This is a genomic window from Mycobacterium sp. IS-1742 (assembly GCF_001500125.1).
Taxonomy (GTDB): Bacteria; Actinomycetota; Actinomycetes; order Mycobacteriales; family Mycobacteriaceae; genus Mycobacterium.
This window is the reverse complement of record NZ_LQIV01000006.1, coordinates 56607-155023: the sequence shown is the minus strand read 5'-3', so window position 1 is coordinate 155023 and position 98417 is coordinate 56607. Positions and strand designations below refer to the sequence as shown.

Sequence of the window (98417 nt, the reverse complement as noted above, 5' to 3'; positions counted from 1 at the left end):
CTACAGCGGACCCCGGGTGCCGGCCGGCCCGCCCGCGCCGCCCGGCACCCGGGGTCCGCTGTACGCGGTGCTCGGCTCCCCCGGCGGCGCGGTGATCATCCAGTTCGTGGTGAAAACCCTTGTCGGACTGTTGGATTGGGGCCTGGACCCGCAGCAGGCGGTGGGCATGGTGGATTTCGGGGCAGACAACACCCCGGAGACCAACGTCGGCGGTGAACATCCCAACGTCGACATCGCCGACAACGGTGACCACGATCCGCTCGTGACCGGTCTGCGCCGACTCGGTCACCGCGTCGACCTCGCCGACCAGTCCAGCGGGCTGTCGGCGATCGTCCGCGACGACGCCGGCTGGATCGGCGGCGCCGACCCGCGCCGCGAGGGAATGGTCATGGGCGACGGCCGGCGGGCGGGAGCCTAGCGACTTGGGGATGCGGACCGAGTGACCGCACCGCACGTCACCCGGCTGACCGAAGCCGACTGGCAGCAGTTCGCCGTGGTGCGGTTACGGGCGCTCGACGATTCGCTCGGTGTCGACGACCCCCAGTACCGGCACGAATCGTCCTTCACCGCCGCGCAGTGGCGCCGCCGGCTGCGCGAGCACGCGCAGTTCGCGCTGCTCGTCGACGGTCCCCCGGCCGGGCTGATCAGCGCCCAACGGGAGAATCCGCAGTCGGTGTACCTCTACTCGCTGTGGCTGGCTCCAGATGCGCGGGGCCACGGGCTGGCCCGCCCCCTGGTCGAGGCGGCGGTGGACTGGGCGCGCAGCCAGCGGGTGCGCACCGTGACGCTGCGGGTGGCCGCCGACAACGCGGTGGCGCGTGCGGTGTACCACAGCGTCGGGTTCCGGATCTCGGCCGCGACCGTGGGGCCGCGCCACGAGCTGGCCATGTCACTGGCTGTGTGAGGTCACTGGCTGTGTGAGCGGTGGCGCGCCAGCGCCTCCCGCAGCTGCTCCATCGCCTCGACGGCGCGCTCCTTGTCGACGGCCTGGATGGCCATCAACGGGATGTACTCGTCGTCGGGCAGGTCGACCCGGGCCCACCGGGCGCCGACCGGGAAAGACACACCGACCACGTCGGACCACTCGAGAACGCGGTCGGACCAGAGGTTGCGCACCGACAGACCGCGCGGGCCGACCCGCACCCGCGGGCGGGCGAACAGTGTCACCACCGCGCCGATGATCACGCCGAGCAGCGCGATCGCCACCTGGTCGGCGGTCTGGAAGATGACGCCGCTCGAACCGATCTTGAGCAGGAACCCGACGGTGACGTGCGCGGCCACGATGATCGCCGCCGCTGCGTAGGCGAAGTACGGCGTCAGGTGCGGTCGGATCACCACTTCCCAGTCACTCATGAGCGTCCGCGCAGCCCCCGCAGCGTCAGCGCGGTGGACAGCGCCGCGGCGGCGGCCTGCGCGCCCTTGTCCTCGGCCGAGCCGGGCAGCCCCGCGCGGTCGAGCGCCTGCTCTTCGGTGTTGGTGGTCAGGACGCCGTTGGCGACCGGTGTCGAGGCGTCGAGCGAGACCCGCGTCAGACCCTGGGTCACCGCGTCACACACATAGTCGAAATGCGGTGTCTGCCCGCGGATCACGACCCCGAGCGCGACGACCGCGTCGTGGTCCGCCGCGAGCGCCTGGGCGACGACGGGGATCTCGATCGCACCGAGCACCCGCACCACGGTCGGGTCGCTCACGTTGGCGGCCTCGGTGACCTTGCGGGCACCGTCGAGCAGGGCGTCGCAGATCGTGGAATGCCACGTGCTCGCCACGATGCCCACCTTCATACCGGCCGCGTCGAGCTCGGGCAGCTCCGGCACACCCGCGCCACCGCTCACCGGGCGCCGCCGAGGTCGGTCGGGCGGCGGTCGCCGAGCAGGTACACACCTTCGTCGTAGTCGTCCATGCTGTTGGCCTCGTCGTACTCGTCGAGTCCGGTGAGGTCGTGACCCATCCGGTCCCGCTTGGTCATCAGGTAGCGGATGTTCTCGGCGTTGGCCCGGACCGGCAGCGGAACCCGCTCGATGACGTGCAGGCCGTAGCCGTCCAGTCCGACGCGTTTGGCGGGATTGTTGGTCAGCAGGCGCATCGACCGCACACCGAGGTCGACGAGGATCTGGGCGCCGATGCCGTAGTCGCGGGCGTCGGCGGGCAGCCCGAGCTTGAGGTTCGCGTCGACGGTGTCGTCGCCGGCGTCCTGCAGCTGGTAGGCCTGCAGTTTGTGCATGAGCCCGATACCGCGGCCCTCGTGACCGCGCATGTAGAGCACGATGCCGCGGCCCTCGTTGGCGACCATCGCCATCGCGGCGTCGAGTTGTGGGCCGCAGTCGCAGCGCCGGGATCCGAAGACGTCGCCGGTCAGGCATTCGGAGTGCACCCGCACGAGCACGTCGTGACCGTCCCCGTGGGGCCCGGCGATGTCGCCGCGGACCAGCGCCACGTGTTCGACGTCGTCGTAGATGCTCGTGTAGCCGACCGCGCGGAACTCGCCGTGGCGGGTGGGGATGCGGGCCTCGGCGATGCGCTCGATGTGACGTTCGTGCTTGCGACGCCACTCGATGAGGTCGGCGATGGAGATCAGCGCGAGGTTGTGCTCGTCGGCGAAGATCCGCAGTTCGTCGGTCTGCGCCATCGCGCCTTCGTCCTTCTGGCTGACGATCTCGCAGATCGTGCCTGCGGGCTGCAGACCGGCGAGGCGGGCCAGATCCACCGCGGCCTCGGTGTGGCCCGGACGGCGCAGCACCCCACCGTCTTTCGCGCGCAGCGGCACCACGTGGCCGGGTTTGGTGAACTCGTCGGCGGTGGAGGTCGGATCGGCCAGCAGACGCATCGTGGTGGCCCGGTCGGAAGCTGAGATACCGGTTCCCACACCGTTTTTCGCATCGACGGTCACGGTGTAGGCGGTGCCGTGCTTGTCCTGGTTGACCGCGTACATCGGCAGCAGCCCGAGCCGGTCGCAGATCGCGCCGTCGAGCGGGACGCAGAGGTAGCCGGAGGTGTAGCGGACCATGAACGCGACGAGTTCCGGGGTGGCCTTTTCGGCGGCGAAGATGAGGTCGCCCTCGTTCTCGCGGTCCTCGTCGTCGATCACGACGACGGCCTTGCCGGCCGCGATGTCCGCGATCGCCCGTTCGACCGAATCGAGCCTGGTCATTGTCTGCCACCCTTACCGGTTCCCGGACACGCGGAACCAGGAAAAATCATCGTCCTCGCTTCAGTATGAACCACCGGAGCACGTCGAATATTGCCGGTGTTAATCAGCGGGACGGCTCATCAGCCTCTCGACGTACTTCGCGATGACGTCGACCTCCAGGTTCACCCGGGTGCCGATCGGCGCGGTGCCGAGGACGGTGAGTTCGCGGGTGGTGGGGATCAACGACACCTCGAACCAGTCGTTTTCGGCGTCGCGGCCCAGACCGGACACGGTCAGGGAGACCCCGTCGACGGTGATCGAACCTTTCTCGACGACATAGCGCGCCAACGCCGCCGGAAGCGCGATCCGCACCACCTCCCAGTGCTCGGAGGGTGTGCGCGCAATCACATGACCGGTGCCGTCGACGTGGCCCTGCACGATGTGCCCGCCCAGGCGGCTGTTGACCGCGGCGGCCCGCTCCAGATTGACCCGGCTGCCGACGCCGACGTCGCCCAGGCTCGAGCGGTCGAGCGTCTCGCCCATCACGTCGGCGCTGAACACGCCGCCCGGCTGGATCTCGACCACGGTCAGACACACCCCGTTGACCGCGATCGAGTCACCGTGGCCGGCGTCGGCGGTGACGACCGGCCCGCGGATCACCAACCGCGCCGCGTCGGTGAGGTCTTCTTTGCCGACGACCTCGCCCACTTCTTCGACGATTCCCGTGAACACCCGACCAGGCTAGTCCCCGCGGATCCGGGTCCGCGCCGACCGCGCAACCGGATCCCCGGCGGGCCACCCTCTACGATGCAAGTCATGCCGACGAGCCCTCGCCATGCCGCCCAGGCCCTCATCGCCGTCCTCCTCGCCGCCGCCATGTTCGTCGCCGGTTGCTCCTCGTCCTCCGAGGACTCCGACAAACCACTGCCCGATGCTGCGACACTGCTCCAGCAATCGACCCAGACCACCCGCGATCTGCAGAGCGTGCACCTGAACCTGACGGTCCAGGGCTCCATCGAAGAGCTGCCGATCGAATCGCTGGAAGGCGACCTGACCAACACCCCCGCGGTGGCGGCCGCCGGTAAGGCCAACATCGTCTTCCTCGGCCAGCGCCTCGACGGCGTCGAGTTCGTGGTCGCCGACGGCAACCTGTACGGGGCCATCAGCGCGGGCAGCTTCCAGGACTTCGGCCCCGCCGCCGACATCTACGACGTCGCGGCCATCCTCAGCCCCGACAAGGGCCTGGCCAACGTGCTCTCCAATTTCAGCGACCCGAAGTCCGAGGGCCGCGAGAACATCAGCGGCCTGGACACCGTGCGCGTGACGGGCACCGTCAGCGCCGAGGCCGTCAACGCGATCGCCCCCCAGATCGGCGCGACGGGCCCGGTGCCCGCGACGGCCTGGATCGAAGAAGAGGGCAGCCACAACCTGGCGCAGGTCAAGCTGGAGCCGAGCGCGGGCAACAGCGTCACGATGACGCTGTCGGACTGGGGCAAGCAGGTCACCGTCACAAAGCCCGCGGTGTGATGCCGACCGACACGTTCGGCCAGGCCACCGCGCCGGCGAGCAGCCGGAGCCGCCGCATCGCGATCAGCGCGGGCAGTCTCGCGGTCCTGCTCGGCGCGCTCGACACCTATGTCGTGATCGCGATCATCCGCGACATCATGTTCGACATCGGGATCGCGATCAACCAGATCCAGCGCGTCACGCCGATCATCACCGGATATCTGCTGGGCTACATCGCCGCGATGCCGCTGCTGGGCCGCGCATCCGACCGGTTCGGCCGCAAGTTGGTGCTGCAGCTCAGCCTCGCCGGCTTCGCCCTCGGCTCGGTGGTCACCGCGCTGTCCAACGACCTGACCCCCATGGTGATCGGACGCTTCATCCAGGGTGTCGCCAGCGGCGCCCTGCTGCCGGTCACCCTGGCGCTGGCCGCCGACCTGTGGGCCACCCGCAACCGCGCCTCCGTGCTCGGCGGCATCGGCGCCGCTCAGGAACTGGGCAGCGTCCTCGGCCCGCTGTACGGCATCGCCGTGGTGGCGGCGCTGAGCACCTGGCGTGACGTCTTCTGGATCAACGTGCCGCTCGCGGTGATCGCGATGGTGCTGATCCACTTCAGCCTGCCTGCCCGGCTGAAATCGGACCGACCGGAGAAGGTCGACGTCGTCGGCGGGGTGCTGCTGGCCATCGCGCTCGGGCTGGCCGTGATCGGCCTGTACAACCCGGCGCCGGACGGCAAACAGATCCTGCCCGACTACGGTCCGCCGACCCTGATCGGCGCCGCCGTCGCGTTCGTGGCGTTCTTCGTCTGGGAGCGGTTCGCCCGCACCCGCCTGATCGAACCGGCCGGTGTGCATTTCCGGCCGTTCCTCGCGGCGCTGGGCGCCTCGCTGTGCGCGGGCGCGGCGCTGATGGTCACGCTGGTCAACGTGGAGCTGTTCGGTCAGGGCGTGCTCGGTAAGGATCAGACCGAGGCCGTCCTGCTCCTGCTGCGGTTCCTGATCGCCCTGCCGATCGGCGCGGTGGTCGGCGGCTGGATCGCCAGCCGCGTCGGCGACCGGCTGGTGACGTTCGTCGGTCTGCTGATCGCCGCGGGCGGATACCTGCTGATGTCCAGATGGCCGGTCGACCTGCTCGCCGCCCGTCACGAGCTGGGCTTCATCAGCCTGCCGGTCCTCGACACCGATCTGGTGATCGCCGGGATCGGTCTCGGCCTGGTGATCGGTCCGCTCACGTCGGCGTCGCTGCGGGTGGTGCCTGCCGCGCAGCACGGCATCGCGTCGGCCGCCGTCGTGGTGTCCCGCATGGTCGGCATGCTGATCGGGCTCGCGGCCCTGTCCGCATGGGGTCTGTACCGGCTCAACCAGCACCTGCAGACGCTGCCGTTCCCGCCCGGGGCCGACACACTGGCCGAACGGTTGGCCGCCGAGGCCGACCGCTACCGCACCGCGTACGTGATGCAGTACGGCGACATCTTCGTCGTCACCGCGGTCGTCTGCGTGGTCGGTGCGCTGCTCGGTCTGCTGATCAGCGGGCGACACGAACATGCCGACGAACCCGCCGTGCCCGGCGACGCGGGTGACGCGGGTGACGCGCCCACCGAGTTCATCGACGTCGTGGGGCACCGAGGGACCGCCGGGCATGCGGGGGATGCTCCGACGCAGGCGTTCGGCACCGGGAGCGGTGATCAGACCACGCGCATGCCGCGGCAGACGCCACCCGGCAGGCACCGCACCGAGGGGTGACTCAGCAGCGCTCGAGACCGGGCCGCATCAGGCGGTAGCCCTCCGGGGCGTCTGGGCGGCTCGGGAGCACGCTGCGCAGCGGGCCCCAGACGAACGACCCTACGGCGCGGGGCGCGGCGGCGGGGAGACTGAGCCAGTCCTGTAGTGCGGTCACGCTCGACGTCCTTTGTTCGTGCTCATCGCGCGCACATCGTCGGTGAAAGCGCTTCGGTACGAGTGTACCGATGCGGGTCGCCGGAGTGGGTCCTCCGAACTGGGAAAACGCCGCGTGTCGGCTGTCAGGCCGGTGGGTGGACCCGGGGAACCGCGGTCATCCGGGAATCAGGGACAGCAGCACGTCGGGCCCGATCGGGGTGATCCCGTCGAAGCGCCACCGCTGGGCGTGGGCGATGCTCAGCACACCCACGTCATCGACGGCGGTGACCGGCCCGCCGAGCAGGATCGGTGCGACGTAGGCCACGATCCGGTCGATCACGCCGGCCCGCAGGAACGCACCCGCCAGCGTCGGACCGCCCTCGAGGATGACGTCGGTGCGATCGGACAGGGCCCTGAGCACCTCCTGCGGGTCGCGTGTCCGGATCACCATGGTGCGCGAATCGTCGTTCATCACACGGGAATCCGCGGAGACCTCGCGCTCGCCGACCACCACCCGCAGCGGTTGCCGTTCGGCCAGACTCCCGTCGGGCAGCCGCGCGGTCAACACCGGATCGTCGACGAACACCGTGCCGGTGCCGACCACGATGGCGTCCGCGACGGCCCGGCGGCGGTGCACGTCGAGGCGGGCGGCCTCGCTGGTGATCCACTGACTGCTGCCGTCGGCTGCGGCGCTGCGGCCGTCCACACTCGTCGCGAACTTCCAGGTCACATGGGGTTTGCCGGTCCGCTGTTTGTGCAGCCACTCACGCAGCACCCCGCCGGCGACGACATCGCCGAGCACCCCCGCGGTCACCGCGACACCGGCGTCACCGAGCCGGACCGCTCCCCCGGCCGCCACCGGATTCGGATCGGGCACCGCGAACACGACGGCCGAGACCTCGGCCGCCAGGAGCGCATCCACGCACGGCGGGGTCCGGCCGTGGTGGTTGCAGGGCTCCAGTGTGACCACCGCGGTGCCGCCCGCCGCCTTCCGGCCGGCTGCGCGCAACGCCATCACCTCGGCGTGCGGGCCGCCCGGCGGCTGGGTCGCGCCGAGACCGGCGACCTCCCCGTCGGCATCCAGGATGACCGCTCCCACAGGGGGATTCGGATACGTGCCACCCTTGACGCGGTCGGCCTGTTCGACGGCGAGCGCCATCGCGGCCTCGGGTGTCATCAGGACAGATGCTTGGACGCGGCGGCGGCCTGGTCACGCAGCGAACGCACCGCCGCGGCCGGATCCGCCGCGCTGTACACGGCCGATCCGGCGACGAAACAGTCGACTCCGGCCTCGGCGGCCTCGGCGATGGTGTCCTCGTTGATGCCGCCGTCGATCTCCACCAGCACCGTCAACTCACCCGCGTCGACCAGTCGCCGCACGATGCCGACCTTCGGCAGCACCTCGGGGATGAACTTCTGGCCCCCGAAACCGGGTTCGACCGACATGATCAGCAAGGTGTCGAACTCCCGCAGGATCTCCAGGTAGGGGTCGATCGGGGTGCCCGGCTTCACCGCCAGCCCGGCCTTGGCGCCGGCGGCGGCGATGTCGCGGGCGACGGCGACGGGGTTGTCGGTGGCCTCCGCGTGGAACGTCACATTGTGCGCGCCGGCCTCGGCGTACGGCGGCGCCCACCGCTCGGGGTTCTCGATCATCAGGTGGCAGTCCATCGGGATGTCGGTCACCTCGAGCAGCGATTCCACGACGGGCAGCCCGAGGGTCAGGTTCGGCACGAAGTGGTTGTCCATCACGTCGACGTGCAGCCAGTCGGCGCCGGTGACCGCGGCGGTCTCGTCCGCGAGCCGGGCGAAGTCGGCGGACAGAATCGACGGTGCGATGAGGGGGTGCGCCATGCGGATCAGATTACTTGCAGCGCTGCGGCGAACATCGCGTCCGTACCGTGGCGGTGCGGCCATAGCTGGACGTGGGGTCCGTCGCCGAGGTCGTCGACCGGGTCGAACAGCGCCCGGGTGTCCAGCGCGGTGACCGGGTGGCGGCGCACCGCGTCGGCGACCACGCCCACCGTCTCGGCCAGATGCGGTGAACACGTCGCGTACAGCACGACGCCGCCAGGACGGGTGAGCCGGATCGCCGAGGCCAACAGCTCGCGCTGCAGCTTGGCCAGGCCGGGTACGTCGCCGGGTTGCCTGCGCCAGCGCGCCTCGGGCCGCCGCCGCAGCGCACCCAGCCCGGTGCACGGCGCGTCGACGAGCACCCGGTCGAAACCCGGCTCCACACCGGGGTCGCGGCCGTCGACGCGCAGCACCGTCACGTCGAGGCCGCGGGTGTTGTCCTCGACCATCTCGGCGCGGCGCGGGGCCGGTTCGACCGCGGTGACCGGGCCGGGGGCGAGCGCAGCCAGCATCGCGGTCTTCCCGCCCGGCCCGGCGCAGAGGTCGAGCCAGCGGCCGCGGTCGTCGTCGACGGGTGCCAGGGTGAGCGCGCGCGCCACCAGCTGGCTGCCCTCGTCCTGGACCAGCGCGCGGCCGTCGCGGACCTGCTCCAGACGGCCCGGGTCGCCGCCGGGCAGGTACACCGCGTACGGCGAATACCGGCCCACCTCGCCGCCGACCGCCGCGGCGAGCTCCTCGGCGCCCAGGACGCCGGGGCGGGCGGCGAGGTGCACCACCGGGCGTGAGTCGTCGCTGGCGAGCAGTGCCTCCAGCTCACCGGCGCGGGCGCCGAGCGCATCGGCGAAGGCCTGGGCGACCCATCGCGGATGCGCATGGCTGAACGCGATGTGCCCGACCGGGTCGGTGTCGGCGGGCGGCGCGAGCTCCGCGACCCAGGACGCCTCGTCGCGGCCGGCGATTCTGCGCAGTACGCCGTTGACGAAACCGGCTCGCGCCGTGTCGAACTCGATACCGGCCTGTTCGACCGTCGTGGACACGGCGGCATGGGGTTCGACCCGGGTGCGCAGCAGCTGGTACGTGCCGAGCCGAAGGAGGTCGAGCAGCACCGGGTCGATCCGGTCCACCGGACGCCCCGCGGCGCTCTCGATGACCGCGTCGAGCAGGCCGCGGCTGCGGCAGGTGCCGTAGGTGAGTTCGGTGGCGAACGCGGCGTCGCGGCCTTCGAGGCCGCGCTCGGTGAGCATTGCGGGGAGCGCGAGGTTGGCGTAGGCGTCGCGTTCGTCCACCGCGCGCAGCACGTCGAACGCGACGCGGCGGGCCGGGTCCAGCGGTGTGCGCCGCTGGGGACGGTTGCGCTGCGGACGTTGCGGGGGCCGGGTCACTGCGCCGCCACCGACGCGTCGAGGCGGGCGCCGCGAGCCCAGTCGGCGGCGTTCATGGGTTTCTTGCCCGGCGGCTGAACCGTGCCGAGCCGCACCGGGTCGGACGCGGTGCCGACGAGCACCGCGTTCTTGAGCACGCGCAGCGCGCCCGGGGCCAGGGGTTCGGTCTCATCCGAGGATTCGGCGGTCACCGGTCCCAGTTTCAGCCGCACGTCGCCGATGACCGTCCAGGCGCCCGGGTTCGGGGTGACGGCGCGGATCCGGCGGTCCACGACGTGGGCGGGCAGATCCCACCGGACCCGGGCCTCGTCCACCGTGATCTTCGGGGCGACGGTGACGCCGTCGGCGGGTTGCGGCACCGCCTGCAGGCGGCCGTCGGCGATGCCGTCCAGCGTGCTCTCGAGCAGGCGGGCGCCGGAATCGGCGAGGCGGGTGAGGAGTTCGCCCGCGGTGTCGGCCGGGCGGATCGTCTCGGTGACCACGCCGTACACCGGGCCGGAGTCCAGTGCCGGCTCGATGAGGAAGGTGGTCGCGCCGGTCACCGCATCACCGGCGGCGATCGCGGCCTGCACGGGGGCGGCGCCCCGCCAGGCCGGCAGCAGCGAGAAGTGCAGGTTGACCCAACCGTGGGCCGGGACGGCGAGCAATCGCTCCGACAGCAGGGCGCCGTAGGCGACGACGGCACAGCAGTCCGGCGCCAGTTCGCGCAGTTCGGCGACGAACTCCTCGGAGTTCGGCTTCGGCGGCCGCAGCACCGGGATGCCGTGGTCGAGTGCCAGCCGTGCGACCGGCGACGGGGACGGCGTGCCGCGGCGGCCCGCCGCCGCGTCGGGGCGGGTCAGCACCGCGGCCACCTCGTGCCGGGGTGAGTCGATCAGCCGCTGCAGCGAGGGCAGGGCGGGTTCGGGGGTACCGGCGAAGACGAGACGCACCGAGACAGTCTAGGGAGAGCTCATCGTGGGGTCTGGTAGTACTCGCGCTCGGACACCCCGGCCGGGCCCGCCACGAACATCCACGGGATCGTGGTGGTGAGCCGGTTGAGGGTGGCGACCGCGTCGTTGTAGTACTGCCGCGCGAAGGCGAGCGTGTTCTCGGTGTCGGCGAGGTTGCGCTGCAGATCGAGGAAGTTCGCCGAGGAGCTGAGCTTCGGATAGGCCTGGCCGAGCGCGAGCACCTGGCCGACGGCGGTGTCGAGTTCCCTCTCCGCGGCGCTGCGCTGCGCCACCGACCGGCCCGCCGTCGCCGACGTCACGGCCGCGCGCGCGGTGCCGACGTGGTCGAGGATCGCCTTCTCGTGGGCGGCGAACGTCTGCACGGTGTGGACCAGGCTGGGGATCAACGACGCCCGACGGGTGAGTTCGACGTCGATACCGGCCAACGCCTCGGCGACCCGGACGTCGGCCGCGCGGAGTCTGTTGTAGCCCACCACGAAACCGGCCAGTGCGAGCACCGCCAGCACCAGGACGAGCACCAACACGAAGCTCACCATGAACCGCCTCCTCCTCCACCTCCGCCGCCTCCGCCACCGCCGGAGAAGCTGCTGCCGCTGCTGCTGCTGCTCGACGACGAGGAGGCCGCCTGCGATGCCGTGTAGGCGCTGATCGACGACGACAGCGACGATTCGAAACTGTCGAACACGCCGCTGCCGCCGGAGCCACCGGTGAACCCCGAACCCGACGGGGACGACGTCTGGTACCACTCCGGTTGCGGCGCAGGCACTCCCATCACCATCTCGTACTTCTTGGCCCACAGGGCGGCCACGCCCGCCGCGGTCGCGAACGGCAGGTACGCGGTGTAGAGGTCCTTGCGCGCGGCGAAGTCGAAGCGGGCTTCGGCCGAGTCGGTGCACAGCATCCGGTGGAATCCGCCGACCTGCGACCACAGTCGGCGGCCCTCGGGCGTGCGGCGGGTGCCGAGGCCGCCGAACCAGGCGGGGATCGTCGCGACGAAGAACACCGCGAACGGCAGGCCCGCCACGGTGGTGTCGAAACCCCAGCCCAGGAACCCGCACACCGCGAGCACCGCGGCCAGGATGTTCGCGGTCTGCAGCCAGCCCTCACGACGGCGGGTGACCATCAGACCCTCGTCGAGCGCCCACTTCTTCGCCGCGGCGGCCATATCGGTGCGGGCCTTGCTGAGCTTCTCCCCGCTCTTCGCGGTGTGTTTGGCCTCGAACTCGGTGCCGGTGCCGATGACCTTGAGGGCCGATCCGACCGCGACCCCGACCGGGTCCGCATCGGCCCACCGGCTCTTGCCTGCGGTGCCGCGCACCTCCCACTGTTTCGCGTTCACCTGGCGCAGCGTGACGAGGTCCTGTTCGGCGAGGTGGAACAGCGTGGCGGTCAGCCCGTGACCGGGCACCTTCTCGGTACGGAGGTACTCGGCCTGGACGGGTCCGATGCCGGGCGGCGGGGCGTACTGCAGCGGGAACGCCGGTGCGCGTTCGATGGCCGAGCGGGTCCACAGGTATCCGCCGAGCGCGGCCAGGGCACTGAGCCCCAGCATCCAGGCCAGACCGTCGACCGAGCTGCCGAGGATCCGGTCCCAGCGGTGGGGCCAGGGCAGTTCCGCGCGCGCAGGCGGGTCGGCGTCGACGCCGGTGCGGACGGTGACCGGGGTGCGTGGCGGCAGGTCGCGCGCCTCGATGCGCACGGTGCGGCCGGTCGCGGTCACCTCGTCGCACGCCCGGCCGACGCCGTATCCGACGCTGCACTGAACGCCGGTGACGTCGGCGGGCAGGGTCACGGTGATCTCGGCGCGGTCGATCCGGTTGTTCCACGACGGGGCGATGACGTTCCAGAAGAACGTCGACGGCGCGTTCGGATCACCGGTGGTGGTGGCGAAACGGCGGTCGGCGCCGGTGTCCCCCGGATCGAGCACACCGGGGATGCGGTAACGGATCTCGTAGACGTGCAGGCCCGGCGTGAGCGTCACGTCGGCGGAGCCGACCTTGGCGACGTGGAATCTCTTGCCGTTCTCCCACTGCAGTTCGAAGGGTTCGGGTTCGCCGTCGCGGGTGACCGACTCGACCTCGGGCCACTGCCGGATCCGGTCGTCGTTCGGGTTGGCCACATCCCAGTAGCGGAAGATGCCGTGCCGGTCCGACGGGAACTCGCCCGTGATCGTCTCGACCGCGGTGAGTTCGCCGTCGTCGGCGACGGTGAAGTCGGCCCGGTAGTCCCGGATCACCATCGGGTCGTCGACGGTGCCGCCACCCGATCCGCCGTCGAACACCAGCGGCCACAGCAGCCCGATGGCGATGAGCAACAAGGTGATCGACCACGCGAACACGCGCCGCATGCCGTCCTCCCGTCCGGTGGGTTCGCCTCACCCTATGTGCAACGGGTCGATCTGTACGCGAGCCGGATCGGTGTCGTGGCGGGCGCTGAGCACCCCGGTCCCCCGCCGCAGCGCCGCCGCCAGCGCCAGGCCGCGGTCGCGGGGCACCCGCACCAGCATCCGGCTCACCGGGGCATCGGCGGGTATGCCGGGCGGGCGCCGTGCCCCGACCGGCAGATCGACGGGGCCGAGGGGCTCGGCGTCGGCGGGCAGGTCGGCGGTCTCGAGCAGCGCCGTCACCGCCGGGAACGCCCCGTCGACCGCGGCGATGTGCACCGCGGGCGGCAGTCCCACCTCGGACCTCGAGTCGAGTTCGGATTCCGCGTGGCCCACCGGATCCCAGCGGATCAACGCCTGCACCGTCGGGATCGCCGACTCGGCGACCACGGTCACCACGCCGCCGTCCGCGCGTGGGCGCACCAGCGCCGCGGCCGCCATCCACCGCCGCAGGGTGTCCTCGGCCGCCCGCAGATCCTGCCGCCCCAGCAGCGCCCAGGCGTCGAGCAGCAGCGCGGCCCCGTAGCCGGCGGCGGCTTCCGGTTCGGCGCCGGGGGTGGCGACCACCAGGGCGGGTTCGTCGGCGACGGTTCCCACCATCGCCTCACCGCTCGAGGTGACGACCGGTGTGCCCGCGAACGCGCGGCCGAGCTCTTCGGCGGTGCGTCGCGCCCCCACCGCGACCGCCCGGACCGAATCCGATCCACAACGGCCGCAACGCAATCCGACTTCCTCGCGGCCGCACCACCGGCACATCGCCGCACCGCCGCGCTCGAGCAGCGACAGGGGGCCGGTGCAGTGTCTGCACCGGGCGATCGCCCGGCACCGGGCACACGCCAGCGCAGGCAGATACCCCCGGCGGGGTACCTGCACCAGCACCGGCCTGCCCGCCTGCAGGGCGGCGCGGGCGGTGCGCAACGCCACCGACGGCAACCGGGCGGTGTGCGCGGCCGGGTCGCGCTCCTGCTCGAAACCGCTGTCCTCCAGGGCGACCACACGGGGCGCCGCGGCCCGCACCGCGGGACGCGGCGCGACGAGGTCGTGTGCCCACCTGCTGCGCACCAGCGCCTGCGCCTCCGCGGTGCGGGAGTAACCCCCGATGAGGGCCGCGCAGCGTAACTGGTGGGCCCGCAGCATGGCCACCTCGCGCGCATGCGGATAGGGCGCCCGGGGCTCGGCCAGGCTGTCGTCACCGTCGTCCCACACGATCACCAGCCCGAGGTCGCACACCGGCGCGAACACCGCACTGCGGGTGCCGATCACCACGCGGGCACCGCCGCGCAGCACCGACAGCCAGCGTCGGTACCGCTGCGAGGGACCGAGGCCCGCCGACAGTGCGACCACCCGGTCCTCGGCGAGCAGCGGCACCGCCGCCGCGTGCAGGGCGTCGACGTCACGCTGGTCCGGGACGATCGCCAGCACGCCGCGACCACTGGCGACCGTGAGCGCCGCGGCCTCCGCGAGCCGGGCCGCCCACCGTTCGCCGGGCAGCGCCTGCCACACCGCGCGGGCGGCGCGCCCCTCGCCGACCGCACCGAGGAACTGTTCGGCGCGCGGATAGGCCCGCCAGGCGGCGAGGTCGACCGCCGGGACCTCGACGGGGGCCGGATCGGGGGCCGGCTTCTTCTCGGCGCCGGCGTGCCGCGGCGGTACGGCGAGGCGCAGCACGTCCGGGCGGGTGCCGGCGTAGCGGGCGGCCACGGCATCGGCGAGCCGGCGCACGTCGGGGGTCAGCACCTGCTGCGGCGAGACCACACGGTCCAGCCAGCCGAGCTGCCCCGCGTGGTCGGTCTCGGAGCGCCGCTCGAGCAGGAACGCGTCGACCAACCGGCCGTGGAAGCGCACGCGCACGCGCACCCCGGGCTGGGCGTCGTCGGAGCACTCGGCCGGCACCAGGTAGTCGAATTCCCGGTCGAGATGGGGCACCGACAGCATCGGCAGCACGCGCGCGATCGGCTCGTGTTCGGCCGGCTGCCGGGTTTTGGTCACCGCACACCTCTAGCAGACGGCGCGGACAGCCCGGCTACAGGGTGAAGTGCTCCTTGTAGATCTGGCCGTGCACACCGACGGTGCGGTCGACCACCTGGGAGATGGTGAAATCACCTGCGGCGGAGAGGTAGGCGTAGGCGGTGGCGCGGTCCATCCCGCGGTCGCGCTCGAGATAGTCCAAGGCGTTGACGACGGCACGGCGCATCGCGACGTCGAGGTCGCTGCCCTGCCCGCCGACGGCGCCGTCCGGATCCGACAGCCCGATCGGTATCCAGGCCCGCTCGGTCTCGGCGAACGGGTAGCGATAGGCCACGCTGGGCGCGTCGCCGGAGCCCGGTTTGCACACCGTGAGCCGGAACGTGCCGCGCAGCGAACCCTCCATCGCCGTCAGTGCCACCTCCCCGTCCCCCATCGCCATGTGCGGATCCCCGACGTAGAACAGCGCACCCGGGGCGAACACCGGCAGGTAGAACGTCGATCCGACGCCGAGCAGTTTGATGTCGATGTTGCCCCCGGCGATCGTCGGCGGGATCGAGTTCGCGTTCGGGGCGTTGAGACCCTCATCCCGGGCGAACGCGACACCCATCATCCCCATGAACGGGTTGAGCGGGAACCGCACCGAAGCGCTGGTACCGACGGGCATGACGCCCCGGCCCTGTTCCACCGGGGTGAACACCGAGACGTCACCCCAGGTGGTCGGGTCGGGACGGGACCGCCCGTCGGTGCCCGGGGGCGGCATCACCTCGGCGAGCGAGATGCCCGCGGGCGCGGCCTTGTCGGCGGTCAGGCCGAGCGCGCCCTTGCCGTGCCGGCTCGACACCACGCCGTAGGGCACCCGCGGGACCGTCTCGAGCGTCTCGATCTTCAGCACGTCGCCGGGTTCGGCACCCTCCACGAAGATCGGTCCCGTCACCACGTGCGGACCGTCCTTGGCGAAGTTGCGGGGAGTCCGGTTGTATTCGGCGGCAATGACTTTCGCGTCCTCCAGGACATCCGACTCGCCGACACCCAGCCCGCCGAAATACTCCACCGGGTTGCGGCCCTGGTCCTCGAGGATCCCCTCGTGGGAGACGGCGTCGATCGTGACGGTCTGCCCGGACCGCATCCGGAGCACCGGCGTGGCGTGCACGGTGGGCACGTACCCCCACAGCACCTGATCGGGCAGCGACGACAGGTAGTGGTCGCCGCTGCGGTCACCCTGGCCCGGTTGCAACACCGGGATCGACGTGTAGGGCAGTTCGGACGCGGTGGCCGTCGACGTGTTCCTGGCGCAGGCCGCGACCACTGCGCCGGCCCCGACACCGACCACTGCCGTCTGGAGGAATCCTCTGCGCCCGAAGCCGTGTGTTCCGCTCATGGCGCGACGTTAGCCACGCTACGTTTCGGTCCGGTCAACTCAGGTTTCGTGGCGGTTTACCGTACGGCCGAAGAAGAGGCCCGCGGTGATCAGCAGCAGCGACGCGGCGTAGACCCACCAGATCGGGACCGCGAGCGCCTCGGAGTCGAGGACGAACCGGCCGATGCCGATCATCGCGTCCGACACCGCGAAGCACACCGCACCGAGCGCGGTCCACGGCGTGGGCAGCCTGGCCAGCAGCGCGGCGCACACCATCGCCCCGAGCACCGCGATGTACGCGGTGACGGGGACGGCCATCCCGTCCTCGACGAGCCGCGGCCAGAACCACACCAGCAGCGCGCCGCACGCCGCCACCGTGAGCGCGACCGCCACCGATCGCGGGGCCGACCGGGCGGCGAGCGGGAGCAGCGCGGCCAGGAAGCACAGGTGGGCGACGAGGAACGACGCGAGTCCGAGTACGAAGGACGGCTCCCACCACGGAATCGCCAGCAGGAAATCGCCGCAGGCCGAGAACGCCAACGCGGGCACCAGCCAGCGGCGCTCCCGGCGGATCGGGTGGCCCGCCGCCGCGACCGCCAACAGCACCGCGGCCAGCGCCTTGACCACGGGCTGGGCGACGAACTGGCCGGTGAGCTCCGCCCCCGGCGGGACCCGCACCGCCGTCACGATCAGGAACACGCCGTAGCCGGCCGCGACGAGTGCGGCGGCGGCCCACAACCGGGCGGTCCGCCGGTGTGCGTACGGTGAGGTCGTGTCTGTCGCTGACGAGAAACCGCCGATCGACGCCATTCTGAGAAAGGTACTGGACGCGGTGCCGTTCCAGCTCTCGGTCGACGAGGGCGTCGAGGTGGCGCGCCGCAAGCTCCGGGAGCTACCCAGGCGGGAGGTCCACCCCGAGGTCGAGGCGCAGGACCGGACGATCCCGGGGCCCGCCGGTGAGATCCCGATCCGGGTGTACCGGCCCGCCACCTCGGAGTCCCCGCCGCCGGTCGTGGTGTTCTTCCACGGTGGCGGCTTCGCGGCAGGCGACCTCGACACCCACGACGGTGAATGCCGGCACCATGCGGTGGCCGCCGATGCGGTCGTCGTGTCGGTGGAATACCGGTTGGCGCCCGAACACCCCTACCCGGCCGCGGTCGAGGACGCGTGGGCGGCGCTGACGTGGGTGGCCGGGCACGGCGCCGAACTGTCCGTGGACGCGAGCCGCCTGGCGGTCGCCGGCGATTCCGCCGGCGGCAACCTGTCGGCGGTGATGACCCACCGGGCGCGCGACCACGGCGGACCGCCGATCACGTTCCAGCTGCTCTGGTACCCGGGCACGCTGTGGGACCTCACGCTGCCCTCGGCCATCGAGAACGCCGACGCACCGATCCTCGACCGCGACGCGGTCGCCGGCTTCGCGGGCTGGTACGCCGGCGCCCACGACCCGGCGGACCTGCCGCCGGGGCTGGCACCGGGCCGGGCGAGCGACTTCACCGGGCTACCGCCGGCCTACATCGCGGTCGCGGGGCACGACCCGCTGCGCGACGACGGCATCCGGTACGCCGAACTGCTCCGCGCGGCGGGCGTCCCCGTCGAGCTGCACCACGCCGAGACGCTGGTGCACGGGTACCTCGGCTACGCGGGCGTGGTGCCCGCGGCGACGGCGGCGGCCGACCGGGGGTTCGCCGCGTTGCGCGCGGCGCTGCACCGCTGACCGGTCGACCGTCACCTTTGACCGATCGCCGGGGTGTCGGCTAGAACGGCAGACGAGGCCCGCAACGGAAGGCGGCACGATGCCCGACCACCACACCCTCATCGTCGGCGCCGGGTTCGCCGGAATCGGGGCCGCGATCGCACTGGACCGGGCGGGACTCGCCGACTACCGCATCATCGAGGCCGGTGACGCGCCCGGCGGCACGTGGTACTGGAACACTTACCCGGGCATCGCCGTCGACATCCCGTCGTTCTCGTACCAGTTCTCCTTCGAGCAGAGCCCGAACTGGTCGCGCACGTACGCGCCGGGTCGCGAACTGCGCGCCTACGCCGAACACTGCGTCGACAAGTACGGCCTGCGCGACCGGATCCGGTTCGGGACCGAGGTCCTCGCGGCGACGTTCGACGAGGCCGACAACGCCTGGCGGGTGCGGCTGGACTCCGGCGACGAGGTGACCGCGCGGTTCCTGATCAACGCCACCGGGGTGCTCACGGTGCCGAACATGCCGGACATCCCGGGGGTCGACTCGTTCGCCGGCACGACCATGCACACCGCCCGCTGGGACCCGTCGGTGGACCTGCGCGGTAAACGCGTGGCGATCATCGGCACCGGCGCGTCGGCGGTCCAGGTGATCCCCGAGATCGCCCCACTGGTCGCGCGGCTCGACGTCTTCCAGCGGACACCGATCTGGTGTTTCCCGAAGTTCGACGTGCCGCTGCCGCGGGCGGTGCGCGCCGCGATGCGACTGCCGGGCGGCAAAGCGGTCCAGCGGCTGCTGAGTCAGGCCTTCGTCGAGGTCACGTTCCCGCTGGCCGCCCAGTACTTCACCGTCAACCCGATGGCCAAGCGCATGGACGGGGCCGGCCGGTCGTATCTGCGCAAGCAGGTCGAGGACCCGGTGACGCGCGAGAAGCTGACACCGCGCTACGCGGTGGGCTGCAAACGCCCCGGCTTCCACAACACCTACCTCGCGACGTTCAACCGCGACAACGTCCGGCTGATCACCGAGCCGATCGACAAGATCACCGGTTCCGGTGTGGCGACCACGGACGGCGAGAGCCACGACGTCGACGTGCTGATCCTGGCCACCGGCTTCAAGGTGGCCGACACCGACGCCCAGACCTTCGCGATACACGGCGCCAACGGCATATCGCTCGCGCAGTTCTGGGACACCCACCGACTGCAGGCCTACGAGGGTGTCAGCGTGCCGGGGTTCCCCAACCTGTTCTCGGTGAGCGGCCCCTACGGGTACGTCGGCTCGTCGTACTTCGCCCTGATCGAGACCCAGACCCGCCACATCGTGCGCTGTCTGCGGGAGGCGCGACACCGCTCGGCCGGGCGGGTCGAGGTGAGCCGGGCCGCCAACGACCGGTACTTCGACGAGATGATGCGCAAACGGCACCGGCAGATCTTCTGGCAGGACAGCTGCCGCGACGCCCACAGCTACTACTTCGACCGCAACGGCGACGTCCCGCTACGGCCGGCCAGCACACTCGAGGCGTACTGGCGCAGCCGGCGGTTCCCCCTCGACGACTACGAGTACTCGGCTTAGACGGCCGTCTTCAGCGCGTCGGCCTTGTCGGTGCGCTCCCACGGCAGGTCGATGTCGGTGCGGCCGAAGTGGCCGTACGCGGCAGTGGGCGCGTAGATCGGGCGCAGCAGGTCCAGGTCGCGCACGATCGCGCCGGGGCGCAGGTCGAACACGTCGGTGATGGCCTTCTCGATCTTCGCCGGGTCGACGGTCTCGGTGCCGAAGGTCTCGACGAACAGACCCACCGGGGCGGCCTTGCCGATCGCGTAGGCCACCTGGACCTCGACGCGCTCGGCCAGACCCGCCGCGACGACGTTCTTGGCCACCCAGCGCATCGCGTACGCGGCCGAGCGGTCCACCTTGGACGGATCCTTACCGGAGAACGCGCCGCCGCCGTGGCGGGCCCAGCCGCCGTAGGTGTCGACGATGATCTTGCGGCCGGTCAGGCCGGCGTCACCCATCGGCCCGCCGAGCACGAACTTGCCGGTGGGGTTGACCAGGAGCCGGAAGTCGGAGGTGTCCATGGTGTCGTGGCCGAGATCCGACAGCACGGTGTTGACGACCTTCTCCCGGATGTCCGGGGTGAGAGTGCCTTCGAGGTCGATGCCCTCCGCGTGCTGCGTGGACAGCACGACGGTGTCCAACCGCACCGGGGTCACGCCGTCGTACTGCACGGTGACCTGGGTCTTGCCGTCGGGCCGCAGGTAGTCGAGCACGCCGTTCTTGCGCACCTCGGTCAGCCGGCGGGACAGCCGGTGGGCGAGTGCGATCGGCAGCGGCATGAGCTCGGGGGTGTCCTTGATGGCGTAGCCGAACATCAGGCCCTGGTCGCCGGCGCCCTGCAGGTCCAGCGGGTCGCCGGCGCCCTCGACGCGGGTCTCGTGGGCGGTGTCCACGCCCTGGGCGATATCCGGGGACTGCGCGCCGATGCCGATGTTCACGCCGCAGGTGGCGCCGTCGAACCCCTTGTCGGACGAGTCGTAGCCGACCTCGAGGATGCGGTGCCGCACGGTGTTGGTGATGTCGGCGAACGCCTCCTTCGCCGAGGTGGTCACCTCGCCGACGACGTGCACCTGGCCGGTGGTGACGAGTGTCTCGACCGCGACACGCGACCGGGGATCCTGCGCGAGCAGCGAGTCGAGGACCGAGTCGCTGATGGCGTCACAGATCTTGTCGGGGTGTCCCTCGGTCACCGACTCACTGGTAAACAGCCGACCTTTACTCACGTGTGATCCTCACTTGTATCGAACGTTGTCCTGAACTTCGCCATGATTGTTTAGCCCGTCAAATCGTATCGGTGCCCAGTTGCACCCAAGCGCGTGCCCGAACCGTGCGCAACCCTTTGATGCAGCCGAATCCCCCGCCGGTCACCCGGTGCTGTTGTGCAGAAAGGCGACGATCGCGTCCACGATACGGCTGGCCATCAGAGTTTTCGAACCGTGCTCGAGTGCGGTCTCGGTGCCGTCGGCCGCCAGCAGCCACCCGTCGTTGTTGTCCACCTCGAACGCCCGGTTGTCCCCCACCGCGTTGACGACCAGGAGGTCGGAGCCCTTGCGCCGGAACTTGGCGCGGGCGTGGAACAGCACGTCGCCGTTGGCGTCGCCGGTCTCGGCGGCGAAGCCCACGATCGCCCGCATGTTCGGCAGCTGGCCGTCGGAGCGCGCGCGAACCGTTCCGGCGAGGATGTCGTCGGTGCGGGTGAGGTCGATCGTGGGCGCGTCCTCGTTCGGATCGCTGGACTTCTTGATCTTGCTGGTCGCAGTGTGCACCGGCCGGAAATCGGCGACGGCGGCGGCCATCACCAGCACGTGGGCGTCGGGGGCGTGTTTGGACACCGCATCGCGCAGTTGGGCGGCGGACCCGATGTGGACCACCTCGACGCCCGCCGGGTCGACGAGCCCGGCGGTGTTGCCCGCGATCAGCGTGACGTCGGCACCGCGCTGAGCCATCACCCGCGCCATCGCGTAGCCCTGCTTACCGGAGCTGCGGTTGCCGATGAAGCGGACCGGATCGATCGGTTCGCGGGTGCCGCCCGCGGTCACCAGCGCCTTCACCCCGGCCAGGTCGTAGGGCAGCGCATCACCGCGCACGAGCAGCAGCTGGGCCAGGGTGGCGATCTCCTCGGCCTCGGGCAGCCGGCCGGCACCGCTGTCGGCGCCGGTGAGCCGTCCGGAGGCGGGTTCGAGGACCACCGCGCCGCGGCGGCGCAGGGTCGCGACGTTGTCGACGGTCGCGGGGTGGAACCACATCTCGGTGTGCATCGCCGGGGCGAACAGCACCGGGCACCGGGCGGTCAGCAGGGTGGCGGTCAGCAGGTCGTCGGCGCGGCCCGCGACCGCACGGGCCAACAGGTCGGCGGTGGCCGGCGCGACGACGACCAGATCGGCTTCCTGCCCGATGCGCACATGCGGCACCTCGTGGACGTCGTCCCAGACACCGGTGTGCACGGGATGGCCGGACAGGGCCTCGAAGGTCGCGGCGCCGACGAACCGCAGTGCGGATTCGGTCGGCAGGACCCGCACGTCGTGACCGGCCTCGGTCAGCTGGCGGACCAGCGTGCACGCCTTGTACGCGGCGATGCCTCCGGCGACGCCGACGATGATCCGCTTACGGTCCACTGCGGAAGGCCTGAGCTACTCGCCCTCGGTGTGCTCGAGCAGGTCCTCGTGGATCTCGCGCATCGCGATCGACAGCGGCTTCTCCTGCAGACCGGGCTCGACCAGCGGGCCGACGTACTCGAGGATGCCGTCACCGAGCTGGTTGTAGTAGTCGTTGATCTGGCGGGCGCGCTTGGCGGCGTAGATCACCAGCGCATACTTGCTCGACGCCCGGTCCAGCAACTCGTCGATGGGCGGGTTGGTGATGCCCAGCGGCGTGTCGTAGGCGCCGGCGGCGGCCGCGTCGATGGTCAGGTCGTCCACGGCGGTCAACTGCGCGTCGGCGTGCGGGGTGCTCACGTAAAAAATCTCCTGGCGATGTGCGGAAGGTGAGAGGTTCACCTCTGCTTGGGGCGGATCAGGCCGGATTCGTGCCGGCCGACGTGTGGCCCACCAGCAAGGATACCAATTCTGAGCAGGCAGATTCCAACTGGCTGTTCACGACCACCACGTCGAAGTCGCTCTGTGCGGCCAACTCGGTGCGCGCCGTGGCCAGTCGTCGGCTCATCACCTCCGGCGTTTCGGTGCCACGCCCGACCAGGCGGCGCTCCAGCACCTCCCAACTGGGCGGCGCCAGGAACACCGACAGCGCCTCGGGCATGGCGGTCTTGACCGCCCGGGCGCCGGCCAGGTCGACCTCGATGAGGACCGGCCGGCCCGCCGCGGTGGCCTCGCGCACCGGCCGGGCCGGGGTACCGGAGCGGTGCAGGCCGCCGTGGATCTCGGCCCACTCCAGGAGTGCGCCGTCATCGATGAGCTGCTGGAACGCCTCGGGTGTCACGAAGGCGTAGTCGACCCCGTCCACCTCGCCCGGTCGTGGCGCCCGGGTGGTGGCGGAGACGCTGAAGTACAGGTCGGGGACCCGCTCCCGCAGGCACCGCACGACGGTGGACTTCCCGACAGCGGAGGGGCCGGACAGGACTACGACCCGTCCGACCCCTCGGCCGGTGTTCAACGTGTGCGCCCTAGGACTGATCGAACTTCTCGAGCAGAGCCTTGCGCTGGCGGTCGCCAAGCCCACGCAGCCGGCGGGTCGGGGCGATCTCGAGTTCGGTCATGATCTCCTGCGCCTTGACCTTGCCCACCTTCGGCAACGCCTCCAGCAGCGCGGAGACCTTCATCTTGCCCAAGACCTCGTCGGTCTCGGCGTCCTTGAGCACCTGCTTGAGGTTGGTGCCGCCGCGCTTCAGCCGATCTTTGAGCTCGGCACGCGCTCGACGTGCGGCAGCAGCCTTCTCCAACGCTGCCGCGCGCTGTTCGTCGGTCAACTGGGGAAGGGCCACGGGGTTCCTCCGTCTCTGGCGATTTCTCTCGGCCATCTTTTTCTGTCTCGGCTGGTAGAACCAGCCAGCGACGACGACCGTACCCACGCATCCCGACGAAAGCTAACCCCACCCCCGCGTTTCTCGATCAAAAGCCCAGCGTGTAGTGGTGCGCGAGGCGGTTCGGGGTCGGCGCGTCGCGCGACCGGCAACATCGCCGAAACCGCGGATCCCCCTGTCCAGCAGGGGTTTTGCACCGGTGACGCGTCTGCGGGCGCCCCCGGCCGGGTCTGAAGTGCAGGTAGAGGGTTCGGCGGGCGTCCGCCGGAACTTAAATTTTCGCTGGTCACGGCGTGTCGGGCGTGTCGAGGGCGGCGCAGCGGCCGGCGCCGCGACTGTGCGAGCACGGCGTCGAGTGTGTCGTCACGGCGCTTCCCGGGGCGGACGTCCGCCCTGGGTTAACACTCGATCGCGATCGACCGCGCTACCGCTTGATCTCGACGAGCAGCACCCAGGAGTTCGCACTGGCCGCGAGGAAGGCCGCCACGACACCGGCGGTCATCCAGTAGAGCCCGCCACCCCACTGCAGAGACAGCGACAGTCCCGCGAAGACGAGCAGCACCGACGGCACCAGCAGAATCAGGAGCGTGTACACGCGGAACGTGGTGGAGCGGCCGCCGCCCTGGTGCCGGCCGGCCCACACCGAGCCGGCCGCCATCGCAGCGCCCAGCCCGCCGATCTCCGCGCCGAGCACCGCGGGCGGCTGACCGGGTGTCGCGAGGAACACCGTGACCAGCAGGATCGAGATCGTCAGCGACAGCGTGGCAGCGGCGCGCGCGGGGACGCCCGGGTGTCGCAGGATGTCGTCGAGGTTGAGCGACAACCCGACGAACAGCAGGCCGGCCAGGGCGGCGGCACCGCCGGACACGGTCTGCGCGAAATCCGACCACGCGGCGACGTCGTAGGCGGTCACGCGAGATACGCCACGGCGTCGCGCATCCGCTCCGCGGCACCGCGCAGCGCCACGACGTCAGGGCCGGCACGCAGCACCTCCCTCGACACCGTGGGCAACAGCTGTCCGGGCCGGGCGCCCCCCAGGCCGCCGAGTGCCTCCGGACGGCCCCCCTGGGCGCCGACACCGGGCACCAGCACCGGACCGCCCAGCGCGCTCACGTCGGGCGGTTCGGCGACCGTGGCGCCGACGACGACGCCGACCGACCCCGGACCGTCGCCGCCCCGATTCACCGCGGCCGCGGCGTCGACGATCGACTGGGCGACGGTGGCGCCGCCGACCACCGCGCGCTGCACGCTCGCGCCCTCCGGGTTGGAGGTGGCGGCGAGCACGAACACCCCGCGACCGTGCGCGGCGGCGCAGTCGAGCAGCGGCTGCAACGAACCGAAGCCCAGGTACGGCGACGCGGTGACCGCGTCGGCGGCCAGCGGCGACTCCCCCGCCCACGCCTGGGCGTAGGCGGCCATCGTCGAGCCGATGTCACCGCGCTTGGCGTCCGCCAGCACCAGCACACCGTGCGAGCGCAATGCGGCGATCGTGTGTTCGAGCACCGCGAACCCCGCCGACCCGTACGCCTCGAAGAACGCCACCTGCGGTTTGACGATCGCGAACTCCGCGAACGCGCTCACGCAGATGTCACAGAACCGGCGCAGCCCGTCGGCGTCGGCCGACAGTCCCCACCCCGTCAGCAGCTCCGGGTGCGGATCGATGCCCGGACAGAGCGGCCCCCGCTCGGACACCGCCCCGGCGAGCCGGCGCCCGAAGCCGTGCACCTCAGTGCTCCAGCTCGCTGTGCAACTCCTGCAGGCTCATCACCCCGATGCCGCCGCGCAGGCTCGACTCGATGCCCTGCACCGCGGCCGAGGCGCCCTGCACGGTGGTGATGCACGGGATGTTCATCGACACCGCCGCCGAGCGGATCTCGTAGCCGTCGATGCGCGGACCGGAGTTGCCGTACGGCGTGTTGATCACCATCGCCACGTCACCGGCGCGGATGGCCTCCACCGCAGACCGCGCGGGCCGCCCGTCACCGGGTTCCTCGAAATGCTTGCGCACCTCGTCGCACGGGATCCCGTTGCGCCGCAGCATCTCCGCGGTGCCCTCGGTCGCGAGTACGGTGAAGCCGAGGTCGGCCAGCCGTTTGACCGGGAACACCAGGGAACGCTTGTCGCGGTTGGCCACCGAGACGAACACCGTGCCCGCCGACGGCAGCGACCCGTAGGCGGCGGTCTGGCTCTTGGCGAACGCGCTGCCGAAGTCGTGGTCGATGCCCATGACCTCGCCGGTCGACTTCATCTCCGGGCCGAGCAGCGAATCGATCTGGGAGCCGTCGGCCTTGCGGAACCGGTGGAACGGCAGCACCGCTTCCTTCACCGCGACGGGGGCGTTGCGCGCGGTGGTCCCGCCGTCACCGGTCGCGGCCAGCACACCCTCCTCGCGCAGCTGGGCGATCGTGGCGCCGAGCATGATCCGCGCACACGCCTTGGCCAGCGGGATCGAGGTGGCCTTCGACACGAACGGCACGGTGCGGCTCGCCCGCGGGTTGGCCTCCAACACGTAGAGCACGTCGTCCTTGAGCGCGTACTGCACGTTGAGCAGCCCGACCACCCCGACACCGTGCGCGATTGCCTCGGTGGCCCGCCGCACCGATTCGATGTCGCTGCGGCCCAACGTCACCGGGGGCAGCGCGCACGCCGAGTCGCCGGAGTGGATGCCGGCCTCCTCGATGTGCTCCATGATCCCGCCGATGTAGACCTCGGTGCCGTCGCACAGTGCGTCGACGTCGATCTCGATGGCGTCCTCGAGGAATCGGTCCACCAGCACCGGGTGCTCGGGCGAGAGCTGGGTGGCCCGGGTGATGTAGCCCTCGAGGGTCTGCTCGTCGTAGACGATCTCCATCCCGCGGCCACCGAGCACGTAGGACGGCCGGACCAACACCGGGTAGCCGATGTCGGCGGCGATCAGGCGCGCCTGGTCGAAGCTGGTCGCCATCCCGAACCGCGGGGCGGGCAGCCCGGCCCGGCGCAGGACCTCGCCGAACTCACCGCGGTCCTCGGCCAGGTCGATCGCCTTCGGGCTGGTGCCGACGATCGGGACACCCGCCTGTTCGAGCCGTTCGGCCAGCCCAAGCGGCGTCTGCCCGCCGAGTTGCACGATCACCCCGGCCACGCCGGGACCGCCCGCGCCGGAGGCCGATTCGGCGTAGTAGATCTCGAGCACGTCCTCGAACGTCAGCGGCTCGAAGTACAACCGGTCGGCGGTGTCGTAGTCGGTCGACACCGTCTCGGGGTTGCAGTTGATCATCACCGTCTCGAAACCGGCCTCGCTCAGCGTGGTCGCGGCGTGCACGCAGCTGTAGTCGAATTCGATGCCCTGACCGATGCGGTTGGGCCCGGAGCCGAGGATCAGCACCTTGGGTTTCTCGGCCTGCGGCGCCACCTCCGACTCGGCCGCCGGGTCCAGTTCGTAGCTGCTGTAGTGGTACGGCGTCTTGGCCTCGAACTCCGCGGCGCAGGTGTCGACGGTCTTGAACACCGGGTGGATGCCGAGCCGCTGGCGCAGGGCCCGCACCCCCACCTCCCCGGCGAGTTCGGGACGCAGTGCGGCGATCTGGCGGTCCGACAGCCCGTTGTTCTTGGCCCGGCGCAGGAGTGCGGCGTCGAGGACCGGGGCCTCGAGCAGTTCGGTGCGCAGCGCCACCAGTCCCGCGATCTGGTCGACGAACCACGGATCGACCCCGGACGCCTTCGCGACCTGTTCGACCGACGCCCCGAGGCGCAGCGCGTATTCGATGTCGTAGAGCCGTCCGTCGGTCGGGGTGCGCAGATTCTCCAGCACCTCGTCGACGGTGGCGATCGGGTCCGGGGCGGTCCAGAACCCGGCGCGGCCGGTCTCCAGTGAGCGCATCACCTTGCCGAGGGCCTCGATGAAGTTGCGGCCCAGCGACATCGCCTCGCCCACCGACTTCATCGTGGTGGTCAGGGTGGCGTCCGCGCCGGGGAACTTCTCGAACGCGAACCGCGGCGCCTTCACCACGACGTAGTCCAGCGTCGGCTCGAAGCAGGCCGGGGTCTCCTTGGTGATGTCGTTGAGGATCTCGTCGAGGGTGTAGCCGATCGCCAGCTTGGCCGCGATCTTGGCGATCGGGAAGCCGGTGGCCTTCGACGCCAGGGCGCTCGACCGCGACACCCGCGGGTTCATCTCGATGACGATGAGCCGGCCGTCTTCGGGGTTCACCGCGAACTGGATGTTGCACCCGCCGGTGGCCACGCCGACCTCACGCAGGATCGCGATGCCGAGGTTGCGCATGGTCTGGTACTCGCGGTCGGTCAGCGTCATCGCGGGGGCGACGGTCACCGAGTCGCCGGTGTGCACGCCCATCGGGTCGAAGTTCTCGATCGAGCACACCACCACCACGTTGTCGTGGCGGTCGCGCATCAGCTCGAGCTCGTATTCCTTCCAGCCGAAGATCGACTCCTCGATCAGCACGTTCGCCGAGGGGGACGACGCGAGCCCGTGCCCGGCCATTCGCTCGACGTCCTCGGCGGAGTACGCCATACCGGAGCCGAGACCGCCCATCGTGAACGACGGCCGCACGACCACGGGCAGGCCCAGTTCCCCGACGGTCTCGCGGACCTCCTCCATCGTGAAACAGACTCTGGACTTCGCCGACTCCCCACCGACTTTGGTGACGATGTCCTTGAACCGCTGCCGGTCCTCGCCCCGCTGGATCGCCTCGAAGTCGGCGCCGATCAGCTCGACGTCGTAGCGTTCGAGCACCCCGTTCTCCGACAGGGCGACCGCGGTGTTGAGCGCGGTCTGTCCGCCGAGCGTGGCCAGCAGCGCGTCGATCTTGTTGCCGCGCTCGGCCTGCTGGGCGATCACCCGCTCGACGAAGTCCGGTGTGATCGGTTCGACGTAGGTGAAGTCGGCGTACTCCGGATCGGTCATGATCGTCGCCGGGTTGGAGTTGATCAGCGTGACGGTGAGGCCTTCGGCGCGCAGCACGCGGCAGGCCTGGGTCCCGGAGTAGTCGAATTCGGCGGCCTGTCCGATCAGGATCGGCCCGGAGCCGATCACCAGGACGTGGCGGAGGTCTGTCCGACGTGGCATTACTTCTCCTCTGCCATCTGGTCGACGAACTGGTCGAACAGGTAGTTCGCGTCGTGTGGGCCGGCGGCGGCCTCGGGGTGGTACTGCACCGAGAAGGCCCGCCCGTCGACGAGTTTGACGCCCTCGACGACCCCGTCGTTCGCGCAAGTGTGGCTCACGACCGCCTCGCCGAACGGGGTGTCGAAACGCTCACCCGCCTCGCCTTCGAGGGCGAAGCCGTGGTTCTGCGCGGTGATCGCGACGCGACCGGTGGCGTGGTCCATCACCGGCACATTGATGCCGCGGTGGCCGAACACCATCTTGTAGGTGCCGCGACCGAGCGCCCGGCCGAGGATCTGGTTGCCGAAGCAGATGCCGAACAGCGGGATTCCCGCGCCGAGCACTTCGCGGGTGACCTCGACGACGTGGTCGGCCGCCGCCGGATCACCTGGCCCGTTGGACAGGAACACCCCGTCGGGTTTGAGCTCGGCGATCTGCTCGAACGTCGCGGTCACCGGGAGGACGTGGCTGCGGATGCCGCGCCGCGCGAAGTTGCGCGGGGTGTTGGTCTTGATGCCGAGGTCGATCGCCGCGACGGTGAATCGATGTGCGCCTTCGGGTTCCACGATGTAGACCTCGTCGGTGCTGACCTTCTCCGCCAGGCTCGCGCCGAGCATCCCCGGTTGGCTGCGGACCCGCTCGAGCAGTTCGGCGGTGTCGGCCAGAGCCGGACCACTGAAGATGCCCGCCTTCATCGCGCCGCGGGTGCGCAGGTGCCGTACCAGGGCACGGGTGTCGATGCCGGCGACGCCGACGATGCCCTGGCGGACCAGTTCGTCGTCGAGGGTGCCGGTGGCGCGCCAGTTCGAGGCGCGCGGCGACGGATCGCGGACGGCGTAGCCGGCCACCCAGATCTTGTCGCCGCGGCTCTCGGCGTCCTCGTGGTTCCAGCCCGTGTTGCCGATCTGCGGTGCGGTCGCGACCACGATCTGGCCGTAGTAGCTCGGGTCGGTGAGGGTTTCCTGGTATCCCGACATCCCGGTCGAGAACACGGCCTCACCGAGCGTCTGCCCGACGGCGCCGTAGGGCACCCCGGTGAAGACCCGCCCGTCCTCCAGGACGAGCAGGGCCACCTTGTTGCTCACGCTATTTCCTCCAGCCAGCGGTCGTACTTCGTGCGGTCGTCGCCGCGGAATCCGGTGTCGATCTCGATGCCCGACGGCAGCCGCCACCGGATGGCGAGGATTCCCTCGTGGGACGGCGCCCTGCCCCCGGGAACCACCTTGCCCACCATGCCGCGTTCGGTGCGGATCGCGGTCACCGATTCCGCCGGGATCCAGATCGGGCGGGCGCCGCTGCGCTGCACCATGATCCCCTCGGGGTAGCGGGTCAGCACCGCCTTCGTGCGGTAACCGAGATCACCGACGACGACGCGTTCGTGCCAGTTCGGCGCCAGCGTGCTGCCGACATAGAGCCCCTTCATCGCCGGGATGACGGCCTGACCCACGATATCGGGCAGCGGCGGCAGCGTGCCGACCAGCTCGACCTGCCGTTCGGCCCGTCTGCGCCACCCGCGCATCATGGCCCGGATCAGCAGCCCGATCGCCACGACGATGACGGCCGCCATGACGAGCGACGTGACGAGCGTTCCGGTGTTCACAGCGCCGATCCCCCGGGCGCTTCGCTCTTGCCGTCGCGGGCGGTCACCTTGCCGCGCAGCAGGGTCAGCGTCACCGCCGCGGGCAGGGTCATCTCCTCGAAGGGGGTGTTGTCCGAGCGGCTGGCGAGTGCGGAACCGTTGACGGTCCAGGTGGCGTCGGGGTCGACGACGGTCAGGTTGGCCGGCTCCCCGACCTCCAGCGGACGGCCCTGATCGGGGAGCCCGACGATGCGGGCCGGGGCCTCGCTCATGACCCGCGCCACGTCACGCCAGGTCAGCAGGCCGGGTTCGACCATGGTCCGCACCACCACCGACAGCGCGGTCTGCAGGCCGAGCATCCCGGGCCGGGCGGCGGCGAACTCGCACATCTTCTCGTGTTCGGCGTGCGGGGCGTGGTCGGTCGCCACGCAGTCGATGACCCCGTCGGCCAGTGCCCGGCGCAACGCCTCGGCGTCTGCGGCCTCCCGCAGCGGCGGGTTGACGCGGTTGCGGCCGTCGTAGGTCGCCAGGCGGCTGTCGTCGAGCAGCAGGTGGTGCGGGGTGACCTCCGCGGTGATTGCGATGCCCTGGTCCTTGGCCCACCTCAGCAGTTCGACCGTGCCCGCGGTCGACGCGTGGCAGATGTGCACGCGGGCACCGGCGTCGCGCGCCAGCAGTGCGTCCCGGATGACGATCGACTCCTCGGCGGCGCGGGGCCAGCCGGCCAGCCCGAGCCGGGCCGCGTTGGGTCCCTCGTGGGCGACGGCGCCGACGGTCAGCCGGGGTTCCTCGGCGTGCTGGGCGATCAGCACACCCAACCCGGACGCGTATTCGAGTGCGCGGCGCATGATCAGCGGATCGTCGACGCACACACCGTCGTCGGAGAACATCCGCACCTGACCCACGCCGGCGGCCATCATGCCCATCTCGGTGAGTTGACGGCCCTCGAGTCCCATCGTGACCGCGCCGACCGGGTGCACGTCCACCAGCCCGACCTGCTGACCGCGGTGCCACACGTGGTCGGTGACCACCGGGCTGTCGGCCACCGGTGTGGTGTTGGCCATGGCGAAGACGGCGGTGTAGCCGCCGAGCGCCGCTGCCGCCGAACCGGTTTCGATGTCCTCGGCGTACTCCCGGCCGGGCTCGCGCAGATGGGTGTGCAGGTCGACGAACCCGGGCAGCAGGACCTGGCCGTGCGCATCGACGGCGTCGACATCCTCGGGTACGGGCAACCCCGACCCGATGCCGGCGATCTGACCGTCCTCGACGAGCACGTCGACGGGAACGCCCTCACCGTAGAGACGCACCCCGCGGATCAGCAGGCTCATGCGCTGATCGCCTCCTGTTCCGCACCGACGAGCAGATGGAAGAGCACCGCCATACGCACGTGCACACCGTTGGAAACCTGTTGCAGCACAGCTGATTGCGACGAGTCTGCGACCGAGGAGGAGATCTCCATGCCTCGCAGCATCGGTCCGGGGTGCAGCACCGCCGCGGCGTCGGACAGCAACGCCTGACGCTTCTCCGACAGGCCGTAGCGCACGGAATACTCACGGGCGGACGGGAAGAAGCCGCCGTTCATCCGCTCGGCCTGCACCCGCAGCATGAGCACGGCGTCGGCGGCGGGCAGTTCGGCGTCCAACTCGTGGGACACCGTCACCGGCCACTGGTGCACACCGACCGGGAGCAGCGTCGGCGGCGCCACCAGCACCACCTCCGCCCCGAGGGTGTGCAGCAGCAGGACGTTGGAGCGGGCGACTCGGCTGTGCAGGACGTCACCGACGATCACCACCCGCCTGCCCTCGATGCCGCCCAGCCGCTGGCGCAGGGTCAGCGCGTCGAGCAGCGCCTGGGTCGGGTGTTCGTGCGTGCCGTCCCCGGCGTTGATCACCGACGGACCGTGGCCGCCGTCCTCTGCGGTCCACTCCGCGAGCTGCTGGGCAGCGCCGGAGGCGGGATGCCGGATGATCAGCGCGTCGGCTCCGGCAGCGCGCAGGGTGAGAGCCGTGTCACGCAGCGACTCCCCCTTGGCCACAGACGAACCCGAGGCGCTGACGTTGATCACGTCGGCGCTCATCCACTTCCCCGCGACCTCGAACGACACCCGGGTGCGGGTGGAGTTCTCGTAGAACATCGTGATCACGGTCCGCCCGCGCAGCGTCGGCAGCTTCTTGACCTCGCGCCCCACCAGCGCCTGGCTGAAGCGGTCGGCGTCGTCGAGGATCGCGGTGGCCTCGTCGCGGGTCAGGTCCGCCGCGGTCAGCAGGTGTCTCGTCATCGCTCGACCTCTCTGCTCATCGCCGGCCCTCTGCTCTTCGCGCAAGCGCTCATCGCCGGCTCTCTGCTCTTCGCGCAAGCGCTCATCGCCGGCTCTCTGCTCTTCGCGCAAGCGCTCATCGCCGCGGCCCGCCGTGCGGTGCGATCCAGATCCCCTCGACCTCGTCGGTCTCCGCCAGGCGCACCTTGACGTTCTCGCTGCGCGAGGTGGGCACGTTCTTGCCGACGTAATCGGCGCGGAGGGGCAGTTCGCGGTGCCCGCGGTCGACCAGCACCGCCAGCTGCACGATGTTCGGGCGGCCGATGTCGCGCAGCGCGTCCAACGCGGCGCGTACCGAACGCCCGGTGTAGAGCACGTCGTCGACGAGGATCACCAGCGCGTTGTCGATGCCGCCCGCCGGGATCGAGGTGTCCTCCAGCGGCCGCGGCGGCTTGGTGTCCAGATCGTCGCGGTAGAGCGTGATGTCCAGACCGCCGTGCGGGACCGTCACCTCCGAGAAGGTCTTGATCCTCTCGGCCAGCCGGGCCGCCAGGGTCACCCCGCGGGTCGGGATGCCGAGCAGCACCACCCGTGGCGCGTCGGGGCCGTCGAGGGCCGTCTTCTCGATGATCTGGTGGGCGATACGGGAAATGGTGCGAGCCACATCCGCCGCGGTCATCAATTCCCGGTCGGGGGTGTCAGGACTGCCCACGCGCGATCCGGACCTCCTTCTCCGCCTCGCCGGACGGATCGTTAAAGGATGTCAAACTGCGGGAAGCCTACCACCGCAGCGGCATCGTCCCGGTCCTGGCTAGCCTGGGCGGCGTGAATCCGGCAGGGAAGTTGGCGGGCAATCAGGCGTCCATCCGCGAGGCCATCGACGCCGGGCTGCTGTCCGGCGCCGTCACGCTGGTCTGGCAGGCGGGGCGCGTGGTGCAGGTGAACGAACTCGGCCACCGCGACATCGGCGCGAACCTACCCATGCGGCGCGACACGATCTTCCGGATCGCGTCGATGACGAAGCCCGTGACGGTGGCGGCGGCCATGAGCCTGCTCGAGGAGGGCCGGTTCGCGCTGAGCGATCCGGTCACCAGGTGGCTGCCGGAGCTGGCCGACATGCAGGTGCTCGACACCCCGGGCGGCCCGCTGGACCGCACCCACCCCGCCCGCCGGGCGATCACCGTCGACGACCTGATGACCCACCGCAGCGGGCTGGCCTACTTCTTCTCCGTCGGGGGGCCGCTGGCGCGCGCGTACGGGCGGATCTCGGCCAAGCAGAACCCCGACGCCTGGCTGGCGGAGATCGGCGCGCTGCCGCTGGAGCACCAGCCGGGTGACCGGTTGACCTACAGCAACGCCACCGATGTGCTCGGCATCCTGCTCGAGCGCATCGAGGGCAAACCGCTGCAGGATGTGCTCACCGACCGCATCCTCGGGCCGCTCGGCATGGCCGACACCGCGTTCCACGTCGCGCCGCACAACCGGGGGCGGGTCGCGACGATGTACAAGCTCACCAGCGACGACACCCTCAGCCACGATGCGATGGGTCCGCCGCCGGCGAGCCCGCCGCCGTTCTGCATGGGCGGGGCGAACCTGTTCTCCACCGCCGACGACTATCTGCGCTTCGCCCGGATGCTGCTCGCCGGCGGCGAGGTCGACGGGGTGCGGGTCCTCTCGGAGGACTCCGTGCGGTCGATGCGCACCGACCGGTTGACCGCCGAGCAGAAGCAGCACCCGTTCCTCGGAATGCCGTTCTGGCTCGGGCGGGGTTTCGGACTGAACCTGTCGGTCGTCACCGACCCCGCCAAGTCGCGCCAGCTGTTCGGGCCCGGCGGACTGGGCACGTTCAGCTGGCCCGGCGCCTACGGCACGTGGTGGCAGGCCGACCCGAGCGCCGACCTGATCCTGATCTACCTCATCCAGAACCTGCCCAACTTCGGCGCCGACGCCGCGGCCGCGGTGGCGGGCAACACCTCGCTGATGAAACTGCAGTCGGTGCAGCCGAAGTTCGTGCGACGCACCTATTCCGCGCTCGGCATGTGACGGCACGGCGGCACCGGCCCGGTTAGCCTGTCGCAATGTCCACGCCGACCGTCCTCGTCAGCGGCGCCGGGATCGCCGGCCCCGCACTCGCATTCTGGTTGACCCGCAACGGGTATCGCGTGGTGGTGGTCGAAACCGCCACCGGCGTGCGGCCCGGCGGGCAGACCGTCGACCTGCGTGGCGCCGGCGCCGACGTGGTGGCGCGGATGGGACTGCTCGACCGGATGGAGCAGCGCGCGCTGTTCCAGCGCGGCATCGCGTGGCTGCGGTCCGACGGCAGTCGACGCGCCGAGATGCCGGTGACCGCCTTCGACGGAAACGGCCCGGTGTCCAAGCTGGAGATCCTGCGCGGTGACCTCGTCGACGTCCTGTACGGGGCCACAAAGGACGTGTGCGACTACCGTTTCGGCACGCGGATCGACACCCTCACCGAACACGATGCGGGGGCCGACGTCACGCTCACCGACGGCAGCGAGATGCGGGCCGTCCTCGTCGTCGGCGCCGACGGACCCCATTCGGCGGTGCGCCGCATGGTGTTCGGGCCCGAGGACCGGTTCGTCACGCCACTCGGCGGGTACAACGCGTGGTTCTCCGCCCCCGACACCGTCGGCCTCGACGGCTGGTACCTGATGTATCAGGCTCCGGGTGGGCTGAACGCGTCGATGCGGCCGTCACACGATCCGTCGACCGTCAAGGCCGGCCTGTCGTTCCGGTCCGAACCGATCACCTACGACCGGCACGACCTCGCGGAGCAACGGCGCATCCTGCGTGACCGGTTCACCGGCGTGGGCTGGCAGTGCGACGCCCTGGTCGACGCCGCCGAACGGGCCGAGGACTTCTACTTCGACTCGTTCACCCAGGTGAAGATGCCGTCGTGGTCGTCGGACCGGGTCACCCTCGTCGGCGATGCCGGGTACTGCGCGTCGCCGCTGTCGGGGATGGGCACCAGTCTCGCCCTCGTCGGCGCCTACGTGCTGGCCGGCGAATTGGGCTCGGCAAGAACCGATCTGACCGTCGACCGACTGCGCGCGGTGTTCGGCCGATACGACACCGTCATGCGTCCGTACGTGAACCGGTGCCAGAAGCTGAACAACACCCTCGACCGGTACGCCCCGATGACGGAGAAGGAGATCTCCGACAACGCCACCGCGATGAAGTGGATGCAGCGCTGGCCGCTGCGCCCGGTCGCCGCGCGCCTGTGGTTCCGCACGGCCGACGCGATCACGCTGCCGGACTACCCGGGCACCGACAACGCCCGTAGGCCGGTCTAGTTCTCCGACGGCCCCTGCGCGGATTCGCGCACCGCCTGCGACGCCGCGCGGATCTGCGGCGTCACGAGCATCACCTGGCCGAGCACGCCGTTGACGAAACCGGGTGAGTCGTCGGTGGACAGTTGCTTGGCCAACTCGACGGCCTCGTCCACCGCGACCGGTTCGGGGACGTCCTCGGCGTGCAGCAACTCCCACACCGCGACCCGCAGGATCGCGCGGTCGACCGCGGGCAACCGGTCGAGCGTCCAGCCCTGCAGATGCGCCGAGATGAGGTCGTCGATGTGGGCGCGGTGGTCGGTGACCCCGCGCGCGACGGTGACGGTGTACGGATTGAGCGCGGTCACGTCGGGTTGCGTGCCGGCCAGCTTGTTGCGGGAGGTCGCCACCTCGGCGGCGGTCAAGCCGCGCGCCTCGGCCTCGAACAGCAGGTCGACGGCGCGTTTACGCGCCTGGTGACGGCCCCGGTCCGGTCTGCGGTCAGACATGGCGGGCCGGCACGGCCGGGCGCCGGTCAGGCATTGACGCGACCGAGGTAGCTGCCGTCCCGCGAATCGACCTTCAGCTTGTCGCCGGTGTTGATGAACAGCGGCACCTGGATCTCGGCGCCGGTCTCCACCGTCGCCGGTTTGGTGCCCGCGCTGGACCGGTCGCCCTGCAGACCGGGCTCGGTGTGGGTGACGACGAGCTCGACCGTCACCGGGAGTTCCAGGTACAGCGGAACGCCGTCGTGGAACGCGATCTGCACGGGCATGCTCTCCAGCAGGAAGCCGGCGAGACGGCCGACGAGCGACTCCGGGAGCGGGTGCTGCTCGTAGTCCTCCGAGTCCATGAACACGAAGTCCGAGCCGTCGCGGTACAGGTAGGTCGCGTCGCGCCGGTCGACGGTGGCGGTCTCCACCTTCACCCCGGCGTTGTAGGTCTTGTCGACGACCTTGCCCGACACCACGTTCTTGAGCTTCGTGCGCACGAAGGCCGGGCCCTTGCCCGGTTTGACGTGTTGGAACTCGACGATCTGCCAGAGTTGGCCGTCGATCTGCAGGACGAGCCCGTTCTTGAAGTCGGCGGTCGATGCCACGGGGTACTACTCCTAGCTCTCTCTTCAGAGGATGGCCAGTTCCTTGGGGAACCGGGTGAGCAAGTCGGGGGCGTCTGATCCTGCGCTTCTCTCGAAGCCGACGACCAGCGTGTCCTCGATGCGGACGCCGCCCCGGTCGGGCAGATAGACACCGGGCTCCACGGTGACCACGGAGCCAGCAAGCAGTGTACCGGCGGCGGCCGCGTTGATTCCCGGCGCTTCGTGGATCTGCAGTCCCACGCCGTGCCCGAGGCCGTGGCCGAAGTGTTCGGCGTACCCGGCGTCGGCGATGACCTGCCGCGATGCGGCGTCGACCTCGGACAGCGTGACACCGGCGCTCAGCGCGTCGGTGCCGGCCCGCTGCGCGGTGGCGACCAGGTCGTAGATGTCGCGCTGCCAGTCGTCAATCTTGCCGGCCCGGCCCAGCACGAACGTCCGGGTCATGTCCGAGTGGTAGCCGCTCACCAGCGCGCCAAAGTCGATCTTGACGAAGTCGCCGGTGGCCAGCACCGCGTCGGTGGGCCGGTGGTGCGGGATGGCCGAGTTGGGTCCGGCCGCCACGATGGTCTCGAAGGACGGGCCGTCGGCGCCGTGGTCGAGCATCAGGGCCTCGAGATCGCGGCGCACCTGCTTCTCGGTCCGGCCCGGGCGCAGGCCCCCCGCGGCGATCAGATCCCTCAGCGCGGCGTCGGCGGCCTCGCAGGCCAGCCGCAGCAGCGCGACCTCACCGGCGTCCTTCACTTCGCGCAGGGCCTCGACCATGCCGGGGGCGCGGACGAGTTCGACGTCACCGGCGGTCTTCTGCAGCCCGCGGTGGCCGTCGACGGTGACCACGTGGCTTTCGAAGCCGACGCGGCGCAGACCGTCGGCGGCGGCGCGGCCGGCCAGGTAGGGGGCGCACGCCCGCTCGATGACGACCTCGGCGGCGGGTGACTGCTTGGCGGCCTGCGTGCGGTACCGGCCGTCGGTGGCCAGGACCGGGGTCGTGTGGGACACGCTGATGAGCAGCGCGGCGTTCGAACCGGTGAATCCCGAGAGGTATCGGACGTTGACCAGGTCTGTGACCAGCATCGCATCGAGTCCGGCGGCTTCCAGACGCTCGCGCAGTCGGTCTCTACGCTGGGAAAGAGTCACAGCCGCTGACGGTACTCGCTACGCTGTTGCGCCATGAGCAAGTGGTTACTGCGCGGACTGGTGTTCGCGGCCCTGATGGTGATCGTCCGATTGCTGCAGGGAGCGATGATCAACGCGTGGGAAACCAGGGCGGCGACGATCAGCATCGTCCTCGTGTCGTTGTACGCCCTCGTCGCCTTCCTGTGGGGGTTCGTCGACGGCCGTCAGGACGCGCGCCGCAACCCCGACCCGGACCGCCGGGGAGACCTGGCGATGACGTGGCTGCTGACCGGTCTGTTCGCCGGAATCGTCAGCGGGTTCGTCGCGTGGCTGATCGGCGTGTTCTACAAGAACCTCTACGTCGAGGCGCTGCTGAACGAGCTCACCACGTTCGCGGCGTTCACCGCGCTGCTGACGTTCGTCCTCGCGATCATCGGGGTGGCGCTGGGCCGCTGGCTCGTCGACCGCAAGGCGCCCGACGAGCCGCGCCGCCGCGAGGGTGAGGACGACGACCGCGCCGACACCGACGTGTTCGCCGCGGTGCGCCCGGGCGGACGGGACGACCAGGCGGACACACAGCAGCAGCAGACGTCGCCGGTGGCCACCGAGGCCCCGCCGGAGGAGCGCCGGGCCTAAGCGCCCGCGAGGTAGCGCAGCGCCAGCAGGTAGCCCTGCACGCCGAGGCCGACGATCACGCCGGTCGCGACCCCGCTCAGATACGAGTGGTGCCGGAACTCCTCGCGGCGGTGCACATTCGAGATGTGCACCTCGATCAGCGGTGCGCTCAGTTCGGCGCACGCGTCGCGCAGGGCGATCGAGGTGTGGGTCAGCGCCCCGGCGTTGAGCACGACCGGTTCGCCCGCGTCGGCGGCGGCGTGGATCCAGCCGATCAGTTCGGCCTCGCTGTCGCTCTGCCGCACCGAGACCTTCAGCCCGAGACCGGCCGCCTCCTGCTCGATCATCGACACCAGGTCGGCGTGGGTGGTGCTGCCGTAGACGGCCGGTTCGCGCCGCCCCAGCCGGCCCAGGTTCGGCCCGTTGATCACGTTGACGGTGGAGGTGACGCTCACCGGGTCCCTCCCACCACCGAGTAGGCCGCGGCGAGCAGCGACGGGTCGGGCCCTTCGAGCCGGCCGGGCTTGGCCAACCCGTCGAGCACCACGAACCGCAGCACCCCGGAGCGGGTCTTCTTGTCGCCCGCCATGTACTCCAGCAGTTGCGGCAGCGCGTCGGGGTCGTACCGGACCGGGAGCCCCAACGCCTCGAGGACCGACCGGTGCCGATCGGCGGTCTCGTCGTCGAGACGTCCTGCGAGGCGGCCGAGTTCGGCGGCGAACACCAGCCCGACCGATACCGCCGCGCCGTGGCGCCACTGGTAGCGCTCGCGGCGCTCGATCGCGTGGGCCAGGGTGTGTCCGTAGTTGAGGATCTCGCGCAGCGCCGACTCCTTCTCGTCGGCCGCGACCACCTCCGCCTTGACCGCGACCGCACGCCGGATCAGCTCCGGCAGAACGTCTTTCGACGGGTCGAGGGCGGCCTCCGGATCGGCTTCGATGAGATCGAGGATGTGCGGATCGGCGATGAACCCGGCCTTGACGATCTCGGCCATGCCCGCGACGATCTCGTTGCGGGGCAACGTCTCCAGGGTCGCGAGGTCGATCAGCACCGCGGCGGGCTGGTGGAAGGCGCCGACGAGGTTCTTCCCGGCATCGGTGTTGATACCGGTCTTGCCGCCGACCTCGGCGTCGACCATGCCGAGCAGTGTGGTCGGGACGTGGACGATGTCGACACCCCGCAACCAGGTCGCCGCGGCGAATCCGGCGACGTCGGTGGCCGCTCCCCCGCCCAGGCTGACGATCGCGTCCTTGCGCCCCACCCCGATCCGGCCGAGCACCTCCCAGATGAACCCCACCACCGGCAGGTCCTTACCGGCTTCGGCATCCGGGATCTCGATGCGGTGGGCGTCGATCCCCTTGTCCGCCAGGTGACTCCGCACCGCTTCGGCGGTCACCGACAGCGTCGGCTGATGCAGGATCGCCACCTTGTGCCTGCCTTCGAGCAGCCGGCCGAGCTCACCGAGCAGCCCGGTGCCGATGATCACCGGGTAGGGCGGGTCGACCAGTACGTCGACGGTGACCGGTTCTGTCACGTGTTCTTCTCCAGGGTCGTCTCGCTGTCGGATTTCGGCGTCCGCGGCACCCGGCGGGCGGCCATCATCGCCGGTGTCGGGGGCCCGTCGGACTCCTGCTGGTCCTTCACCGTGTCCCTGCGCCAGGGTGGGCGACGGCGGCGCCGTGGCCGGTTCGCCGCACCGGTCGCGGGGGTGGCGTCGGCCGTGGACTTCTCGAGGCGGGCGACGATGTGGCGGACCACGGCCCCGGGGTTGCGGCGGTTGGTGTTCACCCGCATGGTGGCCACCCGCCGGTACAGCGGGACGCGGGCGTCCATCAGGGCCTTGTACTTCTCGGCGCGATCCGGCCCGGCCAGCAGCGGACGCACGGTGCTGCCGCCGGTGCGGCGCACCCCTTCGGCGGCGCTGATCTCGAGATAGATCACCGTGTGCCCAGCGAGTGCGTCGCGCACGCCGGGGGTGGTGACGGCCCCGCCGCCCAGCGAGAGCACACCGTCGTGGCTCTGCAGGGCCGAGCGGATGACCTCTTCCTCGATGCGCCGGAACTCCTGTTCACCGTCGGTGGCGAAGATGTCGGCGATCGTGCGACCGGTGGCCTCCTCGATGGCGGCGTCGGTGTCGAGCAGCGTCAGCCCCATCGCCTTGGCGAGCCGACGGCCGATGGTCGACTTACCCGATCCGGGCAGGCCGACCAGTACCGCCCGCGGTGCCATCAGCCCGACGCCTGCGCCCGCTGCGCGGTGGCCGGTTCGCGTGCGGCGACGGCCCGCAGGTAGGACTCCACGTTGGTCCTGGTCTCGGCCAGCGAGTCGCCCCCGAACTTGCGCAGGGCCGCGCGCGCCACCACGAGCGCCACCATCGTCTCGACGACGACGCCCGCGGCGGGCACCGCGCAGACGTCCGAGCGCTGGTGGATCGCGACCGCTTCGTCGCCGGTGGTCATGTCGACGGTCGCGAGGGCGCGCGGCACCGTGGAGATGGGTTTCATGGCCGCGCGAACCCGCAGGGGCTGACCGTTGGTCATCCCGCCCTCGAGGCCGCCGGCCCGGTTGGTCGACCGCATGACGCCGTCGGGGCCGGGGTAGATCTCGTCGTGCGCGACACTGCCCCGCCGCCGTGCGGTCTCGAAGCCGTCGCCGATCTCGACGCCCTTGATGGCCTGGATGCCCATCACCGCGGCGGCCAGCTGACTGTCGAGGCGGTCCTCGCCGCTGGTGAACGACCCGAGTCCGACCGGCAACCCGGACACCACGACCTCCACGACGCCGCCGAGCGTGTCGCCGTCGCGTTTGGCCGCCTCGATCTCGGCGATCATCGACTTCTCGGCCGACTCGTCGAAGGCCCGCACCGGGCTGTCGTCGATCGCGGCCAGATCGGCCGGTCCCGGCGGCGGGCCGTCGTAGGGGGTGGACGCGCCGATGGAGATCACGTGCGAGACCACCTCGACGCCGAGCGCCTGGTGCAGGAAGGCCCGCGCGACCGTGCCCGCGGCGACGCGCGCGGCGGTCTCGCGGGCACTGGCCCGCTCCAGCACCGGTCGGGCGTCGTCGAATCCGTACTTGAGCATGCCGGCGTAGTCGGCGTGACCCGGCCGCGGCCGGGTCAGCGGCGCGTTGCGGGCGATCTCGGCGAGTTCAGCGGGGTCGACGGGGTCGGCGGCCATCACCGTCTCCCACTTCGGCCACTCCGTGTTGCCGATCTGGATCGCGATCGGACCCCCGAGGGTCACCCCGTGGCGCACCCCGCCGAGCATCGTGATCTCGTCCTGCTCGAACTTCATGCGGGCGCCGCGGCCGTAGCCGAGCCGCCTGCGCCTGAGTTGAGCGCCGATGTCCTCGGTCGTCAGCGAGACGCCCGCGACCATGCCCTCGAGCACGGCCACGAGCGCGCGGCCATGGGATTCACCGGCTGTGGTCCAACGCAACACGCGTCCCATCTTCCCATGGCGCGCCGGTCGCGCCTAAATCCGGCGTGACGCGCTCAGACCAGCACCAGCGCGACGGCCGCGGCGCTGGCCGCACACATCGACGGGCCGTGCGCGACGGTCGCTTCGCGCCGCGCCAGCGACGTCAGCGCGCACGCCGCGGTGAGCACCGGCGCACCGAGCGCCGCGAGCAGCCACACCTCGGCTCCGAACGCGCCGGTGAGCCCGCCGAGACCGGCGGCGAGTTTGACGTCGCCCGCGCCCATCGCCGCGGGCGCGACCAGGTGGGTGACGCCGTAGAGGGTGAACAGCGCCGCGGCGCCGAGCGCGGCGGGAACCCCTCGGCCCGCCAGCGCCGCGCCGAGCAGGACCACCGCGGCGCCGGGCAGCGTGAGCCAGTTCGGCAGTCGGCGCGACCGGAAATCGTAGGCGCTCAGCGCGACGAGCCAGCCGGCCACACCGGCGATCGCGAGTGCCTCCACCCGTCGAGGCTAAGCGCCCTGCAGTGCCGCCCTCATCGCCTCTTTCGGAGCCGGCAGGCCGGTGAACTGTTCGACCTGCGCGAAGGCCTGGTTCAGCAGCATCTGCAGGCCGCTGACCACCCGGCCGCCCGCGGCCTGCACCGCCGCCGCCAGCGGCGTCGGCCACGGATCGTAGATCGCGTCGAGCAGCACGGGCGTCCCGGCCAATGTCGCCGCGTACCGCTCGCCGACGTCCGCGGGGACGGTGCTGACCACCGCCCCTGCGGCGGCCGCGAGCCCGGCCAGCGCGGCGTCGTCGAGGTCGCACCACTCGGCGGGGACGCCCAGACGGTCCGCCAGCGCGACCAGCGACGCCGCCTTGTCCGGATTGCGGGCGGCGATCGTGAGGTGGGCCGCGCCGAGTTCGGCCAGCGCGACCACGGCGGCCGGGGCGGTCCCGCCGGAGCCGACGACGATCGCGGGTCCGTCGACCGCTCCGAGCGCCCCGGTCACGCCGTCGACGTCGGTGTTGTCGGCCCGCCAGCCCTTCGCGGTGCGGACCAGCGTGTTGGCCGACCCGACCAGTTCCGCGCGGTCGGTGTGTTCGTCGGCGAAGCGCAGCGCGGCGAATTTGCCCGGCATCGTGACCGAGACCCCGACCCAGTCCGGGCCGAATCCGCCGACCAGACCGGGCAGTTGCTCGGCGGTGCACTCGATGCGCTCGTAGGTCCAGTCGGTCAGGCCCAGCGCGCGATAGGCCGCCAGGTGCAGTTGCGGTGACCGCGAGTGGGCGATCGGTGAGCCGAGGACGGCCGCCCTGCGGGCCTTGCCGTGCACGGCCTACCGGGCACTGTCGAGGACGCCGTTGCGCCGCGCCAGTTCGATGCTGGCCAGGTGCTCGTTGTAGTCCCGGGTGAACAGCGTGGTGCCCTGCAGGTCGATGGTGACGAAGTACAGCCAGTCCCCGTCCGCCGGTTGCTCGGCCGCGACGAGCGCCGGCTTGCTCGGCGAACAGATCGGCGTGGCGGGCAGCCCGGGCCGCACGTAGGTGTTCCAGGGCGTCATCTGGCCGCGGTCGGCATCGGTGGTGGCGACCTCGATGCGGTCCAGCGGGTAGTTCACCGTCGAGTCGAATTCGAGGGTGCGGTTCTCGGCCAGCCTGTTGTAGATCACGCGGGCGACCTTCGCGAAGTCCTCCGGCTTGGACTCCCGCTGGACCAGCGACGCGACCGTGAGCACCTGGTATGGCGACAGGTTCATGGCGGTGGCGGTCTCGAGCAGACCGCTCTGCGCGTACTGGTTCGCGCTCGCCCGGATCAGCGTCGCGAGCGTTTCCTGCGGAGCGGCCGACGGGTCGATGTTCCAGCTGCCGGGGGCGATCAGCCCCTCGAGGCGGCGGTGGTCGTCGCCCATCGCGGTGACGGGTTGCACCGCCCATTCGGGGACACCCAACGCCGACGGCGCCGCCGTGGTGGCGACCTCCTTGAGCTGGTCGGCCGTCACGCACTGCTGCCGGCCGTCGAGGTCCACGCAGGTGGCCTTCGAGATGAGCGTGAAGATGCCCTCGGTCACCGCGTTGGTCTTGACGTCGGACACGTCGTCGAGTTGGCGGCCCTCGGGGATCACCAACTTGCCCACCCGGCTCTGCGGGTCGATGAGCCGTGCGACCGCGTCGGCGGCCGGGATCTCCGTGCGGACCTTGTAGAAACCGGGCTGGATCGCGGTGATCCCGGAGTTGCCCTCCGCGGCGTCCACGAACGCCTTGACCGTCGCCACGACGTTGTTGTCGTGCAACGTCTGGCCGATCGCGGTGGTCGAGTCGCCGTCGTGCACCTGGATCACCACATCGCTGACACCGTCGCCGGCGAAGTCGTTGCTGTCGCTGCCGAACATCCCGTGCCAGAGCTTCGAACCGAGGAAGACCGCTCCGATGACGACGGCGATCAGCAGTGCGAGCGACACCGCGCCGGCCATCCGGCGCTTCTTGCGGCCCCGTTCCAGGCGCATCCGGTCCGAACGGCTCATGCCGCGTCGCGGTGGTCCCACCGCGACGGGTTCCGCACGGTCGTGACGCCAGTCCTCAGCCATGCCCGCCCTCTCCGGGCGCGGCCAGGGCCGCGCGCCGCTGGTCCAGCCAACTCTGCAAGATGCCCACCGCCGCGACCTGGTCGATCATCGCCCGCTGCCCTTTGGCGCGGACACCGGCCTCGCGCAGCGAACGCTGAGCGGAGACGGTGGTGAGCCGTTCGTCTGCCATCCGCACCGGGGTGGGCGCGATCCGCCGGGCCAGCGCCTCGGCGACACCGATGGCGTCGTGTGCGGCCGGCCCCGTCCTGTCGGCCAGCGTCCTCGGCAACCCGACCACGACCTCGACGGCCTCGAGTTCGGCCACCAGATGGGCCAACCGGCGAACGTGCCGGTCCGAGTTCTTCTCGCGGCGCACGGTTTCCACCGGCGTGGCCAGCACGCCGTCCGGATCACTGGTGGCGACGCCGATCCGCACGCTGCCGACGTCGATGCCGAGTCGCCGCCCGCGGCCCGGGTCGCCCTCGCCGGGGCGGTCCGGGAGGCGGTGGTCGCTGTCGGTCACAGGGTCAGCTCCTGTCGATCTCGGCACGCAACGCAGCCAATGCCGCGTCGATGCCCGCCGCCCCCTTACCGGAACCCTGCGCCAGATCGGCCTTGCCGCCCCCACGGCCGTTCACCGCTGCGCCGACCTGTTTGACCAGGTCGTTGGCGCTCAGGCCCAGATCCTGGGCGGCCGGGTTGACGGCCACCACGAAGGGCACGGTGTCGTTCTCGCCCTCGGCGATCAGCGCGACGACGGCCGGGTCGCTGCCCAGCTTGCCGCGGATGTCACCGACGAGGGTGCGCAGATCACCCGCCGACATCCCGCCGGCCATCCGCTGCGCCACGAGTCGGACCTTACCGACAAGCTCGGCGCCCGCGACAGCGTTGACCGCCGCGGCGCGCGCGTTCGCCAGCCGCATCCGGTCGAGTTCCTTCTCCGCGGCGCGCAGCCGCTCGACGAGGCCGGCCACCCTGGCCGGCACTTCCTCGGACGGCACCTTCAGCGACGAGGCCAACCCGGCCATCAGCGCGCGCTCCTTGGCCAGGTGGCGAAACGAGTCGAGACCGACGTAGGCCTCGACCCGGCGCACTCCGGAGCCGACCGACGACTCGCCGAGGATGGTCACGGGCCCGATCTGCGCGGAGCTGCGCACATGGGTGCCGCCGCACAGTTCCAGCGAGAACGGGCCGCCGATCTCGACCACCCGCACCTCGTCGGGGTAAGCCTCGCCGAACAGCGCCATCGCGCCCATCGACTTGGCCCTCTCCAGATTCGTCGTGAAGCTGTGCACCTCGAAATCGGCCTCGACGGCCTCGTTGGTCACCTCTTCGATCTGCGTGCGCTGGTCCTCGCTGAGCGCGCCCTGCCAGTTGAAGTCGAAGCGCAGATAGCCGGGCCGGTTGAGCGAACCGGCCTGGACGGCGTTCGGGCCCAGAACCTGCCGCAGCGCGGCGTGCACCATGTGGGTGCCCGAATGCCCCTGGGTGGCGCCGTGCCGCCACCGCGGGTCGACCGCCGCCACGACGGTGTCGCCCTCGACGAACTCGCCGGACTCCATGGTGACGCGGTGCACCCACAGCGTCTTCGCGATCTTCTGCACGTCGGACACCGCGGCCTTGGACGTCTCGGACGCGCCGGTGCCGGTGATCGTGCCCTCGTCGGCGATCTGCCCGCCCGACTCCGCGTAGAAGGGGCTGCGGTCCAGCACCAGCTCGATGCGGTGCTGGGCGGTGACGGTGTCGTGTCCGGCGACGGGCACCCGCCGGCCGTCGACGAAGATCCCGAGGATGCGCGCCTCGGTGGTCAGTTCGTCGAATCCGGTGAACTCCGTCGGATGGGTGTCCACCAGGTCGCGGTAGGCGGTGAGGTCGGTGTGCGCCTGCTTGCGGGCGGCGGCGTCGGCCTTGGCGCGCTGCCGTTGTTGGGCCATCAGCCCGCGGAAGCCCTCCTCGTCGACCGACAGACCGGCTTCGGCGGCCATCTCGAGGGTGAGCTCGATCGGGAAGCCGTACGTGTCGTGAAGCGTGAACGCGTCGGATCCCGACAGCACGGTGGCACCGGAGGACTTCGTGGCGCGGGCGGCGTCGTCGAACAGTCGTGACCCGGAGGCGAGCGTCCGGTTGAACGCGGTCTCCTCGGCGACGGCGATGCGCTCAATGCGGTCGAAATCCGTGCCCAGTTCCGGATACGACGGGCTCATCGCATCGCGCACCGTCGCCATCAGGTCGGCCATGACCGGCTGTTCGACACCGAGCAGTTTGGCGGCGCGGATGATGCGGCGCAGCAGGCGGCGCAGCACGTAACCGCGACCTTCGTTACCGGGGCTGACGCCGTCGCCGATGATGATCGCGGCGGTGCGGCAGTGGTCGGCGATGATCCGGTACCGCACGTCGTCGGTGTGGTTGCCCTTGCCGTACCCGCGCGGGGCGATCTCGGCGACCAGGTCGATCACGGGGCGCAGCAGGTCGGTCTCGTAGACGTTGTCGACGTTCTGCAGCAGGCACGCCACCCGCTCCACACCCATTCCGGTGTCGATGTTCTTGCGGGGCAACGGGCCGAGGATCTCGAAGTCGGACTTCGAGGTGCCTTCCCCGCGCTCGTTCTGCATGAACACGAGATTCCAGATCTCGATGTAGCGGTCCTCGTTGGCCTCGGGTCCGCCCTCGACGCCGTAGTCGGGTCCGCGGTCGTAGTAGATCTCCGAGGACGGACCGCCCGGTCCGGGGATACCCATCGACCAGTAGTTGTCGGCCATCCCCCGGCGCTGGATGCGCTCGGCCGGCAACCCGGCCACTTCCTGCCAGAGCTGGATGGCTTCGTCGTCATCGAGATAGACGGTGGCCCAGAGCCTTTCGGGGTCGAAGCCGTAGCCGCCCTGGTCCTGCGGATTGGTCAGCAGTGTCCAGGCAAATTCGATGGCGCCCTTCTTGAAGTAGTCGCCGAAGCTGAAGTTGCCCGCCATCTGGAAGAACGTGTTGTGCCGGGTCGTCATGCCGACCTCGTCGATGTCCGGGGTGCGGATGCACTTCTGCACGCTGACCGCGCGGTCCCACGGCGGTGTGCGCTGGCCCAGGAAGTAGGGGACGAACTGCACCATGCCGGCGTTGACGAACAGCAGGTTGGGGTCGTCGAGGATCACCGAGGCGCTCGGCACCTCGGTGTGGCCCGCTTTCACGAAGTGATCGAGGAAGCGCTTCCTGATCTCGTGTGTCTGCACGTCTGAGGCATCCTTATCGGGGTCGGGTATTTCGACCGATCTACAGTACCCGCCGCCGTCACGACGACGATCGCGCTCACGACCCGAGGAAGCTCAGCCGCACGGAGCGGCGGGGGTTGTCGCTGTTGAGGTCGACGAGCACGACGCTCTGCCACGTCCCGAGCAGCGGTTCCCCGTCCTGCACCGGCACCGTGACCGACGGTGAGATCAGCGCGGGCAGCACGTGGTCGGCGCCGTGGCCCGGCGACCCGTGGGCGTGGCGGTAGCGATCGTCGCGCGGGAGCAGCCGCTCGAGCGTGTCGAGCAGGTCGTCGTCGGAGCCGGATCCCGTCTCGATGAGCGCGACCCCCGCGGTGGCGTGCGGTACGAACACGTTGCACAGGCCGTCCCGGCGGGGTCCGCAGAACGACCGGACGGCGTCGGTCAGGTCGACGATGCGCCGCCGTGAGGTGTCGACGTCGAGAAGATCGGTGTCCATGACGCCAGGGTACGAGCCCCGCGCGAACCATTGCCCGGCCTGATCCGGCGGAGGACAGTGATAGGTGAACCGGTGGCGCCACCGGGGCGCTGCCCCGTCACCCGAAGGGGGTGAGGCTGTGTTCGCACGCACAACCACAATCGAGGCACGACCGGACGCCGTGGACGCCGGGATCGCGCACATCCGCAACGAGGTGATGCCCGCCCTGCGTGACATCGACGGCTGCGTCGGGCTGTCACTACTGGTGGATCGGGAATCGGGCCGCTGCATCGCGACCACCGCCTGGGAGTCGGCCGAAGCGATGCACGCCGCCGCCGAGCGGGTGCGCCCGGTGCGCGAGCGCGCCGCGGAGGCCTTCGGCGGGACTCCGGTGGTCGAGGAGTGGGAGATCGCGGTCCTGCACCGTGAACACCGCGCCGGCGCGGGGGCCGGGGTGCGGGCGACCTGGCTGAGGGCCCGCCCCGAGCAGTTCGACCAGGCGATCGCGTTCTACCGCTCCGAGGTGCTGCCGTCGATCGAGGAACTCGAGGGGTTCTGCAGCGCCAGCCTGATGATCGACCGCACCTCCGGCCGGGCGGTCTCGTCGGTGTCGTTCGACTCCATGGGGGCGATGAACCGGACCCGCGATCAGGCCCGCGCGCTGCGCACCGCCCGGCTCCGCGACCTCGGCGCCGACCAGCTCGACGTCGGCGAGTTCGAGTTGGCGATCGCGAGCCTGCGCGTACCCGAAATGGCCTGACGCGCACCCGATTGACGCGAGCGTTTATTCCCAGCGGAGCCCGGGTATCTCCGCAGCACCTACACCTCTTGGAGGAACCATGACAATCACCGGCATTATCAGCGCAATTCTCATCGGCATAGTCGTCGGTGCGCTCGGCCGTCTGTTGCTGCCGGGCAAGCAGAACATCGGCATCCTGATCACCATCGCGGTCGGCATCGTGTCGGCGTTCATCGGCACGGCCATCGCGCGGGCGATCGGCATCCCTACCGCCACCAGCGGCATCGACTGGATGGAGCTGCTCGTCCAGGTCGTGGTCGCGGTGATCGGTGTGGCCCTGGTGGCCGCGCTGATGGGTCGTCGCCACGGCGGCGTGACGGGCCGGCGGCGCACGATGATGCGGTAGCCGCACATCCCGATCGACACCGAACCCCGGCGAGCCCGGCTGACAACCGTCAGCCGGGCTCTCGGGGTAAGAGGGGCCCCAGTGGACCGAGGTCGATGTTGAGGTCCTCGGGTTCGAGCCCGAAGTGCTCCCGCAGTTCTTCCATCTTCTCTTCGAGCAGCATCAGCGTCGTGCCGATGCGCTCGATCTGTTCGTCGGTGAGATCACCGGCGTCGACGCGTCTGATCGCCTGCCGTTCCATGAGCTGACGCAGGAGTTCGACCAGCGTCAGCACCAGGCTCACCAGACCGCGTTCCACGCTCTCCGGATCGGAGTTGATGCGTTGGCGGCGCGCAGGCTCCGGATCGGTCATCGATCACCGTCGACGGCAGGACCCAGCAGTGTGCCGACCGAGGAGATCAGTGTCCGCAGGGAGATGACCACCATGTCGACGTCGGCGATGGACAGCGTGATGTCGCCGCTGATCACCACGCCGCCGGCCAGGACCCGGTCGAGCAGGTCGACCAGCGCGATCTCGCGGGTGTTGTCGGCGGGTGCCACGTCAGTCATCGGCGACCACATCCCCCGCGAAGGAGTACGGCGGCCACGGTCCGGTGATCTCCAGTTCGATCCCCGCGGTGCCCTGCTCGAGTTCGTCGACGAGCGAACGGAATTCGCCTGCCCGGTCGTCGTCGACCAGGTAGGTGCCGTTCAACACGGTCCAGGCGGCCCGCCCGGAGAGGCTGTTGTCCGCCACCGGTTTCCGCTTGCCGTCTGTCGCGAACCGAAGCAGGGCGGCGTGGATCCGGTCGGCGGCCGCGGCGGCCGTCCCGTGCGCGAGCTCCTGATGTTCGAGTGCGCGTTTGCGGCGCATGAGATACGCCGCACCCGATCGTCGCGCACCCGACTCGGGCTGCGGGTCCTGCTGTGGGACGAGCGCTTTCGCATCGGCGTACGCGCGGACACCGAGTTCCACCCGGCCGGTGACCCGGGACAGCGCCGCGTGGAAGTCCGGCCGCCGGCTCTCGAGCAACGCCCCCACCCGGTCGTCGCCGAGATAGACCGTGGTCATCCGGACCGGGATGACGGGTCCGGACCGGGCGACGGCCGACACCACGGCGTCGTGGGCACGCGCCTTGGCGCCGAGCCAGTCCAGATCCTCCAGGTTCCGGCGCAGCGCATCCTGGCCGAACTCGCCGAGCGGAACGGTGCCGACCGCGGCGGCGAGATCGCCTGCGGTCACGACCCGTACGGGTTCGTCGGCCACGCCGCGCAGACCGGCGATGCGCTCGGCCGCCCGATCGCCGGACACGATCGCATAGACCCAGACACCGGTGCCCTCAGAACTCATCCTCGAGCTCCGTGTACTGGGCCTCGACCGCGCTGCGCTCGCCGTTGCCTGCCTCGAGGGCTTCGATCCGGGCGCGCAGCCGATCGTTCTCCAGCTGCAGATTCGACGCCTTGCCGGACAGCCACGGATCGCTCACCCACCAGTCGATGCCGACCTCCCGTGCGGTGTCCAGAGACGCGATGACCAGCCGCAGTTTGATCGTCAGCAGTTCGATGTCGAGCAGGTTGACCCGGATGTCCCCGGCGATGACGATGCCCTTGTCGAGCACCCGCTCCAGGATGTCGCCGAGATTCGTGGAGGACGAGGACCCGCTCACCGGCGATCCGTAACCACGTGGTGCCGGCGAATAACCGTCGTCGCCCGCGAGCGTCACTAGCCACCACCCCCGTTGCCGTTACCGGTCTGCCCGCGCATGTACCGGCGGGTCCGCCGGTAGGTGAGCAGCTCTCCGTCGACGTCCAGTTCGACTTCGTAGAGCGCGAGGATGTCCGACGACGACGGGATCCGGCGATCCTCCACCACCTCGACTTCGACCACCCAGCCGCCGCCCCTGGTCGGTGCCACCGAGGTGGTCTGCACCGTGTCGCGGCCGGTCATGCCCGTGATGTGTTCCCGGGCCAGATCGACCGCTTCCCTCGCCAGCAGGGGCGGGGGTTCGGGCTCACCGTCGTCACCCGGTCGTGCGCGCGAGCGTTCTGCCATGTGCCTCACCCACTCTCAGGCGGCGGTTCGGGGGACTTCTGGGTCACCCGCGATTTCAGGATCTCCTGCTGGGCCGCCTTCTCTTCCTCGGCGGAGATCTCGCCCCTCTCGCGGGCCTCCTCGAGAGCCTCCAGCTGACGGCGCGTCCGCGCAGGATCGTTCATCTCCTGCTCGACCTGCCGCTGGATGACCTCCGCGAGGGAGATCACCCCGCGGACCGGCAGCAGCGGGGCCAGGAAGACAGCGGAGAACAGACCCATCGGTCACCCCGCCGGATTGGCGGTCACGACGAAGTCGTAGGCCGCCATCGGTCCGAGCAGCCGCAGGTCGACCCGTTCCCCTGCGTTCTCGGCGAGTTTGTCCACGGCGGCTTCCAGTTCCTCTTCCCGCGCCACTTCCAGGAGCACGGCGACGTTGACGGCATCGAACTCGTGAGTGGGTTCGCGGACGTTGACCGACCGGGCGACCGAGTTGAGCGCGTCGACCGCCGTGGCGGTGTCCGCCTGCCGTTTGGCCTCGATCGCGTTCGCGATCAGCTCACCGAGCGCCATCCGCGAATCACGGGACGCGTCTTCGGGTTTGGCCCTGATGTCGTCGCGCAGCAGGCGAGCCTGCTCACTCTCCTCGAGGAGGTCGCGCAGGAATGTCTGCTCGTCGTACCGGCCCTTGACGATGTACTGGGCGTGCCCTTCCAGTTTGGTGAGGGTCTCGAGGAACTCGTCGTGGTGTGCGCGCAGGAGTTCCTCGGCGACCGCGGCGGCATCGGTCATCACCGCGCCGAATCGCAACGGTAGTACCGGCGCAACCGCCGCCGCCCCGTCCAGGAGATGGGCGTGTGCCCGCAGATCGTCGGGTGTGCCGAGTGCGTGGCCGGTCGGCACCTCGCTCACGAGCGCGGCGATCTTGCCTTCCCGTACCGTCTCGACCTTGCCCGGTGGGTCCCCGACGCCCTCGGCGTCGTCTTCGACCTGCACGTCGGCGGGAACGATGCCGTATATGTACACCGCGTTCTCCAGTTCCTCAGCGCTCATCGGTCTTCTCTTCGGCTCCGAACTCTGGTGGCTTTTCGCGGCTGCGACTGGTTCTGGTTGAGGAGGTCGCCGAGCTTCTCCCCCGCCGCGTCCAGCACACCCTGCGTCTTGCCCTTCGCCACGCCGCTGGTGGCGCCCTCCGCCACGTCGCCGACCAGGCCGCCGAGGTCGGACTTCGGGTCTTCGTTCGCGATGTCGAGCCGGTTGACCGCATCGGCGAAACGCAGATAGGTGTCGACGCTGGCGACGACCACACGGGCGTCGATGGTGAGGATCTCGATGCCGACCACCGACACCCGGACGTACGCGTCGAGCACGAGTCCCTTGTCGAGGATCGTGTCGATGACATCGGCCAGGCCGCTCGAATCCGAACCCCCGCCCGCCGCGCCGGCGGGTTGGATCGCTGTGGTCATGCTCGACTCCTTTGTGGTTTTGCGGCTCGCCGTGCCGGCGATCCGCCGTTGCCCGTGTCCCGGTTCCGGCTCACGGCCCGCCGTCGTTTCGGCGGCGGACTCTCCTCGTCGCGGGCTTCCTGGTTCTCGGCGTCCTGCTCCTTCGGCTCCCCGGCTCCGTCGGAGACGACCTCCCCGTCGCGGATCTCGCCCGTCCAGCCTTCGATGTCCTCGGCGTTGAGGACGGCATGGGTCATCACGTGGCGTTGGAAGTGCTTGAGCTCCAGGCGGACCCGCCGGCCCTGGGCCCGCCACAGATTGCCGGTGCGCTCGAAGAGGCCCTGCGGGTGGTACTCCAGGACGACGATCACGCGGGTCAGGTTCGGCGTCAACTCGTGGAAGGTGATGGCGCCGTCGACGTATCCCTTGTCGCCCTTGGAACGCCAGACGATCCGCTCGTTGGGCACCTGCTCGGTGATGGTCGACTCCCAGCTGCGGTGGGAGAGGAAGACCTGCGCCTTCCAGGTCAGCTTCTCGTCGGAGACCTGCTCGACCTGCTCCACCTTCTTCATGAATTTCGGGAACTCGGCGAACTGCGTCCACTGGCGGTAAGCGAGTTCCACCGGCACCCCGACGTCGATCTGCTCGACGATGTTGGTGACCTTGAGGCCCTTGCCGCCGCCCTTGCTCTTGCCGGTGATGGCTCCGGTGACGTTTTGCAGCGTTTCCTTGACCTTCTCCTTCGCACCGGAGACACCGCCGGCCACCGCCGCTTTCACGGGCGAGTCGCCCGAGAGCAGCTTGTCGGCGCCGGTCGCGGCCGCCAGGAGACCGCCTTGGCCGCCGCTCTGCGCATAGTCGGTCAGCCGTTGCGTCGTGCCGCTCATGCGATTGGACGCCGAGGTGACCGCACGCTGGGCGAACGTCCCGGCCAGCGTCTGCAACGATTCCTGTAACGGGCCCGCGCCCTTGGTCGCGCCGCCTGGTTGTTGCGCCATCGCTCTCACCGTCCTCGCCGTATCGGTGACCGCCTGGTGGACGAACGGCCGTGACGCGCCGCGGATGTCGCCGGCTCGTCGGCGGCGGTGGCCCGCGAGGACCGACGCATCGCGGTCTTCGCCGCGGTGGGCTGACGGGTGACCCGACGTCGCCGCGGCGCCGGTTCCGGCTCGGGTTCCGGTTCCTCGTCGAGCTCTTCGTCGAGGTCGGTGTCCTCGAAGTCCTCGTCGTCGGCGTCTTCGTCGGCGTCTTCGTCGACATCCAGAGCTTCGTCGTCGGCCTCGTCCTCGACGTCCTCGTCGTCGTAGGCGTCCTCGGGCTCCGGTTCCCGTGCTGCCTTGCGACGGCGCCTCGACCCGGCAGCCGGTGCGAGCTGGTCGCCCAACCCGGTGACGGTGTCCCCGACGCCCCCGACGGTCCCTCCGACGTCGTCGAGCACCTGGTCGGTGTCGACGGCCGACGTGACGTCCTGAAGTCGGTCGTTGAGTGCGTTGACCCGGCTGGTCGCGGCGGCGAGCGCGGCCGCCCTGGCTGCGCCGAGGAGTTCACCGCGGAGTTGCTCACTCAGTTGCGTCACATCCGCGGACGCGCCCAGGGATTTCAAACCCTGTGCGGCGAGTTCGGTTGGGCCGGAGGGGAACTTTCCGGTGAGACCGGCGCCCGCGAGCATCAGCGCCAACCGCATCTTGCGGGTCCTGCCCAGGAAGTATCCCGCGCCGACCGCCAGTGCCACTTTCGCTCCGTTGGCCATGATGTCCTCTCCTCGATCCCGACGGGTCGGTCGTTCGGCCGCTCCACATCTGACGTTTCGGTTTCAACCGGTAAATATCAAGCTACCCCGATCGGTGCGACTCGAATCATCCGCGAAGCCGTTTTCGTCGGAATATCAACGCTTTGCCTCTCGGCGGCAACCGCGTGCCTCATCGTCGGCGCCTGCGCCTCCGTTCGGCGCCCCGCGATACATCGACGACGGAGATTGTGGCAGACCGCCGCCGCGCCGGCTTCGCCGCGTAAGCAGCGATGAGCTGGGATGATGAACAGGACTACCGGCACGTACAGGTGCGTTCCGCGGCGGGCAGGACGGGTGGCGCAGAACGCGCAGTCCGACCAATCGCGCGCTCCGCGTAGCCAGAACGTGAATTTGCCAGAACATTCTTTTATAAGCAAGTTTCGCCGCCGTTCACGTCATTTGCTGTCGAATTACACGATCTTGATCGTGAATTCTTCGGGCCGCATTTGTCGAGAACGACCACCACATTTGCCGCGGCCGGAATGCGTCATTCGACGGCACCGTCGAAATGGGGGCGACTTTCCGGTGAGGCGTTAACGGTGTGGCACCCGCGTCTTCTCCCGCCGGCGCGCGGAAACCCCGCCCCACTTCGTGAGGCCCTGTGCGCGTTGATCTTTGACGGGCGACCACTGTCTGTGGTCGACCCTGCGGGCACCGAACAAAGCCCGGCTAGCGAGTTCGCCGAGTGCAATCCCGCGCGCCGGGTACGCCGTCGACGCTCCACTCCCGTCCGCCATAACCGACGTGACGTGCGTCACATGTCGTCGCCGAATCCGCGCCATCGAGCACCGTTTCTCCAGGTCTTTGCCTGCCGACCCACCAAGCCGAGACAGATTTTGACGCCGGCGTTCATATGTGGCGGTGCGCTCGTCACACCGGATCCGGAACCCGGCTCTCACTGAGCCCGATCCGGCGGTGCAGGCGCAGCAGGGCTTTCGGCGACCACCAGTTCCACCGCCCGAGCACCCTCATGAACGCCGGCACCAGCACCATCCGCACGAGCGTGGCGTCGGCCAGTACTGCGAGGCTCAGTCCCAGCCCGAACATCCGCATGAACGACACGTTCGCCGCGATCAGCGCCGCGAAGCTGATCGACATCACGAGTGCGGCCGCGGTGACGACACGTCCGGTCCGCGCCAACCCGAGCGCGACGCTCTCGGTCACGTCGGCCGCGGTGCGTGCCGACGCCAGCCAGAACTCGCGGATCCGCGACATCAGGAACACCTCGTAGTCCATCGACAACCCGAACGCGATGCAGAACAGCAGCACGGGGATGTTGGCCACGAGCGTCCCGGTGGGGGTGGTGCCCAACCCGCCGAGGTGACCCTCCTGGAAGATCCAGACCATGGCGCCGAAGGCCGCGCTCAGCGACAGCACGTTGAGCAGCAACGCCTTCAGCGGCAGCACCACGCTCGCGGTCAGCAGGAAGAGCAGGCAGAACGTCGACGCCGCGATGAGCCCGAGCACCAGCGGGAGGCGCGACGTGATCGCGGCGACGCTGTCGCGGTTGCTCGGGGCCACACCGGCCAGTTCGACGGGGCGTCCGGCGGGCCCGGGGAGCCGATGCAACCGGTCGAGTTGTGCGGTCGACCGATCCGAGAACAGCGGCGCGTCGGTGGAGACGGTGAGGAACGCGCTGCCGTCGTGCATCCCGGTCGCCGCCGACGGGGGTCCGACCCGCCTTCCGGCGACGTAGGTGCCCGTGGGCGCCGACACCGATGACACGTCCTCGACGCGCGACAGGTCGGTGGCGTAGCGGCTCAGCGCGGATTCGGTCACCTCACGCGCGTCGGGGATCACCACGGTGACAGCGGTCGCCGGATCCGCCGCGAACTCGGTGCGCAACTGGTCACCGACCTCGTGCGCGGAGGCCGACTGCGGCAGCACGCGATCGTCGGGAAGCCCCCACCGCACCCCCAGGAACGGGAGACCGAGCACGGCCAGCACCGCGATGCCGGCCAACCCGATCGGCACAGCCCGGTGCATGACGAAAGTCGTGCTGCGGTACCAGAATTGGCGCTGAACGGGTTTGCGGGCGGGTTCGGGACGGCCCAGTAGGCGCCGGCCGAACCGCCGCACGTCCAGCGCATCGATCCGGTCACCGAGCACGGCGATCGCGGCCGGGGTGAGCACCAGGGCGGCCACGGCCGCGAACACCACCGTCGCCACCCCGGCGTAGGCGAACGACTTGAGGAAGTACATCGGGAACAGCACCATCGTCAGCATCGGCAGCGCCACCGTCGTCGCGGAGAACACCACCGTGCGGCCGGCGCTGAGCATCATCCGGGTCAGCGCGGCGTCGCGCTCGTGGCCGGCCTCCAGTTCGTCGCGGTAGCGGCTGACCATGAGAAGGGTGTAGTCGATGGCGAGCGCCAGGCCCATCGCCATGCAGAGATTCAGGGCGAAGATCGACACGTCGGTGACGAACGTGATGACGTGCAGCACGGCGAGCGAGCCGACGATGGCGATCAGCCCCACGGCCACCGGCACCGCGGCCGCCAGCAGCCCGCCGAACACCCAGACCAGGACGAGGAAGCTGAAGGGGATCGCGATCGACTCCATCAGCAACAGGTCTCGCTCGGTCTGGGCGGTGATCTGGCCGTCGACCATCGCGACGCCCCCGGCCCGAACCGTCACCCCGTCGCGTGTGCTGCGGTCGCCCCCGACGGTCTGGACGAGTTCCTCGGCGGTGCGGGCGGCCTCGTCCCCGCCGGTGACGCCGGCGACCACCAGCCCGGTGTCACCGTCCTCGCTGAGCAGTCTCTCGGCGGCGGGGCCCGTCTCCGTCCAGGCCGACGTCACCGATACGACGTGCGGTGAGCGGCGCAGGGTGTCGACGATGTCGGTGCCGACGGCGCGGGCCGGATCGGTGGTCGCTCCTCGCGGCGAGGTGACGGTGATGAGCAGCTGGGTGTCACCCTGATCGAACCGTTCGGCGAGTAACGCTGCGGCGCGCGAGGATTCGGCGGCGGGATCCTCGAAGCCACCGGCGGACAGTTTTCCGGCGACGGGGACTCCGAACACCGCGGCGGCGACCGCGGCCAAAATCGCGGCCGCGATGATCCGCCGCGGCGCGGCGATGGAGACGGCCGCGATGCGGGCCAATACGCCTCGCTGGGGCACGGCGACATCGTCCCTCATCGACGCGGCGCGCGTGGGCCTACCGTGGCGTTCGCCGTGTCCGTCACAACGTGGGCAGCAGAGCGTCGAGACGCTCGTAGCCCTCCGTCATACCTCGTTCCATCCCCGAGGACAGCAGCGCATCGCGGGCCTCGGTGTTCGGGCAGATCGACCGGCCCCGCAGCCGGCTGCGCCCGTCCCCGAGATCCTCGAACCAGAGGAACTCGATGTTGACCATGTCGGGCGCGCCCTCGAACTCGAAGGTCTGGATCACCAGGTCCTCGCGCACCGTGTGGAAGACACCGTTGAACGCATACGTGCCGTTCTCATCCGAATGCAGGTAGCGGTAGCCGCCGCCGGTGCGGAAATCCCAACGCTCGATGGACATCTCGAGGCCGTGCGGACCGAGCCACTGGGTGACCAGATCGGGTTCGGCATGTGCGCGGAACAGCGCGGCGACGGGTGCGTCGAAGTCGCGGGTGTAGTCCATGGCCAGCGTGTCCACCGGCGCGACGAGATCGAGTGCCTTGGTCATGGTCGTCCTTTCTCTGGGGTTTCGGTTGTCGTCACGGTCGTCTGGGCCAGCAGGGCGTCCAGCCGGCGGTAGCTGCGTTCGGCGTCGAGCCGGTAGCGGTCGATCCAGCCGGTGAGCCGCTCTAGGGCGGCGGCGTCCAGATGCACCGGGCGCCGCTGCGCGTCGCGGGTGCGGGTGACCAGCCCCGCCTGCTCGAGCACCCCGATGTGCCTGGAGACGGCCTGCTTGGTGATGTCGAACGGTGCGGCCAGCTCGTTGACGGTGGCGGGCCCGCGGGACAGCCGCGCCACGATCGCCCGCCGCACGGGGTCGGCGAGCGCCATGAACGCCCGGTCCAACTGCTCGTCGCTCGCACCATCCGACATTGGTAAACCATATCCTTGATCAATGCTTTTGTTGATTACAACGGTAGGCGCGTGCGGCGTCGGTGTCAAGGGTCGGGTCAGCGGCGCTTGCGGATCATGGCGCGCAACCGGTCGAGACGGCCGCCGATCTCCCGTTCGGCACCGCGCCCGGTGGGCCGGTAGTAGTCCACACCCACCAGTTCGTCCGGCGGATACTGTTGCGGCACAACCCCGTCCGGGTGATCGTGGGCGTAGACGTAGCCGACGGCGTTACCGAGCTCGGCCGCACCCGAGTAGTGGCCGTCGCGCAGGTGCGCGGGCACCTGGCCGGCCTTGCCGTTGCGCACATCGTTCATCGCCGCCCCGAGCGCCGTGGTGACCGCGTTGGACTTCGCGGCGGTGGCGAGGTGCACGGTCGCGTGCGCCAACGTCAGTTGCGCCTCGGGCATCCCGATCAGCTGCACGGTCTGCGCGGCGGCGACGGCGGTGGGCAGCGCGGTCGGGTCGGCCATGCCGATGTCCTCGCTGGCGAGGATCATCAGCCGGCGCGCGATGAACCGGGGGTCCTCCCCCGCCACCAGCATCCGCGCGAGGTAGTGCAGCGCCGCGTCGACGTCGGACCCGCGGACGGATTTGATGAACGCGCTGACGACGTCGTAGTGCTGGTCGCCGTCCCGGTCGTAGCGCACCGCTGCCTTGTCCAGGGACTGTTCGACGATGTCGACGGACACCCGGCCGTCGGCCGCCGCGGCGGATTCGGCGGCGACCTCCAGCGCCGTCAGCGCCCGGCGCGCGTCGCCGGCCGAGAGCTGCACGATCAGGTCCACCGCCTCGTCGCTGACCTCCACGCTGCCCCCGAGCCCGCGCGGGTCGGCGACCGCGCGGCGGACCACCGCGGCGATGCTGTCGGGCGTCAACGGCTGCAACTGCAGGATCAGCGAGCGCGACAGCAGCGGCGCCACCACCGAGAAGGACGGGTTCTCCGTCGTCGCCGCCACGAGCAGGACCACCCGGTTCTCGACCGCGGCCAGCAGCGCGTCCTGCTGGGTCTTGGAGAACCGGTGCACCTCGTCGATGAACAACACCGTCTGCTGCCCCCGCAGGACGCCTTGACGTGCGGTCTCGATGACGGCGCGCACTTCCTTCACCCCGGCCGACAACGCCGAGAGGGCCTCGAAGCGGCGGCCGGTCGCGTGCGAGATGAGCGAGGCCAGCGTGGTCTTCCCGGTGCCGGGCGGGCCGTACAGGATCACCGACGCGGCACCGGAACCCTCGACCAGGCGGCGCAACGGCGAATGCGGTTTCAGCAGGTGCTCCTGGCCGACCACCTCCTCGAGGCCGGCCGGCCGCATCCGGACCGCCAGCGGCGCGGACGCCGGTGCGCCGGCCGTCGAACCGGTCAGCGCGACGGGTCCGTCAGCCGGCAGATCGAACAGCGAGTCGGACACGTCTCGTGCTTACCACGTCACGGCGACGGGGGCGCCGTCACGAAATCGATGAGTTCCTCGACGCGTCCGATGAGCTCGGGCTCCAGGTCCGTCCAGTCCCGGACGCTGCCGCGGATGCGCTGCCACGCCCGGGCGATATCGGCCTGGGTCTCGTGCGGCCAGCCCAGTGCCGCGCACAGACCGTGCTTCCAGTCCACCCCGCGCGGCACCGCCGGCCACGCCGCCACCCCGAGCCTGGCCGGTTTCACCGCCTGCCAGATGTCGACGTACGGGTGGCCGACCACCAGCGTGTGCGCACCGTGGGCGCCCCGCCGAACCGCGTCGGCGATGCGCGACTCCTTGGAGCCGGTGACCAGGTGGTCGACCAGCACGCCGAGGCGACGGCCCGGGCCGGGCCGGAAGTCGTCGACGATCGCCGCAAGGTCGTCGACCCCGCCGAGGTGCTCGACGACCACGCCCTCGATGCGCAGATCGTCGCCCCAGACCTGTTCGACGAGTTCGGCGTCGTGGCGGCCTTCGACGTAGATACGGCTGGCCAGCGCCACCTTGGCGCGGGCACCGGCCACCGCGACCGAACCCGAGGCGGTGCGCGCCGCCGGTGTGGGCGCACGGCGTGGCGCGGTCAGGATGACCGGACGTCCGTCGAGCAGGAATCCGGGCCCCAGCGGGAACACCCGCACCCTGCCGTGGCGGTCCTCGAGTTCGACCCGCCCGGACTCGACCCGCACGACCGCGCCGACGTATCCGGATTGCGCGTCCTCCACCACCATTCCCGGTTCCACGGGCTGTTCGGTGGAGCGCGCCCGCTTGGGCGCATGGGGGTTGCGGGCCAGCACGTCGCGGCCGTAGCGATCGGTCACCGGGTGATCGTAGGGACGGCGACCGGGTCGGCGGCCGAACGCCGCCCCGCGTGTTGCCCGGCTAGCCCTGCTGGTGCTGTTGGGAGGCGGCCGAGCCGGCGAGTTTGGTCGGGTCCGCGGTCACCTCGTCGATGACGTTGTGGATGAAGCGCATCTTGTCGAGCACCGGTGGCGGCAGCACGAACGGGTACAGATCCTCGCGGCCCATCGACCGGTTCACCATGTTCAGCGCCCACGACAGCGGCAGCCACATCTCGATGATGGTGTCGAATCCGCTGGGGCCGAGCACCCGTCGTTCGAAGGTGGCGCCGGCCGGCGCGAACCCGAAGGCCGCGGCGGTGTCGAGCGTGTCGCGGATGTGCAGGTAGTGGGCGAAGGTCTCGGCCCAGTCCTCGGCCGGGTGCATGGTGGCGTAGGACGAGACGTAATCGTCCTCCCAGCCCGCCGGGGCGCCCTCGCTGTAGTGGCGGTCCAGCGCCGCCTGATAATCCAGGTCGGGGTCCCCGAAGAGGTCACCGAACCTCTCGAGGTAGGTGGGTGACGGGCCGACCAGGCGGTAGAAGTAGTAGTGCCCGATCTCGTGGCGGAAGTGGCCGAGCAGGGTCCGGTACGGTTCGTCCATCGCGACGCGCAGCTGTTCGCGGTGCACGTCGTCGCCTTCGGCGAGGTCCAGGGTGATGACCCCGTTGGCGTGACCGGTGAAGACCTTCTCCTCCGCGCTGGAGAGCAGGTCGAAGGCCAGCCCGTAGTCCGGGTCCTCGTCGCGGCCGACGATCGGCAGTTTGAGTTCGCGCAGTTCGGCGATCAGGCGGCGCTTGGCCCGTTCGGCGACGGCGAACGCCGCCAGCGCCTTGGCGTCGGCGTCGTTGGGCCGGGTGCGGGTCAGCGCGCAGGCCTCGCACAGCAGGGTGACCGGCCCCCTCTCCACCAGCCAGTTGCACTCCGCGAGATGCATGTTGGCGCACAACTGGTACTGCCGTGCCGACACCGCACCGGCGTGATCGCTCTCCTTCGGCGGTGCGATCACCAGAAGTGCCATGTCGTCGAGCGAGAACCCGAGCGCGCTCCCGCAGTTGAGGCACAGCGAGTTCTCGAAAGCCAGCCGCTGACCGCAGTTGGGGCAGTTGAAGTCCCGCATCAGCGCACTCCCCCGGTGGCGGACTCGACGGGCGCCACGTCGACCGACACCTCGATCTCGCTGCTGTCCGAGTCGGTGTAGATGATGCCGCGCAGCGGCGGGACGTCGGCGTAGTCGCGGCCGATGCCCACCACGATGTACCGCTCGTCCTCCATCTGGTCGTTGGTCGGATCCAGTCCGAGCCACTGGTTCTGCGGTGTCCACACCGAAGCCCAGGCATGCGTCGCATCGATGCCTACCATGCGTTCCTTTCCGGGAGGGGGATCGGTCGCCAGGTAACCCGAGACGTAGCTGGCGGCCAGACCGTTCGCGCGCAGGCAGGCGATCGCCAGCCGGGCGAAGTCCTGGCATACCCCTTCGCGCGCCGCCAAAACCTCGCTGACCTTGGTGGACACGGTGGTGGACCCCGATCGGTAGGTGAAGTCGCGGTGGATTCGCGAGGTGAGGTCGCCCAACACCTCGATCAACGGCCGGCCTGGTGCGAAACTCGCTGCGGCGTAATCGCGTACGGCCACGGTGATCTCCGGTGGCTGCAGGTCGAGGGTGAACTCGGTGGCCAGTGCGCCGTCGGCGCCGACCGGCCGGGCGAGCTCCCACGGCGCCCTGGCCGATCCGCCCGCATGGATGTTCTCCGGTGGTGGGTCCACTTCGACCAGCGATCTGCTGATGACGCTCAAGGTCCGATGACGTTCGGTGACATGGAAATACGAGCTGAGGTTGCCGTACGTGTCGCGGCTGGTGGAGCTGTCGGCGGCCTCCGGATCGATCAGCAGTTCGTGGGTCAGGCGGCGCTGGCGCGGCGAATCCCTCGGGGTCAGGAAACCGCGCCCGTAGGAGTTGGTGACCACGTCGGAGTAGCGGTACACCGTGCGGTGGGTGACCCGGTAGGCGCGGGTGGCCGCGGCGCCGCCGGTCACGGGACCAGCCGCCGCTCGGCGGGACCCCACAGCGGCTGCATCCCGCCGGGCAACGAGAGGTGCGTCGCGGTGATGACCCTGGACAGCGCGCGCAGGTCGCGCTGCACGCCGTCGAGCAACTCGGCGAGTTCGTGTCGCCGGCCACCGGCCGAGACGTCTTCGAGGTCGGCCGGGTCGACGCGGCGCAACCGGGTGATGAGGTCGTCGACGAGGCGTTCCGGACGCGACGAGCCCGACGATCCGGGCAGTGCGCGCAACCCCGCCCGCAGCCGGTCGAACTGGTAGACCAGCGAGCGCGGATTCTCCGCATCGAACAGCAGCAGGTCGGCCACGGCGGCCACGCTGACCGTGCCCAGCATCCGGCGGCGGTAGATGACGGACGACTCACACGCCACCAGGGTCGATTCGGTGATCGTCTGCTCGGCGTCCGGGGTGCGCGCCTCGACGAGTGTGGCGCGCAGCAACGCGGTCAGCCCGATGGCGCGCTCGATGCGCTTGCCGATGTCCATCATCGTCCAGCCGGCGTCGCGGATCATCGACTCGGCTGCGACACCGGACAGTGCCAGCATCCCGGCCAGCGTCGCACTGTGCGCCGACGCCAGGTAGGCGTCGCCTTCGGTCTTCGATTCCGGTGGCGCCGAGGAGGATCGGAGCACCGCGCGTTCGACGGCCGCGAGCACCATCCACGTGTCGTTCGACATCTGGTCGCGCACCGACCGGGCCGCCAGTCCGAGCCGTTCGACGGACTGGGCCAGGGATCCGGCGCGGTGCCGGTCGGCGGTGACCGCCCACAGCGTGGTCGGCGCGATCGCGATCATCTCGGCGTGGTCCCCGCCTGCACCGGTGTCGGTGCCGGTGAGCGTGCCGATCGCGGTCAGCAGCACCGGGACGCAGGCGCTGCCGTCCATCTCCTGTCGGTACCGGTATTCGTGGTAGCGCTCGCGGGTGACGTTGAGCAGTCGGGCGGTGTACTCGGCCCGTTCGGCGTAACGGCCCAGCCAGAACAGGTCCGACAGCACGCGCGGGGAGCTGATCTCGTAGGTGCGGCCCGGTGTGGCCGGCGCCGGGGGTGCGACGACGTCCGCTTCGGCGGGCACCGCGCGCTCGGCGGTCACGCGGGCCGGGGTGCGGATCCAGATGTCCTTGGCCGCAACACTGTCCAGCGTGTACGCGGAGTTGCCCGGCGCCAGGAGATAGCCGAGTCCGCCCACCATCGGCGCGTACCCGCCGCGCTGTGCGACGGTGAACAACCGCATGCCCACCCCGGCCGCCGACAGTCCGCCCCTGCGGTGGAGCGTGGGCGCCGAGGAGAACTGCGGCAGTTCTCGGCCGACCCATTGCCAGGGGGCCGAGTCGATCCGCGCGACCAGGTCGTCGCGCTGACGTCGCGACAGCGCGGGCCCGACGACGGTGTCGCCGCCGGTGACCGGGGTGAGCAACAGCGACCCGGCATTGGCGAGCAGATGCGAGCGTTCCAGGTCGATGCCTCCCCAGTAGACCGGCGCGCCGGCCAGCAGCGGTGTCTCCCCGAGCAGTTCCTCGGCGAGTTCGGGCAGGAACCGCAGCAGCGCGGGGCTCTCCAGGATGCCGCTGCCGAGCGTGTTGACCACCGTCACCGTGCCGCGCCGCAGCGCCTCGACCAGGCCGACCACCCCGAGGCGGGAGTCGGCGCGCAGATCGAGCGGGTCGGCGTAGTCCGCGTCCACCCGGCGCAGCACGACGTCGACCCGTTTGAGGGTGCCGAGCGAACGCATCCACAGCTTGCCGTCGCGCACCACCAGATCGGCGCTCTCCACCATGGGGAAGCCGAGCACGCTGGCGAGATAGGCCTGGTCGAACGCGGTCTCGGAGTGGATGCCCGGACTGAGCACCACGACGACGGGGTCCTCCGCGGATTCCGGCGCCGCGTCGATCAGCGCCAGGCGCAGCGCCTGTGCCCATGGTGACGCCGGCCGCGGTCCGAGCTGTTCGTACAGTTCCGGAACGGCGTGGGCCACCACGCGACGGTCCGCCAGCGCATAACCCGCGCCGGACGGCGCCTGGGTCCAGTCGGCGTTGACGCTGAACGAGCCGTCGGCGGTGCGGCTGACGTCGCATCCGTGCATGAAGAGCTGACGGCGGCCGGGGATCTCGATGCCGCGCGCTGCGCGCAGGTACCCGGGGTGACCGAACACCAGTTGGGGCGGCAGCACCCCGCTGGTGATCGACCGCTGCGGGCCGTACAGGTCGGTCAGCACCGCGTCGAGCAGCCGCGAGCGTTGCACCAGACCGGTTTCCAGGCGGTCCCAGTCCTCGGCGGAGATCACCAGCGGCAGGCCGTCGAGGCGCCACGGACCGGGTACCGCGTCGTCGTCGGTTCCCGCGTCACCGTGCTGGTCGACGTGGATGTAGGTGATGCCGTCGTTGTCGACCAGGCTGCGTACGACCGCCCGCAACCGGTCCAGCCCGCCCCGGCCGCGCTCGACCACACACTGCGCCAGCTCCCGCCATGCGGGCCTGATATCCCCCGCAGCGTCGACGAACTCGTCGTACCCGGAACCGGCGCCGCCCCGCACGTCGAACAGCGCCTGCTGGGCGCGGGCGGCGCGGTATTCGGCGAGCACGCCGTCGACATCGGCGGGTCCGGAGGGACCCTCGGCAGACAGGACCATCACCGCAGCACGGTACGCACCCCGATCGACGGCCGGGCATGCGTCTCGCCGAGATCGGACCGGTCCATCCAGCCGGGGGTGTCCATCCGCTGATCCCATCACATGGTGCGGTGACCCGCATGCCCCGTGGCGTTCACGTCTGAGCGACGCGCGGGATGAGCGTGCCCTTTGGCCGCAGCTTCAGGACCAGCACGCCGGCCACCACGATGCCGACCAGATTCACCAGCAGTTGCAGCGCCGACTTGCCCGCGACGTCCCACTGCCCGACGGTCGCGGCGACGACGGCGAACCCCGCCGCGGTCACCGTGTAGACCGAGATGAACACGCCGACCAGCCCGGTGGCCTTCGCCGAGACCAGCGAGAGCATGCCCGCCGCACCGGCCAGCAGCGCCACGATGAACGAGACCGGGCCGACCTTGAAGATGAAGTCGACCTCGTCGACGTTCGCGACCGCCTCCACCGTCAACCAACCCATCGCCTCGGCCGCCATGGTGCACACCGCGGTGATCCCCATCGCGACGGGAAACCCGACGATGAGGGCCAGTGCGGCGCGCCGCGCGAGCGTGGCCCGGCGTTGCACCAGCGCGACGGCCAGCGCCGCGAGGGGGCCGAACTCCGGACCCAGCACCATGGCGCCGACGACGGTGACCGTGGAGTCGGTGACCACCCCGATCGCGGTGAGCAGACAGGCCAGGGTGAGGAACATCAGGAAGGTGACGCTCAGGGTGGCCTCTTCCCTTGTGCGCCCGATCAATTCGTCCCAGATCACCGCGTCGGCGGGATCCCCGTCGGCTTCGTCCTCGGCTCGGTGGGCGCGGGTCGACAGCACGGTGTCGAGTATTTCGAGGGTGATGGCACCGCGATGCTGCACGTCGAGATCCTTGAGGTGCTTGATGACGTCATTGGCGCATTCGCGCGCGATGTCCGCGGTGATCTCGTCGCCGGCCGGGTCCAGGGAGACGCCGGGGTACAGCAGGATGTTCGCCACGCCGACTTCGCGGCGCAGCACGTCGAGCACCGGATCCCGCAGATCCTCCGGCGCGACGACCCGCAGATGCAGCACGGGCCGACAGTAGCGCCCACCCGGGTGACGTCAGGGCGTGTTGGCCCGACTGCGTCTGACCAGTCGCACACCGAGTTCGTCGGCGGGCACCTCGTGGCCCGCCGCGCACCGGATCTCGACGGTCGCCTCCTCTCCACAACCGAGGTGGGTCAACCGCAGTCGACTGTCGTCGATGTGGCGCCGGCCCCACTCGAACAGCGCCCACACCACCGGCATGAAGTCACGACCGGCGTCGGTCAGCACGTATTCGTCGCGGCGCCGCTGACCGGGCTCCTGATAGGGCCTGCGCTCGAGCAGGCCGGCGTCGACCAGTTCGGCCAGCCGCGCGGCGGCGGCGGCCTTGGTCACGCCCACCCGTCGCCAGAAATCCTCGAACCGGGTGGTGCCGTAGAACGCCTCGCGCATCAGCAACATCGTCGTCTTGGTGCCCAGCAGCGCCATCGTCTTCTCGATCGGGCACTGCCCGACCGCCGACCAGGCGTCGCGGTCGGCCAACGGCCCCTGCAGCACGGTCACGGAATCATCCCCCTGCCTGAGTTGTTCTCACTATACCTAGGTGGTACACCTGTCTAGGTAGCCGCAACCATACTCAGAGGAGAGCAGTCATGAGCGGGTTCACAGGGCGCGACGCCGTCATCGTCGGGGCGGTCCGGACACCGATCGGCAAGGGCAAACCGGGTGGCGCGTTGCACGGGGTGCTGCCCGCCGACCTGCTGGCCCACAGCCTGCGCGAACTGGTCGGCCGGACCGGCGTCGACCCCGCGCAGATCGACGACGTCATCGCCGGCGCGGTCACCCAGGTCGGCGATCAGGCCGTCAACATCGCCCGCAACGCGCTCCTGGGCGCGGGCTTTCCGGAGTCGGTGCCCGGCACCACCGTCGACCGGCAGTGCGGCAGCAGCCAGCAGGCCATCAGCTTCGCGGCACAGGGCGTCGCGTCGGGCGCGTACGACATCGTGATCGCCGCAGGCGTGGAGTCGATGAGCCGTGTCCCGATGGGTTCGTCGGTGCTCCCCGGCAGCAATCCGTTCGGCGACGACTTCGCCCGACGCTACCCGGACGGACTTGTGCCGCAGGGCATCTCGGCCGAACTGATCGCCGCGAAGTGGGGGCTCTCGCGCACCCAGCTCGACGAGTTCTCGGCGAACAGCCACGAGAAGGCCGCCGCCGCGACCAAGGCCGGCCTGTTCGACCAGGAGTTGGCCCCGGTGGCCGGGCTGGCCACCGACGAGATCATCCGTCCCGGCACCAGCGTGCAGACCCTGGCCGGCCTCAAGCCGGCATTCCACCATCCGGCCTACGAGGAGCGCTTCCCCCAGATCGGCTGGCAGATCACCGCGGGCAACTCGTCACCGCTGTCGGACGGCAGCGCCGCGGTCATGATCACCACGACGGAGACCGCCTCCCGGCTCGGACTGCGCCCGCTGGCGCGCATCCACACCGCGACCGCGGTCGGCTCCGATCCGCTCTACATGCTGACCGGGGTGATCCCCGCGACGGAGAAGGTGCTCACACGCGCAGGCCTGGCACTGTCCGACATCGACCTGTTCGAGGTGAACGAGGCCTTCGCTCCCGTGGTGCTGGCCTGGGCCCGCGACACCGGGGCGGACCTCGCGAAGACCAACGTCAACGGCGGCGCGATCGCGCTCGGACATCCCCTGGGCGCCAGTGGTGTGCGGATCATGACCACGTTGGTCAACGCGCTGGAGCAGCGCGGCGGCCGCTACGGGCTGCAGACGATGTGCGAGGCGGGCGGCATGGCCAACGCGACGATCGTCGAACGGCTCTGACATGACCGCATTCAGTCGTCGATGACGGCGGTGCCCCGCCGCTGCATCTCCGCGAGCCCGTCCCGCATGGCCTGGAGCTGTTCGGGCGAATGCCCCGCCCAGTCGGTCAGCTCGCCCACGACCGTGACGGGCTCGCGGGTGCGGTAGGAGCGGGTCGGGTTGCCGGGGAACTTCTTGTCCGTCACGTTCGGGTCGTCCTCCAGCGCACCCTCGGGTTCCACGAGGTAGATGCGGGGCCGGCCCGCGCCCCTGGCGAGTTCGGCGCCCCACACCGCCGCGTCGAGCGTCTGCGTCACGTACACGTGGTTCGACACGCGCCCGTCCTCGAAGTTCGACGGGCGCCCCGGCACCAACCGGTCACCCACCTCCAGGTCGGCACGCGTGCCGTGCAGGTACGCACCCGACTCGTGAACGTCGAAAGGTCTCGGCACGACAACCCCCGTCCGTAGTAGCTGGACGGCGATTGTGCAGCAGGTCAGGGGCCTTGCCGCAAGCCCCCACCCCGGCCGTACAGTGAGAGTGGGACGGAACCTCAGATCCGCGTGAGTTCGAACAGCGGGATGACGCGGTCGGTGTTCGCCTGATACTCCCCGAACGTGGGCGCCATCTCGACGATCGTGGCGTACAGGGCGTCGCGTTCCTCGCGCGGCAACTCCCGCACCTCGACGTCGTAGGCCTCCGTCCCCACCTCGATGTGGGCCCTCGGGTTCTTCCGCAGGTTGTGCACCCACGCCGGATCCTTGGGCGCACCGGCGTACGACCCGACGATGAGCATCTTGCCGTCGACGGTCAGGTACGCCAGCGGCGACAACCGCGGCTCGCCGGACTTGGCGCCGACGGTGTGCAGGAGCAGCAGCGTGGCGCCTTCGAAGGGTCCACCCACCACACCGTTGTTGTTCCGGAACTCCTGGACGATGGCCTTGTTGAAGTCGTTGAGCGAAGCTGCGTCAGGTCGGGTCATGCCGTGACCAGCGTCATCGCGGCCCCGACTTATTCCCGGCGCCCGGCCGGTTAGCTGGCGCGGCCGAGACTGGTTGACAGCGCAAATACGATTTCTCCTGTTCCGCTGTCCCGGCTGCGTGCTGACGAGCCGGTCAATACGATGATGACCTGCCCTGTTCAGCGGAGGACGGAACATGTGCATCACCTGGCGAACCCCGTGGCGCGCCGGTCGGCAAACGTCGCGCGCGACGGCGTCCCGGGTGCCGTGACGGCTCACCTGATCGATCTCGACGGTCGTGTGGTGGGCCGCGGCGAGTTGCTCGCCGAACTGCGCGCGGAGGTGGAGGCGGCCGAACGCGAGGGCGGCGGATGCGTTCTGCTCAGCGGCGCGCCGGGCGTGGGGAAGTCGACCCTCGTCCAGGCCTTCGGCGCCGAACTCGCCGAGCACGGCTGCGTCTTCGCCTACGGCCGGTGCCGCGACGGCCAACCGGCGCCGTACGCGGCGCTGGCCGACGGCCTCGGCGCGCTCGTGCGGGCCATGGAGGCCACCGCCGCACCCGAGCGCGACAGGTGGCGCGCCGACCTGACCTCCGGGATGTCGGCTCTGTCAGGCGTCCTCGGCGACCTCGTGCCCGACGTGGCCCGGGTCCTCGGCGACACCACGAAGGTCACCGACCTCCACGCCGCCGAGGCCCGCCGCCGGCTGCACCGCGCCGCGATCCGCCTGATCTCGGACACGGCGTCGTTCCGGCCGGTGGTCCTGGCGATCGACGATCTGCAGTGGGCCGATCGGGATTCCCTGCTCCTGCTGTCGGAGCTGTTGACGACGTCGCTGCGCAACGTCCTGGTCCTGGGCACGCACCGGACCGGGAGGTTCGACCCGGCCGGCGCCGGGCTCGCCTCGGCGCGGTTGCGCACCGTCGAACTGCCACCGCTGACCCGGACGGACCTGGAGGAGCTGCTGGCCGGGGTGTGCGGACGGGGGCTGGAACTCGGTGACGTCGCGGCGGAGTTCCACCACCGCACCGGCGGCAATCCGCTGCAGGTGCGGCAACTCCTGCATCGCGCTCAGCGTGACGGCGCGCTGACCACCTCCGAGGCAGGCGGTCGATCCTGTTGGGATCTGCGGGTTCTCGCCTCGATCGAGGTGACCGCGACGACGGCGGAGTTCCTCGGCCACCTCCTCGGCCAACTGCGCCCGATCGACCGCGCGTTGCTGGGATCCCTGACGTGCTTCGGCGGGGAGTTCGACCTCGACGACGCGACCGCGGCGGCGGGGCGTCCGGCGGATGTGGTGGCCCACGCGCTCTGGGCGGCACTCGAACTGCGCCTGCTCGAGGCCGTCGACGGCGGTGGCCGCCGCATCGCCAACGCGATCAGTCACGACGCGCGATACCGCTTCAGCCATGACCGGGTGGCCGAGGCGGCGCGGGTGGGCCTGTCCGCCGACGACAAGCGGCAGACCCACCTGCGGATCGGTCGGCGACTGATGCGGCACGGCGACGACCGGTTGTTCGAAGCGGCGCGGCACCTCGGCATCGGCGGTCACGGCGTCATCGACGAGCAGGAGCGTCTCGCTTTCGTCGACGTACTGCAGCAAGCGGCTCGAAAAGCCAAGGCGCAGACGTCGTTCCCGCTGGCGCTCGACTGCTGCCGCAACGCGCTCGACCTACTCGGCGACGACCGCTGGGCCGCGCACTTCCCGCTGGCCCGGCAGCTGCACCTAGACGGCGCGAACGCCGCCCTTCTCGTCGGTGACACCGCGGGGCTGCACGCGCTGCTCGACGAAGCCGAGGTGATGTTGGTCGAACCGGCCGACCGCGCGCGGCTCGCGTACCTGCGCCTGAAGGGCTGTGTGGCGCAGAACCGGCTGCAGGAGGCGCTGGAGACCGGACTGCGGGCCCTCGACGAACTCGGTGAACCCCTGCCCGCCGCCGCGGGTAAGCCCCGCATGGCCGCCGCGGTGCTGCGGATGAAACTCACGATGAGCCGCTGGTCCGACGAGCGACTCCTGGCGCACCCCCACTGCGAGGACCGCTGCGTCATCGAGACGCAGCGGATACTCACCGAACTGCGCAGCCTGTCCTACATCGTCGCACCGAACCTCTTCCCGTTGATCGTGCGCAGACAACTCGACCTGACCCTGGCCCATGGCCATACCTCGAGCTCGCCGCTCGTCATGGTGAGCTTCGGGCTGCTGCTGGTGATGACCGGCGACCGCGCAGGCAGTCAGCGGTTCGGAGAGGTGAGTATGCAACTCGCCGACCGCGACGAGTTCCTCGAGGCGCGCCCGCAGACGGTGTTCATGTGCCTGAACTTCATCCGGCACTGGCGTCACCCGCTGCGCGACGGTCTGAGCCGGCTCCGCGACGCCGTCACCGAAGCGCTCGACCAGGGCGATCACGAATATGCGGGCTTCCTGTCGGCGGCGCTGCTGTCCCAGTCGTTCTGGATCGGCAGGCCGCTGACGGAGATCGACGCGCTGGCGCGCTCGCTGATACCCGAATTCCGTTCCCAACCGGTACCCAGCGCGCTTTGCCAGGCCGTCCAGCAGATCTGCCTGAACCTGATGGGCCGCAGCGGTGACCCGTTCCTGCTCGCGGGCGAGAGCGGCTACGACGAACGCGAGGCGCTGGCCGCGGCCCGGCGCGAGGGCGACGAGGTCGCGCTGAGCACCGTCGCCACGATGAAACTGGGCCTGTACTTCTGGTGCGGGGACTACCCCGGCGCCGCCGACGCCGCCGCCGAAACCCTCGCGCACGCGGGCGGGATGGCGGGCACGGCCATCTTCCAGCTCGACCACCTGATCGCGGCGTTGAGCATGATCCACGCCGCCCCCGGCGACCGGGCGACCCGTCAGTGCGTGCACCGGGCCCTGGATCTGCACCGCAAATGGGCTGTCGACGCACCCGCCAACTATGCCGCCCCCTGCGAATTACTGGAGGGGGTGTGGGCGCGGGCAGGCGGACATCGCCGCAAGGCCGAGCTGCACCTCGAACGCGCGATGACGCTCGCGGACCGCCATCAACTGCCGTTGATCGCGGCGCTCGCCCACGAAGAGGCCGCGACCCACTACGCCGACGTCGGACGGCGCTCGCTGGCCGAACACCTGCTGCGCACCGCTCACCAGCGGTGGCTGCGCCAGGGGATGACGCTGCGCGCCGCCAAACTCGCCCGTACCCATCCGTGGCTGCTGAGCCGCGAGCTCGTCCCGGCCGAGTCCGACGGCGTCGACCCCTCCGCGGCACACCACGTGATGCGCGCGTTGTCGGGGGCCCGCACCGCCGACCGCCTCGCGACCGTCGTCCTCGGGACGGTCGCCGACCTCACCGACGCGGGCCGGATCCTGCTGCTCACCGGCGAGGGCGAGGGCCTCGTGGTGCGCGCCGTCCGCGAGGGCGACACCACCGAGATCGTCGACGGGCCGTGGACCGAGGTCCGTTACGACAGGAGCGTCGTCCGCCGCGCGACCGAAAGCGGTGCGCCGCTGCGGGTCCCGTCCGACGCCGCCCGTCGTGTCGCGGCCGTCCTGGCGACCCCGATCCTGGTGCAGGACAGGGTGATCGGCATCGTCTACGCCGAACATCGGGACCCGGGCCACGATTTCACCCCGGTCCAGCAGGAGGCCGTCGCGTTCGTCTGCGATCAGGCCGCCGCACCCCTGTGGAACTTCCAGCTCGAACAGCGGCTTCGGGCCGCCGACGAACACCGGCGCTCGCTGATCGACGTGCAGTCCAAGTTCGTTCCGAACGAACTGCTGCGCATCCTCGACATCGACGACCTGCGCCGCGTCCGCAGCGGATACCGCGTCGAGCGGACGATGACGGTGCTCATCTCCGACATCCGTGGCTACACCACGATGCTCGAGGACATGAGCGTCTCCGAGGCGAGCAACCTCGCCATGGGGTTCATGCGGGCCGTCGAGGTGCCGATCATCTCGTGCAACGGCATGATCCAGGACGTCCGCGGTGACGAGATCGTCGCGGTCTTCGACTCCGGCCCGGACAGCGCGGTGCGCGCGGGCCTGGCGATGCTGCGCTCGCTGCGGGAGCACAACCAGGACCGGCTGGCGCACGGGTCCCAGGAACTGCGGGTCGGCATCGGGATCAACACCGGCGTCGTGGGTGTCGGGCTGGTCGGCGGGGTGAACCGCATGGTGCTGACCATCATCGGCGACGCGGTGAATCTGGCGGCGCGCATCGAGAGCACCAACAAACGCTACGGTTCGGCGCTACTCGTCTCCGACGCCACGTCCGCCCGGTTGACCGACCCCGGCCAGTTCGACATCCGCCGGATGGAGCGCGTGATGGTGGTCAACCGGCGCCGGCCGGTCACCATCTCCGAGGTCTACGACGACGACCCGATGCCGCTGCGTGAGGCCAAACGCCGGGCCCAGCCCGCGTTCGACCGCGCCTTCGCGCTGTTCGACGCCGGCCGCACCGACGAGGCGCGAGCGGCCTTCGAGCACTGCCGCGACCTGCTGCCCGGCGACCCGATCGCACCGCTGCACCTCGCCCACTGCGATGCGGTGACGCACGGGGAGATGTCCCCCGGACAGGACATCGTGCTCATCCACAAGTAGGAACGAAGAGGGGGAAACGCACATGCATGTGAGCGCCGATCGGTTGGCCCTGGCGGACACCGCAATTCAGCGGACCTTCGAACAGACCTGCGTGGCCTGGCAGGCGATCCCGCACTGGGACGTCGGCGATCCCGGCGCCACGAGGGTGCGCAGCGACACGGTGAACCCGCCGGGTTCTCCCACGTCGGTGGGGTTCACCGACCGCGCAAAGCCGGCTGACCTCGCGCTGGCCCAGATCGCCGCCCCGACACCGGACTCCATGATCACCACAGCGGTGGCCGCCGCCACCGCGCTCGCCACCGAGGTCGACACCGTAGTCATCGCCGCACTGCTCACCAATCCGGTCGACGACCTCGAACTCGCCGGGACCGACCCGCAGAACATCATGAAGGCGCTGATCGCCGCGCGAGCGAAACTCGAGGACGGCGGCTTCCGGGCCCCGTCGTGCCTGCTGATCAACACCAAGGGGTATCAGGATCTCAGCGCCTTCAGCGGCAGCTACCCGGTGACGGATCTGGTCCTGGCCGCCGCCAACGTCAACTCGCTGCACCGGTGCAGTCAACTGAACCTGGTGGCGGACAGAGCCGCGATGGTCCTGCTCGGCCGGCGGCAGCGCATCGCGCACGGTGCCGCCGCAGAGGCGTCGTGCGGTGAGGAGCCCGTGGATCTCGCGGTCCGGGTGATGCCGAGCCTCGAAGTCGTCGGCGCGAAGGCGGCCGCCGAGATCGAGGCCGTGGTGCGGGTCTCGTTCGCCACCCGGGTCACCGACAACGCCGGCGTCGTCGCGCTCCACGAGAAGCCATGACGTCGGCCGTCTCCGACCGCCGTGAGGTGGTGCACCCCCTCGAGGACTACCTCGCGCTGTGCAAAGAGTCCTGCGACAGGGAGATCGAGCGGCTGTACGGATCCGACGAACGCCAGACGGGCTTCGCCGCGCTGCTCCTCGACTACCCCCGCCGGGGCGGCAAGGCGCTGCGACCCGCGCTGAGCATCGCGGTCTGCCTCGGACTCGGCGGACACCTGGACGCGGTGCTGCCGACCGCGGCGACCCTGGAGCTCTACCACAACGCGTTCCTCATCCACGACGACATCGAGGACGAATCCTGGTGGCGCCGCGGCAAACCCACGATGCACATCGACCATGGCGTCCCGATCGCGGTCAACGTCGGCGACGCCATGCTCTCGATGTCGCTGCAACCGCTGCTGGACAACGTCGAACGCATCGGGCTCGGACCGGCCCTGCGCATCCTGCGGGCCGTCGCCCACATGACACGGAAGACCGTGGAAGGTCAGGCGATCGAACTCGACTGGGTGCGGTCCAACGCGTGGCGGCTCGACGACGCCGACTACCTCGAGATGGTCGAGTTGAAGACCAGTTGGTACTCCTTCATCACACCGCTGCAGGCGGGCGCGATCGCCGCCGGTGCCGGACCGGACCGGCTGGCGGCGCTGGAGGCGCTCGGGCGGCATCTCGGGGCGGCCTTCCAGATCACCGACGACCTGCTCAACCTGCGCGCGGACCCGCAGGAGTACGGCAAGGAGATCGGCGGCGACCTCTGGGAGGGCAAACGCACGCTGATGCTGCTGCACACCCTGCGCTCGGCGCCACCCCACGACCGCAGGCGCGCCCTGGAGATCCTGGGCAGGCGGCGTCCCGCCACCGACACCGAGACGGGACTCGCCGGACTGCTCGACCGACTGACCGCCCGGGGCGACCTGTCACCGGCGGGCCGCGCCGAGATCGCGGCCCGGTTCCGCACCGCGCAGACCAAGAACCTCGACGACATCCAGTGGTTGTACGAGCTGATGCACCACGTCGGATCGCTGCGGCACGCCCGCGAGGTGGCCGCGCGACACGCCCGCGACGCCGCGGCCGCGCTCGCCGATCTCGACTGGTTGCCGGCCAGCCGGCACCGGGACGCGCTGGCCCAGCTCGTCGACTATGTGCACGGGCGGACCCGATGACCCCCGAGACCCTGGTCCAGCTGCTCGCCGAACTCGAACGGATCCGGACCCTCACCCTCGATCTCGTCGAGAAGAGCACGCCCGTACTGCAACCCGCGCCTCCCGACGACGCCGACGAACCCGCCCGTGCGGTGTTCGACCTCCTCCTCGGAGCGCGCCGCGCGGTTCTCGGCAACCCGGCGGCCGCCCGCGAGGTGCATCGGCTGCTCGTCGCGGAGGGCCGGCGCTACGCGGACACCCCGGCCGGAGCGCGGCTGCGCGACGGGCTCGTCGCCTCCGAAGGGGTCGAGAACCTCCGCCGCATCTGGGAGACGGTCAGTCTCAACGTCCTCGACGGACCGGCCGGCGCCGACGGCGTACCGGACGCGTGGACCGACCTGCTCGCCGACGCGGTCATCGGGCACGGCCTCGACGATGCGCTCCTGGCCCGCCTGCGCCCGGAGGGATTCGCATGACCCTCACCGACCCACGCCAGGCGCTGGCAGAGCAGAGCAGCTTCATCGGCTACCTGATGGGCCTGGCCGGCGCCGCACACGTCGTCAGCGCACTGGCCGAGGGGCCCCCTGCCCGAACCAGCTCCGCGGCGGACGACTTCGTCTACGGTCTGCTCGGGCTGGCGAGCCTGGGGCGCGGTATCGAACACCTCGCCGCGCCCGCGATCGCACCCGCGGGGGTTGCGCCGCACACCCCGGCGGAGATCCGGTGGTTGCGATGACCGCCGCGCTCACCGTCAGCGACTTCCTTCGCACCCCCGTGCACGCCGCCGCGCGCCCAGAGGGGTTCAAGGAATGGCATCACTTCGTCGTCCACAGTCCGGACCTGCGGCTGTTGGTCAACTTCAGCCTCACCGACCAGACGTCGCGGACGAGGGGCGCACATCTGGCGCCGCGGGTGATCGTCATCGCCCACGACCGCCGGTGGAGCGGCGCCGTCGAACAATTCGACGCCTCCGACCTCGACGTCTCGTCCGACCTCGGCAGCCTCTCGATCGGCGGGAACCGCCTCACGGTGCGGCCCGACGGTTACGACGTGACCATCGACCTGCCCGCGCACGGTCTGCACGGCGAACTGCGTCTGACGTCGGTCAGCAGGCCGTTCGTCGTCAACAACCAGCCGGTGGGCGACGGCACGATGTGTTGGTTGTTCGTGCCGCGGCTGCGCGCCGACGGATGGCTGCGGGTGGGCGACCGGGACCACCGCGTCGTCGCCGCGCCGGCCTACCACGACCACAACTGGGGCCGGTTCCGCTGGGGAGGCGACTTCGGCTGGACGTGGGGCACACTCCTGCCGACGGACGCCGATGATCCGTGGTCGTTCGTCTTCCTGCAGATGACCGACCGGGCGCGGCTGCGCTGCCTGTCGCAGGCGCTGTACGTCTGGCACCGCGACGAACCGGCGGCGATCTTCCGGCACGCCGCGGTCAGCGCGCACCACCACGGCGTCCTCGACCGCGGCCCCGACTGCACCCTGCCGCCTGCCCTGCGGTTGCTCCTCGACGGGCGGACGCCCGGGGTGCCGGAACGCGTCGAGATCACCGCGCACCGGGCCGGTGACAGCGTCCACGCCGAGTTCCGCCCGCACTCCTTCGTCCGGCTGGCGCAACCGAGCGAGGTCCGCCTCGACGGTGCGACCGTCCTGTGTGAGACGAGCGGCACCGCCCACGTGACCGGATCGGTCGCGGGTGCGGACTTCGACGTCGTCGGCGCCGGTGTATTCGAGTTCCTCCATGGCTGAACGGATCTCGTCCCTGCTGCGCCGCTCCGTCGACCATCTCGCCGACGAGGTGCCCGACAGCTACCGGCTGCTGCTCGACCGGCTCGGCCGGCTGGTCGTCGAACTCGATGTCGACGGGGACGTGTTCACGATGCGCGGCGGGCGCCGCCTCGAGGTGTCCGACGGCCCGGCGCCCCAACCGGGTGCGCGGGTGAACACGTCGCGGACGGCCATCCTCGATATCATCGACGCGCGAACCGGACTCGACGAAGCCGTCGAGTCCGGCGCCGTCCACGTCCGAGGTGCACTCGAAGACGTCCTGCGCGCGCACGACACCCTGCTGGCCTACGTGCACGCCGCGGTGCGGGCGCCGTCGCAACCCGGCCTGCTGACCGAATTGCGAAGCGGGGCATCGTGACCGGTCACATCCCCACTCCGGCCTCCTGCCGACGGCGCCGCACGGTCGCCGTGCTCGGCGGTGGCGTCGCGGGGCTGACCGCGGCGCACGAGCTCGCCGACCGCGGGTTCGACGTCACGGTCTACGAACCCCGCGGTGACGAACGCACCGGGCTGGGCTCCGAACCGCCGGCGTGCTATCCGCCGGTGAAGCTGGGTGGGCTGGCGGCGTCGCAGTACTCGACCGCGGGCACCCACGACGGGAGCAACGCCGAGCTGAGGCCCTTTCCCGGCCGGCCCGGGACGCCCCGCGACCCCGGCCGCGCCGTCGCGGGTGAACACGGGTTCCGCTTCTTCCCGGCGTATTACCTGCACATCTGGGATCTGTTCCAGCGCATCCCGGTTCACGATCGCGTCGAGCTGCCCGGCGGCGACATCCGGTTCCTGCCCACCTCCCGCACCGTCTTCGACAACGTCCGCCGGGTCGTCACCCAGGGCACCACCGTGGAAGGCAAACCATCGCTGGTGTTTCCGCGTGAAGCGCCCCGCGACCCCGCCGAATTCCTCGGCACCGTGCGTCAACTCCGAGAACTGGGTTTCACCGAGGGCGACGTGACGACGTTCATGGGCAGGCTGCTGCGCTATCTGGTCACCAGCCCCCGCCGGCGGGCAGAAGAACTCCAGAACGTCTCGGCCTACGACTTCTTCGTCGGACGCGATCGCCCCGGCGGCGCCGCGAGGTTCTCCTACACGCCGCAGTTCGACGTGGTGCTGCGGGAGATGCCCAAGGTGCTCGCGGCGTTCGACTCCAACTGGGGAGATGCCCGCACCAACCTCACCACGTACCTGCAGCTGCAGTTGCGGATGGACCGCCGCGACAACAAGGCCGACGGGGTGCTCAACGGCCCGACCACCGAGGCGTGGTTCGACCACTGGTATCGCCATCTCACCTCGCTCGGTGTGCGTTTCGTCCGCGCGGTGGCCGACCGGATCGACGCCGCACCCGTCGAACCAGGCGTGCCGCCGCACCGCAGGGCACGGGTCAGCGTCACGCTGGCCGACGGGACGCGGCTGACGCCCGACTACGTCGTCGTCGCCGTCGACGCCCCCGAAGCCGAGCGCATCACCGCCCCCCTGCGGACCGGGGCAGCCGGCGGAACCGTCTCGCAACTGGCCGGTTTCACCACGTCGATCCCACCGGAGACCGGTCCCCTCGACCCCGCGGCGACCCGCCCCACGGGTACCCGCAACCCCTACGCGTTGGCCGAGATGGGACGGGTGCCGTGGGACCGGTTCCAGACCCTCGGGGGGATCCAGTACTTCTTCGACACCGAATTCCAGCTGCTGCGCGGTCACATGTACTACTCCGGAAGCGAATGGGCGCTGTCGTCGATCAACCAGCACGGCATGTGGGAGCGCAGGCCGACCCTGGCCCGCGACGGTCACGTCTCCGTCCTGTCCGTCGACATCGGCGACTTCAACGCCACGTCGGAGCATGTCGTCGACGCGGCGGGCCGGCCCAGGGCCGCACGCGACTGCACGGCCGACGAGATCGCCGCGGAGGTGTGGCGCCAGATCGTCACGGCGCTGACCGGCAATCTGGCGAGCCCGCCGACGTCGCTGCTGCCGACACCGGCCTGGTACGCACTCGACCGCGGGCTGATCATGGCCGACGGGCCGGGGCAGGGCACGGGCCCGCCGGTGATCAACGAAACGCCCTACCTCGTCCCGATCATCGGCGACTGGGAGAACCGGCCGGGCGGCGACCCGTGGAACCCGCACGGCACGTCCTACGTCGGGGTGCCGCCCGAGGACGCGTGGTTCGAGGACCTCGAGCAGCGCAACGTGTGGCAGGCCCGCCACGGCGGCTATCAGGTGCACAACAACTCGCTCGTCTTCGCCGGCACGTGGGCCAAGACGTTCACCAGGATGACGTCGATGGAAGCGGCGTGCGAATCCGGACGGCACGCGGTCAACGCGATCCTCGACCACTACATCTGGGTGGAGTCGGATGGCCACGACCGGCGCGACGAGACGACGCTCGAATGGCTCTTTCCCTACGGGTTCCTCGACCAGGGCCAGTCGACCCCGATCCGGATGCCGACGCCGGCCGGCGACTACTGCTACGTCTTCGACATCGAGAACCGCGAACCCCCCGAGACCCGTGCGTTGCGCGTACTCGATTCGCGCTTCTCCGAACGGTCGCTGCCCCATCCGCTCGACGCACTCGTCCCACCCACAGGAGGTAGTCCGATGACCACGCCGCCGTTCGACATGAACCAGCAACTGCTCGCCTACCTGCAGGCGTGGCGACAACTCCTGGAGCAGTGGACGGCCATGGCGGCCTCGTTACCCGGTGTCGGTTCCCCGTATCCGCCGGGCGCCCCGGGCGGACCCGCCGCACCCGGACCGGCCGACTACACCCAGCAGCTGTTCGGCTCCCTGCAGGCCTGGCGCCGGCACCTGGAGCAGGCCGCGGCTGCGACAGCGCAGGCCGCCCCGCAGCAGTCGGGCGGCCACGAACCCGACGGCGGGCCGTCGGGCGCTCAAGCGTCGTCGTCGTCCGGACCGACGGCGCCGCCGGAATACGAATACCGGCCGCCCGGAGACTACTGGGGCTCGGCGAATCCCGCCGGCCAGTGGGGCGCCCAGAAGCAGAAGGTGATCAAGCCGCCTCAGAACGACTGGGGCACAGTGGGTCTGCCGTTCCGCGACATCGCCGGCGGGCTCGATGGCGGACGGGCCCCGCAGGGTCCGATGCCGCCGCCCGACCGCTGGAGCAGTGCGATCGACCGGTTCCGCCCCGCTGACGTCCCGATCGTCGAACGGCCGGCCGGCCCGGTGGACTCCCCCGCCGCTCGGAGCGCTCGCTCGGCGTTCCGGGACGCGACCGCACCGGCGAATCCGGGCGTCGCCGCGCAAGCCACTCCGAAAACGCTGTACCGCAGCCTGATCGAGCAGCGCGACGTGCGCGGCGGCGGCTGACTAGTCGCTGTCCTTCTTCGGCTTGGCGTCGATGCCCGACTCCCTGCGCTGCTGCGGGGTGATCGGCGCGGGCGCACCGGTGAGCGGGTCGGCGCCGCCACCGGACTTCGGGAACGCGATCACCTCGCGGATGGAGTCCATCCCCGCCAGCAGCGCGGTGATGCGGTCCCAGCCGAACGCTATACCGCCGTGCGGCGGAGCGCCGAACGTGAACGCGTCCAACAGGAATCCGAACTTCTCCTGGGCCTCGTCGTGGTCGATCCCCATCATCGCGAACACCCGCTCCTGCAGGTCGCGGCGATGGATACGGATCGAACCGCCGCCGATCTCGTTGCCGTTGCAGACGATGTCGTAGGCGTCGGCGAATGCGCTGCCGGGGTCGGTGTCGAAGCTGTCGTGCGACTGCGGCTGCGGTGCGGTGAACGCGTGGTGGACCGCGGTCCACGCTCCCGATCCGACCGCGACGTCGCCCGCGGCGGTGGCGTCCTCCGCCATCTCGAACAACGGCCAGTCGACCACCCAGGTGAACGCCCACGCGTTCGGGTCGATCATGTCGAGGCGCCGGGCGATCTCGATGCGGGCCGCACCGAGCAGCGCGCGCGACGCCTTGGCGCCACCGGCCGCGAAGAAGATGCAGTCACCCGCGTTCGCGCCGACGTGGGCGGCCAGCCCGTCGCGTTCGGCGTCGGTGAGGTTCTTGGCGACTGGCCCGCCCAGCGTGCCGTCGTCGCCGACCAGCACGTAGGCCAGTCCCTTGGCCCCGCGCTGTTTGGCCCACTCCTGCCAGCCGTCGAGGGTGCGGCGCGGCTGCGACGCCCCGCCGGGCATCACGACCGCACCGACGTAGGGCGCCTGGAAGACGCGGAACGTGGTGTCGGCGAAGAATTCCTTGCACTCCACGAGTTCGAGGCCGAAACGCAGATCCGGTTTGTCCGAACCGAACCGGCGCATCGCCTCGGCGTAGGTGATGCGCGGCAGCGGGGTGGGCAGATCGTGGCCGATCAGCGCCCACAGCGCCTTGAGGATCTCCTCCGACACCGCGATCACGTCGTCGGCGTCGACGAAGCTCATCTCCATGTCGAGCTGGGTGAACTCGGGCTGGCGGTCGGCGCGGAAGTCCTCGTCGCGATAGCACCGCGCGATCTGGTAGTACCGCTCCATGCCCGCGACCATGAGCAGCTGCTTGAACAGCTGCGGGCTCTGCGGCAGCGCGTAGAACGAACCGGGCTGCAGGCGCGCGGGCACCAGGAAGTCGCGCGCCCCCTCCGGGGTCGACCGCGTCATGGTCGGCGTCTCGATCTCGACGAAGTCGTGGCGCGCCAGCACTTCCCGCGCGGCGGCGTTCACCTTCGACCGCAACCGGATCGCGTTGCCGGGGCCCTCGCGGCGCAGATCGAGGTAGCGGTACTTCAGCCGGGCTTCCTCACCCGCCTCGTCGTCCAGCTGGAACGGCAGCGGGGCGCTCTCCCCGAGCACGGTCAGCGAGGTGGCGTTCACCTCGATGCCGCCGGTCGGGATCTCGGAATTCTCGTTGCCTTCCGGGCGCACCTCCACGACGCCCTCGACCGCCACGCAGAACTCGGCGCGCAACCGGTGGGCCGCTTCGAGCACCTGCCCCGCTTCCAAGCCCTCCCGGAAGACCACCTGAGACACCCCGGAGGCGTCACGCAGGTCGATGAAGATGACACCACCGTGATCGCGCCGACGAGCCACCCAGCCGGCGAGCGTCACGTTCTGACCGGCGTCGGCGGGTCGCAGCGATCCGGCGACATGACTGCGCAGCACTGAGAACTCCTGAGGGAGGGGACGAGGACAACCGCCACAGTCTAGTGGGGTCGCCCCGGGCGTACTTTGGGCGCTCATGGCCACCCGCATAGCCCTCGTCGGCCCAGGCGCCATCGGCGCGACGGTGGCCGCCCTGCTCCACGAGGCCGGCCGGCCGGTGCTGCTGTGCGGTCGTACCGCCCGCGACCGGCTGGAGGTCCGGCCCGACGACCGCGCGCCGATCCGGGTGCCGGGCCCGGTGCACACCGACCCCGGACAGGTCGACGGCCCGGCCGACGTGGTCCTGCTGGCGGTCAAGGACACCCAGAACGAGGCGTCCGCGCCGTGGCTGGACCGGCTGTGCGGCGAGCACACCGTGGTGTGCGCGCTGCAGAACGGCGTCGAGCAGACCGAGCGGGTCGGCCGGTTCTGCCCGGGCGCGAGGGTGGTCCCCGCCGCGGTGTGGATGTCCGCCGAGACCGACGAGCAGGGCTTCGTGCGCCTGCGCACCGACGCCCGGTTGGTGCTGCCCGCCACCGGCGCGGCTCAGCGGCTGGCCGACACGCTCGCCACCCCGCATCTACGCGTCGAGTGCGACCCCGACTTCCTGACCGCGGCGTGGCACAAGCTGCTCGTCAACGCCGTGGTCGGCCTGATGGTGCTGACGGGACGCCGCGCAGGGATGTTTCGCCGCGACGACATCGCCGCACTCGCCCGCGCCTACCTCGCGGAGTGCCTGGCGGTCGCACGCGCCGACGGGGCTGCCCTCGGCGACGAGGTCGTGGACGAGGTCATCGGAATGCTGGCCGCCTCGCCGCCCGACATCACCACCTCGATCCTCACCGACCGGGAGGCCGGGCGCGCCCTGGAGTGGGACATCAGGAACGGGGTGATCGCCCGCAAGGGGGCCGCCTTCGGCATCGCGACGCCGATCAGCGACATCGTGGTGCCGTTGCTCGCCGCGGCGGGAGACGGTCCGGGCTGACAGTGGACACCGTCGGCTACGGTGTATGCCCATGCACGCCTGCGAGCGCGTCGACCTGTCCTTCGTCGACTCCGCGCCGTACCGCTTCGTCAGCACCGTCGATCTGGCCATCACCCCCGAGCAGGTCTTCGAGGTGCTCGCCGATGCCGAATCGTGGCCGCACTGGGCGACGGTCATCACCAAGGTGACGTGGACGAGCGCGGAACCGCGCGGTGTCGGCACCACCCGCACCGTGCACATGCGCGGCGGCATCGTGGGCGATGAAGAATTCCTGGCGTGGGACCCGTTCCGCCACATGGCTTTCCGTTTCAATGAGGCGTCGACGGGCAGCATCGCCGCGTTCGCCGAGGACTACCGGGTGGTCGAGACCCCGGGTGGCGCTCACCTCACCTGGGTGATGGCGATGAAGCCCAACGGGCTCGCGGCCCGGATCGGGATGTCGCTGGGCCGGCCCGTGATGGGTCGGCTGTTCCAGCGGTTCCTGCACAACCTGCGCCGCTACACCGACCAGCGGTTCGGCGGCTAGTAGACCCCGCTCCACGCGCTGCGACGGACGACGTCGGGATCATCGACGGACTCGTCGCGCATCGAGCGGATCACCCGGGTGCGCCTGCGGCCGGCGTCGTAGCGCGGCCAGTCGTCGCGCCACTGTGCGCCGGACTCCCAACCATGGGTGGCGAAGTCGAGCCAGGTGCGCTGCATGCGCCGGCCCACCGAGGGCGGCAGGTGCCTGCCGAGGGGGTGCAGCTTGCGGCCGAGGTACGACGTGTAGCTGTGCTGGATGTGCACGATCTCGCTGCCGTGGGTGGCGCCGAGCCCCAGCGCCCGCAGCGCCACCGCGGTGTGGTCGAAGCGGTACGCGTAGGTGGGGGCCTGTGCACCGTAGGCGTCGGTGAACGCCCAGGTCGGCGCGCCGAACATGACGTCGGATCCGATGGCGACCAGGGCCTGGCGCCGGGGGTATCCCGGATACGCGGACAGGATCCGCTCGCGGGCCTCGGGCGCGCACCTGTCGAACCAGGAGTCCACACCGGCCAGCGTGGTCGGCAGCATCGGCGGCTTCCCCCACGCGAACATGGACGCCTCGTGGCTGTTGGTGCCGATGATCAGCGGCACCGGGCGGACCGCGCCGGCGCGGGCCGCCTCGATCGGGTGCCTGGGCAGCAGATCGACGCCGTGGGTCAGCCCGTACGCCAGCGTGGGTGTCTCGGCGACGCTCTCGAGTTGCAGCAGACCCGCCGCCCGGCGCAGCGACCGTTGCGGTGCCGACTTGACCTGGTCGGGATCGAGGTTCAGCAGTTCGAGGAAACGTGTGGACCGTGCGGCACGGGTCTCGCGATCGGCGATCAGCGGCAGCGCCGGGCTCTGCGCGATCGCCCCGGCGAACAGGCCGTCGGCGGCGGGGCTCGCGAGCAACGCCAGCACCGACGTCGCACCCGCCGACTCGCCGAACACGGTGACCCGGTCCGGGTCGCCCCCGAACGCGGCGATGTTCTCCCGTACCCACTGCAGCGCCGCGATCTGGTCGCGGAGCGCGAGATTGTCGGCGAAGCCGTCGCCCAACGCGGACAGGTCGAGCCCGCCGAAGACCCCGATGCGGTAGGTGACGTTGACGACGACGACGCGGCCGGTCGCGGCCAGGCGCGATCCGTTGTACAGCTGCAGTTGGCCCGCCCCGTAGACGAACGCGCCCCCGGGGAGCCACACCATCACCGGCAGCGCGGCCGTGGTGTCCGGAGACCAGACGGTCAGCGTCAGGCACGCCTCGTCGCGGTTCTTCGGGTCGTCGCGACCGCCGCCCACGAACGATCTCCCCTGCGGCGGGATCGGCCCGTGTTCGCAAGCGTCCCGCACCCCGCTCCACGGTTCCGGCGCGACGGGCGCGGCGAATCGGCGCTCGCCCAACGGCTGGCGGGCGTACGGCACGCCGCGCCACACCCCTACGCCGCCCTCCCGGGTGCCGTTCAACTGCCCGAGCGTGGTGTTCGCGACGGTTTGAACTTCGGCGACGGCGGACACACCCGAATCGTAGTGTGGACTCTGGACACCGGCGCCGACTCGCGCCGCACCGAGCGCGGATGGAGTGTGCGATGACCTTCAACGAGGGCATGCAGATCGACACCAGCACCAGCTCGAGCAGCGGCGGCGGCCGAGGCGGTGGTCGCGGCATCGCGGTCGGCGGTGGGGTCGGCGGCCTGCTGATCGTGGTCATCGCGCTGTTCCTCGGTGTGGATCCCGGCACGGTGCTGCCGGAGCAACAGCAGATCGGCACCGAAGGCGTCCAGACGCCGGGCTTCGACCTGAGCCAGTGCAAGACGGGCGCCGACGCCAACGAATTCGTGCAGTGCCGCGTGGTGGCGACCGGCAACTCCCTCGATGCGGTGTGGTCGCAGTTGAAACCGGACTACACCCGGCCGCAGGTGGAGATCTTCTCGGGGAGCGTGGACACCCGCTGCGGTCCCGCCACGAGCGCGGTCGGCCCGTTCTACTGCCCGGCCGATCAGACCGCCTATTTCGACACCGACTTCTTCGACGTCCTGCGGGATCAATTCGGTTCCAGCGGCGGACCGTTCGCCCAGGAGTACGTCGTCGCCCACGAATTCGGCCACCACGTGCAGCAACTGCAGGGTTCGCTCTCGCGCGCCCAGGAGGATCCGGAGGGGCCCACCGGTGGCGGGGTCCGCACCGAACTGCAAGCCGACTGCTACGCGGGGGTGTGGGCCCACTACGCGGCGGTCACCACGCAGGAGAGCACCGGCGTCCCCTTCCTCGAACCGTTGACCGACAAGGACATCGCCGACGCGCTGTCGGCGGCCTCCGCGGTCGGCGACGACCGGATCCAGGAGGCCGCGACGGGCCGCGTCAATCCCGAGTCGTGGACCCACGGTTCGTCCGAACAGCGGCAGAAGTGGTTCACGGTCGGCTACCAGACCGGCGACCCGACGAAGTGCGACACGTTCGCCACGAACGACCTTGGTTAGGGAACCCACGGCGGTCGACGCCGTCGCCGAACGCTACCTCGACACCCTCGCCGCCCTCGACCCTTGCACCGCAACCGAACTCGGCATCTCCGGCGGTGACCGCAACTACGACGAGGACATCACCGACTACTCCCCCGACGCGGTCGCCGCCCGCGCGGAGGCCGCCCGCACGGCGCTCAAGGAACTGCGCGGCGTCGTCGCGGTGGACGAGACCGACGCCGTGACCGTCGCCGCGATGCGCGAACGGCTCGGGGTGCTCATCGACATCCACGAGGCCGGACTCGACATCGGTGAGCTCAACGTGATCGCCTCGCCGCTGCAGACGATGCGCGACGTGTTCGACCTGATGCCCACCGACACCGCGGAGGACTGGACGGTGATCGACCGGCGGCTGGCGACGCTGCCGGACCGGGTCCCCGGCTACGCCGAGGCGCTGCGCACCGCCGTCGCCGAGGGCCACCCGCCGGCGATCAGGCAGGTGGAGCGGGGCATCGAACAGGCCGCTCAGATCGAGCAGTTGTTCGTCGACATGGTGGCCGGCGCCGCGCCCGACGCACCGGCGCTGCAGGCCGACCTCGAGCGGCACGCCGCCGCCGCCGCGGCGGCCTACCGCGATCTGGAGCGGACCCTGCGCGAGGACATCGCCCCGCACGCCCGCGAGCGGGACGCCTTCGGCCGGGATGCGTACCGCCTGATGTCGCGGTCGTTCCTCGGCACCGAAGTGGACCTCGACGAGACGTACGCCTGGGGTCTCGAACACCTCGAGGCGATCGTGGCCGAGCAGGCGACCGTCGCCGAACGGCTCTACCCCGGTGCGGGTGTCGCCGAGACGATCCGCCGTCTCGACGACGAACCGCGCTATCAGGTGCACGGCACGGACGCGCTGCAGGCATGGATGCAGGATCTGTCCGACCGTGTGGTGGACGCCCTGGCGGGCACGCACTTCGACATCGACCCCGCGCTGCGCAATCTGGAGTGCCGGATCGCGCCCACCCATACCGGCGGCATCTACTACACGGGCCCGTCCGAGGACCTCACCCGGCCCGGCCGGATGTGGTGGTCGGTGCCGCGCGGCAAGGAGACCTTCCACACCTGGCAGGAGACGACGACGGTGTTCCACGAGGGGGTGCCCGGACACCACCTACAGATCGGTCGCGCCGTCGTGCTCGCCGAGCGGCTCAACCGGTGGCGCCGGTTGGGCTGCTGGGTGTCCGGCCACGGTGAGGGCTGGGCGCTCTACGCCGAGCGGCTGATGGCCGAGCTGGGGTGGCTCGACGACGACGGCGCGCGCATGGGCATGCTCGACGCGCAGGGGTTTCGCGCCGCGCGGGTGGCGATCGACATCGGCCTGCACTGCGAACTCACCGCACCCGACGGCGGGACGTGGGACGCCGACCGGGCCTGGGATTTCCTCGCGCAACACTGCGCACAGTCGGAGAAGACGCGCCGCTTCGAACTCGACCGCTATCTCGGCTGGCCGGGTCAGGCCCCGTCGTACGCCGTCGGGCAACGGATCTGGGAACAGTTGCGGGAGACCATGGTCGCGCGCAGCATGCCGCTCAAGGAGTTCCACAGCCGCGCACTGGATCTCGGTGGGCTGCCGCTGGACGTGCTGCGCTCGGCGCTGGTCGGCGAGCTCGCGTGACACGCGAGGGCGATCCGATCGAGCCGGACACCAAGGACTGGACCTGGGTGCTGTCGCGGCCGTGCTCGGAGTGCGGGTTCGACGCGTCGGCGGTGCACCACACCGAGGTCGGCGAGGTGATCCGCCGCGACGCCGACGAGTGGATCCGCCGACTCGAGGCGCCACGCGCGACGGTCCGTACCCGGCCCGGCGTGTGGTCGGCGCTCGAATACGGCTGTCACGTCCGGGATGTGCACCGGATCTTCAACGAGCGGGTGACGCAGATGCTGACCCAGTACGAACCGCTGTTCGCGAACTGGGACCAGGACCGGACAGCCCTTGAGGACGACTACGCAGGCCAGAACCCGGCCGTGGTGGCCGGTGAACTGTTCGACGCAGCGGTGACGGTCGCCGATACCTACGCCTCGGTGCCGGAGGACGGGTGGTCGCGACGCGGGCTGCGCAGCAACGGCAGCGAGTTCACCGTCGCCTCCATCGCCGTGTACCACGTGCACGACGTGGTCCACCACGCGTGGGACGTCGACGAGCTTTGAGGGGCGCACATCTGAGAAGTTGTCCCCAGCCGCGAATTGATCCACAGGCGTGGGGTTTTCGCGAGCTGCGTGTCATACCGTCCGAGTACTGTCGCAAGTGTGTTCGATGGTTCGTTACCCGAGATCGCCGACTACTCCGCGCTCAGTGACGCGGAGCTGGTGCTGGCGTCGGCAGGGTGGGGACGGGCCGAATCGGCGGCCGCCGCGCGCAAACTGGCCGCGATGGCAGAACTGTTCCGTCGCCGCACCGGTCTCGAAGACGCCGTCGAACGCGAGAACTGGTTCATCGACGCCGAGACCAACGTCCTGGCCGATCTGGCCGGCGCCCACCACATCACCGAAAGCCTCGCCAGACACCAAACCCAACGCGGGGTCATGCTGGCCGACCGCTTCCCCAGAGTCGCCGCCCTCTTCGAAGCCGGCCTGATCAACGACATGTTGATCCGGGCGATCGTCTACCGCACCTACCTGATCACCGACCCCGACGCGATGGCCGCCGTCGATGCCGCCCTGGCCGAACAGGTCCTGGCCTGGGGACCAAAGTCACAGAGCAAGACCGAGGAAGCCATCGACGCCCTGGTGGAGATCCACGACCCCGGCGCGCTGCGCCGCCGCGAACCGACCACCCAAACCCGCAACCTGGAATTCGGCACCATCACCGACGACGCCGGGATCATGACCGTCTACGCCCGCATGTACAGCCCCGACGGGGCCGCGTTGAAGGACCGCGTCCAAACGATGGCCCGCTCGGTATGCCCCGACGACCCCCGTCCGATGAAGGAGCGCCTGAACGACGCGTTGGCCGCCCTGTCGGCGGGGACTGCGCTGCGCTGTGAATGCGACAATCCCGACTGCCCCGCCACCAGCCTGGATCGTCCGCCGTCCAATGTCATCCTCCACCTCATCGCCACCGAGGAAGGCCTCGACAAAGCCCTCCACGCTCACACACAGGCAGAGGCCGGATCCGAGGAGGTCGAGCCGGATCCCGCCGGGCAACAAGATGAGCCGGCCGGTGAAACCCCCGACGGTGCGGGCGCCACGGCGACGGCGTCCACACCTCCCACCCCGACCGCGACACCGGCGCTGGGTTATGCCTTCGGGGCCGGGGTGCTCAGTCCCCGGGTGCTGCTGGCGTTGTTCGACCGCGCCAAGATCCACCGGCTCGAACACCCAGGCGACGCCCCGCCGGAACCGCGCTACCGGCCCTCGGCGGCGTTGCAGGATTTCGTGCGCTGCCGCGACTTGACGTGCCGGTTCCCCGGCTGCGACCAACCGGCCCACCGCTGTGACCTCGACCATGCCGTGCCCTATCCCGCCGGCCCGACGTGCGCATCGAATCTGCGCTGCCTGTGCCGAAAACACCACCTACTGAAGACCTTCTGGACCGGCAAGACCGGTTGGCGGGACAGGCAGTCGCCCGACGGCACCATCGTCTGGACCTCGCCGACCGGACAGTCCTACACCACCCACCCCGGCAGCGCATTGCTGTTCCCGACCCTGTGCATCCCCACCGCGCCGGCACCGCTACGGCCCGACCAGACCACCGAACTCATGAAGGGCCGCGGCCTCAACATGCCCAGACGGCGCCACACCCGCGCTGAGAATCGCGCCCGCTACATCCAAGCCGAACGCCGACTCAACGACGACCTCGTCGCCGAACGCAACAAACCCTCACCCTTCTGAGGGCGGCGCGCCGATGGTGTTGGGCTACAGACGATTCTGCGTGGCGATCGAGTTGTCGGTGGTACGCAGCGGCCGGATCAACGCATCCTGGCTGAACGAGGCGATCAACTCACCCTCTTCGGTGTGCACCGCCCCGCGCACGTACGACATGCCCGCACCGACCTGGGTGCTCTCGTGGGTGTAGAGCAGCCAGCCGTCCCAGCGCACCGGCTCGTGGAAACTCACACTGATCGTCATCGGCGCCGTCGACACGGTCAGGTGCGCCTGCGCCGTACCGATCCCCTCGTGGGCCCGCATCGTCGTCGAGATGCCGAGGTGGCCAGTGAAATACGCGACCAGTGCCTTCGCCAGGTCGTCGCGCTGCGGAATCGGGTCGTAGTGCAGCCAGGCGTGCAGCTCGGGAGGCCCGACCTCGTCGGGGCTGTTGACGTCGACGACGTCCACCAGCCGCACCTCCCGGCCCACCATCGGCATGTCGGCCTGATTGGCCTCGGCCGGCCCCGCCACCGCGGGCCGCGGCAGGTGGTGGCGGATCACGTCCCCCGACGGCACGTCGGTGAACACCGTGACGGCGATGCACCGCTTGCCGTTCTGCGAGGCGGACACCACTGCGGTGGCCGTCGACCGCCCTTCGGACACCACGTCGATCTCGAACTCGACGGGCGGCCCGACCAGCACCACGCGGGAGAACACGGCGTACGCCGAACGCACCGATTTGTCCGGAAACCGCTTGGCCACCGCCACGATCGCCTGCGCCAGGACCTGCGTGCCCTCGACCACCTGCCGCTCATCGGCGGCCGCCACACCGGTCTGCGCGGTGAAGCGGTCGTCGCCCGCGGGCTGGGCGTCGAACAGGTCGAGCAGCATCTCGACCGTCCACTGGCCGGCAGTCGTCTCTTGCGTTGAATCGGTGGTCATATCCGTCTGGCCCCTGTTCCGTAGTCTTCGGTGCACCCTATCGAGAAGCTACATAGGCCTCTGCGAAAGCGGTAACGTCATTCTCACCCTGTGCAGCCGACGCGGAAGGTGTTCCCATGTCCAAGCCCAACGGCCGGTCGGGCATCGTGGGCGAGGACGGCGCATCGCGTCCCGAACGGTTCATGCGCTCCGCACTGGCGATCCTCGGCGAGACCGGTCGCACCGACTTCACGGTGCTCGAGGTCGTGGAGCGTTCGAAGACCTCATTGCGGTCCTTCTACCAGCACTTCTCCACCAAGGACGAGCTACTGCTGGCCCTCATCGAGCGCATCATGGCCGAATCGGCCCGGCATTGGCGCGCCGCAACCGACGACCTGTCGGGTCCCGAGGCGCTGCGCGCGCTCATCGACCGCATCTGCGTCCCGCCCGGATCGGACACCCAGGATCGCGTCAACAAGGGTCTGACCTCGTACAACGACCGGCTCGCCGAGTCGATGCCGCGGCAGTACGCCGCGGTGCTGGCCCCGCTGCACGCGCTGATCGCCGACCTCATCCGGCGCGGCATCGTCGACGGCGACTTCCGTGACGACCTCGACGTGGACGCGACATCGGCCCTGATCATGCAGTCCGTGCTCGGCGCGATGCGGCTACGCGTCCTCGGCGCCGAACTGTCGGGCGCCCCCGTGGACGCCCGCCACATCTACGACTTCTGCGTACGGGCCCTCTCCGTGGCGGCGCGCTGACCGCACCCCTGTTTACCCCTCTTCCCAAGTGGTAATGTCATTACCACTTGGCGTGAACACGACTTCCAGGAGGCGGATATGCCATCTCGCGACCTGCCCTATCCGGTCTTCGACGGGGACAACCACTTCTACGAGCCCAAAGAGGCCCTGACGCAGTTCCTGCCGGAGCACCGCAAAGGCGTCATCGACTACATCGACGTCCGGGGCCGCACCAAGATCGTCGTGCGTAACACGATCAGCGACTACATCCCCAACCCGACATTCGAGGTGGTGGCCCGGCCCGGCGCGCAGGAGGAGTACTTCCGACACGGCAGCGGCGGTAAGAGCTTCCGCGAGGTCATGGGCAAGCCCATGAAGGCGATCCCCGCCTTCCGCAACCCCGAGGCGCGCCTCGAAGTGCTCGACGGGCTCGGGCTGGACTACTCGATCATGTTCCCGACGCTGGCAAGCCTGGTCGAGGAGCGCATGAAGGATGACCCGGACCTGATCCTCGACATCATTCATGCGCTCAACCAGTGGATGTATGAGACCTGGCAGTTCGACTACGAGGGTCGGATCTTCTCTACGCCGGTCATCAATCTCAGCGTCGTCGATCGCGCGCTCGAAGAACTCGAGTGGTGCCTCGAGCGCGGCGCGAAAACCGTACTCGTCCGCCCCGCCCCGGTCCCGGGCTACCGTGGGACCCGCTCGCCGGGCCTGCCGGAGTTCGACCCGTTCTGGGACGCCTGCGTCAAGGCCGGGATCCCCGTGTCGATGCACGCTTCGGACAGCGGCTATGCGCAGTACCTCAACGACTGGGAACCGGCCGATGAGTACCTGCCGTTCAAGCCGACCGCATTCCGGATGGTCTCGATGGGCAAGCGCCCGATCGAGGACACCATGGCGGCGCTGGTCTGCCACGGCGCGCTGACCCGCAACCCGGACCTGCGCATCCTGTCGATCGAGAACGGGGCATCGTGGGTGCCGTACCTCTTCTACCAGTTCAAGGACGTCTACTCGAAGATGCCGCAGGAGTTCCCCGAGGACCCGATCGAAGCCTTCAAACGCTGTGTGTACGTGGCCCCGTTCTGGGAGGACAACTTCAAGCAGATGTCCGAACTGCTCGGTGTCGACCGCGTGATCTTCGGTTCGGACTGGCCGCACCCCGAAGGCCTCGCCGATCCCATCAATCTGGTCGGTGATCTCGAAGAGCAGGGCCTCGACGAGGAGTCGATCCGAAAGATTATGGGCGGCAACCTCGTCGACCTTTTCAAGGTGCCCAACCAGGTCGTCCACCGTCCCGACGTGCCCGCCCTGGTCATCGCGTGACGACAGACGTCACCTCCCCGGAAAGCCTGTTGTTCGCCTCGACGGCGCAGGCCTTCCTCGAGAAAGAGGCGTCACTGGCGCGGGTACGCGAATTACACTCCGCCGGAACCACCTTCGAGCCGCAGTGGTGGCAGCGCGCCGCCGAACTGGGGTGGGCCAGCCTGCTGGTGCCCGAAGAGCTCGGCGGCGGCAGCGTCTCCGGCAACGGGGTCGCTGACCTGGCGCTCGTCGCCGAGCAGATCGGCAAGACCGTGGCGCCGGGTCCCCTGCACCCCGTCTCCACGGTCCTGGCCGGGCTCGTCGACGCCGAGGAACCCGAACGCCACGGCGAGCTCATCGAGTCGCTGATCAGCGGTGAATCCGTGGCGTCGTGGGCGGTCTACCGACCGGGCCGCGGCTGGGCGCCCCACGACCCCGGCGTCACGGCATCCGCCTCCGGGTCGGGCTACCGCCTCGACGGCGTCGCCGACCGCGTGGAGGCAGGCGCGGAGAGTGCCGCTCTGCTGGTGGTCGCCGCCTGCGACGGTGCGCTGCGTCAGTTCGTGGTGCCGACGGATACGCCCGGGGTCACCGTCGAAGCGCAGCGCTCCATCGATCTCGTCAAACGCCATGCGCGGGTGACATTCTCCGGTGTGGAGGTCGACGCGTCGGCGGCGGTCGGCACCGCCGAGCAGACCGGGAGTCTCATCGCCAGACAGAGCCAGATCGCCCAGCTGCTGCAGTGCGCCGAGGTGGTGGGCATCCTCGGCGCGGTCGTCGACATGACCGTCCAGTGGGCGTTCGACAGGCATTCGTTCGGCCGCCCGCTGGCCTCTTACCAGGCGCTCAAACACCGCTTCGCCGACCTGCGGATCGGCCTCGAGGCGTGCCGGGCGACCACCCGCGCCGCCGTCGCGTCGGTGGCGAGCCGATCCGCCGACGCCGAGTTCAACGTCAGTGCCGCCAAATCGTATGTCGGCGAACATGCTTCGCCGATGATCCAGGACTGCGTGCAACTTCACGGCGGTATCGGGGTCACCTGGGAACACGATCTGCACCTGTACCTGCGGCGAGCGACGCTGTACCGGTCGATGTACGGCACACCAGAGGACCACAATCTGCGCGTCTATGCCCTCACCGAAGAGGCCCTCACCGAAGAGTTGGAGCCCGCCTGATGACCGAGACGCCCACACGTGCCCAGTCGGCACGGGCCGACGCCACCGAGTCGGTCGCGGAGTTCCAGGCCAGGGCCCGAGCGTGGCTCGCCGACAACATGCCCCGCATCGACCCGGACAATCCGCCCGACGCCGACCGCGGCGAGGAGGGGCCGTGGCTGCGCGCGCGCGAACTGCAGAAGAAGCTGCACGCGGGCGGCTTCGCCGGGATCTGCTTCCCGAAGGAGTACGGCGGGCTGGGGCTGCCGATCGCCTACCAGCGCGCGTTCGACCAGGAGTCGAAATCGTATGAGCTGCCGATCATCCTGAACACCCCCACCTTCACGATCTGCGCCGCCACCATCCTCGACACCGGCAACGAAGCGCAGAAGCAGCAGCACATCGGCGGCGCCATCCGCGGCGACGAGATCCTGGTGCAGCTCCTGTCGGAGCCCAGCGGCGGTTCGGACCTGGCGGGCGTCATCACCCGGGCGGACCGCCGCGGCGACAAGTGGGTCATCAACGGTGCGAAGACGTGGAGCACCAGTGCCTTCGCCGCCGACTACGGCCTCCTGCTGGCCCGCACCGACTGGGATGTGCCCAAACACGAAGGCCTGACGATGTTTCTGGTGCCGCTCGACGCACCGGGGATCACGATGCGCCGGATCAAGCAGGTCGACGGGGGCAACGAATTCTGCGAGGAGTTCTTCGACGACCTCGAACTCGGCGACGACGCGGTGGTCGGCGAGGTCAACAAGGGCTGGGAGGTGGCCTCGCGGCAGCTCTACCACGAGCGCCGCGCGGTCGGAGGCGGTTCGGAGTTCGCCAGCGGCATCGGGCCGGAAGGCGTCTCCGACCAGCCGGTCGACTACGTCGAACTGCTCGCCGCCACCGGCCAGTCCGACAACGAACGCGTCCGCGAGATGGCCGGGCGGGCGCTGGTCCGGCGCAAGGTGCAGGAACAGCTGATCGACCACGTCTACCACGGTGTGCTAGACGGCAGCCTGCCACCGGCGGCCGGGTCCATCATCCGGATCACCCACGCCGAGTCGATCCAGTTCGAACTCGATACGGCACTGTCGATCTCGGAGAGTTCAGGCGTCGTCGACGCCGGCGACGGACTGGCTCAGTTCGGTGACCGCTATCTGTCGCGGCAGGCCGCGTCGCTCGGCGGCGGCACCACCGAGATCGCCCGCAACATCATCGGCGAACGCGTCCTGGGCTTCCCCCGGGAGCCGGCCGCCGACCGCGGGGTGCCCTTCAAGGACGTCAAGCGCAACAAGACCTGACGCAGGGCCGAGTTCTAGAACAGCGTGGGCTGCATCGGACCCGTGGCGACGGCGGTCGCGCCGACGAGCGGTTCCGGACGTCGCGGGTTTCCGGTCAGCCCGTGCCCGGCCAGCAGCGGTGCCACGCGGGCACGAAGCATCTCCCGATAGTCCGCCGGCAGATAGGCGCCCCGCCGGTAGAGCGCGCGGTACTCCCCCACCAGCTCCGGGTGCGCACGGGCCAGCCACGCCATGAACCATCCCCGCGTCGACCCGCGCAGATGCAGCCCGAAGACGGTGGCGCTGCGGGCGCCCGCGGCCGCGATCTCGCCCAGCAGCGCGTCGAGGTGTGCCACCGAATCGGTCAGGTGGGGCAGCACGGGGGCCACCATCACATGGCAGTCCAGCCCGGCCTCCCGGATGGCGGTGATCAGCGCCAGGCGTGCCTGCGGCGACGGCGTGCCCGGTTCGACGTCGCGGTGCAGGTCCGGATCGCCCACCGCGAGCGAGACGGCCACGCTCACCGGAACCCGTTGCGCCGCCTCGGCGATGAGCGGCAGGTCCCGGCGCAACAGCGTTCCCTTGGTCAGGATGGAGAACGGCGTGGATGAATCACGCAGTGCGGCAATGATTCCCGGCATGAGCGCATAACGGCCCTCGGCCCGCTGATAGGGGTCGGTGTTGGTGCCCAGGGCGACGGTGTCCCCCGTCCACGACGGCCGGCGCAACTCCCTGCGCAACACGTCTACTACGTTCGTCTTCACGACGACCTGGGTGTCGAAATCGGCGCCGACATCGAAGTCGAGGTACTCGTGGGTGGGGCGGGCGAAGCAGTACCGGCAGGCGTGTGAACAGCCGCGATAGGCGTTGACCGTGTACTGGAAGGGCAGCATCGAGGCATTCGGCACCTTGTTCAGCGCCGACTTGCACAGCACCTCGTGGAACGTCATCCCCTCGAACTGCGGCGTCCGCACACTGCGCACCAGGCCGATCCGCTGCAGGCCGGGCAGTGCGCCGTCGTCGACCTCGACCCTTTGACCGGACCACCGCATGACCCCATTCGAACGTACATTCGACTGGGTGTCAAGGGGCGGATCTCCCTGGGATTCTCCCGGATCACACACCCCGTGCTAGCCTCGTCGGAGAATGCTTTCTGCATTCGTACGTAAGTCGAAAGAAATCACGATATGACACAGGGAACCGTTAAATGGTTCAACAGCGAAAAGGGCTTCGGCTTCATCGCTCCCGACGGCGGCTCTGACGACGTCTTCGTCCACTACTCTGAGATCCAGGGCGGCGGCTTCCGCTCGCTCGAGGAGAATCAGCGGGTCGAATTCGAGATCGGACAAGGTGCAAAGGGTCCGCAGGCTACCTCGGTGACCGCGATCTAGCAGACTTCAACGAACTGTGGGCCGCCGGATTATTCCGGCGGCCCACAGTCGTTTTCAGGTATCGAACGTCACCGATTTCCCTTGTCCGGTGCGTCGGAGAATTCCGGGTTCTGCACCGGCGCAGACGATTCCTGCGCCGGGCTCGGTTCGGTGACGACGGGATGCGAGAAAAGATCGCCGTGTTTCATAGGTGAAAACCCTTCACGAGTTTCTATGGAGTGGCCGTCTCATCGGCCGAAAATCACCGCTGACAGAAGCGGTTCCTCACCCACTCTACGCTTCCGTCCGCGGCGGCACCGAACGGCTCCCCCGGTGTCGACCACGCGCCGGATCACCTCACCAGGCGCGTAACGAGCACTGTGTGCCGCTGCCGCCGTCGGACTGCACGACGACCGCCCCGTCGACGGCGATCTCGCAGTGGAAGTTCGGCGGAACGCGAAGGGCGCCGCTGGCACTGACCAACGCCCACTGTGTGGGGTCGGCGAGCGTGGTCTGGAAGACCCACGGAACACCCGGCTTCAGCGGCACCTTCACATTCGTCAAGTACTTCGACGAGTCGGCGTCGAACTCCGCCCGGCCCGGCGGCTCGCTCGCCAGATAGTAGATCTGGGCGTTGAGTTCACTCTGCGCGACGACCGTGTAGGTGACGGTGTGCGCGCCGGACTCCGCCGCCGGGTCGGCGTGCGCCGGAGCCGTTGTCGCCGTCATCGCCGCCGCGACCGCGATCGATACCACCACTGTTCGCATGCCGGCTACATCGGCCGCGCGGGTTACCCCGTTACAACCCGGCTCAGACGTGTAATCCAGCAGGTTAATGCGTTCGTCACACACAGTCATTTCCCAGAAACACCGGCACCTTAACGTGCCGATGCGGCACTGCGACGGTGCCTGCGCTC

The 98417-nt window shown here is 70.2% G+C and carries 97 protein-coding genes and 1 pseudogene; 31 read left to right on the top strand and 67 right to left on the bottom strand.

The features are described from left to right. A partial coding sequence (locus AU196_RS05825; protein ID WP_197415711.1) for a gamma-glutamyltransferase occupies positions 1–418 on the top strand: 418 nt, incomplete at its 5' end. Between the two features lie 21 nt (positions 419–439). After that, on the top strand, positions 440–904 hold the full coding sequence (locus tag AU196_RS05820; RefSeq protein WP_059094140.1) for a GNAT family N-acetyltransferase: 465 nt from the start codon (positions 440–442) through the stop codon (positions 902–904). 2 nt (positions 905–906) lie between these two features. Here the strand turns inward: AU196_RS05820 and AU196_RS05815 are convergent, their stop codons facing one another. From AU196_RS05815 to AU196_RS05800, 4 genes are all read right to left on the bottom strand, one after another. Beyond that, on the bottom strand, positions 907–1353 hold the full coding sequence (locus AU196_RS05815) for a PH domain-containing protein (RefSeq protein WP_059094139.1): 447 nt from the start codon (positions 1351–1353) through the stop codon (positions 907–909). Beyond that, positions 1350–1832, bottom strand: coding sequence for a 6,7-dimethyl-8-ribityllumazine synthase (gene ribH / locus AU196_RS05810; protein WP_059094138.1), 483 nt, complete (start codon positions 1830–1832; stop codon positions 1350–1352). The genes AU196_RS05815 and ribH overlap by 4 nt, the downstream gene beginning before the upstream one ends. Next, complete coding sequence (locus AU196_RS05805) at positions 1829–3148, bottom strand: bifunctional 3,4-dihydroxy-2-butanone-4-phosphate synthase/GTP cyclohydrolase II (RefSeq protein WP_059094137.1); 1320 nt, start codon at positions 3146–3148, stop codon at positions 1829–1831. The genes ribH and AU196_RS05805 overlap by 4 nt, the downstream gene beginning before the upstream one ends. A gap of 99 nt (positions 3149–3247) precedes the next feature. Then, positions 3248–3859, bottom strand: coding sequence for a riboflavin synthase (locus AU196_RS05800; protein ID WP_059094136.1), 612 nt, complete (start codon positions 3857–3859; stop codon positions 3248–3250). 84 nt (positions 3860–3943) lie between these two features. On the opposite strand from AU196_RS05800, the gene AU196_RS05795 reads away from it, so the two are divergent. Together AU196_RS05795 and AU196_RS05790 are read left to right on the top strand one after the other, a co-directional pair. Further along, a complete protein-coding gene (locus tag AU196_RS05795) occupies positions 3944–4654 on the top strand; it encodes an LppX_LprAFG lipoprotein (protein ID WP_059094135.1) in 711 nt (236 codons plus the stop codon). Continuing rightward, a complete protein-coding gene (locus AU196_RS05790; protein ID WP_059094134.1) occupies positions 4654–6372 on the top strand; it encodes an MFS transporter in 1719 nt (572 codons plus the stop codon). Before AU196_RS05795 ends, AU196_RS05790 begins: the two co-directional genes overlap by 1 nt. 1 nt (position 6373) lies before the next feature. On the opposite strand, the gene AU196_RS25480 is transcribed toward AU196_RS05790, so the two are convergent. The 10 genes from AU196_RS25480 to AU196_RS05745 form a co-directional block, all read right to left on the bottom strand. Then, entirely contained in the window at positions 6374–6526 is a 153-nt protein-coding gene (locus AU196_RS25480) for a hypothetical protein (protein WP_157546051.1), read from the bottom strand. 156 nt (positions 6527–6682) lie between these two features. Beyond that, positions 6683–7684, bottom strand: coding sequence for a bifunctional diaminohydroxyphosphoribosylaminopyrimidine deaminase/5-amino-6-(5-phosphoribosylamino)uracil reductase RibD (gene ribD / locus AU196_RS05785; protein WP_059094133.1), 1002 nt, complete (start codon positions 7682–7684; stop codon positions 6683–6685). Beyond that, a complete protein-coding gene (gene rpe / locus AU196_RS05780; RefSeq protein ID WP_059094132.1) occupies positions 7684–8358 on the bottom strand; it encodes a ribulose-phosphate 3-epimerase in 675 nt (224 codons plus the stop codon). Before rpe ends, ribD begins: the two co-directional genes overlap by 1 nt. A gap of 5 nt (positions 8359–8363) precedes the next feature. Then, the gene (locus AU196_RS05775) at positions 8364–9740 is read right to left on the bottom strand and encodes an RsmB/NOP family class I SAM-dependent RNA methyltransferase (RefSeq protein ID WP_059094131.1); all 1377 of its coding nucleotides are present in this window, start codon (positions 9738–9740) and stop codon (positions 8364–8366) included. Beyond that, complete coding sequence (fmt, locus tag AU196_RS05770) at positions 9737–10672, bottom strand: methionyl-tRNA formyltransferase (protein ID WP_059094130.1); 936 nt, start codon at positions 10670–10672, stop codon at positions 9737–9739. The genes AU196_RS05775 and fmt overlap by 4 nt, the downstream gene beginning before the upstream one ends. A gap of 20 nt (positions 10673–10692) precedes the next feature. Continuing rightward, entirely contained in the window at positions 10693–11229 is a 537-nt protein-coding gene (locus AU196_RS05765; RefSeq protein WP_059094129.1) for a LemA family protein, read from the bottom strand. Further along, positions 11223–13040 carry a DUF2207 domain-containing protein gene (locus AU196_RS05760; RefSeq protein ID WP_059094128.1) on the bottom strand — a complete coding sequence of 606 codons (1818 nt, stop codon included), beginning with the start codon at positions 13038–13040 and terminating at the stop codon, positions 11223–11225. The genes AU196_RS05765 and AU196_RS05760 overlap by 7 nt, the downstream gene beginning before the upstream one ends. 27 nt (positions 13041–13067) lie before the next feature. After that, the gene (locus tag AU196_RS05755; RefSeq protein ID WP_059094127.1) at positions 13068–15065 is read right to left on the bottom strand and encodes a primosomal protein N'; all 1998 of its coding nucleotides are present in this window, start codon (positions 15063–15065) and stop codon (positions 13068–13070) included. A 34-nt stretch (positions 15066–15099) separates the two neighbouring features. After that, positions 15100–16422 (bottom strand): acetamidase/formamidase family protein, encoded by a 1323-nt coding sequence (locus tag AU196_RS05750; RefSeq protein WP_231737378.1) that lies wholly within the window; start codon positions 16420–16422, stop codon positions 15100–15102. Positions 16423–16461: 39 nt separating this feature from the next. Continuing rightward, a complete protein-coding gene (locus AU196_RS05745; protein ID WP_059094126.1) occupies positions 16462–17211 on the bottom strand; it encodes a lysoplasmalogenase in 750 nt (249 codons plus the stop codon). Between AU196_RS05745 and AU196_RS05740 the strand changes: the two genes are divergently transcribed. Together AU196_RS05740 and AU196_RS05735 are read left to right on the top strand one after the other, a co-directional pair. Beyond that, a complete protein-coding gene (locus AU196_RS05740; RefSeq protein ID WP_197415710.1) occupies positions 17174–18118 on the top strand; it encodes an alpha/beta hydrolase in 945 nt (314 codons plus the stop codon). The two genes, AU196_RS05745 and AU196_RS05740, sit on opposite strands and share 38 nt — an antisense overlap. 79 nt (positions 18119–18197) lie before the next feature. Further along, complete coding sequence (locus AU196_RS05735; RefSeq protein ID WP_059094124.1) at positions 18198–19670, top strand: flavin-containing monooxygenase; 1473 nt, start codon at positions 18198–18200, stop codon at positions 19668–19670. Here AU196_RS05735 and metK read toward each other — a convergent pair. The 13 genes from metK to pyrR all read right to left on the bottom strand — a co-directional run bounded on the left by metK (position 19667) and on the right by pyrR (position 33280). Next, the gene (gene metK / locus AU196_RS05730; protein WP_059094123.1) at positions 19667–20875 is read right to left on the bottom strand and encodes a methionine adenosyltransferase; all 1209 of its coding nucleotides are present in this window, start codon (positions 20873–20875) and stop codon (positions 19667–19669) included. The genes AU196_RS05735 and metK overlap by 4 nt on opposite strands. A gap of 141 nt (positions 20876–21016) precedes the next feature. After that, the gene (coaBC, locus tag AU196_RS05725; protein ID WP_059094122.1) at positions 21017–22267 is read right to left on the bottom strand and encodes a bifunctional phosphopantothenoylcysteine decarboxylase/phosphopantothenate--cysteine ligase CoaBC; all 1251 of its coding nucleotides are present in this window, start codon (positions 22265–22267) and stop codon (positions 21017–21019) included. 15 nt (positions 22268–22282) lie between these two features. Continuing rightward, a complete protein-coding gene (rpoZ, locus tag AU196_RS05720; protein WP_059094121.1) occupies positions 22283–22606 on the bottom strand; it encodes a DNA-directed RNA polymerase subunit omega in 324 nt (107 codons plus the stop codon). A 58-nt stretch (positions 22607–22664) separates the two neighbouring features. After that, entirely contained in the window at positions 22665–23261 is a 597-nt protein-coding gene (gene gmk / locus AU196_RS05715) for a guanylate kinase (RefSeq protein WP_059094120.1), read from the bottom strand. A 10-nt stretch (positions 23262–23271) separates the two neighbouring features. Further along, a complete protein-coding gene (gene mihF, locus AU196_RS05710; RefSeq protein ID WP_003889986.1) occupies positions 23272–23589 on the bottom strand; it encodes an integration host factor, actinobacterial type in 318 nt (105 codons plus the stop codon). A 463-nt stretch (positions 23590–24052) separates the two neighbouring features. Next, positions 24053–24541, bottom strand: coding sequence for a hypothetical protein (locus tag AU196_RS05705; protein WP_059094119.1), 489 nt, complete (start codon positions 24539–24541; stop codon positions 24053–24055). Beyond that, positions 24538–25353, bottom strand: a complete 816-nt coding sequence (gene pyrF / locus AU196_RS05700) for an orotidine-5'-phosphate decarboxylase (RefSeq protein WP_059094118.1) — start codon at positions 25351–25353, stop codon at positions 24538–24540. The genes AU196_RS05705 and pyrF overlap by 4 nt, the downstream gene beginning before the upstream one ends. 1 nt (position 25354) lies before the next feature. After that, a complete protein-coding gene (carB, locus tag AU196_RS05695; RefSeq protein WP_059094117.1) occupies positions 25355–28693 on the bottom strand; it encodes a carbamoyl-phosphate synthase large subunit in 3339 nt (1112 codons plus the stop codon). Then, positions 28693–29817: a glutamine-hydrolyzing carbamoyl-phosphate synthase small subunit gene (carA, locus tag AU196_RS05690; protein WP_059094116.1), complete on the bottom strand. Its 1125-nt coding sequence runs from the start codon at positions 29815–29817 to the stop codon at positions 28693–28695. The genes carB and carA overlap by 1 nt, the downstream gene beginning before the upstream one ends. Beyond that, positions 29814–30332 (bottom strand): PH-like domain-containing protein, encoded by a 519-nt coding sequence (locus AU196_RS05685; RefSeq protein ID WP_059094115.1) that lies wholly within the window; start codon positions 30330–30332, stop codon positions 29814–29816. The genes carA and AU196_RS05685 overlap by 4 nt, the downstream gene beginning before the upstream one ends. Continuing rightward, complete coding sequence (locus tag AU196_RS05680; protein WP_059094114.1) at positions 30329–31639, bottom strand: dihydroorotase; 1311 nt, start codon at positions 31637–31639, stop codon at positions 30329–30331. The genes AU196_RS05685 and AU196_RS05680 overlap by 4 nt, the downstream gene beginning before the upstream one ends. Next, positions 31636–32589, bottom strand: coding sequence for an aspartate carbamoyltransferase catalytic subunit (locus tag AU196_RS05675; RefSeq protein WP_059094113.1), 954 nt, complete (start codon positions 32587–32589; stop codon positions 31636–31638). The genes AU196_RS05680 and AU196_RS05675 overlap by 4 nt, the downstream gene beginning before the upstream one ends. Before the next feature lie 115 nt (positions 32590–32704). After that, on the bottom strand, positions 32705–33280 hold the full coding sequence (gene pyrR / locus AU196_RS05670; RefSeq protein ID WP_059094112.1) for a bifunctional pyr operon transcriptional regulator/uracil phosphoribosyltransferase PyrR: 576 nt from the start codon (positions 33278–33280) through the stop codon (positions 32705–32707). A 113-nt stretch (positions 33281–33393) separates the two neighbouring features. Here pyrR and AU196_RS05665 point away from each other — a divergent pair, with 113 nt between their 5' ends. Both AU196_RS05665 and AU196_RS05660 read left to right on the top strand, forming a co-directional pair. Beyond that, a complete protein-coding gene (locus tag AU196_RS05665; RefSeq protein WP_059094111.1) occupies positions 33394–34611 on the top strand; it encodes a serine hydrolase domain-containing protein in 1218 nt (405 codons plus the stop codon). A gap of 35 nt (positions 34612–34646) precedes the next feature. Next, a complete protein-coding gene (locus tag AU196_RS05660) occupies positions 34647–35882 on the top strand; it encodes an FAD-dependent monooxygenase (RefSeq protein WP_059094110.1) in 1236 nt (411 codons plus the stop codon). Here AU196_RS05660 and nusB read toward each other — a convergent pair. Genes nusB through AU196_RS05645 form a run of 3 tightly spaced genes read right to left on the bottom strand, consistent with a single transcriptional unit; the run spans position 35879 to position 38091 of the window. Next, a complete protein-coding gene (gene nusB / locus AU196_RS05655; RefSeq protein WP_059094109.1) occupies positions 35879–36367 on the bottom strand; it encodes a transcription antitermination factor NusB in 489 nt (162 codons plus the stop codon). The genes AU196_RS05660 and nusB overlap by 4 nt on opposite strands. A 26-nt stretch (positions 36368–36393) precedes the next feature. Then, positions 36394–36957 (bottom strand): elongation factor P, encoded by a 564-nt coding sequence (gene efp / locus AU196_RS05650; RefSeq protein ID WP_059094108.1) that lies wholly within the window; start codon positions 36955–36957, stop codon positions 36394–36396. A gap of 24 nt (positions 36958–36981) precedes the next feature. Continuing rightward, positions 36982–38091, bottom strand: coding sequence for an aminopeptidase P family protein (locus AU196_RS05645; protein WP_059094107.1), 1110 nt, complete (start codon positions 38089–38091; stop codon positions 36982–36984). A 33-nt stretch (positions 38092–38124) separates the two neighbouring features. On the opposite strand from AU196_RS05645, the gene AU196_RS05640 reads away from it, so the two are divergent. Next, positions 38125–38706: a B-4DMT family transporter gene (locus tag AU196_RS05640; RefSeq protein ID WP_059094106.1), complete on the top strand. Its 582-nt coding sequence runs from the start codon at positions 38125–38127 to the stop codon at positions 38704–38706. On the opposite strand, the gene aroQ is transcribed toward AU196_RS05640, so the two are convergent. The 10 genes and pseudogenes from aroQ to AU196_RS05590 all read right to left on the bottom strand — a co-directional run bounded on the left by aroQ (position 38703) and on the right by AU196_RS05590 (position 48352). Then, the gene (gene aroQ, locus AU196_RS05635; RefSeq protein ID WP_059094105.1) at positions 38703–39140 is read right to left on the bottom strand and encodes a type II 3-dehydroquinate dehydratase; all 438 of its coding nucleotides are present in this window, start codon (positions 39138–39140) and stop codon (positions 38703–38705) included. The genes AU196_RS05640 and aroQ overlap by 4 nt on opposite strands. After that, positions 39137–40219: a 3-dehydroquinate synthase gene (gene aroB / locus AU196_RS05630; protein WP_059094104.1), complete on the bottom strand. Its 1083-nt coding sequence runs from the start codon at positions 40217–40219 to the stop codon at positions 39137–39139. The genes aroQ and aroB overlap by 4 nt, the downstream gene beginning before the upstream one ends. Before the next feature lie 194 nt (positions 40220–40413). After that, positions 40414–40914: pseudogene (locus AU196_RS05625) on the bottom strand (shikimate kinase); the annotation flags it as partial. After that, a complete protein-coding gene (gene aroC / locus AU196_RS05620; RefSeq protein WP_059094154.1) occupies positions 40914–42128 on the bottom strand; it encodes a chorismate synthase in 1215 nt (404 codons plus the stop codon). The pseudogene AU196_RS05625 and the gene aroC, both read right to left, overlap by 1 nt. Positions 42129–42181: 53 nt before the next feature. Further along, the gene (locus tag AU196_RS05615; RefSeq protein ID WP_059094102.1) at positions 42182–42607 is read right to left on the bottom strand and encodes a prepilin peptidase; all 426 of its coding nucleotides are present in this window, start codon (positions 42605–42607) and stop codon (positions 42182–42184) included. Positions 42608–42616: 9 nt separating this feature from the next. Beyond that, positions 42617–43423 (bottom strand): shikimate dehydrogenase, encoded by an 807-nt coding sequence (locus tag AU196_RS05610; protein ID WP_059094101.1) that lies wholly within the window; start codon positions 43421–43423, stop codon positions 42617–42619. A 3-nt stretch (positions 43424–43426) separates the two neighbouring features. After that, positions 43427–44674, bottom strand: coding sequence for an endolytic transglycosylase MltG (locus tag AU196_RS05605; RefSeq protein WP_059094100.1), 1248 nt, complete (start codon positions 44672–44674; stop codon positions 43427–43429). Then, positions 44667–45176, bottom strand: a complete 510-nt coding sequence (gene ruvX, locus AU196_RS05600) for a Holliday junction resolvase RuvX (RefSeq protein WP_059094099.1) — start codon at positions 45174–45176, stop codon at positions 44667–44669. The genes AU196_RS05605 and ruvX overlap by 8 nt, the downstream gene beginning before the upstream one ends. Before the next feature lie 4 nt (positions 45177–45180). Next, positions 45181–47874: an alanine--tRNA ligase gene (gene alaS / locus AU196_RS05595; RefSeq protein ID WP_059094098.1), complete on the bottom strand. Its 2694-nt coding sequence runs from the start codon at positions 47872–47874 to the stop codon at positions 45181–45183. Positions 47875–47950: 76 nt separating this feature from the next. Beyond that, positions 47951–48352 carry a secondary thiamine-phosphate synthase enzyme YjbQ gene (locus AU196_RS05590; RefSeq protein ID WP_059094097.1) on the bottom strand — a complete coding sequence of 134 codons (402 nt, stop codon included), beginning with the start codon at positions 48350–48352 and terminating at the stop codon, positions 47951–47953. A 118-nt stretch (positions 48353–48470) separates the two neighbouring features. Here AU196_RS05590 and AU196_RS05585 point away from each other — a divergent pair, with 118 nt between their 5' ends. Further along, complete coding sequence (locus AU196_RS05585; RefSeq protein WP_059094096.1) at positions 48471–49091, top strand: antibiotic biosynthesis monooxygenase; 621 nt, start codon at positions 48471–48473, stop codon at positions 49089–49091. Positions 49092–49170: 79 nt separating this feature from the next. Next, positions 49171–49476 carry a GlsB/YeaQ/YmgE family stress response membrane protein gene (locus AU196_RS05580; protein ID WP_059094095.1) on the top strand — a complete coding sequence of 102 codons (306 nt, stop codon included), beginning with the start codon at positions 49171–49173 and terminating at the stop codon, positions 49474–49476. Between the two features lie 49 nt (positions 49477–49525). Here the strand turns inward: AU196_RS05580 and AU196_RS05575 are convergent, their stop codons facing one another. The 20 genes from AU196_RS05575 to AU196_RS05480 all read right to left on the bottom strand — a co-directional run bounded on the left by AU196_RS05575 (position 49526) and on the right by AU196_RS05480 (position 67312). Beyond that, positions 49526–49828, bottom strand: a complete 303-nt coding sequence (locus AU196_RS05575) for a gas vesicle protein K (protein WP_059094094.1) — start codon at positions 49826–49828, stop codon at positions 49526–49528. Continuing rightward, complete coding sequence (locus AU196_RS05570) at positions 49825–50025, bottom strand: gas vesicle protein (RefSeq protein ID WP_059094153.1); 201 nt, start codon at positions 50023–50025, stop codon at positions 49825–49827. The genes AU196_RS05575 and AU196_RS05570 overlap by 4 nt, the downstream gene beginning before the upstream one ends. Beyond that, positions 50018–50806 (bottom strand): GvpL/GvpF family gas vesicle protein, encoded by a 789-nt coding sequence (locus AU196_RS05565; RefSeq protein WP_059094093.1) that lies wholly within the window; start codon positions 50804–50806, stop codon positions 50018–50020. The genes AU196_RS05570 and AU196_RS05565 overlap by 8 nt, the downstream gene beginning before the upstream one ends. Continuing rightward, on the bottom strand, positions 50796–51179 hold the full coding sequence (locus AU196_RS05560) for a gas vesicle protein (protein ID WP_059094092.1): 384 nt from the start codon (positions 51177–51179) through the stop codon (positions 50796–50798). The genes AU196_RS05565 and AU196_RS05560 overlap by 11 nt, the downstream gene beginning before the upstream one ends. Continuing rightward, positions 51179–51508: a gas vesicle protein GvpO gene (gene gvpO, locus AU196_RS05555; RefSeq protein ID WP_059094091.1), complete on the bottom strand. Its 330-nt coding sequence runs from the start codon at positions 51506–51508 to the stop codon at positions 51179–51181. The genes AU196_RS05560 and gvpO overlap by 1 nt, the downstream gene beginning before the upstream one ends. Before the next feature lie 5 nt (positions 51509–51513). Continuing rightward, a complete protein-coding gene (locus AU196_RS05550) occupies positions 51514–51768 on the bottom strand; it encodes a gas vesicle protein GvpG (protein ID WP_059094090.1) in 255 nt (84 codons plus the stop codon). A 3-nt stretch (positions 51769–51771) separates the two neighbouring features. Beyond that, positions 51772–52539: a GvpL/GvpF family gas vesicle protein gene (locus tag AU196_RS05545; protein ID WP_059094089.1), complete on the bottom strand. Its 768-nt coding sequence runs from the start codon at positions 52537–52539 to the stop codon at positions 51772–51774. Beyond that, positions 52536–52952, bottom strand: a complete 417-nt coding sequence (locus AU196_RS05540; RefSeq protein WP_059094088.1) for a gas vesicle structural protein GvpA — start codon at positions 52950–52952, stop codon at positions 52536–52538. Before AU196_RS05540 ends, AU196_RS05545 begins: the two co-directional genes overlap by 4 nt. After that, complete coding sequence (locus AU196_RS05535) at positions 52949–53929, bottom strand: SRPBCC family protein (RefSeq protein WP_059094087.1); 981 nt, start codon at positions 53927–53929, stop codon at positions 52949–52951. The genes AU196_RS05540 and AU196_RS05535 overlap by 4 nt, the downstream gene beginning before the upstream one ends. 5 nt (positions 53930–53934) lie before the next feature. Continuing rightward, positions 53935–54681 carry a hypothetical protein gene (locus AU196_RS05530; RefSeq protein ID WP_059094086.1) on the bottom strand — a complete coding sequence of 249 codons (747 nt, stop codon included), beginning with the start codon at positions 54679–54681 and terminating at the stop codon, positions 53935–53937. A 909-nt stretch (positions 54682–55590) separates the two neighbouring features. Beyond that, a complete protein-coding gene (locus AU196_RS05525; protein ID WP_059094085.1) occupies positions 55591–57861 on the bottom strand; it encodes an MMPL family transporter in 2271 nt (756 codons plus the stop codon). A 43-nt stretch (positions 57862–57904) separates the two neighbouring features. Then, positions 57905–58375, bottom strand: coding sequence for an SRPBCC family protein (locus AU196_RS05520; RefSeq protein WP_059094084.1), 471 nt, complete (start codon positions 58373–58375; stop codon positions 57905–57907). Beyond that, a complete protein-coding gene (locus AU196_RS05515) occupies positions 58372–58740 on the bottom strand; it encodes an ArsR/SmtB family transcription factor (protein ID WP_059094083.1) in 369 nt (122 codons plus the stop codon). The genes AU196_RS05520 and AU196_RS05515 overlap by 4 nt, the downstream gene beginning before the upstream one ends. 77 nt (positions 58741–58817) lie before the next feature. Beyond that, positions 58818–60167, bottom strand: a complete 1350-nt coding sequence (locus AU196_RS05510) for a replication-associated recombination protein A (protein WP_059094082.1) — start codon at positions 60165–60167, stop codon at positions 58818–58820. 17 nt (positions 60168–60184) lie between these two features. Beyond that, positions 60185–61027, bottom strand: a complete 843-nt coding sequence (locus AU196_RS05505) for a DUF3097 domain-containing protein (RefSeq protein WP_059094081.1) — start codon at positions 61025–61027, stop codon at positions 60185–60187. Positions 61028–61088: 61 nt separating this feature from the next. Further along, positions 61089–62165, bottom strand: coding sequence for a zinc-binding metallopeptidase family protein (locus AU196_RS05500; RefSeq protein ID WP_059094080.1), 1077 nt, complete (start codon positions 62163–62165; stop codon positions 61089–61091). Beyond that, on the bottom strand, positions 62165–63082 hold the full coding sequence (locus AU196_RS05495) for a transglutaminase family protein (RefSeq protein WP_157546047.1): 918 nt from the start codon (positions 63080–63082) through the stop codon (positions 62165–62167). Before AU196_RS05495 ends, AU196_RS05500 begins: the two co-directional genes overlap by 1 nt. After that, on the bottom strand, positions 63079–65733 hold the full coding sequence (locus tag AU196_RS05490; protein ID WP_059094078.1) for a circularly permuted type 2 ATP-grasp protein: 2655 nt from the start codon (positions 65731–65733) through the stop codon (positions 63079–63081). The genes AU196_RS05495 and AU196_RS05490 overlap by 4 nt, the downstream gene beginning before the upstream one ends. A 133-nt stretch (positions 65734–65866) precedes the next feature. Next, entirely contained in the window at positions 65867–66796 is a 930-nt protein-coding gene (locus AU196_RS05485; protein ID WP_059094077.1) for a DUF389 domain-containing protein, read from the bottom strand. 30 nt (positions 66797–66826) lie between these two features. Then, a complete protein-coding gene (locus AU196_RS05480; RefSeq protein ID WP_059094076.1) occupies positions 66827–67312 on the bottom strand; it encodes a winged helix-turn-helix transcriptional regulator in 486 nt (161 codons plus the stop codon). 89 nt (positions 67313–67401) lie between these two features. Here AU196_RS05480 and AU196_RS05475 point away from each other — a divergent pair, with 89 nt between their 5' ends. Continuing rightward, on the top strand, positions 67402–68586 hold the full coding sequence (locus tag AU196_RS05475) for a thiolase family protein (RefSeq protein WP_059094075.1): 1185 nt from the start codon (positions 67402–67404) through the stop codon (positions 68584–68586). Between the two features lie 11 nt (positions 68587–68597). Here the strand turns inward: AU196_RS05475 and arr are convergent, their stop codons facing one another. Then, positions 68598–69017 (bottom strand): NAD(+)--rifampin ADP-ribosyltransferase, encoded by a 420-nt coding sequence (gene arr, locus AU196_RS05470; RefSeq protein WP_059094074.1) that lies wholly within the window; start codon positions 69015–69017, stop codon positions 68598–68600. A gap of 101 nt (positions 69018–69118) precedes the next feature. Beyond that, on the bottom strand, positions 69119–69547 hold the full coding sequence (locus tag AU196_RS05465; protein WP_059094073.1) for a nitroreductase family deazaflavin-dependent oxidoreductase: 429 nt from the start codon (positions 69545–69547) through the stop codon (positions 69119–69121). A gap of 258 nt (positions 69548–69805) precedes the next feature. On the opposite strand from AU196_RS05465, the gene AU196_RS05460 reads away from it, so the two are divergent. Genes AU196_RS05460 through AU196_RS05425 form a run of 8 tightly spaced genes read left to right on the top strand, consistent with a single transcriptional unit; the run spans position 69806 to position 81169 of the window. After that, complete coding sequence (locus AU196_RS05460; RefSeq protein WP_231737382.1) at positions 69806–74110, top strand: AAA family ATPase; 4305 nt, start codon at positions 69806–69808, stop codon at positions 74108–74110. A 22-nt stretch (positions 74111–74132) separates the two neighbouring features. Next, positions 74133–74915, top strand: a complete 783-nt coding sequence (locus tag AU196_RS05455; protein WP_059094071.1) for a hypothetical protein — start codon at positions 74133–74135, stop codon at positions 74913–74915. Then, the gene (locus AU196_RS05450; protein ID WP_059094070.1) at positions 74912–76075 is read left to right on the top strand and encodes a polyprenyl synthetase family protein; all 1164 of its coding nucleotides are present in this window, start codon (positions 74912–74914) and stop codon (positions 76073–76075) included. Before AU196_RS05455 ends, AU196_RS05450 begins: the two co-directional genes overlap by 4 nt. Continuing rightward, the gene (locus AU196_RS05445) at positions 76072–76530 is read left to right on the top strand and encodes a hypothetical protein (protein WP_059094069.1); all 459 of its coding nucleotides are present in this window, start codon (positions 76072–76074) and stop codon (positions 76528–76530) included. The genes AU196_RS05450 and AU196_RS05445 overlap by 4 nt, the downstream gene beginning before the upstream one ends. Next, positions 76527–76790 carry a hypothetical protein gene (locus AU196_RS05440; RefSeq protein WP_059094068.1) on the top strand — a complete coding sequence of 88 codons (264 nt, stop codon included), beginning with the start codon at positions 76527–76529 and terminating at the stop codon, positions 76788–76790. The genes AU196_RS05445 and AU196_RS05440 overlap by 4 nt, the downstream gene beginning before the upstream one ends. Beyond that, positions 76787–77809 carry a hypothetical protein gene (locus AU196_RS05435; RefSeq protein ID WP_059094067.1) on the top strand — a complete coding sequence of 341 codons (1023 nt, stop codon included), beginning with the start codon at positions 76787–76789 and terminating at the stop codon, positions 77807–77809. Before AU196_RS05440 ends, AU196_RS05435 begins: the two co-directional genes overlap by 4 nt. Further along, positions 77802–78206, top strand: coding sequence for a hypothetical protein (locus AU196_RS05430; RefSeq protein ID WP_059094066.1), 405 nt, complete (start codon positions 77802–77804; stop codon positions 78204–78206). The genes AU196_RS05435 and AU196_RS05430 overlap by 8 nt, the downstream gene beginning before the upstream one ends. Beyond that, positions 78203–81169 carry an FAD-dependent oxidoreductase gene (locus AU196_RS05425; protein ID WP_059094065.1) on the top strand — a complete coding sequence of 989 codons (2967 nt, stop codon included), beginning with the start codon at positions 78203–78205 and terminating at the stop codon, positions 81167–81169. Before AU196_RS05430 ends, AU196_RS05425 begins: the two co-directional genes overlap by 4 nt. On the opposite strand, the gene aspS is transcribed toward AU196_RS05425, so the two are convergent. Continuing rightward, positions 81170–82954: an aspartate--tRNA ligase gene (gene aspS, locus AU196_RS05420; RefSeq protein WP_059094064.1), complete on the bottom strand. Its 1785-nt coding sequence runs from the start codon at positions 82952–82954 to the stop codon at positions 81170–81172. A gap of 76 nt (positions 82955–83030) precedes the next feature. On the opposite strand from aspS, the gene AU196_RS05415 reads away from it, so the two are divergent. Further along, complete coding sequence (locus tag AU196_RS05415) at positions 83031–83918, top strand: oxidoreductase (protein WP_059094063.1); 888 nt, start codon at positions 83031–83033, stop codon at positions 83916–83918. A 25-nt stretch (positions 83919–83943) separates the two neighbouring features. Then, complete coding sequence (locus AU196_RS05410; protein ID WP_059094062.1) at positions 83944–84444, top strand: SRPBCC family protein; 501 nt, start codon at positions 83944–83946, stop codon at positions 84442–84444. Here the strand turns inward: AU196_RS05410 and AU196_RS05405 are convergent. Beyond that, complete coding sequence (locus tag AU196_RS05405) at positions 84441–85937, bottom strand: carboxylesterase/lipase family protein (RefSeq protein WP_059094061.1); 1497 nt, start codon at positions 85935–85937, stop codon at positions 84441–84443. The two genes, AU196_RS05410 and AU196_RS05405, sit on opposite strands and share 4 nt — an antisense overlap. Before the next feature lie 71 nt (positions 85938–86008). Here AU196_RS05405 and ypfJ point away from each other — a divergent pair, with 71 nt between their 5' ends. The 4 genes from ypfJ (at position 86009) to AU196_RS05385 (ending at position 90760) form a co-directional block, all read left to right on the top strand. Next, a complete protein-coding gene (gene ypfJ, locus AU196_RS05400; RefSeq protein ID WP_059094152.1) occupies positions 86009–86899 on the top strand; it encodes a KPN_02809 family neutral zinc metallopeptidase in 891 nt (296 codons plus the stop codon). Further along, entirely contained in the window at positions 86892–88544 is a 1653-nt protein-coding gene (locus AU196_RS05395) for a DUF885 domain-containing protein (RefSeq protein ID WP_059094060.1), read from the top strand. Before ypfJ ends, AU196_RS05395 begins: the two co-directional genes overlap by 8 nt. Then, the gene (locus AU196_RS05390) at positions 88541–89077 is read left to right on the top strand and encodes a DinB family protein (protein WP_059094059.1); all 537 of its coding nucleotides are present in this window, start codon (positions 88541–88543) and stop codon (positions 89075–89077) included. Before AU196_RS05395 ends, AU196_RS05390 begins: the two co-directional genes overlap by 4 nt. A gap of 99 nt (positions 89078–89176) precedes the next feature. Further along, the gene (locus AU196_RS05385) at positions 89177–90760 is read left to right on the top strand and encodes an HNH endonuclease signature motif containing protein (RefSeq protein WP_157546044.1); all 1584 of its coding nucleotides are present in this window, start codon (positions 89177–89179) and stop codon (positions 90758–90760) included. Positions 90761–90784: 24 nt separating this feature from the next. Here the strand turns inward: AU196_RS05385 and AU196_RS05380 are convergent, their stop codons facing one another. Beyond that, positions 90785–91678: an acyl-CoA thioesterase gene (locus tag AU196_RS05380; protein WP_059094057.1), complete on the bottom strand. Its 894-nt coding sequence runs from the start codon at positions 91676–91678 to the stop codon at positions 90785–90787. A gap of 116 nt (positions 91679–91794) precedes the next feature. On the opposite strand from AU196_RS05380, the gene AU196_RS05375 reads away from it, so the two are divergent. The 4 genes from AU196_RS05375 to AU196_RS05360 all read left to right on the top strand — a co-directional run bounded on the left by AU196_RS05375 (position 91795) and on the right by AU196_RS05360 (position 96151). Next, on the top strand, positions 91795–92421 hold the full coding sequence (locus AU196_RS05375; protein ID WP_059094056.1) for a TetR/AcrR family transcriptional regulator: 627 nt from the start codon (positions 91795–91797) through the stop codon (positions 92419–92421). Between the two features lie 78 nt (positions 92422–92499). Beyond that, positions 92500–93729, top strand: a complete 1230-nt coding sequence (locus tag AU196_RS05370; protein WP_059094055.1) for an amidohydrolase family protein — start codon at positions 92500–92502, stop codon at positions 93727–93729. Beyond that, complete coding sequence (locus tag AU196_RS05365; protein WP_059094054.1) at positions 93726–94883, top strand: acyl-CoA dehydrogenase family protein; 1158 nt, start codon at positions 93726–93728, stop codon at positions 94881–94883. The genes AU196_RS05370 and AU196_RS05365 overlap by 4 nt, the downstream gene beginning before the upstream one ends. Next, complete coding sequence (locus AU196_RS05360; protein WP_059094053.1) at positions 94883–96151, top strand: acyl-CoA dehydrogenase family protein; 1269 nt, start codon at positions 94883–94885, stop codon at positions 96149–96151. Before AU196_RS05365 ends, AU196_RS05360 begins: the two co-directional genes overlap by 1 nt. A 14-nt stretch (positions 96152–96165) precedes the next feature. On the opposite strand, the gene AU196_RS05355 is transcribed toward AU196_RS05360, so the two are convergent. Beyond that, positions 96166–97182 carry an Rv2578c family radical SAM protein gene (locus AU196_RS05355; RefSeq protein ID WP_059094052.1) on the bottom strand — a complete coding sequence of 339 codons (1017 nt, stop codon included), beginning with the start codon at positions 97180–97182 and terminating at the stop codon, positions 96166–96168. Between the two features lie 135 nt (positions 97183–97317). On the opposite strand from AU196_RS05355, the gene AU196_RS05350 reads away from it, so the two are divergent. After that, a complete protein-coding gene (locus AU196_RS05350; protein WP_011559693.1) occupies positions 97318–97521 on the top strand; it encodes a cold-shock protein in 204 nt (67 codons plus the stop codon). Positions 97522–97857: 336 nt separating this feature from the next. Here the strand turns inward: AU196_RS05350 and AU196_RS05345 are convergent, their stop codons facing one another. Then, positions 97858–98268 (bottom strand): Rv2576c family protein, encoded by a 411-nt coding sequence (locus AU196_RS05345; protein WP_231737374.1) that lies wholly within the window; start codon positions 98266–98268, stop codon positions 97858–97860. Positions 98269–98417: the final 149 nt, after the last annotated feature.

Coding starts and splice junctions, on each gene's coding strand:
- AU196_RS05440 (WP_059094068.1), top strand. CDS start 76,527: ATGACCCTCACCGACCCACGCCAGGCGCTGGCAGAGCAGAGCAGCTTC.
- AU196_RS05750 (WP_231737378.1), bottom strand. CDS start 16,422: ATGAGCGGAACACACGGCTTCGGGCGCAGAGGATTCCTCCAGACGGCA.
- AU196_RS05430 (WP_059094066.1), top strand. CDS start 77,802: ATGGCTGAACGGATCTCGTCCCTGCTGCGCCGCTCCGTCGACCATCTC.
- AU196_RS05445 (WP_059094069.1), top strand. CDS start 76,072: ATGACCCCCGAGACCCTGGTCCAGCTGCTCGCCGAACTCGAACGGATC.
- AU196_RS05530 (WP_059094086.1), bottom strand. CDS start 54,681: ATGGCCAACGGAGCGAAAGTGGCACTGGCGGTCGGCGCGGGATACTTC.
- AU196_RS05795 (WP_059094135.1), top strand. CDS start 3,944: ATGCCGACGAGCCCTCGCCATGCCGCCCAGGCCCTCATCGCCGTCCTC.
- AU196_RS05580 (WP_059094095.1), top strand. CDS start 49,171: ATGACAATCACCGGCATTATCAGCGCAATTCTCATCGGCATAGTCGTC.
- AU196_RS05745 (WP_059094126.1), bottom strand. CDS start 17,211: ATGGCGTCGATCGGCGGTTTCTCGTCAGCGACAGACACGACCTCACCG.
- AU196_RS05675 (WP_059094113.1), bottom strand. CDS start 32,589: ATGACGAGACACCTGCTGACCGCGGCGGACCTGACCCGCGACGAGGCC.
- AU196_RS05465 (WP_059094073.1), bottom strand. CDS start 69,547: ATGACCCGACCTGACGCAGCTTCGCTCAACGACTTCAACAAGGCCATC.
- AU196_RS05415 (WP_059094063.1), top strand. CDS start 83,031: ATGGCCACCCGCATAGCCCTCGTCGGCCCAGGCGCCATCGGCGCGACG.
- AU196_RS05535 (WP_059094087.1), bottom strand. CDS start 53,929: ATGGCGCAACAACCAGGCGGCGCGACCAAGGGCGCGGGCCCGTTACAG.
- AU196_RS05525 (WP_059094085.1), bottom strand. CDS start 57,861: ATGAGGGACGATGTCGCCGTGCCCCAGCGAGGCGTATTGGCCCGCATC.
- AU196_RS05565 (WP_059094093.1), bottom strand. CDS start 50,806: ATGAGTTCTGAGGGCACCGGTGTCTGGGTCTATGCGATCGTGTCCGGC.
- AU196_RS05575 (WP_059094094.1), bottom strand. CDS start 49,828: ATGACCGATCCGGAGCCTGCGCGCCGCCAACGCATCAACTCCGATCCG.
- AU196_RS05590 (WP_059094097.1), bottom strand. CDS start 48,352: ATGGACACCGATCTTCTCGACGTCGACACCTCACGGCGGCGCATCGTC.
- AU196_RS05345 (WP_231737374.1), bottom strand. CDS start 98,268: ATGCGAACAGTGGTGGTATCGATCGCGGTCGCGGCGGCGATGACGGCG.
- AU196_RS05790 (WP_059094134.1), top strand. CDS start 4,654: ATGCCGACCGACACGTTCGGCCAGGCCACCGCGCCGGCGAGCAGCCGG.
- AU196_RS05805 (WP_059094137.1), bottom strand. CDS start 3,148: ATGACCAGGCTCGATTCGGTCGAACGGGCGATCGCGGACATCGCGGCC.
- AU196_RS05455 (WP_059094071.1), top strand. CDS start 74,133: ATGCATGTGAGCGCCGATCGGTTGGCCCTGGCGGACACCGCAATTCAG.
- AU196_RS05545 (WP_059094089.1), bottom strand. CDS start 52,539: ATGAGCGCTGAGGAACTGGAGAACGCGGTGTACATATACGGCATCGTT.
- AU196_RS05500 (WP_059094080.1), bottom strand. CDS start 62,165: ATGCGGGACTTCAACTGCCCCAACTGCGGTCAGCGGCTGGCTTTCGAG.
- AU196_RS05765 (WP_059094129.1), bottom strand. CDS start 11,229: ATGGTGAGCTTCGTGTTGGTGCTCGTCCTGGTGCTGGCGGTGCTCGCA.
- AU196_RS05570 (WP_059094153.1), bottom strand. CDS start 50,025: ATGACTGACGTGGCACCCGCCGACAACACCCGCGAGATCGCGCTGGTC.
- AU196_RS05680 (WP_059094114.1), bottom strand. CDS start 31,639: ATGAGCCTGCTGATCCGCGGGGTGCGTCTCTACGGTGAGGGCGTTCCC.
- AU196_RS05815 (WP_059094139.1), bottom strand. CDS start 1,353: ATGAGTGACTGGGAAGTGGTGATCCGACCGCACCTGACGCCGTACTTC.
- AU196_RS05475 (WP_059094075.1), top strand. CDS start 67,402: ATGAGCGGGTTCACAGGGCGCGACGCCGTCATCGTCGGGGCGGTCCGG.
- AU196_RS05490 (WP_059094078.1), bottom strand. CDS start 65,733: ATGGTCCTGTCTGCCGAGGGTCCCTCCGGACCCGCCGATGTCGACGGC.
- AU196_RS05760 (WP_059094128.1), bottom strand. CDS start 13,040: ATGCGGCGCGTGTTCGCGTGGTCGATCACCTTGTTGCTCATCGCCATC.
- ypfJ (WP_059094152.1), top strand. CDS start 86,009: ATGACCTTCAACGAGGGCATGCAGATCGACACCAGCACCAGCTCGAGC.
- AU196_RS05435 (WP_059094067.1), top strand. CDS start 76,787: ATGACCGCCGCGCTCACCGTCAGCGACTTCCTTCGCACCCCCGTGCAC.
- AU196_RS05450 (WP_059094070.1), top strand. CDS start 74,912: ATGACGTCGGCCGTCTCCGACCGCCGTGAGGTGGTGCACCCCCTCGAG.
- AU196_RS05540 (WP_059094088.1), bottom strand. CDS start 52,952: ATGACCACAGCGATCCAACCCGCCGGCGCGGCGGGCGGGGGTTCGGAT.
- AU196_RS05355 (WP_059094052.1), bottom strand. CDS start 97,182: ATGCGGTGGTCCGGTCAAAGGGTCGAGGTCGACGACGGCGCACTGCCC.
- nusB (WP_059094109.1), bottom strand. CDS start 36,367: ATGTCTGACCGCAGACCGGACCGGGGCCGTCACCAGGCGCGTAAACGC.
- AU196_RS05550 (WP_059094090.1), bottom strand. CDS start 51,768: ATGGGTCTGTTCTCCGCTGTCTTCCTGGCCCCGCTGCTGCCGGTCCGC.
- carB (WP_059094117.1), bottom strand. CDS start 28,693: ATGCCACGTCGGACAGACCTCCGCCACGTCCTGGTGATCGGCTCCGGG.
- AU196_RS05360 (WP_059094053.1), top strand. CDS start 94,883: ATGACCGAGACGCCCACACGTGCCCAGTCGGCACGGGCCGACGCCACC.
- AU196_RS05660 (WP_059094110.1), top strand. CDS start 34,647: ATGTCCACGCCGACCGTCCTCGTCAGCGGCGCCGGGATCGCCGGCCCC.
- AU196_RS05515 (WP_059094083.1), bottom strand. CDS start 58,740: ATGTCGGATGGTGCGAGCGACGAGCAGTTGGACCGGGCGTTCATGGCG.
- AU196_RS05640 (WP_059094106.1), top strand. CDS start 38,125: ATGAGCAAGTGGTTACTGCGCGGACTGGTGTTCGCGGCCCTGATGGTG.
- AU196_RS05375 (WP_059094056.1), top strand. CDS start 91,795: ATGTCCAAGCCCAACGGCCGGTCGGGCATCGTGGGCGAGGACGGCGCA.
- ribD (WP_059094133.1), bottom strand. CDS start 7,684: ATGACACCCGAGGCCGCGATGGCGCTCGCCGTCGAACAGGCCGACCGC.
- AU196_RS05410 (WP_059094062.1), top strand. CDS start 83,944: ATGCCCATGCACGCCTGCGAGCGCGTCGACCTGTCCTTCGTCGACTCC.
- gvpO (WP_059094091.1), bottom strand. CDS start 51,508: ATGGCAGAACGCTCGCGCGCACGACCGGGTGACGACGGTGAGCCCGAA.
- AU196_RS05380 (WP_059094057.1), bottom strand. CDS start 91,678: ATGACCACCGATTCAACGCAAGAGACGACTGCCGGCCAGTGGACGGTC.
- AU196_RS05370 (WP_059094055.1), top strand. CDS start 92,500: ATGCCATCTCGCGACCTGCCCTATCCGGTCTTCGACGGGGACAACCAC.
- AU196_RS05350 (WP_011559693.1), top strand. CDS start 97,318: ATGACACAGGGAACCGTTAAATGGTTCAACAGCGAAAAGGGCTTCGGC.
- AU196_RS05735 (WP_059094124.1), top strand. CDS start 18,198: ATGCCCGACCACCACACCCTCATCGTCGGCGCCGGGTTCGCCGGAATC.
- AU196_RS05605 (WP_059094100.1), bottom strand. CDS start 44,674: ATGGCTGAGGACTGGCGTCACGACCGTGCGGAACCCGTCGCGGTGGGA.
- rpe (WP_059094132.1), bottom strand. CDS start 8,358: ATGGCGCACCCCCTCATCGCACCGTCGATTCTGTCCGCCGACTTCGCC.
- AU196_RS05520 (WP_059094084.1), bottom strand. CDS start 58,375: ATGACCAAGGCACTCGATCTCGTCGCGCCGGTGGACACGCTGGCCATG.